Consider the following 115,343-nt stretch of genomic DNA (forward strand, 5'->3'; position numbering starts at 1 on the left):
TAAAACTGAGCCGAACTGTCGCTGAGATTTCCCGTCACAATGGGGGCTGCAATCAAGGGGGCGTTGAACTCCGTTTTCTTGTGCAACAGTAATTTATTGAGCACCGCCCGACTAGCCCGACGGGTTGTGCGTCCCAGAATTACGGTCGACTGAACGTTTTCGTTGCCGTAGCTGGCCTGGTAGGCCATATTTTCCAGATTAGACAATGCTGTGCTACCAGAAACTGGATCAACCTGATCGAGCAGGTTTTGCCAGGCCAGCGGCCAGGTTGTTGGGACAGTTGTCTGAGCCCGGTTCAGTCGAATAAAAGCTGTAAAATTGGCGGGGCGAAGGGTTGTCGTGAGCAATTCTGCCTGGCGTACGTCCGCTGTCCAGACCGCTCCCCGTTGTAACTGTTGCAGATAATCCTGCATGGTCTCTTCACTATTAGCCACAATCAATGAGGAGCCATGCTGCGTTATCCAGCTTTGCGAAAAACCGGAAAATAAGCTACTGAATAAGGAGGCAGGTAACTCGGGTACGTTCAACTGCAATAGTTTATGGCCCAGATAATCTTTAGGAGGAGTAGGTGTTCTGGCACCTGCCCGATAGGCTATCTGTTGGTAGGCGTTGGCAAGCTGCTTGCCATTTTGGGCTGTCAGAATCAGTATTTGCCGGAGTGAACCGGTTGGTGATTCCATGCGGCTCAATAAAAGATCGCTGCCCAGTGACTGGTAAAGTACCTTGGTATCTGGTTCAATTTGACTGAATCGATCCCGCAAAAAATCACTGGAAGCTGACCCGAGTAGTTTGCTCAACGAACGACCAAAACGGGGTGCATCGCTAATACTGATATGATAAAGAGTAGCAGTTGTTTGCGGAATTAGATTAGCATGCTGAATCCGTTGGGGTGTTTGATTGGCGAATAGCGCTGCTACATCGCGCCGACCGCCAATTTTGTCAACGGCATAGCCAATCAGGTGCGACCGGGAGGCCGATTGCCGGAATTGCAGGTTTAATTCTTCGGGTAAGAATAAACGCACTAGTGACCCCACATTACTAAACAACGACTGGAGTACTTCCGGTCGAACCGACACAACAGCCAGGTGATCGGCATCGACCCGAAAATCAGGCTCTGAGTGCGTCAGTTTGAGCGATTGGTGCATTCGCTTGGCAACGTTCTCGATCAGGATACCGGACACGCTACCCACCAAAAAACCATCTGTCAGGATAAATGAGCCTATTGGTTCATTCATCCGGGAAACAAAGTCCAGAATTTTTTCGCCTGAAAATGTGTGATTCAATACCCGGTACTGACGAGGATCAGGGTTTGTTACCCGGTTCAGAAAGGCCTGATCTTTGTCGGTTAGCGGAATATAAAAAATAAAATCAAGCGTAGTTTTTGAAACCGAATGGAGGGAGTAGCGAATCGTTCGGCCCGAAACAAACCGTAGTACCGTAGCCGAATCAGCGGTTGCATACAGAAATCGGTCGAGACGTTGGCGGGCTTCATCAAAGACCGGAATCTGCCGCAATGACATCTCGGTTCGCAATGACCGGGCTGAAATGGTATCCTGCAGACGGTCGCTGGCCAGTACCATCAACGCGCCCGGCGGAACAAGTGAGCCAACGGAGCGAGTCACTGGAAAGAATTGTCGGTATCCCCACCAGCAAGCCGCTAGCAGAAGCAGTACACCAACTCCAATCCAGAGATTTCGTTTCATAGATAGTTGATACGTGCAGTACGTGCAGTAGGTGGAATAAGGTAACTAAGTGCAGTAAATAAACGACACTCAATTAACGTACTCCACCTACTGCACGTACTCCACTAGTTTACTTTCCCCACATTGCGTTAGCTGTTTCGGGGAAAGGCATGGTTACTTCGGGTACATTGGCCGCTACTCGGTTTGCCCATTCAACACCCTGCATGAGCGAGTGGTCCTGATTACTGACCTCGTATTTCCAGGCACCAAAACGACCTCTTGAGTAGATGCCAAACGGCTCCAACTGAGGCAGAACGGCTTTCAGAATGCCATCCCGCTCTACCGAGGGGGTTGGATAACCGTAATCGAATGCCATGTGGAACGTTGAGATCACATCGTCGGCCGATTCAATCAGCTTATCTTCGATCAGGGCACGAATCGTGTCATCAATCAGCGTTTCCCGGTTAACAGGTTTGGCCGATGACTCGCTCGTTTCGGTCATTAACGACCAGTTCTGCGTGATATCTGGTACGTTGTTAGGGCTATAGTTCGAGAACACCGTTACGCGATAGTAGGGGCTGTTGTATTCTGGAAAATACATCCAGCACATGGTTTTCAGGCTCTCTTTTGGTTTGCCTTTCAGCCCGATTCCCACCACGTTGGTTGATGAATGCTTGAGCCCTTGCGCCGTCTGTACGGTTTCGGAGGAGAGGCCTTCCACCCGTTGCGTGAACAAATCGAGGGGCATGGTGCTCAACAAATTCTCGTACTGAATTTCTTCACCATCGGCCAGCACGATTTTTTTCTCTGACCCGATTACCTTTTCGACGGTAGCATTCAGCTTTACATACTCGCGGCCAACGAGGTCACCAACGGCTTCCCAGATACCACCTGTACCGCCCTGCTTCGGAAATTTAAAGGTGCTATTGGGCCCCCAGGAAAAATCGTCCTGATCGAAAATGATATTCTTGGTAACCCGCTGTAAATCCGTGACGGCCACTCGTTCTCCCACCCAAACAGCATTCATATCTTCGGGGGGATAGGCCCACACTTTGAAGTTGTATGGGAACATGAACGTTTCGGCTAGCCCTGGCCCGAACGTAGCCAGAATCCACTCCCGAAAGTTTGCGGGCTTCTGGTTGGTTGGGAATTTATAATTGTGGATAATGCCTTCCAGGCACTTCCACATCGTTTCAGGGGTCAGGTACTTTATATTGTTCTGAAACGGATAGGGTACAAAGCGATTTTCGATCCAGACCCACGATTCACGTTGGTGACTAAGCCATCCATCTTCGCCCAATGCTTTTAACATCAGGTCGTCGAAGTATTTATAGTGCGAAAATTGAACATGACCACCAACGTCCCAGGTGAATCCTTTTTCGTCCACAAAACTTTTAGACAGACCTCCAATGCGATTTTCTTTCTCTAAAACAATAAAGTCGGTAATACCTAACTCTTTCAGACGATAAGCGGCTCCCAGACCTGTTGGGCCAGAGCCAATAATTACATACTTATACTTCATAAGTTGGAATCAGATGTATGATATAGGATGTAAGATGTATAGTGTATAATAGATGATCCAACCTATATGTTTAATTAGTTGACATCATACACCATACACGCTATATCCTACACCAATCTACGCTGTTACAGGTTCTGGTTTCTTGAGGGCTTTGACTTTACTGCCTAATTCGAAGCGGAATTGAGCGAGTTCTTTGAAACTCTGAATACAAACCTTGAGGAGTTTCCACTTTAAAATAGACACGGTACCCGTTAAGCGTTCTTTGTGGGTTATTGGAATATCGAAGGTATTGAAGCCTGCTTTTTTCGACATTACGGCCAGGAAAATATTGGGAGCAAATGGGGTAGGATCAGGCAACTGAGCCAAAAGCTTTTTCAAAAATGTACCTCGAATTAGCCGGAAGGGAATATTGCTGTCCATGATATACGTTCCATAGATGAACGCAATGCTCCACCGAAGAATCCGGGTAATGATCAAGCGGGCCAGGGCATCGTACCGTTCTTCACGATAGCCCAGAATAAACGGAGATTCGTTACGCTTAGCCCATAATTTACCAAAGTCGTCAGTAATGAACTGGTCATCGCTATCGGTTTGGAAAACGTATTCTGAATCCAGTGCAACTGCCTGTCGATATCCATTGACAACCGCATTTCCATGACCACCATTAACCTGATGGACCACCATCAGTTTTGGGTAACGATCTTTAATTTGGTCCAGGATAGCACCCGTTTTATCGCGCGAGCCGTCATTAACGACGATCAGGCGGGTGTTTTCAGTTGGAAACTGACGGGTCAACAAATCGGTCCACTGTTTTACAACAGTTTCGATCACTTCTTCTTCATTGTAAGCCGGCATTACAATTGACAGCAGGAGGCTCATTCAGTGTACTTTAGGAGGTTGGCTAGGCGCCCAGCGCTCGCCAACAGGTTTGAAATAAGTTGGACCAACTACTAGTGCCAACGGGATTAGGTATTCTTATCAATACTGCAAATATAGGAAATTGTTAACGGCTAACGGTCTCGATGGCACATGACATTAGCAAGCGGTTAGCATTCCCGGATGCCCCTTGACTCTACGAATTAATACGAAAATTTATCTTTCAGTGCATTAATTGGTTTTTCAATGAGGTGCCAGGAGACCACAGCGATTAAGAGAGTCAGGAAGAAAAAAAACGAAAATTGAAAAAAATACGAGCTGTTCAAAAACGGAAGCTGGTTGGTAAGCCAGTTCCAGGATCGTACGGTAAAATGCGTCGGTTTGGTATGATATACATTGAAGACGAAGTTGTGATAGAGATATAAGCCGTAGCTGATACGACCCAAATATTGGCTGACAGGGTTTTCGAGTACCCATTGCATTAGTCCACCAAATCCCAGGATAGCCCGGCCAATCAGGAAAAAACCAAATAATGAAGCTGCCAACCGTTCCCATACATCAGACATGATATTATGGTAACCCCTGGGCGAATCAATTGAAATCCAGTTATTTAATACGCCTACTGCTATAAAACCTATTAAGCTTAACCAAACCCAGCTAGTTGGTGTGAAGAATCGAACGAACCGTTCTCGCTGATAGAGCCAGCCGTAGGCCATAAGCGCCCCTAACCCAAATGAATCTAAGCAAGTAGGCGTTGATACGTACCCAATAAACCAGGGTAGATGAGCGCGGTATAATACATAACGCAGACCAACGCTACCAACAATCATGCAGAGTGCGGTTACGGGCACGTACCGACGTGGGATAATAAATAATAATAAAGGCAGAAAAAGATAGACCTGCTCTTCGACAGCCAGCGACCAGAGGTGATCGACGGTGCCCATCCAGGTATGGTAAAACGCAATATAAATGTTTGTGGCGTACAGTGCCAGCCAGCCAAATTTTTGCCGAACCGGTGGTTCGTTGACTAGTGCCAGTATAAATAAAGTTAGGTAATAGACCGGGAAGATTCGGATGGTTCGGCGGATGTAAAATGTTTTCAGGTATTTCGACAGGCCGCCATTGGGTTGGTTGCTGAGTTTGTCTTTGCTGGAAAGCAGAATGCGGGTAATCAGGAAACCACTTAGTACAAAGAATATTGTAACGCCTAAGGCTCCTAACGCACCCACTGGTAATTCGATACGCTCCATTGTCCAGTGGTCAAATAACACTAGGGCAACCGCAATAAACCGAACCCCGTCTAATTGGATAAGGTGGGTCAGCGTTGGGCGTGTGGGTGTACTTATTGGGGTGTTTGTTTGCATAATTTACATCATTACTTACCAGTTCTTCGCTGCTGTCGTAACGGGTGGGCCTTCCGATTCGATCGTCTGATTCGTAGGGGAGAGATTCGCTTTCCCATCCGAAAAGGTCAGAATAAAAAGCTGATAACTACCTGCGTCCAGATCGGCAGAAGATATACTCGTTCGGAATCCTGTTGTAAACAAGTTCGCGGGACGGATGATTGCTTTTCGGATTGATTGTTGATTTTGCCGGACCGGAAATAAATAGGTTCGTTTTGACGACCGCGCCACTATATAGGCTCCCGCATCACCCAATCCCTGGGCAGGCGTAGTCGTGTTTTGTAGATCGTACCCGCCCGCTTGTTTAGCGATCTGAAGACTAACGAGTGGTGGTTGGGCAGGTTCATAAATCGTTGCCAGGGCCGAGTCGTAGAAGCCAGGTGATAAATCAATGTAGCGATTGGTTGTGGAGTCGATGCTGGGTGTGGGACTGTTGCCGGGATGGGTCCAGTTAAATTGACTAGTAAGCAAGTACTGTCGTAGCCAGATGGTGTCGCTCAGATAGGTCAGGTAAGAACTCCACATCAGGCTGATGCTGAATAATAGTCCTAAAGCCAGTATCCATTTTTTTGCTGATTGCTGAATCTCACCGACGATGTAAGTGTATACCAGAGCCATCAACAGCAATGAATAGAGCTTATAACGACTGGTAATGAGTGTATTAATCCCAAACCCTGCTCTTGTCCAGGCTACAATCACGCCTGTACCAACTAAAAAAGCTGCGGTACCCAGAAAGAAATAATCGAAAGGGGACAGGGTTCTACGACTTAGCCATTTACGCAGAATGTATAAACAGATAGCCAGAACGATGAGTAAGATCAGTCCACCAAACAACATACAGTTACCAATAACTGGACGTATGGGCAACGCTTCGGCAGCCGATCCAATAAAAGCTAACCAGCCCCCAATCAACTCAGTGATAGAACCTTTGGCAGGAGGGTTACCAGGCGGGCTTTTGTAATGCAGAAAATAGAGCGGAATCGAAATGAGCGTACTTAAACTCCAGAAAATTAATGGCTTACGCTTTTGCCGATCCTTAAGTACAAGCTGTAAAAGCAATAGCGCGAAGCCAATGGGCCAGACAAGCAATCCATTACCACTGGTTAAGGTAGCTGCCAGCGCAACTAGTAACGCAGGACCAATTTTTTGAGTAAAGGCGAGCAGATAAATGGCCCAAACGATCCAGAGGATTACCGTGAAGTTCTGTAGAGCGGCCATGCCCCAATACATATTCTCCCACTGAGATAGGTTTAGCAGCAGAAAGGCAACAGGAGGGAGGTAAACCAGGCAATCGGCCAGATTGGGAGAGGGCCTATACTTCAGCCCTCGTTGCGTAACTGAATGACCTATTGCCAGCCCGAAAATAGCAATCAACCCCAGGAGGCTCATGTTGCCAATCACCATTAAATGGCGGTAATTGAACTTGCCAAACAGATGGAAATCAAACCAGGTTATGATGCGGTCATAAACGATTCGGTGCTCATTATGCTGTCGGAAAAGCTCATAAAGCTTTCCCGAAACGGATGTTTCCTTATCCAGATTGAACAAAAATGCTCGTAGAACATGATCGTCCCACTTAGGTACATTCACCGCATAGCTTGCCCATACATACCAAAACACGAAGACCGGAATCAGAATCAGAAACGCAGCTACCCATAGATCGAAGGGTTTGTAGCGAGTCTGGTGTGATTGCCGGGTATTGGATAGCGTAACCAAGGGATAACGGATAAAATGTCTAATTCGTGAAGGAGGCTAATTGCCGGGCAATAGTGGCCGGGTCTAATCCCGATAGTTGCTGGTGGTATTTCTGATCGCCGTACAGGCCATTCGGATAGCCCTGTGCCGAAAGGCTCACAAACCGGCTGGGCATGACCCCATCTGCCAGCAATTTGACAGATAGCTGTTGGGCGAGACCACCGACCGATACGTGCTCTTCAACGACCAGCAGCGGTTTCCCTGCCCAGCGGTGTGCTAAATCGGAAGGCAGATCAAGAGGGAGATTGGTTGCCGTAAACACATCGAATTGACCTGTCAACAGCTCGTCTTTAAGCGCTGTCAATACATTGGCTGCCACAGGGCCTAACGCCACAACCGTTCCAATGGAAGCTGGGCTTTTAACAATGTGTTTAAACGAACCATAGGTTTTGGCTCCATCGGGCGTGTTCGGACCTGCGCCTAAGCGCAAATAGGTTGGGCGGCCTTCAGCTACAATCTGATCCAGCATTGGCGCTACTTCGTCGGCAAAGGCCGGGATGTAGGTATTCACATTTTGCAGGCTACTCAGGCAGGCCAGATCCTCAATGGCGTGGTGCGTACTACCCATGATGCCGTAGCCATACCCTCCGCCATTGCCGACCAAAAACACCGGCATTTTGTGTAGACACACATCGTTTCGAAACTGCTCAAGGCATCGATACACGACAAAGGGGGCAATACTGTAACAGAATACTTTATAGCCTTTATAGGCCATACCAGCAGCTACACCAACCATATTCTGTTCGGCAACGCCCGCATTGATGAAGCGGGGACCCAACGCATCGACCACGTTTTCGAGGGCGGCATACCCCAAATCGCCCGTGATAAAAACTACTTTATCGTCTTCGCGCCCGATTTTCTCGATGGCGGCTGAAAATTCTTTACGCATACTATTTTTGACAGTGGTAAAACCGTCTACTAGTAAATTAAAATAGTGTCAGGATTGATTTCCATATAAAATGAATCCTCCTGATCCAATTTCTTAATTAATACTAACTGATTTTCGAATAATGCTAGCAAACGATCATTGGTAATATTGCCTAGACATACCCGAATCAGTTTACGGGGCGATTTTTTCAATAAATAAGCGTTTCGAAAATCAGTGTCTTTGGTGATGACAATATAATCGTTCTGATCAGCATACTGAGTTATGGCCGAGTCAGGGGTAGATGAACCGTTTAATATCTGATTGACGTGAACAGAATCATGTCCATGCGCTGCTAAAATTTAGACTAGCGAATTGGCATATGAACGTCGCAGATAAATTTCATTAGGCCGCTGCTGATATCTGCCCAGATAAAAGGATTCGGGCATAGTTCAGGCTGGCAATGATGTTTTCCCGCTCCAGTTCAGGATGATCGATAAGTATATCATTAATCGTCATGCCCGATCCTAATAAATCGAGCACGACTTCAACTGGCCATCGCATTCCTCTTATACAAGGCTTTCCATGACAGACGGCAGGGTCAACTGTTATACGATTGAGTAGTGTCATACTGGCCAATATTGTTCACACAAATTTACTTACTTTTTCGTTGCTCGATCATCGTACTGATTTCAGCCGCCGTTTTATAAGTCCGATCTCCCTTGCGAACCATCGTTCGGATAAATTTCGGACGTTTTTTGGTCTCCTCAAATATCTTACTGATATACTCGCCTAAAAACGAAATACCCAACAAATTGATACCACCGAAAAACATGACCAGAATAATAACGGTCGATAACCCATAGGGAGTGTTTGGGTCGAAGTTGAAAAGTCGGGAAATGATCTGCCAGACAATACCCAGCATGGACAAGCCCGTCAGCACAAAACCCGCGTAGGTCATCAACTCAAGTGGCGCAAAGCTGAATGAGAAAATGGCTTTCTTAGCCCACCAGATATTCTTGGTCCAGTTGTTGGTTGAAATGCCAAACATCCGTTCCGGACGTACATAGTCTACCCCTGTTTGTTTGAATCCTACCCACGCCCGAAGTCCCCGCAGGAATTGCTCCGTTTCGGGCAAATTGACCAGCTCGCGCACCACCTTCCGGTCAATGATCGAAAAGTCACCCGCATCGACCGGGATATTGATGTACGCTGTCCGTTTGAAGAGCCGGTAAAACTGTTTATAAAAAAAGTGCACGTGAGGAGGCATTTCACGTTGCACCCGAACGCCATATACCACATCGAATCCCTGTTGCCACTTTTCGTAAAACTTCGGAATCACTTCGGGCGGGTCCTGCAAATCACCATCCATCAACACGACAGCATCGCCCGTTGCGATTTCCATACCACTCAGAAAAGCCGATTGAGATCCAAAATTCCGCGAATGTTTAATCGCAATTACGTTCGGGTCTTTGGCGCAAATTTCGTTCAACACCTCATCTGTATTATCGGGCGAGTTATCGTTCACGAAAATGATTTCGTAGCGCACCTTCATTTCATTGAAGGTTTTTACCAACCGCTCGTACATGTACGGAATTGCCTGTGCGTCTTTGTAACAGGCAATAATGGGTGATATAACCGGGTTGAGCGTAGGCGTTTGAAAGGCCGGGATAACCCGGCTCTCATACTGGTGCGCAATCTGCCAGTCGGCGGTTTGGCGAAGGCCGTCGCTGAGTGAGGTCGTAGCTTTCCAGCCCAGATCGGTTTCGGCAGCAGTCGGATCGCCATACCAGTCGGAGAGGTCCCAGTTGCGGTTCGTCATACTCCCCCAAACGGGTTCCTGCGTCAGCCCAAAGGTTTGCCGGGCTACATCGACCAACTCGCGCATAGTGGTTTTTTGTCCCGTTGCGATGTTGTACGACCGGCCCCGAATGCTGGCATTGACTCGCAGAGCCGCCTGCACAAAAGCATTGATACAATCGTCCACATACACAAAGTCGCGGCTGATATCGGGCGATACAAGCGGAGGCAGTTGTCCTTTCCGGTTCTCTTCTACAAGCCTGGGGATAAGCCGGTCAGGCTCTTCCCAACCCCCATAAATGGAGTAAAGACGTAGATTAAGCGTGTTCAGTTTATGAACTTTCGCGTAGTACTCAAGCGTATAAGCCGCTGATACTTTCGAAACAGCATAGTGACTATTAGGCTCTACCCGATCGGTTTCTTTGGGGGCAGTGCAGTTGAAGCCATACTCTGAACTGCTCCCGGCATGGATATAGACCATATCGGATGTGCAGTTTTCAAGAATGTTGACCGTACCTAGTACGTTTGTCTCATAGGTGAGGCCAACATTTTTCTGCTTGCTGTAGGCACCATAGGCTGCCAGATTGAAAATCGTTTTTGGTTTAATTTTACCAAAAACATCCTGTACCGATGTATTGGACAAAATATCGCAGTGAACGATATTTTCGGCGGGTACATCCAGAAGCTTAAGCCGCCAGGCTTTGGTGGCATCGTGGGTCAGCGCGTACACATCCTTGCGGACGCGGAAGAGTTGTTCAAATAGGTTGGCGCCGATGAAGCCACTGGCTCCAAAAACGACGATGGGACCATTGAGTTGGGTACTATCAGTAGGTAGCAAATTGGGGGCAGACTGATTCATTCAGGCCGCAAATTACGGCAAAAGACGGATATGCCCGCTTTACCAGGCAGTTTTATAGGTAACGGTAATTGACTAATAGCTACACGCCGACAACGTGACCGGATAGATAGCGCTCGTTTACATCAGCATATGCCTGCTCATATTGTGCTTCGGTCATTGGGAGGTAGTGCCATTCCAGCCGGTTTTCCATGTAGGATACGCCCTTCCCTTTAACCGTTCTGGCAATCACTAGTTTAGGCTTCCCATTTGGCGTAGCTGTCAGTTGGTCAATCGTTTCCAGTAGTTCCGAAACGTTATGCCCATCGACAACTATCGTTTCAAAGCCGATAGCGTTCCAGGTTTGAACATCGGCCGTATCGCCCAGTACATTTGCCGTCTGACCAAAACCCTGTAAACCGTTTTTGTCGATTAGCACAATCAGGTTATCCAACTCATGCTGAATGGCAAAGTGAGCCGCTTCCCAGGTTGTTCCTTCATTTGTTTCCCCATCCGACATAAGAACAAAGACGCGTGAATCGTCTCCTATGAGCTTACCCGCCTGCGCCATGCCCGTACCAATGGGTAATCCATGTCCCAGTGAACCCGTAGCAAACGGAATGCCTGCATGCTGATTGGGTGCTGGATGGGCGGGCAGGGTAGTACCATTTAGGTAATAAGTTGCTAGTGTCTCGTCCGAAATCTCCCCCAGATGGTTCAGGCACGCGTAAAGTGAGGCTGCCGCGTGCCCCTTTGAAAGCAAAAAGGTATCCTGTTCCCGTTTACGAAGCACTAGTGTGGCTATCATCAGGTCTACACAACTGAGTGAGCAACCGATATGACCGGCATGAGCCTGGTTATAGAGGCTTAGTATTTTGAGCCTGAGTTGCCCCTGGAGCGTTTGCAGATCAGTTTGTTCGGTTGTTGAAGTCATGATTGTTAAGTAAATGGATACTGAAGAATGTACAATGAATAATGCCTCCCGGAGAACCCCTATTCATTGTACATTCTTCAGTATCCATTATTTGTTGTTAATCGCCGTAGCGATAGGTACTGCCTTTGAAATCAAAAATAGTGATTTTTTTATCCGAATGCCCTTTCACCAGCACAATCTGGTCGCGTTCGTTTGGATCGACCCGCTGAATGAATTGAGCATCTTTGGGTAGATAAACATTGACTAACTGTGCATCGAAGAGCGAAACAGGGGAGAATGTTCGGTCATTTTTCTCCGAGAAGATAATGCGCTTTTTATTCGGATAAAGGATCGTATCGCCAGGGGTGTAAAGTCGTTTCAATTGTTGTGCGGATGCCCAATAGGGATTGGCAATTCGTGGGGTACCAAAGAGCGTGTATTTTGCGGCAGTATCGGCGTAAATACCGCCCAGTAGCTGGACAATATGGCCTGCCTGAATCAGTAAGACGGCTGCAATTGGCAGGCTGAACCACCAGCGCGTTTTGCTTAGCTGAAGTAGTCCCATGCCTACTAAAATACAGACGTAGGGAAACGAAAACCCAGAATACCGTTGGGTGATACCATACGTATGCCCGGAGCGCCAGGCCATAAACAACAGAAAAAGCGTAGGTACAAAAGCCAATAAGAGCAGGAGAACGACAAAACGCTTCTGTAGGGAATCCGTTTGGCTTAAGGCATACCGGCCAATCAGGTAAATGAATGGAATAGAAATCGACAATACTAACAGCCGTATGGGTAGTATAGTATAAAGCGGCAAACCTGCCAGTAGTAATAATGGGATCGCAACATAAACCCAAACGGGTGGTTTGGCTATCAGAAAATACCGATGCATCACCAGGGTTGCTATAATGCCTAAACCTATGGCCAGCAGCGCGTTTCGAATACTACTCAACACGGCGGTCATGCCGTTGGTGACGATAAATAAATCTGAAAAAACGGGAACGGCCCGAACCGCAATGTTCGGAATTGTGGCGGGGAGAATGATGCCGAAACCATTGTTTAGTGGATTGGTAAGCGCCAGATTCCGATAAAAATTCTTCTGCTCTTCCAAGATATAAAACGTGTAGGTGCCGCCCCCATACTGAAACCATAATGAAATCAACCCGAGTCCTATAATAGCTGTTATGCCCAGCGATACCCATGCCCGACCGTTTCGGAGATAAAAAAGTGCGTAAAGACCATGGCAAAGAAATACGGTAACGGTTAAATAATGGGAAAGCACCGCCGTTACAAAAACAAGTCCATAAGCCAGGTAGAGCCCAAGCGGAGAACGTCCCGATGAAGAACGAACGCGTTCCTGAATCAGTAGAAAAATATGGGTAGCCAGCAACGTCAGAAAGAACGTCATGGAATAATTCCGGGCAATGTGGCTATAGGATACAAAAAAGGGTTCGATTGTAGCAATTGCGGCACTCGTGAGCGCCAGGCTATCGGACAAAGCAAGAAATCTGGATTGATCTGAGCTGGTAGTTCGCTGATCTGGCCGGAAGTGCCGACGCACAAAAACGAATAGCAGTAAGACAATCAGCGTACTGAAAATAACCGAAGGCATTCGGAGCGATGTGTCACTTAAACCAAACACCTTTAGCCAAAGCCACAGCACACCGTAGTAAGCCGGGCTATTACCAATATCTCCCCGGATATTGGCTTCTATGAAGTCATGAATGGTTTTGGGCTTCCAGAATTCAGCAGGTGTAAAGTACGGCTTGTTGAAAACATCTTTCTGATTCGCCCCTTCGAGGCAAACTCCCTGACTGATGAGAAGTGTCGATTTTTCATCGAAATAAATGCCATACGTACCAACTCGGTACAGGCGAAGGCCCAGGGCAAGTACCAGTAAGGCACTTAATAAAAGCAGGCTATTGCGGGATAATGGAACAGACATTGGGCCAAAACTACGCGCAAAATCCGGGTTCTCATAGTTTCAGGATTGTGAATTCTACGCGCCGGTTCTGTTTACGCTTCTCTTCGGTTTCGTTGCTGGCAATGGGTTTGCTGGGTCCCCACGCCTTTGTTTGGATACGTGTTTCTGGAATTCCTTTACTGGTCAGATACCCTTTTACAACCCGAACGCGATCTTCGGAAAGCTTCATATTGGGCTCCCAATCGCCCTGATTGTCCGTATGACCTTCAATCAGCAATTCCATAGTTGGGTATTTTTCAAGCATAGACACGACCTGGTCCAGCTCTGAATTTGCGCCCGGGAGCAAGGTAAACTGGCTCTGTTGAAACAGTACCTCACGCATCACAATTTTTTGCCCGGGTTCAATTTTAACCAGATACAAATTGCGCCGGATATCCCGAAATCGTTTGTCTTTGCTTAGATCGATGGTTTCAGTTGTTGTAAAATAGCCTTCTTTTTTAGCCTTCAGGTTATAGACTTTCTGAGTGGGAAGAATCATCTTGTACTCGCCCGTTTCTGGACTATAATCTACTTTGGCTATTTCTTTGTCATCGCCGAATAAACCGGATGCTACTTCTGAGGCTACCGGTTTTTTGCTCTGGGCATCTAACACCTGTCCCGAAATAATGGCAACGGGATCGGGCTTAATGGCTGGGTATAGTTTTAACCGAAAAATGTCATCCTCACCCAATGAGCCTGCCCGCGAACTCAGATACGCAAAATCGCCCGAGGCTGGAATGGTGAAGTAGCCATCCCACTCAGCCGTATTAATGGCTGGACCAAGGTTTTCAGGCTCGCTCCAGTTTCCCCAGGATTCATCCTGCCGACGGCTGACGAAAATATCGCCATTTCCGAAGCCAGGATGTCCGGCCGACGTAAAATAAAGTGTTCGGCCATCTGCAGCCAGAAAAGGAGAGCTTTCAAATTCGGCTGTATTGACAACACCCCCTAAAGAAACCGGTTCCGACCAGGTATTATCCGATTTCTGAAGTGACACGTAGAGGTCACGATTGCCTCGGGTATCCTTTCGTTGAACTGCCAGAATAATGGCTTTCCCATCGGGGGAGACACAAAACTCCAGTTGATTTTTTTCGTGCAGGTTGTAATTGTTTGCAATTCGGCATTCAACGGGTTGCGACCAGCCGGCTTTGGTTCGGATGGATTTAGAAATACCAAACGACATACCACCATCGGGCCGATACACATTAATGAGGTACGCAGTCCGTCCATCAGGCGCCATACCACTAATGGCATTATCGCCGGTATTGTTGATGGGAGGGCCAATATTAATGGCTTCACTCCAGCTAGCCGGGTTGCCATTTGAGGCTGACTCAAGCGTAGAGTACCAGACGTCCTGTCGGTCCGGGGCACCCATATTCGCTTTATTGAAATTTCGGGTAAAATAAAGGGTCCGGCCATCGGGCGAAATGACAGGAGCTACTTCCTGGCCAGGTGAATTAACGGTTTTACCGAGGTTCTCCTTTTGAATGTCCTTGGGCGTATTTTTCGAAACGTTGATGCCAACCGTAATCGGTTTTGTATCCTCTGAAATACCAATTGCATCAATCTGATTCATGCCCTTCAGGGCAGCTCCATTTAATACAACCTTAATTTGGGCACAAAGGTAGGCCGAATCTTTTGGGAAAATCCGTAGGAGCGGGTCCTGGCGTGGCTGAACGCTGGCTGCCTGATAAACAGAATGCTCCTTTCCTTTCTCGTCAATTACGAGGACGTTGACAACCGCACCCGGATTTACGTTTTCTGCTATAATGATTTGCCGTGCCTGTATTGGTCTTTCAAAGCCTACCTGTATCCATTCATCAGCCGTACCATCGGCATAAAAAGGGGCCCAGGCACATGGGCTTTCGCCCATTTCGGGAATTTTACTGGGCCGGCCAAGGGCCTGTGAGGCTTTATATTGTTCGCCAGTGGGTTCGCCTTTCTTTTCTGACGATACGCCAACCACACGACTGGCCCATTGGATTGGGTTTCGTTCGGTGGTGGGTGCATCGTTACGGCTGGCAGTTCGCTGTGGCGCGTCAGGCGACTGCGCTTTGCTGACCGAACTGGCCATTACAACCAATATACCCGCCAAAATGCTCCAAACTCGCATATATAGATGAAACGGTGAGTAATATAGACTGATTTATGTTGCAATAGTTGCAACTCTAAACATAGAATTGCGTACACATGGTGCCCCAAACTGAGAAAACTTAGTTTGTGAGCACCCGATATTCCCAGGGTTTAAGGGTAACAGCCATTTCTGGTTTCAATTCCACAGGCTGATGGCTGAATATTTCGGTATACATGCCTGTAAAACCATCACCCATCATGTGAATCGTTTTAGCCTGACCACTTAAATTAAGAATGACCACTACACGATCATTTTCACGTTGGCGGTGAAAAGCATATACTTTGTCGTCATGATCGGTGATGATCTTTTCCGCTTTACCACCCGCCTGACCATTCCAAAGGGCACGATTACGGTGTTTAAGTGTGAGTAATGTTTTGAAGAAATCACTCTTGGCGTAATTGCCCCACGAAATGGTATCTTTCTCTAAAATGGCCAGTCGTTTGTTCAGATTCGACTCCATGCCGTTATACACCAGCGGCATGCCTTCGAGCGTACTGCTCAGAACAAGGAAGGCGTCAGCTCCGGGGCCAAATGACTCGTCCAACGTACCATTATTGGTATTTTCGTCGTGGTTTTGCGTAAACATCATCTGGTAGTACCAACTCGGAAAGCGTTTCTGGTTTGCTTCGCGCAGCGAGTCAATCTTATCGGCGGTACGTTCCCCTTTGGCTACCGCCTTCATCATGTTATACATTGTCCAACTGTAGTTCATATTGAAGCAGCTTTTGAACTGGTCCGGGTCATCTTCCCATTCCGAGAGCATGAATACAGTTTTGATTTTATCGAGTTGGGGGCGAAGTTCGGCCCAGTAAGTATTTGGTACGTAACCTGCCGCATTGCAACGATAGCCATCGATATCAGTTTCCTTGAGCCAGTACTGCATTGCCTCAGTCATGGCTTTACGCATATCCGGATTGTCGTAATTGAGTTTTACTACATTGGCCCAGCCAGTTGGTATGCCGCTTTGAGGTTTGCCGGGAGAGACCATTTTCCCTTTCTCCGTCACATACCAATCGGGATGTTGTTGTACCCAGGCATGATCCTGAGCTGTATGGCTGGCTACCCAGTCCAGCAGGATGCGTAAGCCCAGGGCATGTGCCCGATTTACAAGTGATTTGAATTCGGCCAGTGTGCCATAGTCTGGATTGATCAGCTTATAATCGACTATAGCATAGGGACTACTAAGCGCTCCTTGACTAATTGGGTAGATGGGCATCAACCAGATAATATCGACGCCCATTTCTTTCAGTCGGGGCAATTGAGCTTCTATAGCTTTGAAATTGCCCTGGGGTGAAAACTGGCGGGTGTTAACTTCGTAAATAGTTGCGTTTTTAGCCCAGTCGGGCGCCGGTAAAGTAGCCCGCGATGTTGTATCAGAAGATGGGTTATCGGTTTGGTCCTGTGGAGTATTGCGACAGGCCGTTGTCAGGAGAAGCGAACTGAGTACTAGGGCCAGGTATAATTTCTTCATGGAGGATGCCAACGAATTCAAGTAGATAAAGAGTGACAAAAAGCATCAGGCCACCATGGGCAGGCTGCTATTTTTTAATTGGCGGATCGCTTCCAAGGGATCGCTCGCTCTGAAAACGGAGTTGCCTGCTACCAGTATATCTGCACCGGCATTGACTAAAGATTGTGCGTTTTTTTCGCTAACTCCTCCATCAATTTCAATCAGAGCTGTTGAGTGATTTGCCGTCAGTAATTGTTTTAACCTGATTACTTTTTGAATGGTATGTGGTATAAACGATTGTCCACCAAAACCTGGATTCACAGACATAATTAAAACGACATCAATCTGTTCCAGCACATCGTCAAGTCCGGAAACGGGTGTATGCGGATTCAGCGCTACGCCTGCCCGGCAACCTAATTCGCGGATGCGGGTCAGCGTTCGATGAAGATGGGTACAGGCTTCATAATGCACGTGAATGACCGATGCTCCGCCTTCGGCAAAAGCCTCCAGATAACGCTCCGGTTGTGTGATCATCAGGTGGACATCCAATGGCTTCTCACAGTATTTTTTTGCGGTTTCCAGGAGTGGAAAGCCAAACGAAATATTGGGTACGAACAAGCCATCCATTACATCGAAATGAAGATAATCGGCTTCGCTGCGGTTTATTAAATCCAGCTCCTTTTGCAGATTAGCAAAGTCGGCGGCCAGTAGCGAAGGAGCAATAAAAGGCTGAGTCATGGTTGTTCTGAAGTCCTGAAAAAGCAATCAATTGAAAAAGAAAGACTTAGTCAGTAGGCGTTGTCAATTACTTATTTTTTTATCCTGTAAAACTAACGTTTTTTTGCTTGAACGAGGAAACAAACCCAATATTGCTGATTAGTGATTAAGTGATCCGTGAACTAGGGGTAGGGGGGTGAGTAGGTGAAGTGGATGAATACCAGAAACTTAGTCAACCTGATGCACCTATGCCACTCTACTTACTCCACTCACTAAACCCATTACCAACTACAAAATGACACCCCAGGAGCGCATAGCCGAACTAACCGACCGTCTAAACTATTATACCCATCAATATTACCAGAATAGTGTTTCGGAAGTTGATGACTTCACCTTCGATCAACTCCTGGCCGAATTGGCTGACCTTGAAAAACAATACCCGGAATTCCGCCAGCCCGAATCGCCTACTGCCCGCGTTGGCGGTACCATCAGCAAGGAATTTGCAACCGTCTACCATCGGTTTCCAATGCTATCATTGGGCAATACATACTCGGAAGAAGATCTGGTTGAATTTGATAAGCGGGTTCAGAAGGGCTTAAATGGGCAACCCTACGAATACATCTGTGAGCTAAAGTTTGATGGTGTCGCTCTGAGTATAACCTACGAAAATGGGATACTGGTGCAAGGGGCTACCCGTGGCGATGGCGTTCGGGGTGATGATATAACGAATAACATTCGGACTATTCGTACGGTACCGCTTCGAGTAGGTGAGGGGCGTGGAGCAGGGAGCAGGGAGCAGGAAGTAGCGGAGAAAGGGCAGGTTGCTATTGAGTTTGGCGATGGTATTCCCCCCGCTCCGAGCTCCGAGCCCCCTGCTCTATTCGAAGTGCGGGGGGAGGGCTTCCTGCCGCTGGCCGAGTTCGAGCGGATTAACAAAGAACGTGAGGATATTGGCGAACCCTTACTGGCCAATCCGCGCAATGCCGCGTCGGGCACCTTTAAACAGCAGGACTCCAGTGCTGTAGCAAAACGTCGGCTCGACTGTTACGTCTACTCGTTCCTGTCTGATAATGACGTATTTCAGACCCATGAGGAAAGCCTGGTTGCTATGAAACAGTGGGGCTTCAACGTCTCGCCAACCTGGCAGAAATGTGCCGATGTTCAGGAGGTTATGCACTACATCAATGAATGGGAGGAGAAACGGTTTACGTTACCGCTCGGTACAGATGGTATTGTCATAAAAGTCAATCGGTACGACCAGCAGCGTGAATTAGGCTACACCGCAAAAAGCCCGCGCTGGGCTATTGCATTTAAGTACAAAGCAATGGCAGCCAGTACGGTGTTGACCGGCATTCGATACCAGGTTGGCCGGACAGGCTCCGTTACGCCAGTTGCCTTGCTGACGCCCGTATTATTGGCCGGAACGGTTGTTAAACGGGCATCGCTCCATAATGCCAACGAAATTGAGCGATTGGGCGTGATGCTGTACGATACGGTATTTGTGGAGAAAGGGGGTGAAATTATCCCGAAAATAACCGGTGTTGATCTCACCCGGCGTACCGGTCAAAGTCAGCCTATTCAGTACCCAACAACCTGCCCAGCCTGTGGTACACCCTTAATTCGGAAGGAGGGCGAAGCAAATCATTATTGCCCTAATGAGCGGGGGTGCCCACCGCAGCGACAGACTCGCTTTGAGCATTTTATTCAGCGACGAGCCATGAACATCGAGAGCCTGGGTGAAGGGAAAATAGAAATGCTCATCGACAGGGGCCTTGTGCAGACACCTGCTGACCTTTACAGCCTCACAAGTGAGCAGCTTCTGGGACTTGAAAAAGTGTTCCTCGACGAGGAGACCGGGAAAAAACGTGTGGTCAGCTTTCGGGAGAAAACCGTCGAGAATATTCTGACAGCTATTGAACGATCGAAGACGCAACCAGTACAGAATGTTCTGTTTGCGCTTGGAATTCGGTACGTGGGCAATACAACGGCAGAAAAGTTAGTAGACTATTTCGGGTCGATGGATGCGATTATGAATGCAAGCCAGGAGCAATTACTGGCTGTGCCGGATACGGGTCCGCGTATTGCCGAGAGTGTAGTCGCCTGGTTCGCTGATGCCTATAATCGGACGTTTGTGGAACAATTGAGGGCGGCTGGCTTACAGTTTATGGGCGAGAAGAAAGAGGTAGAGCAAGAAGGGGATGCACTGTCGGGAAAAACCTTTTTGTATACCGGCACATTCGCAAATTTCAGTCGTGAAGAACTCGAAAACCGAATTGCGGCCAACGGCGGTAAAGTTCTCAGTGGAATTTCTAAAAAACTCAACTACCTGATTGTTGGCGAAAATGCTGGGCCATCGAAGGTCGATAAGGCACAAAAACTAAATGTGCCCATGATTAGCGAAGATGAGTTTCTGGCAATGCTGACAGAATGAGCGTTTACACACTAAATTCCCGTAACTTTGCAGGAATAATACATTCCTGTTTCTTCTAATGGATACTAAATTCCATGGCGTAGGTGTTGCTATTGTAACTCCTTTCAATGCCGATTTATCTATCGACTACGACGGCTTCGGTCGTATTGTCCGGCACATCTCCGACGGAGGTGTTCGTTACATCGTCCTGCAAGGCACTACCGGCGAATCGCCTACGGTGACAAAACAGGAAAAGAAACAGTTATTACACTACCTGAAGGAAAATAACCCAAAGAACCTGCCTATCGTGTTTGGTGTAGGTGGTAATGTTACCTCCGAGGTTGTATCGGGTATGAAGGACATTGATTTTGAAGGCGTCGATGCTATTCTGTCGGTTTGTCCGTATTACAATAAACCAGGAAAACGTGGTGTGATCGAGCACTTTACACGTATTGCCGATGCCAGTCCGGTACCCGTTATTCTCTATAACATTCCGTTCCGGACAGGCATTAACATGTCTGCTGAAACCATCTGCGAACTAGCCCAGCATCCGAACATTATTGGCGTGAAAGAAGCATCGTGTGTAATTGAACAGTGCATGGAAATTGCCCGCGACAAACCCGATGATTTCCTGCTTATTTCGGGGGATGATGTACAAGGCGTACCCATTATCAGTATTGGTGGTGTAGGCGTTATGTCGGTAGTAGCCAACGCATTTCCGGCCAAATTCTCCGGTATGATCGAAGCCGCTTTGCAAGGTGATTTTGCCTTTGCACAGAAAGAACTTGGTCATTTCCTCCGCATAGATCCACTGCTGTATGAAGAAGGAAATCCAGTAGGTATAAAAAATGTTCTGGAGATCATGGGCCTGATTTCGGCTGAAGTTCGACTACCGCTTATGAAAGCGTCCGATGACCTGAGTGAGCGTCAGCGGGCTGTTTTACAGCGGGATGGTCTGCTGGAATTGGTAGCCTAGCAATCGATGAACGTGTAGTTTCGGCCCTCAACTTAATTGCTAGGTTGAGGGCCATTTTTTTCTTTTTCGGAAGTCAGATCGGGGGTTATGAAGTAGCTTGTGAACCGTGCCTGCCTTTTTTGCCAAATCCATCTACTTTGACAATGGTCTTTACGTATAGTCAGCGAGCTTATGAAAATACCGGTTCAGACAATTTTACGCGAACTTACTGCCTTACCGCATCGCGGAACTGCTACGCCACAAGGATCTGAAGCGGCCCGATTGCTTCAATCGTATTTGGCAGAAATGGGAGCTACCACCCGAATGGAGCCATTTCAGACCCCTAAAACGTACGCGACAATTGTTTACTGGTTAATTGGTGGTATAGTGGCCGGGTTGGTATTGATCCCGTTTACGGGTGTATCTGTAGGTTTCGTCTGGTATTTTGGTTTTCTAGCCTGGAAATATTTCAACTGGCGATATTCGTTTATTGTCAAATTTCCCGTGCAGCATACGGCTAATAACGTCATTGGAAAGTGGAAAGACAGGGGGGGAGGAGAGGATCGCCGGAAAGTGATTTTGATGGCGCATTATGACACGGCTCCCGTATCGTTGCTCTATAGCCCAAAACAACAGGCTGGCTTTAGGGCTTCTCTGCTCATCTCTCTATGGTTGATGTTATTAGCCGCTTCGCTGGCCACACTGGAAGTGTTTGGTGTTGCGTTGCCTTATCTAACGTATATACGTTATGGTCTGATTGGTTATTTCATACTGCAAGCGATAATTGGTACGGCAGGTTACTGGCTAAAAGGATATACCAATGGAGCCAGCGACAATGCAACGGGCGTTGCGGCTGCGCTGGCTACCGCCAATCGACTAAATCAGGCAAATTTGCCGGGCCTGGATGTGGAAGTGGTGCTGACAAGTGCCGAAGAAGTGGGTATGCTTGGCGCCTACTATTTCGTTGAGGCTCATAAAAGGGAGTGGAAACGGACTCAAACAATGGTCATAAATTTCGATACACTGGGTGCCGGAAGGTTAACGGTTGTTGAGAAAACCGGTACCGCAGAAATCATTGAATACAAAAATGAGCCCACACGTATAGCTCGTCAATTAATTGACACAGAGTTGTTTCAGGATCGGGCACAGGTAGGGCGCTGGCATACCGCCGACTTCGACAGTGTATGGTTTGTACGAAACCGTATTCCTGTTCTGGCATTATGCGCCCTAAATGCAGACGGACAAATGCCCAGAATTCACCAACCCGACGATACGTTAGCCTTCGTCGACACAACACCTATTGAAACTGCTGTAGATCTTGGTGAAGCGGTCGTAAAGGAATGGCTGAAAACGCACCTGGCCACGTAAACGGCACAGATTTTAAGATTGATTGTATAGCTTCAATATAGGATCGCTGATCATTCTGCCGGTGTCTGATAAGACAAAGGCAATTGTTTTGCTGATATCCTCAGGTGTAATCCATTTTGTAGGGTCAGCGTCGGGCATAGCTTCCCGATTAATTGGCGTATCGATGGTGCTGGGAACAATGACAGTTGCCGAAATGTGGCTGTCATTCCCAGCCGCATTTACCAAATTGGCCAGTTCAAAAATCAGGGATTTGCTGAGTGCATAGGCAACCAGATTTTTGCCAGCTTCGGGTACAATAGCCGGACGTGCCCCAATAAATACAAATTGGCCTCCACCCTGCGCTTCAAATAAAGTCATCAGAGGTTTAACCACGTTAAAAGCGGTAATAAAGTTGAGTTGGTACATTTTATCAAGCGTGGCTATCTCAGTTTCCTGAATGCCACCCGTTGCAAAACCGCCAACCAATAAGGCTGCTGCATGAATCGGCTTATGGCCAATCTTGCCCAAAAAACTGGAAACGTTATCAGATTCCAATAGATTAACAACATGGGTCTCCACATTTGGCAGATGCTTAAAAATGTCCAGATTTTTCTCTGAACTCAGTGTGGCTATGATGTGGTAACCGTCTTTGTGTAATTCTTCAACGAGGCTGGTGCCCAGATTGCCAGAGGCACCTGTTACAAGTACTGTTTTCATCGTATAAATTTGCTGGTAAGTACTAAAAAAAGCGATTATCGCAGGGTAGCTACTACCGATTCATCCCTCAGCAAGCTACTACTTTTGGCGTAATCATCCAGTCAGCCTATCTAAAAAATAACTACCCGTAGGAGTTAAGAACGAAGGTCGTCTATTGCCCAAAAGCCATTCATCTATATGAAGAAATTACTTGTCGTTATTGCCAGCATCTCTTTACTGTTTCAAAATTGCGCGAAGACCGACGAAGCGCTTGCCCCTGCGCTAACGGCAGGTCCAACGCTCCCCGGCACATCCTACAACTACCTTGTTCCGTTTCCTGCTCATATTCAAACTGCCCTTGCCGCTACCGATAATACACCGGCCAATAACCCAATAACCAACGACGGAGCTACATTGGGACGAGTCCTTTTCTATGACAGAAACTTATCATTGAACAGAACGGTAAGTTGCGGGAGCTGCCATAAGCAGGCACTTTCTTTTGATGATAATGTTGCCTTAAGCAGAGGCTTCAACAATGCACTCACCACCCGAAATTCAATGTCGCTGCTGAATGTGCGGTTCTATAGATCGGGAAAAATGTTTTGGGACGAGCGATCGGCTACCGTAGAAAAGCAGGCGTTACAACCCATTCAGAATCACCTGGAGATGGGGCTTACCCTAGCGGAGCTTGAAAGCCGGGTCAATGGACTAAGTTATTACCCCGCTTTGTTCCAGAAGGCATTTGGGAGTACAACGATTGATTCGGTAAAAATTGCCCGGTCATTGGCTCAGTTTGAACGCTCTATTGTTACCTATCAATCGAAATACGACCGGGTAAAACAGGGGACCGATAGCTTTACATCCCTGGAAGCTCAGGGAGAGCAACTGTTTTTAACCGCACCTAGAGGGGGAGGAGGAGGCCCGGCTCCAGCCTGCGCGGGGTGCCATACGCCACCAATGTTTATCACATCGACACCTGCAGGCCCATTTGCGTTTCCGCTGGAGTCCGGTATCAATGGGCAGAATCGATTCAAGAGCGGCTCCCTACGAAACATCAGTACCCGTAAATTCTTGTTTCATAGTGGAAACGTTGCGGATGTGAGTGCGATGTTGAAGGCGGGATCTCCCGGTTCGGGTAGTGCGGGAATACCAGCACATGCCGTACCACCAGCGGATGTCGCTGCTTTACTCGCCTTTTTTACTACCTTAACTGATGAGTCGATTACCACCGACCCCAAATTTTCAGACCCATTTAAACAGTAGCGTATCGGATAGGGTATAGTACTGATCAGGTGAACTTTTAGATTGAGTGAGAGTGAATCCGTTGGCTAGATAAACTACACAATAGCCAGTAGGTAGCGCATCAATTCGATATTGTTCATTCATCCTAGTGTATTAACCCTTACTTTTGTCATATGGCTACTTATAAAAACGAAGGGTTCGACCCGGAGGAAATCAGCGCACTCAAAGACGAGTGCCTGCAGGAAGGCAAATCATTCGTTATTGTTGAAGACGACGATCTGGATACGCTGGATGAGGGAGAATGCGTACATATTCAGTTCCCAGGCTCCTATCAGGGTCAGGAAGTGATTTTTGATACACTCGTTTATACGCTACGCCTGCACCATAGCAGCTTAGTGTATGAAATGGCGGTTGAGCAGGTTCAGAAAACCTTTCCCGAATACGTTCCACCCGAAGAGCGCAAATCCAATTACAAAATTGCTCCTGAGCTGGAGGAGGAAGCTGAAACAGCCCTGACCGAACTAATCGAGGAAATTGAGGAGACCGAAACCGTTAAAGTGCAGGAACACGTTGAAGTCGATACCCAGTCTGATTATGGGATTGCCCTGGACGTTTGCCTGAACGTCGACGAAATCACCGACGAAGTAATCGAAGACTTTGTCAGTCATTTCAAAGCAAATACACTTTCTCTAGACAAAACCCTATACTCCTTCACCAGCGAGGAAGATGAAAATTAAATGAATAATGGATAATGTACAATGATTAATGTAAGACGCTACGCTAACAATGCGGACGAACCATTATCCATTTTACATTATCCATTTTACATTATTGACTATGCACCAACCTGATTCGCTTAACCAGGTAGCGGAATTTCACCGCACCTTCCATGCCCCTGTTTTAGAAACTCCCCAAATTCCATCGGCAGCGCGTTGCCAACTGCGTGTGTCGTTACTGGCCGAAGAACTTGATGAACTGCGCGATGCCATTACCGAGGGCGACATTGTGGCCGTAGCCGATGCCTTGTGCGATTTACAATATGTATTGTCGGGGGCGGTGCTTGAATTTGGATTGGGGGATAAATTTAAAGCTCTTTTTGATGAAGTACAGCGCTCAAATATGAGCAAAGCCTGCCTGACGATTGCCGAAGCCGAAGCAACGGTAGCTGAATACCAGGCGAAAGGGTTTCCCTGTCATTTCATCGAATCGGATGGGAAGTACCTGGTGTTTCGGGATGCTGACCATAAGACCCTAAAAAGTGTAAATTATTCTCCGGCTGATCTCGCGGGAATTTTAAAAGTCTAACCGCCAAGGGCGCAAAGGTATACGCAAAGAACGCAAAGAATGTTCGCGTTTACCTTTGCGCTTTTCTTTGCGTCCTTTGCGTTTAAAAAAATGGAAAATTACACCTTTACCGAACGTCGGCCCGGAGCCGTAGACCGCTTTCTGCGCTACGTGCAGATTGACACCCAGTCGGACCCGCAATCGACGGCGAATCCGAGTACCGAGAAACAGAAAGATCTTAGCCGTGTACTGGTACAGGAACTGCTCGATATGGGCATCGCAGACGCTGAACTCGACCAATGGGGCTATGTGTACGCCACCATACCGGCCAATACCGATAAGGAGAACGTGCCAACCATCTGTTTCTGTTCGCATGTCGATACATCACCAGATGTGACAGGGGCGGGGGTAAAACCAATGATTCATCGGCACTGGGACGGTTCTGATATTGTCCTGCCCGATGATCCGTCGCAGGTGATCCGGGTGGTGGATCATCCTGATTTGCAGCATCAGATCGGCAATGACATTATTACGGCTAGCGGAACTACGCTACTGGGAGCTGACAACAAAGCGGGCGTAGCCGAAATTATGGATGCGGCACACTATCTGATCACAAATCCAGGCATCAAACATGGTCCTATTCGACTGCTATTTACACCCGATGAAGAAATAGGGCGAGGAACCGAAAACGTAGATATCCAGAAGTTAGGGTCTGATTTTGGCTACACGATCGACGGGGAAGCGTTGGGCACGCTCGAAGATGAAACCTTCTCTGCCGATGCGGTAAAAATTACCATTCAGGGAGTGAGCACTCATCCGGGCTTTGCCAAAGGCAAACTTGAGAATGCCCTGAAAATTGCGGCTGATCTGCTGGCAGCGTTGCCCAAAAACGCCCTATCGCCCGAAACCACGGAAGCAAAAGAAGGCTTTGTTCACCCAACGCGGATGGAGGGCAATCAGGATCAGGCCGTTTTAGAATTCATTATCCGCGACTTTACGGAAGTGGGTTTACAGGAAAAAGAAACCTACCTGCAAAATGTGCTGAATGATATAGTAAAGAACTATCCTGGCTCATCGGCGCAACTGGTTGTGAAAGAACAATACCGGAATATGAAAGATGTGCTGGATCAATATCCTTCGGTAGTCGATAACGCGCTCGAAGCCATCCGACGGGCGGGGTTATCTGCTGAGCGTCGCAGTATCCGGGGCGGAACCGATGGATCGCGACTGTCGTTTATGGGATTGCCTTGCCCTAATATCTTTGCGGGTGAGCATGCATTTCACTCCCGCCTGGAGTGGGTTTCAGTGCAGGATATGCAAAAGGCCGTTGAGGTAATTGTAAACGTAGCGCAGGTTTGGGAGGAGCGGAGTTAACGAGTAGACCGTTCCCATGGCTTGTCAAACAATCTAGTTTGCCTGTAGGTTGAGCAGTAAAATAAACTCAACGAACATGGAAAGTGAACTCGAACTTGATTTGCCGGTCGGTACGGCCACAAAATCTCCTTATGATGTAACGGAGGATGTGGTAGGGTTAAAAACGTTGTTTGTCAACGTCTTCTTTATTGGAACGCCCGGTGTTGGCAATTCCTGGGTGCTGGTTGACACAGGTTTAGCAGGGTATGCTGGCCAGATTAAGAAAAAGGCTGAAGAGTTATTTGGCGTGGGTACCCAACCCGACGCCATTATACTGACACATGGCCACGCGGACCATACTGGTACACTGAAAACCTTACTGAATGATTGGGATGTGCCTGTGTACGCACACCGGCTCGAACTGCCTTACTTGCAGGGGAAATCGAGCTATCCACCCCCAGATCCAGCCATTGGCGGTGGTGCTATGGCGTATATGTCGTGGGTATTTCCGATTGGACCGAGTGATTTTGGTGATCGAATTAAATCCATTGCAGAGAACGGTACTTTTCCTGAGTTACCAGATTGGCGGGCTATCCATACACCCGGTCACGCCCCAGGCCACATCTCGCTCTTTCGGGATAAAGACCGTACCCTGCTGGCAGGTGATGCCTTCGTAACAACCAACCAAAACGCAATGACAGCCGTGGCTACCCAGCGGGAAGAGTTTCACGGCCCACCTGCCTATTTCACCTGCGACTGGGAAGCCGCTAAAAAGTCGGTGTTAAAATTGAATAACCTCAACCCATTAGCTGCCGGAACAGGGCATGGGGTATCGGTGCGTGGGCTTGACTTGGAGTTAGGCCTTAACCGGCTGGCCCATGATTTTGAGACCCGTTCTATTCCATCGGCAGATGGTCGATACGTAAAACAACCCGCCGTGACCGATGAGAACGGTATCGTGGATATGCCTCCACCAACTTCCTTCCAGGTTGCCCGTACAATAGCCTGGAGTGCCTTGGCCGGGTTGACATTGTATGTACTATGGTCGGGCAGGCGTTTAATCAATGGAAAATAATTAATTTCCAGACAGAAAAAGCATTGTATGGGCATTGCTTTTTCTGTCTGGAAAACATAAATCGTTTTGGATACGTAGTCGTGTCCTTACTTTTGAGGAAAGTTATTTCGCTATGGCTGAGAAAAGGCCGAAATTTTATGTTGTCTGGCAAGGCCGAAAGCCAGGAGTTTATGATAGTTGGGACGAAGCTAAAGTCCAGACGGATGGGTTTCCTAAACCCCTGTTTAAGTCGTTCGATAGTAAGCCCGCTGCGCTGAAAGCCTTTAAAGACAAACCCCATGTTCATATCGGTCAGGCAACCAAGCCCGCTGGTAAACAGGGAAAGCTGGATGGTTTGGTTGGTTTACCCATTCAGGATAGTCTGGTTGTTGATGCGGCCTGGAATACGGCAACGGGCGATATGGAATACCAGGGCATCTACCTGGCCACTAAGCAAAAGCTATTTCTAAAAGGCCCCTATTTGGATGGAACCAACAATATTGGTGAGTTCCTGGCCATCGTTCATGCGTTGGCCCTGCTTCATCAGAAGGGCAGTAACATTCCGGTGTATTCCGATTCCAGGACGGCCATTGGTTGGGTACAAAAGAAAAAAGCGAACACCAAACTGGAAGAAACCGCTCGGAATGCCGAACTCTTCGAGTTGCTTGAGCGGGCCGAAAACTGGCTCCAGACCCACCGGTTCGCCAACAAAGTTCTAAAGTGGGAAACCACCGTCTGGGGCGAAAATCCAGCAGATTTTGGGAGAAAATGAACGGATTTACGGGTTACGATGTACAAATTACGAATTCTACAAATACGTTTATTAAATCGTAATTCGTACATCGTAACCCGTAAATCCCTTTGTTTTCGTTCAAGCAATTCACCATTCGGCAAGAGCGTACGGCCATGAAAGTTTGTACGGACGCCTGTGTGCTTGGAGCCTATGCGGATTTAGGCGAAGGCGGGCGTGTTTTGGACATCGGAACGGGTACGGGTTTGCTGGCCCTGATGGCTGCTCAACGAAACCCAACGGCACTGATTGATGCGGTTGAAGTAGACGAAGCTGCATTCGGGCAAGCTAGTGAGAATGTAACCGTCAGCCCGTTTGCTGAGCGTGTGAATGTTGTTCATGAACGTATTCAGGACTTTAACCTCATCCCCGGCTCTACTCCTATAACAGGAGAGAGGAAATTGGGAATCCCCGACTCTTCACCCCTCTCCTATAACAGCAGAGGGGCCGGGGATGAAGTTTTTTACGACCGCATTCTGACAAATCCCCCGTTCTATACAAACCACCTTCGGTCGCCGGATAAGGCCGTAAATCGTGCCCTCCATACTAACGAATTGCCGTTTCCAGAATTGATTTCGTCTGTAGTTCGGTTGATGAAACCAGCAGGGGAGTGGTGGGTATTGTTGCCACCTTATGAAACCGAAAAATTAATAGAATTAACCCAGGGAACTGGTTTGGAGCCGTTTAAGCAGTTGTTTCTTAGGCATAATGCACAAAAGCCTGTTTTTCGTGTGGTAACCGGTTTCTCGTTCAGAAACAGCTCGGTAAAGCAGGAAACGCTCACGATTTATAAAACCAGTAAACAGACAGAGCCTGGAAAGAACCAGCCACGAGAAACGTACACGTCAGAATTTCGAGAGTTACTTCGCGATTTTTACCTGATTTTCTGAAAACTCTGCGACCTTTGCGGTAATCGTTGCGCACTTTGCTGTTCGCCTGTGCGTTTTAGTTAATTATATGCCAGAATCGCTTCAACTGACCGTTCTGATCCCGCTCTACAACGAAGATGAGTCGCTGCCTGAACTGCACGACTGGATAGTACGGGTTGTAACAGAACATCACTTTACGTACGAAATCCTGTTCGTTGACGACGGCAGTACCGACGATTCGTGGGCTGTTATCGACCGGTTGGCGCGTACCAATTCCGCTGTACGTGGCATTCGGTTTAATCGAAATTATGGCAAAACGGCAGCCTTACAGGCAGGTTTTCAGGCCGTACGGGGGCAAGTTGTTATTACGATGGATGCCGATTTGCAGGATAGTCCCGATGAAATTCCGGAGCTGTACCGTATGATTACGGAAGAAAAGTACGACCTTGTATCTGGCTGGAAGCAAAAACGCTACGACCCCATTACAAAGACACTGCCAACCAAACTGTTCAACTCGGTATCGCGCTGGATTTCGGGGGTGCAGCTTCACGATTTCAACTGCGGATTGAAAGCCTATCGTCAGAAAGTGGTGAAAACCATAGCCCCAACGCTCTACGGCGACATGCACCGTAACCTGCCGATTGTGGCTAACTGGAACGGCTTTGGCCGGATTGGCGAGAAAGTCGTTCAACACCGGGCACGCAAATACGGGACTACTAAATTTGGCCTGGAACGCTTTGTGAATGGCTTTCTTGACGTATTGGTGATCGGGTTCGTTCAAAAATTTAGTAAGCGGCCGATGCACTTTTTTGGTACGTTTGGTACCTTGTCATTTTTTGTGGGCACGGTACTGGCGCTATGGTTAATCGTCGATAAACTGATCAATATTGCGCAGGGCGTTAAATTCAGAAATGCCACCGATAATCCGCTGTTTTACTTCGGTTTAGTGGCAATTATCCTGGGTGTTCAGTTATTCCTGGCTGGTTTCTTAGGTGAAATGCTGGTACGTCAGTCGCTGGGAAAATCCGTTGATATGCAGATTGCCGAGCGGGTCGGCTTTTCAGAACATAAAGTATCAGTATAAGTAGTTAACAAGAATTGGGTTCTATTGATGCTTTAGATTCTGTTGTTCCAGAAAGCAACAAGCTGGCTCAGTAGGCTCTAAGAATCCAAAGAATCAATAGAATCCAGTTTTAGCTAGTAACTTACAAGTAAACCGTCAATTATATAAATCACAACCACTTAGTAAAAAGCAATGAAGAGTAATTTTAAGGCCCACCCATGGCATGGTATTCCAATAGGCGAGTTAGCGCCAAAACAAGTTACCTGTTTTATCGAGATTGTACCGACCGATACTGTTAAATACGAGATTGACAAAACAACGGGCTACCTCAAAATTGACCGCCCGCAGCAATATTCCAACGTGCTTCCCGCCCTCTATGGTTTTATTCCTCAAACCTACTGTGGCGATCAAATTGCCAAATTAGCCAGCGATAAATCGGGCCGGGTAGTTGAAATGGGTGATGGTGACCCACTCGATATTTGTGTATTAACGGAGCGGGAAATTACCCACGGTGACCTGATTCTACAGGCTATCCCCATCGGTGGATTCCGATTGATCGACAAAGGCGAGGCCGATGATAAAATTATTGCCGTACTGAAAGGGGATGCTATGTACGGTCAGTACACCGAACTAGGCCAGCTGCCTGAAGCGGTTGTAAAACGCCTACGTCACTACTTCCTGACTTATAAAAACCTGCCCGAAGAACCCGCCGTGATGGAGCTGGCGAATATTTATGGACAGGCCGAAGCCTGGGAAGTTATCCAGACATCGATCAACGATTATAAGCTGATGTAAGCACACAGCCATTCGTCCGCTATTTTTACGCACTTAACACTTTTATAGCCTGGGAATTTACTTCCGGGCTATATTTGTAATAACCTGTTAACAAGGGTTTATTATTTATTCTTATTCATGCGACAGTTTCTTAAATATGTTCTGGCCACGTTAGTTGGTCTGGTACTGTTTTCGTTTGTTGGTTTTCTGTTTTTAATTGGTCTGGCGGCAGCCTTGTCGTCGTCCAGTGATGAGAAAGTTGATGTGAAAGCGAACTCAGTGCTAAAAATAGATTTAGACAAACCCATTGAAGAACGTAGTAGCGAAAATCCGTTTGAGGGTTTTGGACCAATTCAGGGTACGGGCGACGCCATTGGCCTGGTTGAGTTGAAGCGAGCGCTAAAGGATGCTAAGGAGGATAAAAACATCGAGGGTATTTACCTCCAGACCGAAGATCCGCAGGCGGGTTGGGCTACCGTTGAAGAAGTTCGAAATGCCCTGATCGACTTTAAGCAATCGAAAAAGTTTGTCTACGCCTATGCCGAGGGTATGAGCGAAAAAGGTTACTACCTGGCCTCCGTAGCAGACAAGATTTACCTGAATCCAGCCGGTGAACTGGAATGGAATGGCCTCAATGCGGAACTATCGTTTTTTAAAGGTACGCTCGATAAATTAAGCCTGAAACCTGAGATTTTCCGGGTAGGGGAGTTTAAAAGCGCGGTTGAGCCGTTCATTCGTGAGAATATGAGCGAACCGAACAAACGTCAGGTAACTTCGTTCATGAACTCGATCAACGACCATATGCTGGTTCGGGTGGCACAAAGCCGTAACCTACGGGTAGATTCGCTGAAGCGATATGCCGATAACCTGACGATTCAGAAACCCGAAGATGCACTGCGTACTAAACTTATTACCAATGTTGGTTATCAGGACGAATTGGAAGCTGTAATTCGGAAGCAACTGGATATTGACGAGAAAAAGAAGATCAACTACGTTTCGCTCAATAAATACGAAAAGTCGGAGAAAGACGATGAGGAAGGCAGCAGTAAGAATCGCATCGCCGTCATTGTCGCTTCTGGTGATATTCATTCTGGAAAAAGTGGTGATAATAGCATCGGCTCAGAAACGATTACCGAAGAGATCCGGAAAGCTCGCCTGGACGATAAAGTGAAAGCAATTGTGCTTCGGGTTAATTCAGGTGGCGGTAGTGCACTGGCATCGGATGTGATGTACCGCGAAGTTGAACTGGCCAAGAAAGCCAAACCCGTTATTGGCTCAATGTCCGATTATGCAGCATCAGGTGGCTATTACATGCTCATGGGCTGCAATAAGATTGTGGCTCAGCCTAACACGATTACTGGCTCTATTGGCGTATTCTCGCTGTTGTTCAATACCGAAACCTTTTTTAAAGACAAACTCGGTATCACCTACGATCGTGTGAAAACCAACGAGAACGCTGATTTTCCAACAGGTACCCATGAAATGACACCCTTTCAGAAGCAGACTATGCAACGGTCGACCGAGCGGGTATATGCGCAGTTTACGGGTAAAGCCGCAGCAGGTCGTAAACTGCCTGTCGACAGCATCCGGGCTATTGCGGGCGGTCGTGTCTGGACGGGTAGTCAGGGCAAAGCCATCGGCCTGGTCGATCAGCTCGGCGGTTTGGACGATGCTATTAAGTTAGCCGCTCAATCGGCTAAACTCAAAGACGGCGACTATAAACTGAAATACCAGCCCCGCAAAAAGCCTTTTTTCGAACAGGTGATGAGTTCGTTTGGTGGGGATGAGGAAAGTCGGATTCAGGCGCAGCTTGGCGAATTAGCCCCTTATGTGAAGTACCTGAAAAAACTTAAAACCCTGGAAGGTATTCAAATGCGGATGCCCTTTGAGATCGAGATTCGATAAAAGTGGTCATTGATTGTCATTCGTAGTCATTGATTGTCATTTATGGATGACCATTAAACGACAATCAATGACTACGAATGACAAAAGCCTTAAAGTTGGATTACCAATCGTTAGACCCATACGATCCTTAAACCGCTACGGCGGCCCGGCGTGTGGGTCTTTTTTTTATCTTGCGTAACGCAACGGCCCCTTTAATGCAAACGCTTCCCATTCACCTTGACCTATTCGCACTCATAATTTTTCTGGGTGTGGCACAGGGTCTGTTTCTGGGTATTTTCTTTCTAACAGGTGGGCGAGGGAAGAACATATCCAATCGGTGTCATGGGTTGTTTATGTTAGTGTTGTCGGCCATAAGTGGGGAAATAGTTCTGAACTATACCAACTACACATTTCGGCTGTTGTGGCTAGGCGATTTTTCTGAGCCGTTCAATTTTTTGTTGGGTCCGCTCTTCTACTTTTTCGTTTTCAGCCGACTTTGGCAGCGATTGCCCCATCGCTGGGCATGGCATTTAGTACCGTTTGGCGTCTGGCTGATTAATTCGGTAACCTGGATGTATCAGCCTATCGAGTTCAAATACAACTCCTACATCAATTCACAGCATCCCGAATTGCCATTTATACGGCAACATATCCAGTGGGAGGACGATTTTACGGGACTACGTGATCTCATTAGTGAGATGACACTCGTTAGCTGTTTTATCTACGCTGTACTGGCATTGCTGGTTATTCGGAAGGCAAGTCGACAGGGTTCCGCACTTCGCTCAACGGCAAAATTAAAATCACTTCTTTTGCCGAGTTGGCTGTTTGCCCTGGTCCCATTTCTGATTGCCCTGGTCAAGCCCCAGTTCGTTAATGATGTCGGTGATTACCTATTGGCCACGTACATCGCGATCACCATTTATACGAACAGTTTTTTAGTGATGAGCCGGTCCGATTTTTTTCGGGACGAACCGCCTGTTGAACCGAAAGCTATCGAGCCTGATTTGCCTGCTGAACCCAAAAAGAAATACGAGAAATCGGCGCTATCGGAAGAAGTTGAAGATGCTGTTCTGACTAAACTCGCTCGTCTACTGGATACAGAAAAACCTTATCTCGACAGTGATTTGTCGTTGCCAAAACTAGCTGCTCGACTCAATACGAGTCCGCATCACTTATCCCAGTTGCTCAACGATCGGCTGGGTCAGAATTTCTTCGACTGGCTGGCCACCTACCGAATTGCTGAGGCTCAACGCCTGCTAACCGATTCATCAACTGCCCACCTGAAAATTGATGAAATTGCCGAGCGGGTTGGCTACAATTCCCCATCTGCTTTTCATACCGCCTTTAAGCGACTGACGAGCCAGACGCCAGCGCAGTACCGGGCCAAGGACCTGGGTGATACGGCCTTCCGGCAGGGGGCATAGGGTTCTTCCCGGTCGGCGCGAACTTCGTTATTGCCGGGAAATAGGAGGTTTGGGACGTGTTGAGGCCACTTTTGTGCCATTCAAATGACTCAAACGAATCTTATGCAGTCGACACTGAGTAAACAAACTCCGAGCCCCGTACTCACTGATCTTAGCCAACGCCGGTACGATCTTGACTGGCTTCGCTTCATGGCTATTATCACGCTGTTTTTTTATCACACCGGTATGATTTACGTATCGTGGGGCTTTCACATCAAAAGTGCGGAACATAGCCTGCCCATGGAATACGTGATGCGCTGGCTCCACCGCTGGCGGATGCCGTTGCTATTTTTCATCTCCGGTGCCGGTACGTTCTTCGCTTTAAAAAAACGTTCTTATGGGTCCTACGCGGGTGAGCGCGTTCGGCGCTTGTTTGTGCCGCTGGTATTTGGCATGTTCGTGATTGTGCCCCCTCAGATTTATGTAGAATGGTTATTCCGGGGGCGGTTTTCGGGAAGTTATGCTGAGTTTTATCCCGAAGTGTTCAAGTTTCAACCCTATCAGGATGGGGGAGCCGGGGGCGCGTTTAGCTGGCATCACCTGTGGTTTATCTGTTACCTTTTCTTTTATTCATTGCTGAGCATCCCGCTGTTCAACTGGCTAAAAAAAGAATCAGGACAGCGCTTTATAGACAAAATTGGGCGGCTCATTGCCCGGCCCGGTGGTGCGTTATGGTTAGTTGGCTTTCTATTGCTCAATGATGTTGCCCTGGGTGGTTTCTTTCCCAACGAAACACATGCCTTGGTGAATGATTGGGCCTATTTTATGAAAAATCTGATTCTGTTCTGGTTAGGATATGTATTAATCAGCCGACGGGATTTCTGGAAAATCCTCACTGATCAACGGCGATATTTTCTGATTGCAACGGGCATCTGTACTGTAATTTTATTCAGTTTTCGCTTTTTCGTGACGCAAGATGAATTTGATACGTCCAGGCTGGTCATAACACTTTTCAGCTTCAATGGCTTAGCGCTAACCTGGTTTTCTGTACTGGCAACGGTTGCTTACGGGTATCGCTATCTGAACGTTAACAAGCCGATTTTACCGCATCTGAACGAAGCCGTTTATCCGTTTTACATCATTCACCAAACGGTTATTTTGCTGATTGGCTACTACGTGTTAACCAGAACCAGCCTGGGTGTTTATGATGGGTTCCTGACAATAAGCCTATCCTCATTAGTAGTTTGCATCGTTGTTTATCTGCTATTGATTCGCCCGTTTAAGCTGACACGCGTCCTGTTTGGCCTCAAATCGAAATAAGCGCAGCCGTAACTAAACCAAATCATGTATGAGACCTCTTGGTAAAGCCTATAGGAATAGCCAGTCAAACTGCCAACTCGCTGGCTTATCTCTCCTCTTACTTTGTCTTTCAATCCGTGTCGATGGGCAGACAACGTCAAGCAAACCCGCTAATGCTGTTGAGTGGCCTGCTTACGGAAATGACGCTGGTGGTATGCGATTTTCGCCCCTGACACAGATCAATGTTGGAAACGTTAAGCAATTAACCGTGGCCTGGACGTTCCGAACGGGCGAATTGGAGCATTACAAGGGTACGTCTGCGGAGGAAAAAGCCGCTTTTGAAGCCACCCCCATTATGGTCGATGGTACGCTGTTTTTTAGTACTCCGACCTCACGCGTTTTTGCTATAGATGCGGCTACAGGACAAAAAAAATGGGAGTATAACCCTGATGTTTACTTACGCCAGGATTTATCTGAACTAACATCGAGGGGTGTCTCGGTCTGGCCCGCTCCCAAGGACAAGAGCGCATCAACTAGTGCTACAAAACGAATTTTCATGGCAACGATTGATGGCCGATTGATTGCGCTGGATGCGCTTTCGGGTAAGCCAATTTCAACCTTCGGAAAGTTAGGTAGTGTGGATTTACGGGAGGGCGTAGGCAATATCAGTGTTACCTCACCACCAGCAGTTATTGGCAATACGATAGTTGTCGGGTCATCAATGGGCGACAACCAGCGGTTCAATTATGAGCGGGGCGTAGTGCGGGCCTACGATGCGCTAACGGGCGCATTGCGTTGGAGCTGGGATCCAATTCCCCGTTCGAAAGGCGACGCGGGTTTCGATACCTGGAAAGGCGCAAGTGCTAATCAAACGGGTGCGGCCAACGCCTGGTCTATTATTTCTGCTGATGGTGAACGTGATCTGGTATTTATTCCGACCACGAGTCCCAGCCCGGATTATTATGGTGGCGAACGGCTGGGGAAAAACCTGTATGCCAGCTCAATTGTAGCTATTCGGGCCTCTACGGGTAAAGTTGTCTGGCATTTTCAAACCGTTCACCACGATTTATGGGATTATGACAATGCTGCTCAACCGCTATTATTCCCATTTACGCTCAATGGTAAAATGGTTCCTGCCGTAGCAGTTGGTACCAAGATGGGGCATCTATTTATTCTTCACCGCGAAACTGGTGTGCCTTTGTTGCCGGTTGAGGAGCGCCCAATGCCTGCCTCTACGGTGCCGGGCGAAGCTGTCTTTCCGACGCAACCTGTTCCCACTACGCTACCTGCTTTGGGATTGCAAAAAGCGGAAGCCTGGGGCCTGACACCCACTGATAAAGCGATAGCTCAGCAGCGAATCGATGGGTTGCTGTATAAAGGAATTTTTACCCCACCATCGCTACAGGGTAGCCTAATGACACCCGGCAATGTGGGTGGCGTTCATTGGGGAGGGATGTCATACGATCCTGAATCAGGGTTGCTGATTACCAATGTCAATCGGATGGCGGCTGTCATTCGGTTGGTGGCTCGGGAGAAGCTGGCTGAATCTGTTAAAAATGATCAGGACTTACTCCGGGCTGAAACGGGCATGCAGTCAGGGACGCCTTACGTGCTGAAACGAAGCTACTTGTTTACAAGAGATGAAAAAGGAATACAGATGCAAACGCCACCGCCCTGGGGTACACTGGTGGCTATTAATCTGAAGAAACAGGCATTGGAATGGGAAGTGCCACTAGGCTACATGATGGATATCACGAAGTACCCTCAGGCCAAACAATGGGGTTCGCTTAATTTTGGCGGAGCCATTACTACAGCTGGTGGACTGGTGTTTGTGGCTGCCAGCTTGGATGGTCATTTGCGGGCCTTTAAAACCCAGGATGGAAGCCTGCAATGGGAAGTGCCATTACCCGCAAGTGGGCAGGCTACGCCCATGACGTATCAGGTTAATGGGCAGCAATATGTGGTAATTGCCGCCGGTGGGCATGGGAAGCTAGGCACAAAACTGGGCGATTATGTGGTTGCGTATCGGTTGCCATAGGGATAAGCGAACCAGCTTATTTCAGCGTGTTACCACAGGCTTATCCAGTTGATTTAATCTATCCAGTAAACGGAAATGTTGTAATCCATCTCTTGGATTTGGTAATGTCTCAAATTCGACAAGTAAATCATCGTGGCCTGCCAGCATTTCTGGTAATTTATCTTTAGTTACTCTAAACACGCCACCCGTTTTCATATCGAGGACCATACAGTCAGTATAGGAAGAAGTGGCTAAGGCACCAACGAGCCCAAATGATGCACCGGTGATTTCGCCCGAAGTAAGGTAGTTATCAATCCATAGTAAATAACGCCCTATACTTTTCACTTTGACATAGCGTCGAGTTATACCGAAATGCTGGTAAGATCTTGTATTGATAAAGAGGTCTTTGCCATTACAGAAGCCAAAGAAATTGGTTCGGGACCAGGAGCCTGAAGGTTTCCTAAGGTCAGCAAAGCCTTTTTTTTCCTCAACTACTAAGGTACCTATCAGTGATGGTCGGTTTTGTCGTAATTCACTGAAACTTTGGTAAATACCAGGCCTTAGTTGACTGCAACGCAGCAAGTTATCTTCATCACTTCGTGTACTGTCATAAGTTGCCCATAGAAGATTCAGGTCCTGAGCAGCTTTGGCAGATTCTAATGCTAAATCGTTGTAAATGGCTGGTACAACATTGGGGTTAGCCAAGAAATCATTGAATTTGAGAAATGCTATGGCTATACCTTGTTTGAGTACTTCTGTTATCGTTTTACTGCTATTCTCGACAATGACATCAGCTTTGAAGACTCGTTCTATCTGTCGGCTGTTCTTGACTGCATTCGAATTGTTCTTAGGCTGCGCGATTTCGATATGCTTTGAGAATGTAACGGCGAGATCAAAACGAGTAGTCAGGGGTGTGCCATTAATCGTAAACTCATGAATAGTCAGTGCATAGGAAGGGAGTTTCTTATCAATATTCGGTAAGGAATTAACTGCAAAATTCGTCAGCGAAGGCTTAAAACCATCTTTCAGGTGTATCTCAGCCGTTTTTCCTGATGCATATTGCCAGGCTCCAATATGGCTTAGGGTATCGAGTCGTGCATCAATTACCGAGTCGATGGCAAACAAGCGTCCCTGAGGGCTCATAGTCAAATCAGGCCGAAATAGAAGTCTGATAATTTCGGGCTTCTGGGCAAGTGCTAACCCACTAATAGTCAATAGAACAATAAGGAGGGTAAAAAAAACTTTCATGGTAATGAACTTGTATGGATAGGATTTACAGACTGTGCTTTATTGTATTACCTTTTAAATTAAAGCTACTGAAGCCTAGTAAGAATTCAAAATAGGCCCTGGAGACTTTACTGGGTAGTATATGATTGTCTTTTCTTATTTGCACCAATGCACTCCACTGGCTATTTTTGACCTACTTACTACCTTAATTAATTACCCAGCGCTATGCTTCGTACCGATTGGACCCGGGCTGAAATCGCCGAAATTTACAATTCACCCGTTTTGGATCTGATGTATCGGGCCGCTACCGTACATCGGCAACACCATGATCCACAGGAAGTTCAGGTTTGTACACTGCTTTCGGTCAAGACGGGCGGTTGCCCCGAAGATTGTGCCTATTGTCCCCAGGCGGCCCGCTACCACACGGCGGTAAAAGTTCATAAACTTATGGAAGTGAATGAGGTATTAACGGCTGCACAGCGAGCCAAAGATACCGGCAGTACGCGTTTCTGTATGGGTGCCGCCTGGCGCGAAGTTCGCGACAATAGTGACTTTGATAAGGTGCTCGATATGGTACAGGGCGTCAATGAAATGGGCCTTGAAGTTTGCTGTACGCTGGGGATGCTTACTGAAAGTCAGGCCCAGAAACTCAAAGATGCGGGACTATATGCCTACAATCACAACCTCGATACCAGCGAAGAGTTTTACGGAGATATCATTAGTACCCGCACGTATGACGACCGGTTAGATACGCTAGGCCATGCCCGCAAAGCAGGCATTTCGGTATGTTCAGGCGGCATTATTGGTATGGGGGAGTCGGATCAGGATCGTATTGGCATGCTGCACACCCTTGCCACCTTGCCGCAACATCCAGAATCTGTGCCTGTAAATGCGCTGGTTCCGGTAGAAGGAACACCGCTGGAAGATCAGCCACGGGTATCGGTTTGGGAAATGATTCGGATGATTGCCACCGCCCGGATCATCATGCCCAAAGCAATGGTACGACTCTCCGCTGGTCGCGTTCGAATGAATACCGAAGAGCAGGCCTTATGTTTCCTGGCGGGTGCTAACTCGATTTTTGCAGGGGATAAGCTCCTAACCACACCCAACCCCGATGTGGATGCCGATCTGCAACTATTCCAGACGTTGAATATCCGACCCCGTAAAGCGTTCAAAGATGCGACGCAGCCCGCCGTTGTGTTTGAACAGATACCGGTGTAGCGTGGACGTCTCGTCCGCATAGAAATGCCCAAGATTTATAGGGCACAAAAAAGGGAAGCTGATCAGCTTCCCTTTTTTGTGGATTATTGGTCGTGATTACATGCGCCGAACATATTCGTTTTCGGCAATTTTATCAATCAGCACTTCCACTAAGCTCTGTGCGCGCTCTTTCTTGAGCTCGGCTTTATCTTTCGATTCAACCGTTACATTGATGATGTGGTTGTTGTACAGAACGTGCATGGCACCAGTGGTTGCATCCCAAACGGCTTTATCGCCCACGTTCGAAATGGCTTCGTAGTGGCCTGTACTAACGGCGGGTTCGGTAAGATGCGGAGTTGCTGCTGTTACACCACCATGCTTTGGTTGGTTATCATCGGTCGTATGGTGTTCGGTAGACTCTTCATCACTGACAATGGCTTCTGGGCTGGTTCCTTCCGAACTGTTGACTGTTTCTGATTCGGGAGCTTCTACGACCGGAGCAGCCACAGCTGGCTTATTCTGATATAACTTATCGAAAGCATACTCTGCGTGGTAAACAGATGGATAAGGCTTCGATCCGCCAAAGGAAACGAGAACTTTATTGCCTGTCCATTCAAACTCGCAGCCGTTATGCTCGTGCGCTTCTTCCAGTTTTGTAGCTTCACCTAGATTGAATGTACTGCGGACATACTCTTCGCCCAGAATGTTACAGGGTTCGTCGTAATTGAAGTCGACGGTAAGCGATCTGACACCAGCGGGTCTTTTAGCATAAACAGGACTGGCATCCATTTGGCTAGCTGGGTCGGCAGTGTCGGAACCGGGGTTACTGCAGGCTAAACAAAGTACAGGAAAGGCCAGTAGTAGCGATTTGATTTTCATGGTCTATTTGGAGAAAAGCCAAAATTAGCGTTTTCTTAAATACCATTTTATCCACTCCGATGTTTTTCATCATACAAGTTAGCCGATCCAATAAGCTGCCTAGTCGCTTTCCACGAGAAATTCGACTTGGTTCTGTAGTTTTGCAGCCGAATAAACCGTATCCATGTCTGAAATCGAAACCATTCCTCTTGCTTCTGGTCGTAAAGCCTATTTCGCTTCTGATTTTCACTTAGGAACCCCTTCGCATCAGCAAAGCCGCGACCGTGAGCGCGTTATTGTTAATTGGCTTGACACAATTCGGTCTGATGCTGAGGTTATTTTTCTGGTAGGGGATGTGTTTGATTTTTGGTTCGAATACAAGCGTAGTATTCCAAAAGGATTCATTCGGTTGCAGGGAAAATTGGCTGAGTTAACCGATGCCGGAACACGTATCGTACTCTTTACGGGGAATCACGATATGTGGATGAATGATTATTTCACCCAGGAAATGGGAATTCCCGTTTACCGGGAGCCACGTCGGTATACGATCGGAGAAAAACGATTCTATATTGGACATGGCGACGGGCTTGGCCCTGGCGATTATGTTTATAAACGCCTGAAAACTGTTTTTGAAAGCGGATTGGCCCGCCGACTCTTCCGCTGGTTACACCCTGATCTGGGCATTGGAATGGCCCATGCGTGGTCGCGCCGAAGCCGAATGAGTAATCAGGAGAAAGGAGAGGAGCATTTTCTGGGCGAAGAGCGGGAGTGGCTTTGGCAATACTGTAGAGAGGTTGAATCCCAAATGCACCATGATTATTATATTTTTGGTCACCGACACCTGCCACTTGATCTGGCCGTAACACCTACGAGTCGGTACATTAACCTCGGAGAATGGGTATCTGCCAAAACTTATGGAGTCTTTGACGGAACGACAATGAAGCTCATGGAGTGGAAAACATAAAGACCGGCAAGCCGGTCTTTATGTTTATTAATTTCCATCTTGTAGAATATCCTTTCGGGATACGTTTTCGCGGGGAGCCTTATTGATTTCGCTTCGCCACTCTTTATTCTTCAGATCACCTCGCTTGACGGAACGAATGAAGTTAGCCCAGGCAAAAGGGTTCGTAAAGGCAAACGTGGGTGTTGCAGCGCGGCCAATGACAGACTCTCGACCAAAAAACTGTTGATTGACGAAGTTTTGGTGGTTTGCCAATGCACCCATTGGCATTGTGGCCGCCTGACGCATAATGGCCACGGGGTCCATGTTTTTAGCTAGATTCTCTCGTTCTTTCTCGTCAGGAAGCTTCAGATTGACGAACGCTTCTTTAAACAGTTCCTCTGTAGCGTAGGGGTAAACCTTTACTTCGGCCAGTGTTTTTACATCTTCCTGCAACGCCACAACGGCCGAGTACGTAAGATCTGTTATACGACGAGGAATAATATGGTATTGGGTTCGGAAACCGACGTAGCTGAAAATAACACTATCACCCGGAAACACAGGCAAGGCAAAATAGCCATTGGGAGCGGCTAGAACCCCTTTACCAGCTTTCGGAATGTAAATGTAGGCACCTGGCAACGCATCGTTCGTTTTACCACCGGTGATAAAACCCGTAAACGTTATCTGCCGGTCCTGCCCCTGCGCCCGTGCGGTCGTAAAGAGTCCCGCCAAGGCAGACAACACCAGAATGGAAACCAATAACGTCAACGACTTCTTCATAGACCTACCATCTAAACTATAAAGTAAACGACTAAAAGGCAGCATATGGTTTCGGCTACCCGTATTTTAAGAAAGATTGATTTTACAAACTTACTCAAAAAAGAGCCATATGGCCCTCAGTAAGCAGGGCAACCTTTCTTTTTAAGATTATTTAATGGGAATTGTTAAGCAAATAGTTTTAAAAAAGTAATGATAAACGGAGCTGCCAGTAACAAACCATCGAAGCGATCCAGGAAACCACCATGCCCAGGAATACTGCTTCCTGAGTCTTTGATGGCAATGCTTCGTTTAAATAGAGATTCAACCAAATCGCCATACGTGCCCGTTACGACAATAATTCCGCCAACGCAATACCACTGCCACGGTCTCAACTCAGGTGCCCAAAAGGTTAATCCCAGAGCAACTACGCCAGCCACGATGGCTCCGCCTACGCTACCCTCCCAGGATTTTTTCGGCGATACGCGTTCGAACAGTTTTCGACGACCAAACTTGGTCCCGGCAAAATAAGCGCCGATATCACTGGCCCACAGCAACAACAGACAACCGGTGATAATAGCCGGATGGTAGGTTCCCCCCTGTAAGGCCAAAATAATCAATAGAGCGAAGGGCATTGCCACGTATATGATTCCCAAAAACGTGAAACCGATGTTGGTGAACGGTTTCATGTCCCGCTTTTTATAAAGTTTGATCAGGAAAATCATCGACGAAGCCGGACATATCAGAAAGTAATTGCCCGTACTGATCTGATCCGTTTCAACAAAATAAGCCAGTATGCAAATCATACAGCCAACAACGGTACCATAGGCCGTCAGGGGTTCAAAGCCATCGAGACCAAGTAAACGGTAAAATTCACGCTGGGTGAGTGCACTGACTACACAAAACAGCAGCGCAAACGTCCAGGCGTCGTACCAGATCATAAATAGAATAAATGGAACGCCAGCCACAGCCGCAATTACTCGTTGCTGGAGGTTCGAAAGGTTAGCTAAACGTTGCTTCATTCTCTAAAATTACTTTAGCCAGAACCGTGTCCTTAGCCAATACATGAACCTCAACTTTACCCCACCCATCAACCGGGTAACTGCTGCTTTGTTTATTAACAACCACTGCTGGGATGTCGTGTTCCAGTAAAAGGGCTTTCGCCAACTCGGCCCGGTAGGGTAGTGGCGTAACGTAAATTGATTCCCAGGTTTCAGTCATTGTTTTGTGCAGAGAGACGCAACTATATAGCGCTACGTTGGCTCAGAATTTACCTTCTTAAAATAATATAACAATCCCGTTGTAACCACTAACGCGACTAATGATCCCAACACGGGTACAGACTCTGTACTTTCAATATCTACTGAAGTCATTTCACGTTGGTGTAGGTAAACCATTAATACAGTAAACCCATTATTGACAAAATGGGCTAAAATTGATACCCAAAGGTTTCCAGACCACAAATACAAATAGCCAAACAAGGCACCGAGCAGCATTCGGGGAAAAAATCCGAGAAATTGTACGTGAATGGCACTGAACAAAGCCGCTGCCAGCCAAATGCCTACATGTGGATTACCTGTCCAGTAACTAAAGTTGCGTTGCAGAATACCCCGAAACAACGTTTCCTCACCTATAGCTGGGATGATTGCAATGACGATAATGGCTACCAGTAGTTGCCCCGTTGTTTTAAAGGTAGTTAGTGACTTGGTGAGACCTGCCAGCTTTTGTTCCTGATCGCGCATCCATTTTTCAAGAGGAGCAAGGGTTTCGGGTAGATGCAGATGCTGGTTCCACTCAATAACCAGACCATCGAAGGGCATAAAGGCAATCACAATCAGCACAACTAAGCCTAACCCAACAACTGCCGAGATAGGCCGCGTGTTAAATTGATCCCATGTACGGTGCTCAATGCTATACCAATAAACCAGGGCGGGCAGGAAAAACGTGCCGAGGTGATTGATTGCCTGAAGCAGCATAAGCTCATACCAACTGGCAGGCGTTCCAGTTGGGTTAATTGCCAGCTCTTTTAAATAGGATTGGATTTGCGTAAAGTCCATCCCCTTACTCAATCCTAAAATACCGAGTAAAATATAGGTGCTTATAACACCTCCAATGAGTATGAAGCCAACGAGCATGGTCAGCCCGCCGATTGTGGGTGGCCGCGATCTGGACGCTTCTTGGGAGTGGACTGGATGCATATTTTCGGTAAATATATGCATTACTGCTTAGTTCCCTGTTTGGCTTTTACCAAATCCCCGAATTTTCCAGGAAATGCCACTTTTAGGCTCGCATCTCGCAACTTTGTTTCTGGTTTATTTCTGTGCATTTCCTGTAATTTCCTTAAAAATATTTCAGTAACGTTCCAGTCGGAGTTATCTTTGTAAGTAATGGCCCGGCTGACATTTAACGTAGAACTTAATAGCAAGCCCGATCGATCAGGTCGGTGGCAGGTGATGGTGCGTCTTCATCAGAAGGGACAAAAGCCTGGCAGGGTTCTAACGACAGTAAAGATAGAGAATGCGGCCAGATTCTGGGATGCTGAGCTGCTGAAAAAGGAAAGGGAGAAGAATCCGGACACCGATCGGAAGGTGGTTTGGGGCAAGTGGGTCGTTAAACACCCGGAGCGAGAAGTACTTAATGAGGAGATCCTTCAGGAGTATGAGCGCATAAAAAAACAGGCTACCAATTGGCTCAACGAATTCCCCTATCTGACGCCCACCTTACTGGCTGAACGGTTCCGGGAGGGTGTGACGGATCAATACTTTCCCTTGCTGGATGATGCACTTGAACAGGTAAAGGAGCAGGCTTACACGACCTATGCCTGTAAGTTAAGCGCCCGAACACTTTTAAAAAGCTTCTTGGGGGATAGGGCAGACAGTACTTACCTGCAAAGCGTTACTCCAATCCTGGTGCGTGAGTTTCGGAACCATTTGAAAACTAAAGCCTGGAATTCACGAGGTGATAAACGAAAAGCGTCAACCATCAACGAAATCATTGGCAGGCTAAATAATCTGCATGAACAGATTCTTATCAAGAAAGGCCTTTCCGAAAAACAAGCCGCTTTACAATCGCCCTGGACCGAAATTGAAGCCCTACCTGAAATAAAAACGCCCAAAACCACGCTAACTGATAATATCATCGATGAGATAAAGATTGCTTCGTTTGAATCCAAGCGAAAAGTTATCACGCATGATATCGCCTTTCACATCTGGATGTTATCCAGGGTGCTTGCTGGAGCCCGAATTTCAGATGTTATCAAGCTTCGCTACCAGGAGTTTGACGTAAACCAAGAAGGCGAGCCGGTTCATCTGCGCTATCAAATGCTAAAAACCGGCCATTTGATTAGTACACCCGTATTTGAGGAAGCCCGATTACTACTGAAACGCTGGTGGAACCCGGACGCCAAAGCAACTGATTATGTATTGCCCTTGCTGAATAACTCAGAAGAGTACGCTAGGCTACTCACCCATGAACAGTACAAAAAAGCCTTTTTTGAGGTGCGACGAAAGTTTAGTACGACGCTGAACCACTGGAACAAATCGATCAATGGAGCGCTAAAGGAAATTGAAGTTGGTGCTAATCTATCGAGGCCGCTGCGGATGCACAGTTCCCGCCACTCCTTTGCTGACTTAGCGCTTCGTATCATGAAAGAGGAAGCCAGTCTGACGCTTTACGATATTCAGCTGATGATGGGTCATCAAAGCCTAAAGACCACAGAGATATATACGAAGGATTGGGATGAGAAGGATATTTCACAGCCCATGCAGGTTGTATTCAGGAAGAAAGGCTAGGATTGTTCTATGGATATCATCCATAATATATTTTTATCCATGGGCTTTTTATACGGGAAATTAGCGACTTGACCCGCTCTCTAGCCTTTCGCCGAATAATCAATCTCAATTTGTTTTCCTTTTATTTCCTTTTTAATTAGCGTTAGTTTACAGCCACTCCATACGTACTTGACTATACAAATCATGCCTGCCGTACGAAATCTTTCCTTAGAACAGCCCCGTTTTCTTCCTACTACCAATAATGGAACTGTGAGCTGGCCTTTACTTTCAGTTACACGCTTTGTTTTAGCATTTGTCGTTTTTACTTCCCACGCTAAACCCCATGTAGGGAATGATGGTCCATTAGCTTGGATTAACAAATTGGGTGCTTTCGAAGCCATAATGGGCTTTCTGTTGATAAGTGGTTTGTCAATAGGCAAATCACTAGGACGGAATCAAAGTAATTATTTTAAAAGACGAGCTCAACGAATATATCCCGTTTATTTGGCAAGCTTGGTACTGTTTCTTGCGGTTAACTTTAAGCCGTTTTCCTTTGAATCTATACTCGCTATCGTTTTCAATGTTTTATTTTTGAATCAAATTCTAACAAGTACATCAATTATTGGCCCTGCTTGGACTCTGGCCCTTGAGGTATGGCTATACTGTTTGGCTCCCGTACTTATCAAACTTTCCTACAGAACGCTTCTAATAATTGTATACTCTTCGTTTTTGTTATTCTGTATCTATACTTGTTGTAGAACCCTGCTTCATTTCCCCTATTATAGTGGTATTAGCTTTGGCATCAATCTTCCCCTACTCTCGTTTATCTGGATAATTGGTTTTATGTTGGCAGTATTTCGCGACAAACATAGAGTCCTATCCATGCATGTAGGAATTATTTTTATTTTGTATTTGCTGATGACCTTCGGTATTATGATCGGATTTCAAGTCAAAAATCATATCATAATGGATAACCTACTAACAACAGTTTCTTTAATAATCGGCAAAACGGTTTGTCTTCTATCTATTTATTATGTTGTATTGATCGTTGGGAATCAACATAAACTCTCTGTTGGTACAACGAATTCATTTAATTTACTTGGGAATATATCTTATCCTTTATATTTGACTCACGGTATTGCACTGACTCTGTGTGATCGTATCGAAATTAATAATTGGATATTGTTAAGCCTTGCTGCCCTTATTTTGGCTTTTCTGGTTTATTGGATATTTGATTTTTATGCTAAAAAACGTATAGAAAAACCGGATCTTATAGCCGCTTCATAGCTTTATCCTAAATGGCTGAACGAAGTTGCAAAACCGTTTAGTGTTTTTTTTATTATCTAGGCAAGCTCGATCTACTCCATTTAAAACGCCGGGCTCATAGCGACCGGGCGTTTTGGTATTGATTATTAAAATAATCAATTTATCCCCACACTATCTAGACAACCCTGATCGGCTCCATTAATAAATTCACCCCGAATCCATAATTGATCAATATTGGATAAGACAAGCCTAAATTCATCTTCCGTAAGGGCGGAGGTACCATTTTTTTTCCAGGCCCCACTTTCATCTAATTTAATCGAATAGGAAGTCCAATCAGTTCCAGGTGGGTGCCCTGTCTTTAAGGCCAATTTTACTTTTCCACTAATTAAAATTACATCGTCTTTATTTTGTTGATCCTGCGTCCCTGATTGTTTTAAGTCGAAGTGAAGGCGTTGGCCATAAGCGAATTTCAGTTGATCGGTCACCGATTTAGGGGCCATAAAGTACCAGATACCGCTTGCAAAATCACTACTATAAATATAACCATCTGGATTCCCGCCTGCGCTACTGAATTTTGCGTCGGTCGTCATCCCATTGCTTATGATTTGCCAACCTGCTGCTCCCTGGGTAAACGTACTAAGCAAAATAGGTAACGGAGTGATAATCTCATGACAGTCCGTGGTGCCCAAACATAGCAAGCTGATCAGCAGATACCCGTTGATTTTGATTGATATAGTGGCCATAGCGTATATGAATAAATAAGGCTCTAAGCTACGAAATAGCCAGTTAACAAGCCTTATACACATAATAATGCCCGGCTCACCACTAGTCGGACAAAAATTACAATCTATATTATAAACTGATGTTAAGCCAAAGCTAGTATTTGGTTTAACATCAGTTGGTTTTTCAAGGCTGTTAGCTCAACGAAGGTCGCTTGCATGGCTTTTAGATAGAGTCGGCCTTTGAGAGCAAAATGATTCGTGGACTGAGCTAGGCGTAAGCGTTCCAATTTGACGTAGGCGCAAATGCTAGCAAACAAGTGATTAGTCTGAGTACGATGAGTACGAGATTTTTCTAGCGATGCGTTCTGTTTGAGCGATTTATGGTACTCCTCAATACCCCATCGTTTTTGATAGGTTGTCAGCAGTTGTTGGTAAGGCATCGTCACATCGGTACTTAACAGCGAGAGTTCACCGACTGACCCATCCTTGTTAGAGAGAATGTCGCCACAAATCGCTACCGGCTCTTGTACCGAGCGAATGAAGGCTGTCAGAACGGTGCCAGGTTGTAAGTTAAGCGTGCTGATTTTGACAAACTTACCATTCGCACGGTCGTGTTTGGAGAGAGCTACTTCCAGATTGGATTTGACGGCTCCCAAGTAGTGATGCTTTAGGCCCAAAACCAAATTGATATTGTCGGCGTTGGTGTACCAAGAATCGGCCAGCACATAGCGAAACGGAACCGCATTCTGATGGGCTCGGCGCACCATATCCTGGAACATCTGGTGTTTGGTTCGCTCCGAGCGCCAGATAATTTTACGAGTCTTTGAGTCGCACTGCTGGACTTTGATAACTGGCTCAAAACTCAGTGGGCACTGTCCTTTGGTGGTTTGATACAGTAAACTGACAAAATTGATGACCCGCACATATTGGCCACTGGAATGGTCATAGTGGGTGGTTATCAGGACGTTTTCGTCGCTATGCGACTTATGAGCAATGCTGTCATTGGTTACTAAGACTCCGTCAGACTCTTGAATTTGTCGAATTAGTGGTTTGACATATTTCCACAGCGTTCGGTTATTGCCCTGAAGTCGATTGAGCAGATCCGTCACTGCATCATGGCCTACCGCACCATCGGTCAACCGAGATAGCCCCGTTGCTGTGGTTTGGCCAAAACTACTGAGTAAGTAGTCGGTATAGAGATCGAGGGTTGTCTGCATACTCAAAATTAAACTAGCGACTCAAAAGGTGGCGTAACATCAGCTATGAAGTCGCAAACTCTGATCAGTTAGCCGTGAATCAACCCCGTCGAGACGTTTATCAAGCTTTTCCCGGTAAGCTGACGAGGTTGCATGCTGCTTTGCCGAATTGGTCTTCAATTCTTTAATAGCTGCTTTGGTCGAATCCAACTGACTTTTCATCTCATCCTGATTACTGATGGCATGGTTTAGTTTCTGCTCAAAAACGAAGAAAGAAACTAATCCCACCCTCATAGACTGACCCCATGCACCACACGGTAAACAAAATGCCCAGGATTGGCAGGATAAACCAAAGCAAACGCCGGTTCAACGCTTCCCGTCGGTTGGTGGGCAAAGGTCTAACATAGTCGATTAGCGCGGTGGCCACCGCACTAATCGCCAGTACGAACATGGGCACAACGGCCACTTCAAAGGTGAATCGGCGCATGAAAAACGTGGTTAGAAACGTGACCAGGCATATAACGAAAACATACAAATCGGGATGGGTAACCACCACTTGACCTCATGCAGGTAATCAAAAGGGCAACAAAACCTGTGGCCGTGCTGGCTTGTAATAGTCGGAATAGAATCTCTTCCTGTATCATCATTCTTTCGGTTTAAGGCGTGCTTTAATAGTATTGTATACATCCAGACAGCTATCGATCAAGAGTTTGATTGGTGTATCCTGAATTTGTTTTCCTACCGTCTCCATCCCCCCCAGTAGGAAGTTGGCCATATAAAGCCAGGCCACAGGGTTGAGTAAGTGCTGACTTATTAACTAGGGATTTCCTTCAATTCGCTTGAGCACTTTTTCGCCCGACCACGTTTGAGTCGATTGATAGGAAACCAGCCCACCAGTGCCAGTAATGCTTCTCGAACATCTTTCACCAATGCATCACAGAAGCCGCTTTTTGTAACCAACTTTTCATTATCAAGCATCACCCGACCGTAATCAGTTAGTTGCCGGTTGATTTCTTCTTTGCGCTGCCGTTTGGATAAACTGTCGGTTGGCTGAGAGAATACTGTGGTCTCAGCGTCAAGCTGATCGTCAGACAGACTAGCAGCATGAATACTATCTGCTTGTAGAGTTTTAGCTTGTTTCGCATAGTTGATTGTAATGGTGGCCATCGCCGTGTTGATCGTATTCTTTAGGGCGGTTGAATCCTCACATAATCGGGAAACGAGTGTAGCCGATCTAGGCAGATCCTGTTTGGCTACCTGCAACTGTTTGGCTTTCTGGTTATATCTGGCCAGTGCCAGAATAAAAGCTAACACTAGGATCAGGATGATTATAAAGGGATTAGCCGTGATCCAGCAACTAGCATTTACGAGCCATTTTAAGGCTGTATTGGCTAGCCAGTAGCCGAAGCAGGAAAGTAGAAGTCTTATTGATAAGGGTACCATAAATATACTTTACGTCGTTTCTTCTAATTAAATTTTAGTTAAATGATTAAGTAAAAATACTAAACCTTCAGATAAGCATTTCTTTTACACTCTTCTTCCTCTTTGTACCCATGAACCTAGTTAGTTTAAGCCCGTTACCTCTAATTGGAAGCCTGTGTGCCCTCCTGCTCAGCCTGCTCTACTTATACCGAAAAACTGTTGTTCGGAATCGATGTCCCTATTGTGGGGATACACATGCTGACCGAACAAGAAGGCCGAGAATCTTAAAGAAGGCCTTAGGCTTTTTACCCATCAGAGCCTACCATTGCCAGGCCTGTAATAACACATATTACCGGATTGGATCGTAAGTAATATGACTTAATACTCTTTCTAGAATTTATTGAGTTGTTGAATCCCGATTGGCGGCTGCTGATCGGGATTTTTTAATCGACTCATAGCCGATCAATAAATTTAACCCCTTTCTTAATCTCATTTTCATTTCACTGTCAGGCTGTTAGATTTAGTTTCATCTCAGATTTTCACTCCTAGCTTCTCTGACATGAAACGCAACTTTGACGATCTGAAAGTCCTTATCAGCCTGATGGCGATTGTCTCCCTTATTGCCGTTAGCGTCTTTTTCTACTGGGCAACCTAAACCGCATTCTCATCCTGATTTAATTGCCGATTAATCGCGACTTCATGCCTTGGCTATTGCTTTGCAATATGAAGTCGACTCGCAAAACGTTGCCTATTCGCGATCCCTGGACATTAGTGTTAGCCTTTTCAGTGTACATATTCTAACAGTTTATCGACGTGATTTGGAAACTCTTTTTATAGCGTCGGGTATTGACTAGTCTTGGGGAGTATAGGCCAACTGACTTGGAAATGTATTTTTCAACCAAGTTGCATATATGTCTCCATAAAATATGGCGTAATTAGTTACTGGCGGTTTCAGTAGATCAGGTAGGGAAATGCCCGAAACTCGACCAGACACGCTCATTTAATATAGACCAGTTCCCGGCGTCAGGACTCTTATCTCGCAGGCTTTCATTTCCCGTTCACTAGGATCAATATCTATATACAATTCGAGTTACTAAAACTCCTCCCTTATACTTTATTGCGGTAATACCTGTGGGTCGCGGATAAATGCATCAGTCATCAAGTTGCTTAAGTTCCAAATGACACTATTAATCGTTGAGGGTTTACGAAGGGCAATTTTAGATAAACCAATTTTTAGCATCCCATCGCTAGGGTTTCATTGGGCAACTAGAACTTAATTCTAAATTGAATACAATATAAATTTTGTAACTAAAAGTAATGGATTGTGACTATTAGTTATGATCCATTACTTCACCCCAGCTTATTCCTTTGCCCAAACTTATTTTAAAAAACAGAAAACATATTTTACAGGATAGTAAAGAATATCAGCTAATAAGATTTATTTTGTAGACCTCAATTGATATAAAATCATTGCCAAAGCAATAACTTATTGACAATGAATGACTTAACTGTCTATGGTGCATAAGAAAAATATTATTCTTTATATATGAATACATGTGAATTATTTAATTACAAACCGAAGTCCTCAATTATTCATATCCTAGAAGAAATAATATGAATAATGTTAGTGTATATGTCTTCCATAATGAGTTACATGGAATAAGCCTAACTAATAGCAGTAACTACAAATCAGCAATTTTTTCTATTTACATACGCCCTAACAGTTTACCAAGACTGGGGTTATACCTTTTATTTTTTTAAGAATTCACCTTACCATACTGAATTTAACCTCCTCAATATTTAATAAACTATTATTAAAATGAATCGAATTAAAAGTCTTGATGGTCTTAGGGCTATATCTATTATCATGGTCTTATTAGTCCATTCTAAACCCACGATGCCTGTCGCATTAGCCGATAGTTTTCTTTTTAAATATCTAATTAGTTCAGGTTTAGGTGTTAAAATATTTTTTGTGATTTCGGGCTACTTGATTACAAAATTATTGATCCAAGAGCGAGAAAAAACAGGAGACATAAACATCAAGAATTTTTACATTAGAAGATCACTTCGAATTTTTCCCATCTTTTATGCTTATATAGTCACAATTGTTTTACTACAACATTTTTACTTTTCTGCCAATGTAGTAAACTATACTACTGTTTTATTCGCTGCACTTTATCTATGGAATTATAAACAAATTTTCGTATCCTCTCAGCCAAATGAGGAGCTTTTTTTTGGACATTTCTGGACGCTGGCAATGGAGGAGCAGTTTTATCTAATTTGGCCCCTTGCCTTTAAGCGGATTAGTCAAAGAAAGCTCATAAACGTTGTCTTGATTATAATAGCAATTATGCCCCTAATCAGAGTTGCTACTTATTTCTTAATGCCTAACTATAGAGGACAGATTGGCATGATGATTCAGACAAGCGGTGATACTATATTAACTGGTTGTTTAGGTGCATTATTGGAAAAACAGATTATTACTTCCCCTCATTTTAAATGGCTAAAAAATAAGCTATTTATGGGTGCTATTATACTTTTTATATTCGTTATTTCAAGGATTTTAATAGCAAAATTTGGGGGAATGTACGCCCTAACAATTGGTAGTTCGTTATCTAATGTGTGCGTACTAATATTTGTTTTTTGGTGTATATATATTCCTACCTTATTTTCAGATTTTCTTAACAATAAAATTATTATTCATATTGGTGTGCTATCCTACTCATTATATATTTGGCATTTATTATTCATCAGAGATATTAATAGCTTATTAATAAATAAACAAGCAGAAACCTTCTGGTTCAATAAGTTTCCCCAAAATTTAGTTTTTGCTTTTTTAGCTGCCTTTGTTTCATTTTACCTAATTGAGCAACCAATTAACAAGTTGAAAGCAAAGTTTCATAAATCATCAAAAAAAACTAAGTTATCAGCTAATGAGTCCACGGTTTAACTCAGATTAAAGATCTTTCAATCTGAGTTGAATAATAAATTCCATTTGTGGTTTAACCCTAAATTTGTAGTTAATTCCACTTGTACTTACGAAACCTCTCTTTCGTAAGTACAAGTGTTTTCTAGTAGTCTCGTTTATTTCTCCTTAATTAGAGCTGTGGCCTGAAACCAACCTAACTTTCTTATGACTGTTGCTATTTCACTAAAGCGTATTTTTATGGAAATACTGAAGAAATCCCAACCTCTTTCCGGCCCTTGGACGTTGTTGCTAGCCATTTCAGGGTATCTACTCTTGCTGGCTGCCAAAGGAGTTTGGAGGCATAGTTAGTAACTAAGTATTTAAATTACTTGGCTACTATGCTTTACAGAATAACTGTTGACCCTACCGTTGCCCCTAACGATTCAATCGTGTTGCCCGTCAAGTGCCCTTTCCAGCTATTTTGACCCGCATACATGTTTGTGTAGGTGCCACTCACAAGCTGTATCGTATAGGTCGCAATAGCCGTTCCCCAGTAGTCAGTAATACAGATAATAGCAAGTATCAAGTCACTTACTAGTGTCATAGCCGAACGGATTTGCGCATGGCTTGTGTAGCTACCCACACTATCGGGAATTCTACACCCACTTAGGTCAAGTTCACGCAAACTACCTGAATTGAGCAGTATAGCACATAATTCGTTGAATTTTTTATCGTGTTTCTAGTCGCATCCAATGTTGCACTACCATCACCTCCTGTCTGTATGGCCAATTGCAAGCCCACGCCAGCAACATCTACGATGTTGTTTGAAACTTTATTAGTTCCTTGTATGAACAATATATCCAAACCAATGCCATCGTTCGTACTGAAATTATTGATGATTTGGCAATTGATGCTATATAGAGTGGAGGAACTATACGCATTGGCGATTTGATAGCCTGACGAATTGTATTCGCTAGTATTTGTACTGATAATTGTACCATTACCACCTCGGCTTTATTTTTACAAGATTGGGTAGCCAGCTAAACCATATATATTATGAGGATTGACCAAGATCATGTTGTTCCTTTATCAATTTTTAATTTTATTTTTCATCTATATTTCAGTAGTTATTTAGCGGCATGATTATAAATGTCTGACTATTAGATAGATAATGTTAGTATTTAGATTGACAGTATATTTTCGGTAAATATACGCAATAGGAGTTACGAAGAATGATTTTCGATTGGGCTACCTCCTATAACAACGGAACCAAACTGACTGGCAAATCGTAATTTGTACATCCTTTAAGTACGGCTTTAGTGACCGTCCGACATAATTAACAGAAAACTGAGTCGGGTTTGAGAACCCATTATTATACAATGGTCAATATTGGCAATATACAACTTCCGGATTTTCCGTTGCTGCTGGCACCTATGGAGGACGTTAGCGATCCCCCATTTCGTGCGGTTTGTAAAGCCAACGGAGCCGACCTGATGTATACTGAATTCATATCGTCCGAAGGCTTGATTCGGGATGCTGCCAAGAGTGTTCAAAAACTGGATATCTTTGAATACGAGCGCCCAATTGGTATCCAGCTCTTTGGTTCTGATGTGGAAACGATGGGTGAATGCGCACGAATAGCCACCCGCGCTAATCCTGACCTAATTGATATCAACTATGGTTGCCCAGTCAAAAATGTAGCTTGCCGGGGGGCGGGGGCTGCCTTGTTGCAGGATATTCCCAAGATGGTTCGCATGACCGAGGCCGTTGTGAAAGCGACTCACCTGCCTGTAACCGTAAAAACCCGACTGGGTTGGGATGAGAGTACGAAGAATGTGGGCGAAGTAGCTGAACGGTTGCAGGATATTGGCATCAAAGCGTTGACCGTTCATGGTCGCACGCGCGTCCAGATGTATAAAGGCGAGGCCGACTGGACACTCATCGGGCGTATCAAGGAAAACCCACGCATTCAGATCCCAATATTTGGAAATGGAGATATTGACACGCCCGAAAAAGCGCTGGAGTACAAAAACCGGTACGGCGTCGATGGCGTAATGATTGGCCGGGCCAGTATTGGGCATCCCTGGATTTTCAACGAAATCAAGCACTTTGTTCAAACGGGCCAGCATTTGGCTCCGCCGACTATTGCTGATCGGGTAGCGGTTTGCCGCCAGCATCTCGATTTCTCGATTCGCTGGAAGGGTGAAATTGTGGGGCTTTTTGAAATGCGTCGACATTATGCTAATTACTTCAAAGGCCTGCCCGATTTTAAACCCTACCGAATGCAACTGGTAACGACCGATTCGTATAGCGGGGTGAGTGCTGTTCTGGACGAAGTGGCTGAACAGTATAATGGGGAACTGGTATAAACAAAATGCTAACAACTTTCAGAAAGTTTACACTCCATGCACCTTCAGCGGTATAGTTGGCTATGTGTGTTAATTACAGTCTGTTCAATAGCTTGTAAGAAGGACGTCGAAGAAATCGCAACACCACCTGACCAAACGTTAAGCTGGCAGCTTGATAATGATTTTCTTTTCGACGAGAAGACTCAGTTGAACAGTTACGCCGATACCAGTCTGATTATACTGTCGGGTGCCCAAACAACGTCCATTGCTCCTGGTGAGCAACAATCCAAGTACGATACAACATTCACTCACTACGGGGGACAAGCTTAGCCGAATGGACGCACGGATTATCGGCCTTGTCTGAGTTCATCTTTTATTGCTTTTCTAAATTATGACCGGGTTAATGTCATCCCAACGGCTAGTCCAGTGCTGGCACGTGGTAATGATTACGTAAGAATGTCCCAGCTTGATGCCGATTTTGCTGGCTTTATTACGTTGGCCGTTAATCAAGGTGAAACCATGGTTGTTAACAGGCAAAACCAGTTAATCATACCTTATCAACGGTATGACAGATCATACTCTACACCAGTTATTAATGGTGCTAATATCAGCCTGGTACTTTTATCCATTAATGTTCCTGCCTGGCCCAATTTAGGCTTGGACGTGACGAAAACCCAACTTATTACTCTGGAAGGAGCTGGTTTCCCATATAGCATGGGTAGTGCAGGAGATTATTTTATTGTTTCAACTGTAAAAGGTACGTTTCGGATTTCTCCCACTGGAGTATACGAAAAAACCTATCCATATGGGTTACTGCGTCAGTTTTCCTATAATGGAACTGTATATGGTGTAACCTATGCTAATAGTACTTCGCTTCAGTTGGTTGCCTCAACGGACCAGGGAAAAACCTGGTCGGTGGTAGCTAACCAGGTATCAGATACGTATCGACTACTGGTCTATAAACAGGTCAATAATCTACTGATTGGTATGTACAATAGCCAGCTTTTCCAGCTACAACTTACGGCAACCACCCTCACACCGACAGAACTGGATAATACGAATTTATTTGGAAATCGTATTACATCTGTAGCCGCCTTCCATAACACAGTATACGTTTCGACGCTATCGGGTGTATTTACCAAACCACTTCGTACCTTTCTGACACCAAAGAAAGAGAAGTAACTGCTCTAAACTCGCTTCGATTAGCCCAGGGAAAATGACGACAGAAGAACCGGTTGTAATTCCTCAAAAACGCCCGTTACTGGCGTGGGTGCTGCTTTGCTCACTGGCCTTAGTCTGGGGCAGTTCATTTATTCTGATAAAACGGAGTCTGGTTTCCTTTCCACCTGAGCAGGTAGGCGCAGGCCGACTGGTCTTTGCACTCTTCTTTTTTACACCATTTCTGGCGAGACAAAGTCGTCAGCCTGATGTTCGGGTGGCTGTCCGGCATCGGTGGGTAGCGCTGCTGGCGTCGGGAATAATTGGATTCGTGATTCCTGCCTTCCTGTTTGCCGAAGCAGGGGCGCATCTTAATAGCTCACTGGCGGGGGCGTTGAATTCGCTCAGCCCGTTATTTACGCTGATTCTAGGGGGCGTATTTTTCGGTCAGTCACTCAAGCTTCGACAGGTTGCTGGTATTTTACTGGGCTTGGCGGGCTCATTACTACTGGTATTTTTCAGCGCAACCGGTTCTTTTCAGATTAATGAATACGCCCTGCTGGTCGTAGTAGCCACCATTTGTTATGGCCTAAATACCAATCTTATTGGGCGTTACCTGAGTCACCTGCCTGCGTTAGTATCAACAGCCTGGCTGTTTGCTTTTGCTGGGCCCATTGCCCTGCTTACGCTCATGCCAACCGATTTTTTGAGCCGTGTCATCAATGCTGAAAATAGCTGGTCGTTGGGAGCGTTGGTTACACTGGGCGTATTTGGGTCGGGGTTAATGTCCATCTTTTTTAACCGGGTTATGCAATTGTCGTCGCCTTTGTTTGCGGCTTCCGTTACGTATCTGATTCCCATTGTAGCGCTCATGTGGGGCGTTTTAGATGGCGAAACCATCTATGCGGTGCAATTTGCCGGAATGGGTGTGTGTTTGCTGGGGATTTGGTTGGTAAATAAATCGTAGGTTTATTTAAGTTTATTTCGAGAAACGTATGTACACTGCCACCCTGACCGACCTTAAAAATCCCCCATTTTTAATTGACTTTTCTGCGGATGGGCAAACGCTCAATGGCGAACCATTTGCCTGGGATTTAGTAAAACTCTCTGCGCAAACATTTCATATTCTTCATCAGAATCGTTCCTACACAGCTGAAGTACTAGAGTTGAATGCGGCTGATAAAACGGTTAGTCTGAAGATAAACGGTCATATTTATCACGTTCAGCTAAAAGATCGGTTTGACCTATTGCTCGAAAAAATGGGCATGAGTACGCTGGCAAGTACGAAAATTAATGAACTGAAAGCGCCCATGCCGGGATTGATTGTGGGTATCAGCGTTCAGCCCGGTGATGTGGTCAATAAAGGGGATAGCTTGCTAATTCTGGAAGCCATGAAGATGGAGAATATGTTGAAGGCACCTGGTGAAGCTACTATTAAAACGATTCGGGTAGGTAAGGGCGACCGGGTTGAAAAGGGACAGGTACTGGTAGAATTCCTGTAGGCCGGTGTTTAGAGGAGTATGGACTCCCTGCATTCACGTCGTCGTTTTCTCAAGCAAGCTACGCTGGCCGCTGGCGCATTGCCACTACTGCCAGGAACCCTGATTACGTCAGTCAACTCATTGAACACTGACTTGCCAGATATTCATGTTTTTTCGAAGCACCTTCAATTCCTGAACTATAGCGATATGGCTGATGCAGCCGCTAGTATGGGATTCGATGGTGTTGATCTAACCGTTCGCCCAGAGGGGCATGTAGTACCCGATCGCGTGGAGGAGGACCTGCCCAAAGCTGTTGATGCATTGAAAAAAGCTGGCCTTGCACCCAAACTGATGACGACGGCGGTTGGCGATGCGACTAATGGAACTGATAGTCGACTCCTGAAAACAGCCGCTCGGCTTGGGTTCCAGGCTTATCGGATGAAATGGTATTCGTATACCGATAAACAATCTATCCCGGATTCAATCGAACATTTTCAAGGTCAACTTCGTGCCTTGAGTGAGCTAAACAAAAGCCTGAATCTGACGGGTTGCTATCAAAATCACGCGGGGTTGTTGGTGGGCGCATCGGTCTGGGAGCTTTGGGAAATGCTCAAAACTGCTGATCAACAGCATATGGGTGTACAATACGATATTCGGCACGCCACCGTTGAAGGCGGAATGGCCTGGCCAACTGGTGTACGGTTGCTGATACCCCACATCAAAACGATTGCCATAAAAGATTTTCGTTGGGAGAAGAAATCAACCGGCTCATTAGCAGGTAAATGGGTTGTACAGGATGTGCCACTGGGAGAAGGCATGGTCGACTTTACCGCCTACTTCAAACAACTTAAACAAGCTAACATTCGCGTACCCATATCGCTACATTACGAGTACCCACTGGGCGGTGCCGAGCATGGAGCTACTCAGTTGTCAATTCCGAAAAATGACTTGTTTGCAGCCATGAAGCGGGACCTCAATCGGCTGAAAGAACTTTGGCAATCGGCCTGATTAAAGGAGAAGAGGGAGGAGGGCGGAAAGGGACTATGAAGCAAATATAGTCTGACAAAATCCCTTTCCTCCCTCTTGGCCCTTTCTTCCTTCCTCCCTTTTTCCCTATCTTTGCCCGCAAAATTTCCCTACATGACATCGCAGACAAAGTATAAGCGTATCCTGCTCAAGCTGAGCGGGGAGGCTCTGGCTGGGCCAAATGGTTACAATATTGATCCAGTAGTGCTCGAACAGTATAGCAAGGAAATCAAACAAGTTGTTGATTTGGGCGTGCAGGTAGCCATCGTTATTGGCGGTGGAAACATCTTCCGGGGCGTCTCGGGTGAGCGCTCGGGAATCGACCGAGTACAGGGCGATTACATGGGTATGCTCGCAACGGTTATCAACGCGATGGCTATTCAGAGCTCGCTCGAAAAGCATAAGATGTATACCCGCGTGATGTCGGCTATTAAGATGGAGCAGGTTTGCGAACCCTATGTGCGTCGGCGGGCGGTGCGCCATCTTGAAAAAGGCCGGGTGGTTATCTTTGCCGCCGGTACTGGTAATCCCTACTTCACAACCGACTCCACAGCGGCATTGCGAGCAATTGAAGTAGAAGCCGACGTTGTCCTCAAAGGCACGAAGGTAGACGGCGTTTACACAGCCGATCCGATGAAGGATAAAACAGCTACGCGATATACGAGCATAACCTTCGATGACGTTTACGAAAAGAAACTAAGCGTAATGGATCTCACGGCCTTTACCCTTTGCCAGGAAAACAATTTGCCTATCATTGTTTTTAATATGAACAAGCAAGGTAGTCTGCTCAAGCTAATTGAGGGTGATGATAACCAGGGCACGCTTATTACAATGACATTACCATAAACTTATACATGGATTTATGATATACGAGTTACGATGTGCGATTTATGTTCGTGCGTCAGCCCAAATCGTATATCGTATTTCTTAAATCGTAAATCAATTCATGGAAGAAATCGAGTTATTTCTCGACGATGCAAAGGATACGATGGAAAAAGCGCTTAAGCACTTAGCCATCGAATTAACTAAAATTCGTGCCGGGAAGGCCAACGCAGGCATGCTCGATGGCATTCAGGTTGAATACTATGGAATGCTATCGCCTTTGCATACAGTTGCGTCGGTTAACACCCCCGATGCCCGTACTATTTCGATCAAGCCATTTGAGAAAAAGATGATTGGCGAAGTAGAAAAGGCTATCCGTAATTCAAATCTGGGCCTGAACCCGAACAACGACGGTGAACAGATTCGGTTGAATATTCCACCGCTAACCGAAGAGCGTCGGCGCGATCTGGTGAAGAAAGTAAAACAGGAAGTAGAAACGGCCAAAATCAACGTTCGGAACATTCGCAAAGATACCAACGACGACATTCGGAAGCTGGTGAAAGATGGCGTATCGGAAGATGCCGTAAAAATGGGTGAAGAGCGCGTTCAGAAACTTACGGATGCCTTCATTGCTCGCATTGACGAGACATTTGTGGCGAAGGAGAAAGATATTCTGTTGGTGTAAACCAGTTTCTGATTTTTTCCTAGGTATAAAAGCAATAGCCGCCCATGTTTCGATATGGACGGCTATTGCTTTTATAATTATACAATCCCAGTTGATTTGTCAAATACACCTATTCGGAGACATCCTTCTAAAAAAGGTACACGCAAAAAATTCAATTCTTTCATGGGCTCTTTTTTCTTTTGCCTGAGATAGAGAGTCAAATACTGATCTGGTTTTATTGTTTGTCCATATAATATAGAATGATTGCTCAATTCATCATATACTTGAGTTATCCAATATCTTGAATCATCGCTTCGACATTTGTCAATATATCGTTCACTGATACGATATATTTTTTCCCAAGTTATTAATTCTTCAGATTGTGAATCACAAGCCAAATTAATCTCAACTCGGTTGTCATCTGGTCTCTTATAATTTAAATAGATAATGTTAATCTGAATTATTATGTCAGAAAGTACGGATGAGAATGGATAAAAAGCTTTTCGTGTACCGCCTAATATAGGGTCAATAGCTAGTTTATAAGACGTATTACATGTTTTACAAGCAGGAACAAGATTACTCAAATTAACTGTATTAAATGGGTAATCACTCTTAGGTAGATAGTGATCGTACGCATCGCGTACTGACAGTCGTTCAGACATAACATCGCTAAGACCACAGAAAGGACACTTATCCAGCACATTATGCCGCATGAACGCATCATAGTGATCATCAATATGTCCACAACGGGAATAGAAGGGTTGTAATTTAAAAACGTGGATATATAGATTATAACAGAATGTCTTTAATTGTTTTGCTAAATCTGTATCAATCGATTCAATAGTTGTGTATAAAACAGGTTGGATAACACCAGCACATAAGCCCTCAATTGCATTATTGTTACGAAAAGCTTTTGCCAATAGTAGGCGCTGGTCTCGGTTCAAATTTTGGCAAATAGAATAAATGCTACAAATTGGTGCCAACAGGTAGTCGTTTTTGTTGCCACTGATCTCAGTGACAATTGATTGGAAATCAGGGTGTAGTAACGACACGTCGAACGGTTCGTATGCTCTACACCATACATGAAAAACTGTATGCTGTAAGAAAAACTGTAAGCGTTCAATTGAATGGGATACGTAGCGGTATGAAAATAACATAGCCTTAATCTATCGGATTTTCTAATTCGTCAAGGAAACGTAAAAACAACATTTTTTCAACTGAATCTCCAAACTGGTCGGTAAGGTGACGAACCTCAGCTATTGTTTTTCGACCCTCTCTAACCTCTTGCTCCAATACATTTAATCTGTCCATTACCATCCCTGAGATAGTTTCTCGTTTGCCAAAAACCTTTAATGTTATTTGATTTATTGAAGCTCCGAAGGTGTTGAAATCAGGCCGTTTAGGTTCTTGTTGCCCGCGTTTAAAAAGTAACACTTTATCCGGTTTACAGTCCGAGATGATAAATGGTGAATGCGTCGTTAGTAAAACCTCCTGTTCGCGTTGAGGATGTTCGGGTTCAAATTTATCGTAGTTGTAAGAATCACTAGCTTCTTCGGAGTCATAATAGTCCCATTCAGGATCATGAACTACTTCATTGAGCAGACTAACGAACCGACTACGCCATTCAGGATTAAAGTGCGTTTCTGGTTCGTCAAAAAGAAACAATGTACCAGGCGCATTTAATAGCATGAGTGAACCCATGACGTGTAACAACTGGTGTTCGCCGTCGGACAATTGCTGGTAGTAAACAGGCTTGGCCACCCCGGTTTTACGAAACGCAATATCTCCTATTGAAAATAAAAGTTGCTGCTCTTCATATTTTGGTAATAAATCCGACAAATTATCGCCAGACTGAAGGTTTTTGACCCGTTCACGTAATACATCGCTATATAAACGGACATTCAGCAGTTGCAGCAAATACAGTCCTTGAAATAATTCGCTGGGTTCACCAAAGTGATCCCGAAACGCTTGTCGAACTGCATCTGTATAATCGGCCAGGAAGTCAGCTGCTGTTTCTGGAGGTGCGTCTAGTTTAAAATCCATTCGGATTTCAGTACGCCCATCCTCTAATATTTTCTCATTAGAAAGGGTTGCACATCGACGTAATTTCTGAACCACTCTGTCTAAATTATTATTCAAACTAATTCGGGCAGGTATACGCAATGTAATGCGGAAGCTCTCAAGAAAATTAACGTTAAGTAGTTGATTGAGTGTTGCTAAACGAGGGTACGCTTCTCGTTGATTTTGGCTAATACTGTATTCTTTAAAAGGGAATAGGTAATTAGACAGTACAACCGCTTTGTTAGAATCATAATCAATAAAAAGCAACCTGTTTAAGGCGAGGTTAACGAGTGATGATACTTGTTCTGACTTCTTATCATCGAACAGGTTTTCATCGACATAATGCATATTCATCCGAATAAACGGATTTGATAATAGCTCGTTAAGCCCCGATGAATAACCAACAACATGCCGGGGTAGTGGCATAAATGGCGTCTGGAATACTGGAGAAGTTGATTCATGGTGGTGCTCCAAGACATCCCAACTTGGTAACTCACCTGGATTTTTGCGAATATGAAGTTTGGGATTTATACGTTGCTGTGCGTTCAGTGAGTCCGTAAAACTGAGCTGGACATAAGAGCTATCGAATCGGGAACGAATCCAGTCTTCAGAACGACGCAGGGCATCTTCGAGTACGACAGCCCACGTAGCTGGATCAAATGCATATTCTACGATAAAACCAAACGACGTTTTATACTCCTCCAAACCAGCTTCCAATGCGTTATCGCTGTCCCTTTCCTGTATGATGTTCTCCTGGAACTGAGCCCGTAGTTTTGGGTCATAATGTGTTTGAGTAGTTGGATTCGAAGCCAATTTGTCAGCCGCTCGCTGATAGTTTTCTAAGTAATAAAACAATTCAGCGATTACTTCAAGGAGGTTTGATTTACCCGAACCGTTTAAGCCGACTAAACAAATCGGCTCAAGCCCATTAGCGAGTAGACCTCCTGTAGTGGGAGCATAAAACGTTACGTTGAAACCGCTGGGTAGGCCTCGAAATGGGCTGAGCAGGTGTAGGCGAAGTAGCTTCATAGCTTCATATACGAGGTGCCCCTGCTTTTAACTGTACAGCCCGTTCTTTAGTATCGTATGTTTGAGTTAGATGGCCTGAGTCAATGGCGTTAAAAACCAATTCGCGCAGTTTAGGATAATCTGCATTGGGAAATACATTTTGCAAATCTTCTAAAGTAATAGACTGGTTATTAACTTGAGAGCGGAGATTCTGCCAAATTAATTCTTCAGAAGTGTCTTGACTATTTGTAGAAGTCGGGCGTGAAACGACTTCGTTTACTTTGCTCACATCGAGATCCCCCTGGAAGGCCGCTTGTAGTAAGCTTTGATACAGTAACTGCAAGCTTGTTAATGATGTCTGTTGTTGTACCCTTATGTTAGTAACTCGCTCGACTACTGCCGCGAATTGAGTTTGAAGGGCTATAGGTGGCAAAGGAAGGTTTAAATTGCTTAATCTATCTTTCGATATATTCGGCATTGAACCAGCACTTCCTGAAGCTAATGCTTGAACGATTTTCCTGAATCCGATGTGGTTAATAAGATAGTATAGATAATGGGGCAAGGCAATATCTTTTCTGTAAACAAGCCGAAAAATGGTGTCAGACATCATTAACTTAGGTAAAGTATCAAAGACCAATACGCAAGCCCCTACTAATTCTCTTGTATTTTTACGGGAGAATAGTAAATCACCTTTATGGACTTCAATATCGGAACGCGGTATTACATTCTCGGGTAACTTCTTATTCTCTTTAGGTTTGTAAAATCTGCTACTGATGGCACCTAGCTTTAATACACCCCATTCATTCTCATTAATTTTTGGCGTACTTAAACAGACTGGACTCCAACCACTTTCTATTTTGAGAACACATTCCCCTAATTTTCGCTTTTCCCAACCTTTTTCATTCCGAACCGGGTCACCGAAGAATTCATAAAATGTGCTTTTGAGTAGTTCGTCTAATGCTGTAAGGGTGCGCTGCCGGGCTCTGATGAGATTCTGTGCCCTGCTTAATACTTGAGCGATTTGGCGTTGAGTTATGAGGTCTGGGAGAGGTATTTCTAGTGCTTTAATTTTACCTAAACTCAAAGCAGGCTGTGCAGTTTTTGAAGCTGACTTAAGTAACTGTCGCTTTATTTCAACACTATTGAGAATCTTTACTAAGTAATCAGGATCAATCTTTAATAGATCAGGCGTTATTTTGGCTAAGTTGGCAGGAATTATTGCATACGGAAAGCCACGAAGATCATCTATTTGTGCACTATAGCCGATTGATCCGATTTTGATCATCAGTACATCACCTACATATACTTTGCTTCTTGAAAGTTCATTTGCTTTCTCATTAGTAATAAATCGAATATTGTTGAAGTTGAATGTATCTCCAGTTATATTCTGACCCTGTAGTACAGGAATCCCCTTATCGACATAGTCACTGGTTTTGAGAGAAGACCCAAATGGGCCATCAACGATTGCATTTCTGACATTAGCAGCAATACTGCTCAAAGTCGCATAGTTCATTTTAAAAAGCCCTCCAATTCGCTTAATCCTGCCATAATTTCAGTTTCCAGCGTTCGCAACTCTGATAGTATTAGGCTAGGTGTTTTATATTCTGTTGAGACATAGTCGTCTTCTTTGTATTTACTAAGGCTGAGGTCATAGCTATTATCGACCAATTCAGATTTGGGCACTACGAAACAGCGGCCTTTACGACCTTTAGGCGGTTTACTGGTACGTTCGCGGTATAGCGTCACAATAGCCTGCAAGTCACCATAGCTGTCAAGTTTGGCTCGTTTATCATCCAAAGTCCGTCCATCAGCAAGCATCTCGTAAAACCAAGTTTGAGTAGTAGTGCCTCCTTTAGTGAAAATTAGGATGGCCGTACTCACCCCTGCGTAAGGCTTAAATACGCCACTTGGCATTGTAATCACTGCTTTAAGCTCACAGTCGTCTACAATAATCTTTCGAGCTTCAACAAAGGCTTTACTTGAACTGAACAGTACACCCTGTGGTACAATTATAGCCGCCGTACCACCCACACTTAGCATTCTGTAGATACCAGCAATAAATAGGATCTCAGTTTTTCGGGTATCAACCATTTGTAATAAACCATCGTTGATATCCTCTTTGTTGATATTGCCCGTAAAGGGTGGATTTGCTAATACAAAATCATACCGGCTGTCTTCATTATAACCTCGGGAAAGCGTGTCTTGATACTTAATTTGTGGATTGCTGAAACCGTGCATCATTAGGTTCATTAGCCCCATACGTACCATAGTTTGGTCAATGTCAAAACCATGAAAACAGTCGTGCTCCCAACTGGATTTGCGAGTATAGTCTATAAGTTTATCCGCTTTAGTTCCTCGAATGAAGCCATCTTCATCTTTTTTGCGATAAGCATCGGATGTAAATTGCGTCAGTATATAAATATAAGCTGCAACTAAAAAACCGCCTGTACCACAGGCGGGGTCGGCTATGGAAGCGCCGAATTGTGGTTGCACTAATTCGACAATCAGATTGATGATATGACGAGGAGTGCGAAACTGTCCATTCTTACCGGCTGATGCAATTTCCGAAAGCAAGTATTCATATACATCGCCCTGAATATCTTGTACCGAATGCCCTCGGCCATCAACAGCCGAGTCATGAGTAATCTTAATATAGATTTCATCAATAATTTTCACCGCGTCCACCATCAGGGACGGTTTTGGAATGATGAATACCGCGTTTTTCATGTGCTCTGCGAACGGCGAGTCGGCCGGAGAGAGCGTTTTTAGAAATGGAAAGACATCCGTCTGTATATGACTAAGTAACTTGTCGCCAGGCATATCTTTGAAGTAAAACCAACGAAGCTCTTGCCTAGGGAAAATGCTAACATAGGTTTCATCATTTGTCATACGTTCCGCGTCGTCTTCGTCGAGTCGACGCATGAAGAGCAGGTAAGTGATTTGCTCAATGGCAGTAATCGGATTACTAATTCCACCTGACCAAAACTTATTCCAAAGTTGTTTAATCAGTTGTTTAATATCAGAATTTTGAAGCATTATCGAATGAGTGGTATTATTAACGCTAGGGTTACTTCGTCATAGAAATTTACATGACTAGTATTGCTATGCAACTTGTCAAACCGTACACTTGAGAAAAGCAATTAAGCCCAACCTGCCAAATATAAATAGAATCACTTGTTTGCCATTACGTCGCTACGCGGGGATTTGGGACTATTTTCGTATCTAGTTGATTTTAAGCTGGTCCACTTTAGGGATGGAGTGGTTTGTATTTTCATATATTTGCTCATTCCGTACCTTGTTCAACCATGCTTATTACTGACACGTCGTATCGGCTTCCTCGTCTGACGGCCTTACGATACAACGATACGTTTACGACCGGTGCTAATCAACCTGGATTAGTAGCTGCCCGTAACCAGCAAACCCGACAATTAATTGACTGCGTTGTAAAGTTTCGTGGTGGTGAGCGTATGACGCCCGAAGCTTGTGCTCGCGAACTATTAGCTGCCTTTATTGCTAAGGAGTGGGGAATTCGGGTGGTTGAACCAGTTTTAGTAGACGTAGGAGACGAGTTTGTGGAACTCGAACGAGGTAAACCACATTATCAACTGCTGGCAAAGAGTATTGGTCTGAATGTTGGTTCAGTTTATGTGCCGGGTTATGATACGCTCCCTGTTCATCAACCCCTGAGTGCCGTGGAACTGCCACAAGCACAGCACATTTTTGTCTTTGATGTGTTTATTCAAAATGCAGACAGGCGGGCCGAGAAACCTAATTTGATGGCGAATGGGCAGGAACTGGTTATATACGATCATGAATTAGCTTTTAGTTTTATTCAGGCTTTATTCAAAAATGCTAAGCCCTATCAACTGCGAGAACAGGATCGCATATGGATAGAAAACCTATTTTTGCTGGCTAAAATTAAACGTTTCCCATTACCAGAAATAGCTATTCAAGAAGCATTTGGTCGCTTGGATAACAAATTTTGGGATAAAGCGTTTGAACTGATACCCCCGGAATGGCGCACTGACCAATTGCCGGAAATACGGAGTTTTTTGACCGAGATAGTCAACAACAGCGATTTGTTTGTGCAATCCGTTAAACCATTTTTAGTATGAAAACCTACGAATATCAGGTACTGCGTTACCTGCCCGACCGCGTGAGCGGGGAGTTTGTCAACGTGGGTTTAGTCTTATTTCAGGCAGAATCTCGTTTTGTAAAGGCTGGATTTATTCGCTCAGTCAGTCGTGTAAGCTCGTTTTTTCCTGGACTTGACGGTCGTAATTTGCAGCGTCGATTGCGGCATTTGGAAGCAATGCTGGAAGACTATGCTGATCGTCTCAACATTGACCGTCAAGTGCGCTTAGAAAAGCCAACAAGTTTGGAGTCGATTACGAATCGGTTTTTAGTCAAGGACGATACGGCACTTCAATTCTCTGAAGTGAAATACGGGTTAGATGATGATTTAGAATTGACTTTTGGAGAACTATATGACCGCATGGTCGAGAATTATACGCCAGAAGTTAGTGAGGATATACGTACCGATTATGACGTTTGGAAAAAGCTTTACCGACCACTTTTTGAAAAACGTAATATTACCAATCGGCTCCAGACTCATAAAGTGACGACAGCAAAAGATGTGATCGAATTTCCATATGCCTGGAAAAACGAAATCTGGCACTGCTATGAACCAGTAACGTTCGATTTGAAAAAAGCGGATTCAGTAAAAAACAAGGTGTATCGGTGGGTGGGCCGCCTTGATGAACTACGTACCGCAGATGAACCCATTACGCTTCAATTACTAGCGGCTCTTCCAACGGACGATCCTGAATTGATGGCCTTTGTGTTGGATAAGCTTGATAACAAGGTGTTTGGCTCGGCAACGGTTTCGGTAGTCAAGCAGCAGGAAGCAGAACAATTTACGCAACAAGTGCAGGAAGAAATAATAGAGCATGAAACTAAATAAACAAGTAAGTCTGGCACATTGACCAGGCTTACTTGTTTAAAGATACCTGTTGTTTGCCATTAGGTCGTCTGCCGGATAGCCGCCTTCAAATAATCCTTTGCTGTGCGACTGATGGTCTCCTCATCTACTTCTACCACCAGCTCTCCCCGATGCTCGTAGGGGAATACTTCGCCGGTGAGCGCATCGAAAATGCCATAGGGCAGCAAATCGTATTCTTCGTAGCCCCAGAATAAAAAATCTACCGCGTCGGCGGAGTTATCGAACCCCACGGCGTAGCCAATTTCCTGCTGAGCGAAAACAACGATGTAGCGCATATACTTATATACGATAAGTTTAGGCTTAGGGTTGCGTCGTGTTTTGTGACTTGGTCACAAATTGCTGGTCTTAAATAGAAAGATTTCTATACTGATACGGCCTGTTAAACGGATTAGATCGACTACTGCCATCAAAAATTTATTAGGCGGTAGTTTATCGAAAGGTTCTGGTCTGAAGAAGCGAAACTTACGGTGAAGCGATCTCGTTTTTTTTATCCATCGACTACCATAGGCATTACTTTCTTATAACCTGCCAATAGTTCTCTGGTCGATCCATTTTGGTTTATTATGCAGTTTATAGTCTTCGTTTACCACCTCTTTATAGGAATTATTGCATTAAATGTCTTGTACTGGGTCTTCTTTGCCATTGCAGGTCGACTCGGTAAGGCCGATGATACGGATCAACCAGCGGCCCCGCTTGTTTTCAGAAAAATAGGGGTTCTAATTCCTGCTTATAAGGAAGATGCGGTTATTGTGGAATCCGTTACCGAAAACCTAAAACAAACCTACCCCGCAGACCGATTTGAGCTGATTGTCATTGCAGATTCATTTCAGGCTCACACACTAGCCCAATTAGCTGCTTTACCCATAAAGGTACTTACGGTTTCATTTGACGTATCTACGGTTGCTAAAGCGATCAATTCAGCACTAGCCCGATTACCAATCGAGCAATACGATATACTGGTTGTGTCGGATGCAGACAACCATATGGCGCCGGATTTCCTGAGCCGGATAAACAACGCGTTCGAGCAGGGGTGGCGGGCCATTCAGGGGCACCGCGTTGCTAAAAATATAAATACAAGCGTGGCTGTTCTGGATGCAATCAGTGAAGAGATTAACAATCATATTTTTAGAAAAGCAAGCCGTGTACTCGGCCTGTCTTCCGCAACCATTGGGTCGGGAATGGCGTTTGAACCCGCGCTTATGAAAGCTGCCATGACCACACAATACACAATGGGTGGTTATGATAAAGAGTTGGAAACCAATATTGTACTGAGCGGCTTCAAAATTGGGTATCTGGAGCAGGCTTATATTTACGATGAGAAAGTAGCGCAACGTGCCGTCTTCGAAAATCAGCGAACCCGCTGGATTGCAGCGCAGTGGCAGTTTCTGAAATTTTACTTCTGGAGTGGTGTACGGGAACTCCTGGCTGGTCGATTTGCCAGTGGATTTAAGGTTATCCAGGCAATAATTTTACCAAAAATTCTTTTACTGGGTTTACTGATAGCCGGTCTATTTATTGGTTTGCTAACTAGCAAGCCGGTTTTATGGCAGCTTCCACTCATCCTGTTGCTTTTGCAGATGGTTAGCCTCGTCCTTTCTGTGCCTACTTATTTATGGAAACGGGTAAGTGTAAAAGAGTTGCTGCTTATTCCAGTGTTGTTACTAAGTTTTGTAAAAGCGTTACTAAATATGCGAAAAGCCTTTAAGCGATTTATGCATACCCCTCATACGGGATCGCCCGATACACAGGTACCTTAAGTAGTACTCAGGCTGAGTGAAATAGGCTTGTTGTGTGACAAAGTAGAAATAAAATAGTCAAAAGTTAGCGAACACAAGTTGACCGAATGGGTGTGACTTGATTTTAACTTGATGTAGAGTTTTGGTTGACTTGTAAAATAATAAGTTTCCGTATTCTAGAAATAGAAAACTTGTCAGAGAGATACCTGTGCGAAGAGGCTTGTGTAAATTTTTTTAGAATGAGATTCCGTTTATTCCGCTTACATACGATACTGATTTCCCGCATTAGTCTCTTCTTGCTACTAGGGGCGCTTACAACAACGGTTTGTTCCGGGCAAAGCCGGGGAGTCCGGGGTTTGGTCTCATTCGGTGCATCGTCGGGCCTTGCTGATGATACATTATACCTCGATATTAATCAGGACATTGCTATTCAATTACTTCCATTCGAGGAGTTAATGAAGGTGGCAATCGCCCATTCACCCGTCGTAAAATACCAGAATGAAGTTGCTAACTCACTCAACGAAGCGCATGAGATAGCTAAAGTACAGATTCTACAAAATGTGGCTGGGTTTGGAAACTATTCTACTGGTAATCAAATACTTATTTCGTCGGGAGGAGCAGCTGTACCAGGCGGAGGGATAGTGCCGGAGAGCACCCTTGGGCAGATCGCAAACGGTTACCGGGTAGGTATTGATGTACGGTTACCGCTCTATGAATTGTTTGGGCGAAAACATCAGGTTCGGCAAGCTAGTGCAAATTATAAAGCGGCTGTTCACCAGAAAGAAACTGTTGAGTTGCAATTGAAGCGTGAATTGATCGGTATTTATCAGGACATGATTACGACCCAGCAACTTCTTAAGATATTGTTGATTGATGAACAAGCCTCGTTAACTGCCCTGCGGGTGGCGGAGGTCGAAATTCAGAAAGGCCAGATTACGGCTGATTTAATGGCTTCGGTTACCAGTCGCTACGTTCAGGCGAAGACCGCATCAGAACAGGCGAAAGGGAATTTCCTGAAGAATGTTCATTATTTCGAAGCACTAATGGGTATGCCTATTCAACGGTTGAAACGTAACTAAACGAATTGTATGACAATCGAGGTTTTTTTGCGCTTACTGAAACAGCATATACTCTGGTTCATCATTATTCCGGTTGTAACAGCCGGAACAGCTTTCTATGTTACCCGGCATGAGGCTAAGGTCTATAAATCGCAGGCCACACTTTATACCGGGCTGGTGTCTCGCTATTCGCTGCTATCAGATCGTAATAGTGCGTTTCAGGACCGATCAGCCAGTGCCTTTGATAATATTCTAACGACCCTTAATTCGCGGGAAACACTGCTCCAGATAGGCATTGGTTTGCTGACAGATCACCTTCGACTGCGCCAACCTGATTCGTTAGTATTAGCTAGTGCTGGTTTTCAGAAATTACATAACGCCATTACACCCGGCTGGGAGAACCTGTTTTATATTGCTGCCGACTCTGCCCTGTTGCATAGAACGATTGATAGTTTAGCAAAAACGCCGACCGACAATCCCATAAAATCCTTGCTGCTAAAATCAGATTCGTATTATTCGATTCAGCATCTGGGTGAAACAATCAAAGGATCGGCCCGTAAGAATACGAATGACGTATTACTTATGGAGTATGAGTCAGATGATCCGGCCGTAGCGCAGCGTACACTGCATTATGCCATCGAATTTCTGAACAAACGATATGCAACCCTCAAAACATCGGAAACCAACTCCGTTATTGGCTATTACGAAGCAAAATTAGAGAAGGCAAAAGCTAAACTGGCTCAGGCAGAAGCGGATCTGCGCGCCTTTAGTGAGAAACATCAGGTGCTGGATTATGATGAAGAGGCCAGAACCGTGGCGGCTTCCCGCGAAGCCCTGAATAGTGAGTACAATCAGGAATTAATGCGGAAAAATGCGGCTAAAGCGGCTTTAGATGCGCTTAATGGGCGTATGGGCCAGCAGGGAAGTATTCGTTCCGCTAATAATGACCTGACCGAAAAACAGAAGAAACTTACGGAAGCTGAGAATAAGTTAGCCAATGCCCGCGCCTATGGACAGCCGCAAACGGTAATTGCCCAATTGCAGGCAAGTGTTAAACAGGCATCGGATGATTTGAAAGTGAGCGCGCAAAAGTATGATGCGGCCGCCAATTCGAATGAGGCCGTTCCAGCCCAAACAATGGCTAACGATCGGTTGACCAAATCGCTCGAATACGAAGAATCGTCGGCCCGATTGGAGCTTTATCAAAAGCGGATGGATGACTATGCCGCTAAAACAAACGAGTACGGACCACTGGGTTCGCAACTGCGCCAGTTAAATCGTGCGCTATCCGTTGCCGAAAAAGAATACCTGGATCTCATTCAGAATGTGGATCAATCGCGAACGCGTCGTCAGGATGTCGCGATAGGGGGAACGCTGGAAATTCTAGATGCGCCTGATTTTCCATTAATACCCCAGCCTTCCAAACGTTTGCAACTTATCGTCATTGGTTTTGGGGTTGGTATTTTCATTGCCTTGTTACTTACCGCATTGAGGTTCTGGTTAGACAAGCGAATCCAGTCGCCGGAACAAGCTGAAGCCATGATTGGAATGCCTGTTGCAGCACTTTTTCCAACGGTTAGAAAACCGCTGGTTTTTACGAAAGCAACTCTTGCGGCCCGCAGCATGTTCGAGCAGCTCTTCAATGCCATTAATATTGAAGTGACGCAGAATCTTAGTAAGCCTTACCCACCCGTTATTACGGTCTTTAGTATCCGCTCGAAACAGGGCAAAAGCTGGGTGTCGAATGGATTGATTCAGTTGTACGAAACCGCTGACCAGAAGGTGGCTTACTGTTATCCGCGAGTAACGGGTAAAGAGCAACGCGAGTATCGCCAGGGTGTAACATACTTCCCGTACACCATCCGTCCCGATTTTATGAATGTTACGGGTGTGGATTACCTGGTTGATTATAACCAGGGATTCGATGGCACCCAGTTTGACCGAATTATTCTTGAACTCCCCGCTCTGATTAATCATCAGATTCCGGTTTATCTGCTCAAAAGCAGCGCTTTATCTCTATTAATAATTGATGCTAATAGCCCTTGGGCAAGGGCAGAGAAACAACTGTTGAGCATGTATGTGCGCGTAACCAACCAACCAATATTGACGGTCTTAAACCGTGTGGAAGGAGATTATGTGGATGTGCCCCGTAAGGCCGACGCCATGCAGAAGCCTGTTCCACAGGAGCAATCGTATCAGTCCCAACGGAATACCTATTAGCATCAAGACAGAACGGTTTGTGAACACACTGGCAGGTAAATCCATTACCTGCGGGTTCATAGGATTGTGTAGTTAGGTGAGTTGCTGGTCCTCAATCAATTATCTGTATGAGTGTTTATGATGACATAAGCCGGGGTAGTCACTCCCCGCAGTTCGTTCATCAGCTTGTTGAGCAGGTGTCGCTCGAAAATCAGGATCGTATTGCGGTGATCTTTGGGGAGCACGAGCTTACCTATGATCAATTAAACAACCGGGCAGAAGCACTCGCTCAGGCTATTTTATACGCGGATCCAGATGCTGAACAGATAGGGGTAAGTACAACCCGTAATCTGGAAATGATTGTGAGTGTGCTGGCTATCCTGAAGTCGGGCAAGGCTTACCTGCCGCTTGATCCAGCTTATCCTGAACACCGGTTACAACAGATTAAAGCCGATTCCGCGCTCCGAACCTGTTTGGCTGCCGCACCTGACGAACTACTCTTCGACCGGTTGGGGCTTCAGGTGATTGCGTCTGATCAGGAATACACCCAGCCACTACAGACGGTTAGCCGTCAGACTACCACCGCTTACGTTTTATACACGTCAGGATCGACCGGTAAGCCTAAGGGAGTTTGCATGGGGCATAGACCCCTTATGAATCTGTTGCAATGGCAGGAAAAACAGTCGAATGCAGGTTTGGGTACACGAACGCTTCAACTGGCCCCTTTAAGCTTCGATGTTTCGTTTCAGGAGATTTTTGCTACCCTGAGCACGGGCGGAACCTTGATGTTGATTGATGAAACGCTTCGTCTTGACTTAAATGCACTGTTGCGATTTATTGATGAACAAGCCATAAATCGACTGTTTCTGCCCTTTGTTGCTCTCCAGTACCTGGCGGAAACAGCCGTGAGCACGGGCCGGTTTCCAGTGCACTTGCGTGAAATTATGACCGCCGGTGAACAGTTAAAGATTACCCCCCAACTCATTCAGTTTTTTTCGGCTCTTCCCGCTTGTGTATTATTCAACCAGTATGGCCCTACAGAGTGCCATGTAATCACCCAACTAGCCTTAACGGGCGATCCTGCCAACTGGCCTTTATTACCAACCATTGGTCAGGTCATCGACAATGTCAGTTTAGTTGTTGTTGATGATAACCTGACAATCCTGCCTGATGGAGAGGTGGGGGAACTTTGCTTTGGAGGAGCCTGCTTAGCCGAAGGGTACCTGAATCAGCCCGTGCTGACCAGCGAAAAATTCATCGAACTCGAAGTGCCACAACAAGGGCAGATGCGTATCTATCGCACTGGAGACCTCGGCCGATTGCTACCCGATGGAGCTATTGAATTTTTAGGCCGTCGCGATGATCAGGTGAAAATCCGGGGACACCGGGTTGAACTGGGCGAAGTCGAAGTTAGTATAAATCAGCTTCCCGGTGTTAAGCAGGCTGTGATTGTGGCCCGTGAAGGTACTGATAGTCAGAAACGACTGGTTGCCTATTTGGTAGCGACTAACGATCAGGTAGCCAAGTCTGGTATTCGAACTCAACTCGAACAACAACTGCCTGACTACATGATGCCGTCCGCTTTTGTCTGGCTGGATGAGCTCCCTAAAACCAGCAGTGGCAAGGTTGATAAAAAGCAGTTACCAGCCCCTGAACGCAAACGGCCTGAATTAGACATTGCCTATCGAAAGCCTAAGAGTGAGCTTGAACAAACAATCGCCCGTATCTGGATTGACCTGTTACAAGTCGATAAAGTAGGGTTGGATGATAATTTCTTTGAACTGGGAGGGAATTCCTTACTGGCTCAGAAGACGGTAGCCTCGTTAAAGCAGTATGAGCAAACACTACCCGTTACGAAGCTGTATCAATTTCCGACAGTTGCCGGCATTGCTGGTTATTTGAACCCGCTGAAATCACAACTGGCTACCCGATCAACGAACGAGTCAGCTAAATTCCAAACGGAAAAAGAAAGCCAGCTTACTTCGGATAATGATGTCGCCGTAATTGGGATGGCAGGCCGTTTTCCGGGAGCAAGCACGGTTGATGCCCTGTGGGAACTGCTGAAGCAGGGAAAAGAAACTACTCGATTTTTCACAGACAGTGAATTAGACGCCAGTATACCAGCCAGCCTTAAACATGATCCGCTCTATGTAAAAGCAAGGGGTGTTATTGAGCAGGCCGACCAGTTTGATGCGCAGTTTTTCGGACTGACGCCCAACGTAGCGCAACTGATGGATCCCCAGCAACGCGTTTTTCTGGAGATTGCGTGGGAAACGCTGGAGCAAACGGGCTACTTACCGCAACACTACGATGGTTGCGTGGGTGTGTTTGCCGGTTGCGGAAATAATACGTATTACCTGAATAATGTACTCGGACATAAGGATCTGATCGATCAGGTTGGGGCGTTTCAGGTAATGACCTTGAATGAAAAAGATTACATAGCTTCCCGAACGGCCTATCAGTTGAATCTGAAAGGCCCTGCCGTTAGTGTCTACTCGGCCTGTTCAACATCGCTATTGGCTATTTCGCAGGCGGTTCAGAGCATTCGAAACGGCCAGTGTGACCTGGCGCTGGCGGGTGGTGCGAGCATAACCACGCCCCTCAACAGCGGCCATTTATATCAGGAAGGGGCTATGCTCAGTCGGGACGGACATTGCCGTTCATTTGATGCCGATGCGCAGGGAACCGTGTTCAGCGATGGAGCAGGGGTCGTTTTGTTGAAAAATCGGGAAGCGGCCCTGCGTGATGGTGATACAATTTATGCGGTCATTAAAGGAGTTGGCGTTAACAATGATGGTGGGGGCAAAGGTAGTTTTACCGCACCCAGCGCCGAGGGGCAGGCAGGGGCCATCGCTATGGCCATTGCCGATGCCGGTATCGATCCCGCAACCATCAGCTATGTGGAAGCGCATGGAACGGCAACGCCACTTGGTGATCCCATTGAAATTGATGGCTTAACACAGGCGTTTGGCGAACAGACTGAAAAACAATACTGTGCCATTGGTTCTATTAAAAGCAACATGGGGCATTTGACCCAGGCTGCGGGTGTGGCCGGATTGATCAAAACCACACTGGCTTTGTATCATAAGCAGATTCCCCCATCGATTAATTACGAGCGTTCAAACCCTGCTATTGATTTTGCTAACAGTCCATTTTTTGTCAATACGAAACTCACAGATTGGAACGTAGCGGATTCAACTTCATCGGAGCGCCTACCACGCCGAGCTGGGGTGAGTTCATTCGGGGTGGGTGGTACAAACGTTCATGTCGTTCTGGAAGAGTTTGATCAACAACCCCAGGTTTCAGAGGCAGGTCGACCAGTTCAATTGATTACCTGGTCGGCAAAAACACAAGCTAGCCTGGATGCGTATGCCCGGAACCTGGCAACACAACTGAACCAGCCTACTTCACTGAATCTGGCGGATGTAGCGTTTACACTGCAAACCACGCGGGCCAATTTTAAGCACCGGCGTTTTGTGGTAGCCGCCACGCAGGCCGAACTTGTTGGCAACTTACTGGCTGAACCAGGTAAATCGCCAACAAGTAAACCTAAGGTTGCCGACCGGCCTGATGAAGTCGCTTTTCTCTTTCCAGGGCAAGGGTCGCAATACCTGAACATGGGCCGGGCGTTATACGAAAATGAAACGGTATTCCGTCAGGCAGTAGACGCCTGTGCTGAACTGTTGAGTCCCTATTTGGATACCGATATCCGCCAGGTTATGTACGCCGACCTTATCAATTCTGAGGTTGAATTACGACTGAAAAATACCCGATATACACAACCGGCTCTGTTTGTGACCGAATATGCCTTAGCTCAATTATGGATGAGTTGGGGCATTGAACCATCGGTTTTTTGTGGGCATAGCGTAGGTGAGTTTGTGGCCGCCCATCTGGCAGGTATATTCTCTTTAGCGGATGCACTAACGCTGATTGCGGCTCGTGGCCGAATGGTCAGTGAATTGCCACGTGGCAGTATGCTATCCGTACGAAAGGCGGCAACTGCTGTGTTGGCGATACTGCCTTCAACAATCTCTATGGCGGCCATTAATAGCCATACCCTCTGCGTTGTAGCGGGTCCTGATGAAGACATTGCCGATTTTGCCCGTTTGCTCGATGAGAAGGAAATTCCCAACCAGCCACTGGTAACCAGCCATGCCTTTCACTCCGCCATGATGGACCCAATTGTTGGCGAGTTTGAGAAGATTGTTGCCGGAGTTTCGCTGAACCGCCCGAAAAAGCCCATCGTTTCAACGGTGACTGGCAACTGGTTAACGGATACACAAGCCACCGATCCGAATTATTGGGCAACCCACCTCCGGGCAACGGTACGTTTCTCAGATGCCCTCGATACGATTTTTACCTTCGATAATCCACTTTTACTTGAGGTTGGCCCGGGGCATGTTACGGCAACTCTGGCTCGGCAACAAGCGGGTAAAAAGCCAGTGACGGTCTTGGCCGGATTAGCGAATCAGCCCGATGTACTAGCGAACTGTCAGTCCGTTTTAACAACACTTGGGCAACTGTATCTGGCGGGTTTGGAGCCAGACTGGAAGGCCTTTTATACAGGCCAGCAACGGATAAATGTATCGCTACCCACGTACGCCTTTACTCGGAAACGTTGTTGGGTTGACCCGGTAGTTGTACAGGCCGAACCGCCAGGTCAGTATTCGACTAATGTTAATCAACAGAGTTTGTCGAACGGCCAATCCTATGCAGCTAGTTCCTCGCTGGAGAATGAATCAGTATCTATTCCCCTCACACCAGAAATGCAATCGGTTACTATGAGAAAAGACACCCTACTCAAAAAAATTAACCAACTCCTGGAAGACGCATCCGGGATTGAACTAGATGGCATATCGTCAGATACGAGTTTCCTGGAAATCGGCTTCGATTCGTTATTGCTTACTCAGGTAGCCTTAACGCTCAAAAAAGAATTTGGCATACCAGTCACCTTCCGACAGTTAACAAGCGAATATACGTCACCTGAACAATTAGTCAATTATCTCGATCAGACGTTACCTGTTGAGGTGCAGCAGCCAGCGCCGTTATCGGCACCGATGCCTATCAACCAACCTGTTGTTGCTTACAACCCAGTATCAACAGGGTCGGCACTAGGAAATCCCGCGTTGGATTTAATTGCTCAGCAGCTACAACTACTTGCCAAACAGATTGAATTGCTACAGGGTGGAAATCCGGTAGCCCCCTTGCCAACTGCTCCCATTACACCCGCCATTCCTGCTACGATAAAGTCTATTCTGGCTTCCAGTAATGGAACGTCGAATGGTAGCTCGAATGGGCACAAAATTGCCGATACCGCTGATTTGACACCTGAAGAAAAGGTGGAACTGAAAAAGCCATTTGGTGCAACAGCCCGTATTGAACGACAGGCTTCGGAACTAACAACGAAGCAGCAGGATTTCTTGCGAGAGTTTACGGAGCGGTATAATCAGAAAACAGGCAAGAGTAAAGCGTATGCTCAGGAGCATCGGGCACAAATGGCCGATCCACGAGTCGTATCCGGTTTCCGGCCGCTGACGAAAGAAATTGTATATCCACTGGTGGTCAATCGTTCAAAAGGGAGCCGGGTGTGGGATATTGATGGGAATGAATACATTGATGCGCTGAATGGCTTCGGTTCAAATATGTTTGGCTATCAGCCTGATTGGGTTAAAGAAGCCTTACATGAACAAATTGAACGAGGATTTGAGGTTGGGCCGCAGCATGAACTGGCGGGCGAAGTCAGTCAATTAATTTGTGAACTGACGGGCGCCGACCGGGCGGCATTGTGCAACACGGGTTCCGAGGCAGTACTTGGAACGATGCGGATTGCCCGAACCGTAACGGGCCGGTCGTTGATCGTTGCCTTTGCTGGTTCCTACCATGGTATTGTTGATGAGGTTCTGGTTAGGGGTACCAAAAAACTCAAGTCATTTCCAGCTGCACCCGGCATTATGCCAGAGGCCGTGCAGAACATGCTGATTTTGGACTATGGTACCGACGAAAGCCTTCAGATCATCCGTGAACGGGCACACGAACTGGCAGCTGTTTTGGTAGAACCTGTTCAAAGCCGTAGACCTGAGTTTGTGCCCATCGAGTTTCTGAAAAAAGTACGCGCCATCACCGCACAATCGGGCACGGTCCTGATTTTCGATGAAGTCATCACGGGTTTCCGAACGCACCCTGGTGGAGCACAGGCTCTGTTTGGGATCAAAGCGGATCTGGGTTCGTATGGTAAGGTCGTTGGGGCTGGTTTACCCATTGGTGTCATTGCGGGTAAACGCGAGTTTATGGATGCGCTCGATGGTGGCTTCTGGCAATATGGCGATACCTCTGTGCCAGAAGTGGGCGTTACGTATTTTGCCGGAACATTTGTTCGACATCCATTAGCCTTAGCTGCGGCCAAAGCATCCTTAACGCATATGAAGGAAGTAGGGCCAGGTCTACAACAACAATTAACCCAAAAGACCCAATTTCTTGCCGATGGCTTGAACGCTGTGCTTTCAGAAAAGCATCTTCCCCTCCTTGTAGTAAATTTTGGGTCACTTTGGAAAATAAAATTTAAAGAAGATATAACTTACGGCGAGTTGTTGTTTACCTTAATGCGTAATAAGGGAATACACATCTGGGATGGGTTCCCCTGTTTCCTGACAGAAGCCCATACTGATCAGGAAATTGATACGATAATTCGCCGGTTTACCGAAAGTATTCACGAACTGATCGACGCCGGTTTTTTTAAAAATGCTTCAAATACGGTAGTTAGCTCTGAGAAGGTCGGTGCAACGTTTTCTATAGACGTACCCCCTGCTCCGGGTGCCAGACTGGGTCGGGATCGGGAAGGTAACCCAGCCTGGTTTATCCCTAATCCAGACCAGCCTGGAAAATACCTTCAGGTTGAATTAAATTGACTAGAATGGCGGAAAGCATTACAAACGTAAATCTGATTGCTGTTGACTTTAATCCGTTTGATGGCCCCGATATTGTGCGGCTTGCGCCAGCCACCGAGCCGCAAACGGAAGTATGGGCAGCCTGTCAATTAGGTGGCGATGATGCCAGCCGGGCATTTAATGAGTCAGTCTCACTACGGTTTAATGGCTACTTACATAAAAATGCGCTGGAGCAGGCCTGGCAAGCGCTGGTTCAACGTCACGAAGCGCTGCATTCGGCATTTAGTGCCGATGGAAGGCAGATGTGTGTATTTGGTCAGCTTTCTATTGATCTGATCTATCAGGATTGCGCTGACAAAACCCCGGCCGAACAGGAGCAGATCATCAAGGAGTATGTAAAACAGGATGCCCTGTATCTGTTCGATCTTCTGAATGGGCCGCTGGCGAAAGTTGGTTTGATCAAGCTTTCCGACACGAGCCATCACTTCACGTTAACAGCGCACCACATTGTGTGCGATGGCTGGTCATTAGGCATTATGCTACAAGACTTGAGCGCGCTCTATTCGGCTTACGCTCAACATCGTTTGCCTGCTTTGCCCGAGGCACCTACTTATAGCCAGTATGCTGCTGATCAGCTTCAGTTTCTGACAACTAAGGAATACCAGGAGATCGAAAAGTTTTGGGTCGATCAGTACAAAGAATCCGTTCCTTTACTCGACTTGCCAACCGATTTCGCCCGGCCAACCCTTCGTACCTACAAAATTGCCCGCCGGGATTATCCACTTGGCGATACGTTAGGATTGGCAGTCAAAAAGATGGGGGCGAAGGCGGGCTGTAGTTTCGTTACCACGTTGATGGCCAGTTTTGAGGTATTTCTGTACCGATTGACTGGACAGGACCATATTGTTTTGGGATTACCAACCTCAGGTCAATCGGCTACCGGCTATCTGGGTTTGGTTGGCCACTGCGTGAATTTACTGCCACTGCGGAGTTTTCCCCGTTCGGAACTTAGCTTTCTCCAGTTTTTAAAACAACGTAAGGAAGATGTGCTCGATGCCTACGAGCATCAGCAACTCACCTTCGGTAGCCTACTGAAGAAAATATCCATTGTCAGAGATCCATCACGAGTCCCGCTCGTGCCGGTTATTTTCAACGTAGATATGGGGCTGGACGATGGAGTTAATTTCTATGGACTCGATTATCAGCTCATTAGCAACCCCCGGGAATATGGAGCCGTTGATTTATTCCTGAATATTAGCGGATCGTCATCAACCGCTGAACTGGTGTTGGAGTGGTCTTATAATACGGACTTATTCAAAGAAAGCACAATCGACCGGATGATGGGCGAATTTGAAAACGTACTGGAAGCAGTCGTTGCCAATCCATCCATACTGATTGAGGATATCTTGTTAGCTGATCAGTTTGAACAGCTGCGAAAATTAACCCTTTGGAATAACACCGCGGCCGATTACCCAGGAACCAGTTCGTTACAGGCACTGCTTGATCAAACGGCAGCGAGCCAACCAGATAAAACAGCCCTCGTTTTTACGAAGGGCCAAACACTGACTTACCGCGAACTCAATGAACGAGCCAACCAGATAGCCCACGCAATCCTGACGTATGGACTAGGTTCAGACAAGCAGAAAGCGGTGGTGGGTGTCGTCATGGATCGGTCGCCGGAGTTAGTTATTACCCTGCTGGCTGTTTTAAAAGCAGGCGCAGCCTATGTGCCTATTGATCCGGAATATCCGCATGATCGGGTTGCATTTATGTTAGCCGACTCATCGGCATCCATGCTCATCACCTCCAAAAAATACCATACAGGTGAACGAGCCACGTACCAGACTGCCGGACCACTATCCAATCAGCCAACAGTCGTGCTGATTGAACAGGTGCTTGCCGAATTGGAGACATACCCGAAATCTGCCCCCAATGTTCCCGTTACGGGCCATGATCTGGCCTATATCCTGTACACGTCTGGATCAACGGGCCAGCCGAAAGGGGTACTTATTGAGCATCATAATCTGGTTAATCTGCTTTATAGCATGATTGCCTGGCCAGGCATCACAAAAGATGATGCGTTACTGGCCGTCACTACCGTTTCCTTCGATATTGCTGGCCTTGAATTGTATTTGCCTTTATTAGTAGGTGCTACGCTAGTATTGGCAGATGCCGAAATGACCAAGGACGGTCGTGCGTTACTGGAGGCAATACCGAACTGGCAGATCAGTATGATTCAGGCTACGCCGGTCACCTACAAAATGATGCTGGCTGCCGGTTGGGAGGAACGTTTGCCCCTGAAAATCCTGTGTTGTGGCGAGCCTATGTCGAAAGACCTGGCGCAAAAGCTGACAGCCCGTTGCGGCTCACTCTGGAATATGTATGGCCCGACGGAAACCACCATCTATTCGACCGGAAAGCAGATTCTTGCCAGCGATGAGATTATAACCATTGGCAGACCTATTCAAAATACGCAGGTTTACATCCTCGATGAACATCTGAATCCATTGCCAGAGGGTAGCATCGGCGAAATCTACCTGGCTGGTGAAGGTGTAGCGCGAGGGTATCTCAACCGTCCCGAACTTACCCGCGACAAGTTTGTCCCGAATCCGTTTGACAAATCCAGAAAAAGGATGATGTACCGGACGGGTGATTTGGGCAAGTTTATGGCCGATGGCGAAATTCATTGCCTGGGTCGGATTGACCAGCAGGTGAAAGTCAGAGGATACCGGATTGAATTGGGGGAGATTGAACACGCGCTAATCACGCAGCCTGGCATACGCGAAGCGGTTGTTGTGGCTCGTGAAGAACGGCCTGGTGACCAGCGGCTGATTGCGTATGTCGTAACGAATCCATTACTGTCTACTGATGCCTTTAGGGGTCAGGTACTTGTATGGCGGACGAAGTTGCAGGAGGTTTTGCCGGTATATATGGTGCCAACAGACTTTGTCAGCCTGCCGCAGTTGCCCATCACCCCAAATGGCAAAATTGACCGTAATGCGTTGCCTAAACCCGCTAGTCTATTGCAAACTAGCGGAAACGAGACTGAACCGGGTACGGAAACAGAAAAGCTCATTGCTGCAATCTGGAAGGAGGCTTTAGGAATTGACAAAATTGATATTGATGCAGACTTTTTTGAGTTGGGCGGGCATTCGATGATTGCGGTTCAGGTAATGACCCAACTCGAAAAAGAAACGGGTAAACGCCTGCCTTTATCAACCCTATTAACGTACCCTTCCGTTCGTAAACTGGCCCAGCTGGTTCAGGCTGATGCCAAGCCAACTAACTGGAAGTCACTGGTTCCTATACAGCCGGAAGGGCGTAAAGTTCCCATCTACATCATTCATGGAATAGGGCTCAATCTGCTTAATTTCAGTAGCTTATTGAGTTATATGGACCCTGAGCAACCGATTTATGGGCTCCAGGCTCGCGGGTTGGATGGTATTGATGAACCCCTGGACGATATTGGCGAGATTGCAGCTTTCTACCTTACTGAAGTACTTGAGCAAAACCCAACGGGCCCTTATGCTATCGCTGGTTATTCGTTTGGTGGGTACGTAGCCCTCGAAATGGCCCGGCAGTTAAAAGCGATGGGCAAAGAAGTAAAAATGCTGGCCATGTTCGATACCAATGCACAGGAATCGGATTTGAACCGGTCACTGGCCAGTTGGTTGCAGCGAAAAATTCTTAGACAGTTTCCGAAATTTGTGTGGTTTACGAGTTCGTTAGTAAGCAAGCCCGGCGCAACGCTCCGTTATCAGCAGGTGTATGTTGAACGGCAGGTGGATCGACTACTCAAGGCGGTGGGTTTACGGGAAAAGCCGAAACCCAAAGAAGGACTCGACCTCTTTGAGCAGATCATTGAAAAGCATGAATCAGCTTTTGCAAAATATACGATGAAGCCCTACGATGGTATCGTGGATCTGTTTAAAGCGCAGGTGCGGCTTTATTTTGTTGATGATAACAAGTATCTGGGCTGGAAAAAATATGCCTTAAAAGGAGTACGTGTACACAACGTTCCGGGCGATCACGAGCTCATGCTGTTGCCTCCTAACGATAAAGAATTTGCTCATTCCCTGCAACGAGCACTGGATAACTCCTAAGTGTTTAAATGAATAATGGATAATGTACAATGAATAATGGATAATGGATAATGTACAATGCATAATGGGTAATGAATAATGTTACTCAGTGATGATAACATTATTCATTACCCATTATGCATTGTACATTATCCATTCACTCCTGAATCGCTTTTGCCTGTTCAGGAGTGAGTACCACTCCTCTAATTTCGGGATAGCGTTCGCTAATGATATCCACCGCATCCCGCACCCACACCTGTTCATTGCTGTCTAGTGTTATTGCACCAAAGTGTGTGACTAGAATTGGTTTTTGGCGGATACTGTAGTCGAGATGCAATCGAATTGTATTGTGAATCAGTTGATATAAGGATGCAAACGAGTGGCTTTGATGATCGACATCGGTAGCAGGGTTATTCATGATTTCAAGACCCAGCCAGTCCACAGAATCAGTACCCGGATAATGTGAGACAACCGTTGACGGCTGGATAGGGCACCAGACCCAGATCACATTATCAACTTTTTCCTGTTTTATAAATCGCACGATGTATTGCCAGGCTTGTTTGTAGCGAACCAGCGTACTTTCCTGTCGTGTGCCCCAGCTGTTGGTTGTATCATCGAATTCAGGGGCGAATGAAACTAGAACGGGTTCCTGATACCGTTTTAACTCGCTGGCCAGCTTCCGTAAACCACCGTTGTACTCGCCTTTCGTAATGTTTCGTAAAAACAATTGCAACTCAGCCTCTGATCGATGAGAAGAGGTTCGGGTTTCGGCAAACGAAGGTTCCAGGTAAATAAGTGGCAATTGATTCTGAGATACTGGCCAGTTTGGGGCCATTATAGCACTACCTCCTTTAGACGAAAATGTCCAGGTCAAATGCTGTGGCGAAATAATCTGATTAGGTAAAGTAATAGGCTTCTCCTGTTTTGCTGCCAACATGGCTGGCTGGCTGGCTTTTTCAAGCCCATAGTAGAAAGGTTGCGTAGTTGCGTAACGGACTTCACGTGGGAGTGTGGTCGTCTTTTTGCGGCTGGTATAGGCTACCAGGCCAGTTGTTATGATCAATAAGCCACCAAACAATGGAATAGCAGAAAGCCGTATCCAACTGTACAGACCGTAGCGAATCTGCCAAACCGCAATTCGAAGTGGCCAGACAATTGGCTTTTGGAAAGACATCTTTGCAATCCAGTTTTTTATACTGCCTAATACTTTTTCCTGCCCGATAAGCACATTCAGGCTCAGTATATACGCATTCAATATGGCAAACGTGATCATTAACTCTGAGTAAATATTGCTGACAGCAAACCGCCCATAATGATAGGTACTATAGCCTATGGCAACTACCGTTATCAGCAGTAGTAACAGATTGGGCAGACAAAGAATGAAGTTATTTTGGGGCTTATCGCGCTTGGGCGTAGGCAGATAGGGAACCTCTACCCGGAAAATGGTATAAATAAACCCTAAGAAATAAACCCACCAGGTACCACTGCTAAGCACCCCTCCGAGCGTATGAAAACCTGCTTCATGTTTTTCGATAAGCCAGCGTTGCGCATATTGCCGAATCAAAAAAGCAGTTATCAACAGAGGAGCATAGGCAGTACCGAAGACGAGCAGGTCTAACTTAAGCGGAAGCCTCATGGTTACCAGCGAGATTATTGGGATGAGGATGTCAATTAGTTGAACAATACCCAGTAAATAATATAGCGGCATGGTGAGGTAATGCAGGCGTTGGCGCCACGACAATTGACCAAAAACGCTGGGGTAGGTAGTCACCAGGAGTTCAAACGTTCCCCGTGCCCATTTGAGTTGTTGTTTGTAATACGCCGACAACGTTGCCGGCACCAAACCGTAAGAAAGCGGGAGCGGCACATAGGCCGACCTCCAGCCTTTTGCGTGGAGTTGCATGGCCGTATGCATGTCTTCGGAGAGCCCGGCAGCATGCCCCCCAATCGAATCGAGGGCGGCCCGTCGAAACGTACAGTTGGCCCCAATAGCCTGAGCCGTTCCGTACGTTCCCATGCAGGTCATCATCGGCCCGTAAAACGTATAGGTTTGCTCGGCAGCGCCAAACGCAACTAAGCTTTCCCGATAATTATAATAGGCCTGTACACATTGCACAAACCCAACAGTAGGATCTTCAAAATAGGGGAGAACATGATCCAGAAAATCAGGTACCGCCACATGGTCGGGGTCCAGGATCACACATATGTCGCCGGTAGCCAGTTGCAGCGCATTATTGATGTTGCCTGCTTTAGCGTCTTTTTTATCCGTGCGCGTTACGTGTCGGATACCCATTTGCTCACAAACCTGACGCAGATACGGGTCATCGGCCTCGTCGCATAGATAAGTCGTATGCGGATAAGGAATAGCCTGAATTGCCCGTAACGAATTCAACACCATTTCGTAAGGTTCACCTGGGCAGAAGGTTGTGAATATATCAACGCTCCAGATGCGTGTGACTGCCGGAGGAGTCGCGGGAACCACATTCCAGTAGTGATACCATTCGTGAAGTAAGCGTAGCAGTTTGAAGGTAACCGATACGGTTAGCATGGCAAACAGCCAGGAATAGCCCCGATTCTCCGGTTTCAGGTAGACCCATAAAAAAGCTACTATAAATAATAAGCCAACCGAAATGAGTATGCGTATCGGTCGTTTATCGCTCTTTTTAAACGAGAAGTTATAGGCTTCGTTGGGCGAAGGTTGCGTAAAAAGTTGCCAGTTCATTATGGGTGAGTATGTGCTGTACAGTAGCCTCATCAGCATACTTAAGTGTACGGGTCATTTTTTTTGACTTCGAAAAGCTGAAGTGGTCAAAATAAATGACTCGTAAATCTTTTAAAAGGTACTTATATGAATAATTCTTCTACTAAAACCTTGGAAAGGAAACTTATATTGGGCATTATTTGGATGGGTTCCTTCACCAGTTTGTTCTCACTACATGCATTTCGCCACTTGGAACCTGCTGTTTACGGGTATGGTCGGTTCTATATTACTGCTAAACCTGGTGCAGTGGAGTATTTACCGTGAGCGTATTTATGGTCTTTATGCCCTATATATGCTTGCCTGGCTGGTCTACTTTAGTCTGCGGGTGAATGGTATAGATGGGTATGTATCGATCAACACACAAAATTTTGTTCGTGGCACCGCACCTATGCTGGCGTATGTTGTCTACTTCGATTTTATTGATGCGCTGGTAGAACTTCGCCGTACAATCCCTCGCTTGCTAAAGCTGTTTCGCTGGGCCAGATTCATTATTCTAGGGTATGTTGTGCTAATTGGGATTGTGTGTTTTGGCCATTGGTACGAACCGACTTATAACCTGGCTCATACCCTTATTCGCCTGCTAATTATTGGGCTGGCGACTTATGCCATTCCACAAATTAACCGGTTGACGGGCGTTGTACCACGCTATCTGGCCTTAGGCTCCGGACTACTGTTGGTAGGTGCCATTGCCTCTATGCTCATGACAACGGGTGAGGTCTATAAAATAAACCCAAACTCATTTTTATTCTCTCCACTTACCTATCTGGAGTTTGGGATCATTGGCGAGTTAATCTGCTTTACCTTATTACTGGGGTATCGTCAGCGACGGGGCGCTATTCAAAGTGCAATTGTCGAGCAGGAACTCGCACGTGAGCGTGAGCAGCACCAACGTGAACAAGTTGAAGCTGAGTTGGTTGCAGAGAAGTTACGACAGCAAATGTCGGTTGTTCAACTGAAAGCGTTGCGGTCGCAGATGAATCCGCATTTTCTTTACAACTCCCTGAACGCCATACGGTTGTTTGTGCTCCAAAGCGATAGCGACAATGCGGATAAATTTTTGGTGAAGTTCTCCCGGTTGATGCGGCTCATTTTGGAGAACTCTCGTCAGGAGTGGGTGACATTAGCCAGTGAACTCGAACAACTGCAACTTTATTTAGAACTGGAGCAGCTTCGCTTCGATAATAAGTTCGACTTTTCTATTGAAGCTGACCTATCACTGTCAAAAGAAGCCGTATCGATTCCGCCCATGATAATCCAGCCTTATGTCGAAAACTCGATTCTGCATGGCATTGCCCACAAGAAAGGCACTGGTAGCATAACCGTTTCCATTTTGCCTAAGGGAGAAGGATTGGAATGTAGTATAGAAGATGATGGAGTTGGACGGCGTAAGGCTGGCGAACTTAAAAACCAAACCATATCACTGCACAAAAGTGTGGGATTAAAAGTAACCCAGGAGCGGTTAGAGCTGATCAGCCAGCAGATTGGCCAATCAAGTCAGGTAGTTATCCTTGATAAAGTAGACGATGAGAATCAGCCAACTGGTACCAAAGTAGTGATTCAGTTGCCGCTCCTGCTCTAATGTAGCTCCCTGTTAACGAGTTTAATATAAGGTTTTGACACACATTAAAACGTTGGCTATAAGTCATGTGGGTTTACACAAGCCAAGCCAGCAATAGACTGGAAATCTTTGGTGTTTCGGGTTAAGAGGGTAAACCCATGAACAAGGGCTGTTGCGGCAATCAGAGCATCGCCGAGTTTTAGCTTTTTGTATGTTTTGCGTAGATCAATGGTTTTATCGGCAATGGCATCGTCTACATAAAAAATAGTTGCTAACGCCAAAAAGTCGTTTAGTTTTTTCATTTCCCCAGGGTCGCCATCAAAGCCCAGGACTTCAATTTTAACAACGATAGATGTTATGAGATCATCATTGATGAAGTTGTCCATTGCCAAAGCCGCCGATTCTGGGAGTCTGTCCCCTACATAGTCAATGACGGTATTTGCATCTAAGATATAATGCTTTCCCATTCAGTTCTTGCTTGTTCGGTGTGTTGGAGGAGTTCATCGGCCGTTTTTTTAGAAATGGACCCTCTGAAATCCGAGGGCTTTGGCTGTAATGAGTCCTGCTTTGGTTTTTCCAGCGATTTTAAGTCCTCATGTTTTGCTGTGATGGTATTCCATTCCTCAATGGGAATCACGATGGCAGTATGCCTACCCTGTGCATCGGAAAGATACTGTACGTTCATGATCAGAAGCGTTAAATGGTTGGAATGCCTGTTAACATACTTGTAAAAATAGACAATCCACCCCTTTAAAACCAATCTGGCACACCTATCTCATGCAGCAGGATTAGCGTTGCAGATAATTACCCCATGTATGTGGTAGAACTGTTAGATTAATCACCTCTAAAAAGAGGGTAGCTCAAGGAGAGATATTTACAAAAGCCCTTGTCGGTAAGCTTTTAGCTGCGCGAATGAGAGCTTATAAGCTAGTGTTAAAACGGCGTAAGTAGCACCACCCAGCGCGATCTCCGCTATAGAGTTGGCAAGGCCTGTATTGCCAACAAGCGATTTGTACACGATGATAATCCCAACCATGATCAGGCAAAAGGTAATCGGCTTGGCAATGTTTTTAAAGAAGTCACCCACAAAATCGCCGATCAGATAATGAACCATGGCAAAATTGACGACCATATTTAGAAAGGTAGTCAGTAAAAAAGCGGATGCTATACCCATAACCCCCCAATACGTCCCGAACACATAGACCAACGGTATCTTTACGATAAGGGTACCCAAGTTTAGGTAGAACAACAGATTGGGTTTCCCCTTTGTAAAGGCAACCGTATATAGCGGATGGCTCAGGCAGATGAAAAGTCCAACAAAAACAAAAATTCGGATCAATTCAATAGTTTGACCCCAACCAGGGCCATAGATCAGAGGAACAACGGCATCTGCCGTAATAAATAGGCCAGCTAATAGGGGCATGTTGCAATAGCTGATGAAGTCCAGAATCTTCAGATATGATTTTTTTAGATCGGCTGTATTTTCTTTCATTTTAGCCAGAATTGGGTAAGCAACCTGTAAAATGATCGGGTTGAGCTTCATGATCGGAAATACACACAACTGATAGGCAATAGTGTAATAACCCAGCATTTTTACGCCCATCATGCCGCCAAGAAAAATATTATCGGAGTTGGCCTGAACGAAGCCTAAAAAGCCGTCGCCCATGTTGAAAATGCCGAAACGGAGGTGTTCTTTGATATTGCTCAGATTGAAAAATAACCTTGGAATGAAGAACCGGAGACCAAACGTAATCTGTAAAATGGACTTTACCGTCTGCATCACCAAAGACCCAATAATCAGCGACAGCTCATGGAAACCGTTATACGCAAGCGTGATTGTAACTGCCGATCCGAGGACCGTTCCGGTTATATCGATGATTGCCACCGACTTGAACCGGAGCTCCTTTTCCAGTAGAAACATGTAAATCTGACCGAAATAAGCGATCACGAAATAATAGGAGGATAAATTAAGTACCTGCGCCAGTTTGGGTTCGTGATAGAAGGAGATAATTAAGGGAGCCGTGGCATGAATGGCGATAAAGATCACCAATCCGATCAGCAGATTTAAATAGTACAGGGTCGATAAAACGTTTCGGTCGCTTTCCTGCTTGTAAATGATCGAGTTGGAAAAACCAAGATTCGCAAAAACCTGGAAAAAGGCGATTATCAAATTGCTGATACTAACAATACCAAAATCAGCAGGCGCCAGAACTCGGGCGAGTATGGCAACCTGTGTAAATTGAAACAGGGTTGAAATAACAGTGGAGATCGTTATCCACTTTCCCCCGTTCATTGCCTTTTGTGTATTACTCATGTAGATACGCTACTGAATTAGCTAGGTTGCTGGCTTATGGATTCATAAGCACTATGATTACCGAGCTCTGATGATTTTTTTTACGACCCGTGTCTGTCCCTGATGCACTTCCAGTAGGTACATGCCTTGTGGTAATGTGCTTACATCGACCTGAGTACGCAGGATACGGCTCGACTTTGGTATACTCAGTTGCTTCTGTCGTTGACCTGCGCTGTTGTAAATGCTGACATCCAGCGAGCTCAGGCTACTATTTTCTACAACTAGCTCTACGTAATCTGTTGATGGGTTCGGGTAAACCTGCAACGTACTCAAATCAGGGGTAGCCTCTTTGTTCGTAGTCGATAGGGGTACAACAAAGACGGGGGTTTCACTTACATTAATCGTAATTGTACCTGTTTGGCTTACCTGAATGGTTCGTGTCATTTGATCACTGCCCGCCGTTGGGATGCAAATTTGCATAGTATCGCCCTTATTTACGGGTAAATTGTAGGTACCTGTTCGGTCTCGCTCATCGGGTATTACTACTACATAAGACGAACGCCCGTCCATTTCGTAACGATCAACGATCAGATCATCAGGACCACCAGTAGGTTTAGACGATTCTTTGAATCGGTAATCACCCAGCAGGTTCATGGCCTGATATAAATAATCGGCCGCGGGTTTTCGCGTCTTATTCTCATTGAGTAAACCCATCGAACTGAATTGAAGGTCATTCAGAATATTATCATCGTAGGCCTGAAAGAAAAATACCCGATCAATACCGACCCGGCTAAACAATAAGGCTGTCCGAAGAATCCAGTCGGCCTGGGTTTGTAACGCTGATTTGTTGCCAATGGGAATGGCATGAAACGGGCTGCCCTGGTTTATATCATAGCCCGTTTCGGTAATCCAGACGGGCATCCCATTGGCATATTGACGAGCCAGTTTTACAAACGTAGCGGCCTGTTCACCAATGCCGCCCAGTTCAGGAGCTGCTCCCCGGCTGCCCCCGCCGTTCTGCGACGATTGGGCATCATTAGCGTATAAATGCTGATTTATAACATCCCAGCAGAGGTCTACCGACCCGTCGGGTCGGTATCCTCTGAATTCTTTACACCAGTCAATCATGGCCCGTACGTAATCGGTGGTGGCTGCCGACATACCCCCAATGGCGACGGTTACAGATGGGTCAGCGTTTTTGACGCCCACACCGGGGCCAAGCGTATTTTTGTGCCCATCGTAAAAAGCAGAAAGATTGGCGGCATATTCCCGTGCCGACTGGTACCCGTTTCGCCCTTTCCAGGTCTTATCGGGTTCATTGTTGCATTCGATGTAACGAATCAGCCCAAGGCCAATTTTAACCGAATTGACCCCCGCCCAGGTGTTTACCTGACTGACAGATAAAAGGCTTGGATCGACCCGCTTATTGTAGCCATAGCGGGCTATGTACTGGAACGCAACGCGGGCATGGTCGAGGTACGAGCTGGGAGAGGACAGATCAGCACCGTATTTCGCGGGTATGTTGCTGTAATCGCGTCCACCCTCGGGATAGGTGTTTTCCATCCACTTGGGAAGTGTTTGCAGGCAGGCCAGCACCTCTATTCCTTCGGCCTGCAACCGTTCATACATGGCATCGTAATCCCAACTACCACTAAACGTGGGGTTGTAGGTGTAACTGCCCTGATCGGCCTCCAGCTTATCCCAGTCCATATAGTGGCGCATGGACGAAAAGCTTGTCAGTGCTTTAACGCGCACATCATCAACAGGTCGTAAGGCGGATGGGGCGTCGGGATTTTCAACATACCATTCAAAACCATTGATGCCTAATTTACGCCGGAAGGGAGTGGCCTGCAGGGGAGAAAGGGCGGGTTCCTGTCCAGTTTGGTAGCTTCCATACAATTCAAGTTCGGTGGGGTAGTCACCAGACGTATTTAGTACCAGATATCGGGCGTTGGTGATGGGTGTTTTCAGATCAAACACATCCGGTTGGTCAGGATTCGGCCCAACCCAGGCCTGGTATTTTTCGCCAATAAACCGCGCAATCGGGATGCGCTCCCATTGATCGGTAATAATCGACAGCGTCATCGGTTTGTCAGCGTTAATGCCCGCGCCGTCGTAAAGCCGAATACTTTCTATACTTAGTGTCTCTCCGGCCAAAAGAGGATAATAGGCGTCGAAGTTGGTTAGGATTTTGCCATAGCCAGTATTGACACTTTCGGTTGTAATGCCATCGAATAGGGCATCCAGACCGGCAGAGGTGTTGTTGACCTGATACCAGCGTTTGGGGTCAATGGGTATCTTGGTGGAGGCATTAGGCTGCGGACCTAATACGGCCGAATGCGCTCTACTACTTTCCTGGGTTCGGACAAATAGTAGGATAACCAGGAAGGTTCTGACTAACGTAAGTAAGTTCTTTTTCATGGGTTAGATTACCTGGTAAGTTACTACCTGGTATTCGGATGATGTGTCAATTGGGTACGGAGCCGTAGATCGGACGTTGGACAACTTAACGCATCAGTAAAATACTGCCGGTCTGAATTATATCGCTCCTGGTTGTGCCTGACCGAAAGGCAATAACCCACGTATACGTTCCGGTTGCACAAGGTGCGCCAGAATAAGTTCCGTCCCACTTTTGAGCAGGGTCTGAACTGGTAAAAATCAAGCTTCCCCAGCGGTTGTAAATCTTCAGGGAGAACGAATTTGAGGTAGCTGCGTGCAGAAAAACGGCTAGTGTGTCATTGACCCCGTCGTTGTTAGGCGTGAATACAGTGGGCACAAAAACTGGTTCAGGCTGCCCTACGCACTCGCTGCATTGCTTCACCTGCAAATCATCAATAATCATATCGTTCCCACACCCTAAGTCGCCCTGATTATTGATTAATTTTATGACAACTTCGTCAACCGTTGTGGGTGCTGTAAATACAAGTGAGCAACGACGCCAGGTGGGAGAATCTGTTTGCAGAATTGGGCCAATCAGTGTTGATTGAATTGCCAATCCATCGTTCGTTTCTATACTGATCGACAAATTAGGAATCAGTGCGTTCAGGCATGTTCCGGTTTTAAGCAGATTCAGTACCCATACCGAAACTTCATAACTAGTTCCTTTACATAAGCCGGAAACAGGTTGCTGATAAAACATGCCTGCTTTGCTTCCACCGTTAATAACCAGCATATTGCCCTGCGTATCGTTTGGCGTATGATCTGTAGCAACAGCATACCAGGTCGAATTAAAGCAACTGCCATCGAGCGCATTCGTGATTGTATACTGGCCATCGCCAGGGCAATTGATGGGCTCATATTCGTAAGGCGTTAACCCTGCAATCGAACTTGTACTGCCCGCAGTACCGAACGTTTGATTGAACACAAGTTCACCAGATGGGTCAGCACAGACTTGGGCAATAGTGGGTTGAAAACAGGTACAGAAAAAACAGGCAACCAGACAGATTGCTACACGTAACCTGTTAGCTATCAGAAAACTATTTCTGATAAATTTACGGATTGCAGAAGCCATACTTACTGCTTAGGACTGAAATATCTTTTTTGGGTCACCATATGTTTAATAGGATTGTCTAGTTGTCGCGATGTGGATTGTAGTGGTAACATAGTGATTGCTTTATTTATCTTGCCGCAGAAAGGATAGGTTATGTCGAATGCATTTATAACGAATACAGTTTTAACGGGCTTTTTGTGGCACCCCTGGTCAGCCTGCTCTTTTGACGATAAAGTGGCTGTTTTTCGCTTTCAGTTATCGGATGATTTACTGTTTGATGATCAATTGCCTGAACTTCAACCGCATGAAATGAGCCGTGCGCAGCGCTATCATCGGCAGGAGGATCGAATTCGATATAGCTACACCCGACTCATTCTGCGAATGCTGGTTGGGCGTTATCTCAAGCAGGAACCTGCTTCAATTCACTTCACAACGGGTATCAATAAAAAGCCTGAAATTAAAGGTAATACCAGTTTGCACATAAACGTATCGCACTCGGGTAACTGGATTCTGGTGGCTATTGGGAAGGCAAGTGTTGGGGTCGACATTGAAAAAATCAATCTTGGTATGACGTTTCAGGATATGCTGTCGGCAAGTTTTAGCCAGGAAGAGCAGCAATATGTAAACGCAAGTGTAGATCCTCGTTTCGCATTTTATGAGCTGTGGACACGGAAAGAGGCTCTGGTTAAAGCGACGGCCAAAGGCCTGGATGATGATTTCCCGCGAATGCCCTCCCTGAATGGTATTCATCCAATCGACAGTAAGTTGATTGGAGCCGCTGGAGACTGGACGGTGGCTAGCTTTGCCGTTTCCGAAGCCTACCCAGCAGCTGTTGCCTATAGACCCATGGCCAACTACCCCACATTTTATACCCTCGACAGTAGCTTATTTAATTAGTATACGTCGTAACTAGTTATAGGGTATTGAGTTATAGGTAGAGTCTCTGGATAACCAGTAACTCAATAACAACTAACCAATTTACTTAAGTCGCTATGCAGCAATTCATGCTGAAGTTCCTGTATGTGGTGGCAACGCTGAGATACCCTGGCATCAGACGAGATCTGCGATACTTTGTCCGGGATAACTACTATTCCAGGCTTAACCAACTACAATTTGTATTCCCTGATTTTTTTACCAAAAAACCGTATAAAGTAGTTGATTATCACGGCGAATTCGATCAGGAATTACGCTATGTCTTGCCGTTTGCCTACTGGCATCACCTGAACGGCACGCTAAAAAAAACTATTTCCTGCACGAATACAAAAGAGTTCTATTTCTTCAGCGAAAACCATAGTGAGCAATACGAAAAACGAGTGTGGCAGGCAGGATATGGGTATTACGAGGTACCGAATATGACCCATAGCCCCACCTTTAGCTACACTAAGTTTGCACAGGTGCCCTTTAAACGTCACTATAAAAATGACCTGTTCGTGTATGATAAACCGATACTCGTCATTGCCAATAAATACAATATTGAGTGGGATAAGCCACCCATTAATTTTCTTGGTGTACCCGAATTAGATCGAATTATTTCTACCTATAAACAAACGTATCAGATCATCTACAACCGACCGCTGTCGACGCAGATTGTGCTGGATAACAGCGAGATTATGGATCTGAATGAACATGAATGGATTCGAAAACAACACCCTGAGGTAATTCTGATGCACGACCTGCACAAACAGTATCGGGATAAGGTCAATAATTTCAATCATCTTCAACTACTGGTGTATGCCAATACCGACCGTTTTATTTCGATGCATGGTGGTACGGCAGCTTTGGCCAGTTATTTCGGCGGCATAAACATTATTCTGTCACATCCAGGTGGAGGAATGGAGCATCATTTCAACGAATACGCCACTATTTTTCCTGCCCTTTCTGGAGCCCAAATCCTACACGCAAAAAATACGGAGGCTGTATTTAGCTATCTGGATGAGTATTATTGAACCCACTTCGCCTTGGGAAATACGTACCTTACTAGGTTTGAAGTTTGTTGATTTGACTACTTGATACCTTTTATTCCGTAGGTTTTCTAATGCGACAACTCACGTTCAATTTATTCGTTGGTATTGTATTGGCCGGTTCAAGGGCATTCGTAGCTGTACAAGAAGCTCATAGTGGTTCAGCGGGTTTAGTTAAAGAAGAGCTGGTTACAAATCATCACGCTACCGACACAACCGCGAACCAAATTTCCGTGGCGAAGCAGCTAATCGCATCCAGTGATTGCAGAGCTTGCCATAACCTGCAAACGAAAGCGGTAGGGCCCGCCTACAAGGAAATAGCCGGGAAATACAAAGGAGATAAGAGCGCATCGGAACGACTCGCCAGGAAAGTAATTACAGGTGGCAATGGCGTGTGGGGTGAATCAAGCATGAGTGCTCATCCTACTCTCTCATTCTCCGATGCTACTAAGATTGTTAATTACATACTGAGCCTGTCTGACGATAAATCCCAGCCGAAATAGCTACTGACCAGTCGATTTATCATGAATACATCACGACGTGACTTCCTTAAAAATCTGGGCCTGACGACTGCCGGACTCGGTATCTTAAACGGCTTTCCGGTAGAGGGAGCTAGCTCATCTCCAGCTAAAAAAATGTTCTTCAACATTTCTCTGGCGGAATGGTCGCTACACCGAACATTGCAGGCTGGTAAGCTGACCAATATGGATTTTTCGGCGAAAGCCAAAAATGATTTTGGGATTAGTGCGGTGGAATACGTAGATCAGTTTTTCAAGGACAAAGCCAACGATCATAACTACCTGAGCGAGCTAAAGAAACGCTCCGACGACTTAGGGGTAAGAAACGTATTGATCATGGTCGATACGGCTGGACCGCTGGCTGACCTGGATGATGCCAAACGAAAACAGGGCGTCGAAAGCCACTACCAGTGGATTGATGCCGCCAACTTTTTAGGATGTCACTCCATACGGGTTAACCTTCGAGGAAAAGGCACCGCCGAAGAAGTAGCCAACGCTAGTGTAGATGGATTGGGCCGTTTAGCGGAATATGGGGCTAAAAACAAAATTGGCGTACTGGTTGAAAACCACGGAGGTTATTCATCAGATGGAAAATGGCTGAGCCGTGTGATGCGTCAGGTGAATAACCCATACGCGGGTACGTTGCCTGATTTCGACAATTTCAAGCTAACAGAAACGGAGGTATATGATCGTTATATAGGCGTAGAAGAGATGATGCCCTTTGCCAAAGGCGTTAGCGCCAAGGCGCGGGACTTTAATGCGGAGGGAAATGAAACGACCATTGATTACAGGCGCTTGCTTCAGATTGTTAAAAAAGGCAGGACTTCGGCTTTCAACGGGTATGCCGGCATCGAATATTCGGGCAATCGCCTTAGCGAAGATGAGGGCATTCGTGCCACAAAGTTATTACTAGAGCGGGTAGGTCAACTCACTTCTTGATGAACTAATTGAGCAAACCCATTCGAATTTAAATCTTACAATACGTAATAGTATGCAACGACGTTCTGCAGTTAAAAACTTAGCTATGGCACTAGGGGGCTTAGCTAGCCTTCCGGCCTGGGCTTCGGGCTGGACCCCCGACTCGATTGGCCATTTTTCTAGCTTGTCTCTCGATGAGGAAGCACTTTTAGGTGAAATTGTAGGGACAATTATTCCTGAAACTACTACCCCAGGTGCTAAATCGCTAAAAGTTCATCAGTTTGCCATGCGCATGATCAGGGATTGTCTGGGTGAACCTGCTCAATTACTTTTAACACAGGGGCTTACCCAGGCAGATTCATTGGCTCAACAAACGTATACGAAGGTATTTACAGACTGCGACGCTCCACAACGCATGGATGTGCTGTCTAAAATGGCTATATCGACAGACCCAACAGGTAAGCCGTTTGTCGATATGATTAAAAAACTGACGATTCAGGGCTATATGAATTCGGAATATTACCTGGTCAATGTCGAGAAGTTTACGATGGCACCTGGTTTTTATCATGGCTGTGTACCTGTGCCTAAGCTAGCTGCCGATGGTAGCCGATAGTATAATTTTCCGCTTACCTTTTTCCTCGTTATTCCATGTCGTTTTTGAATATTGATTCAGTTAAAGACCGCACCTTCGATGCCATTGTCATTGGTTCAGGTATTAGCGGTGGCTGGGCAGCTAAGGAGCTAACCGGCAAAGGATTACGTACGCTGGTTCTGGAGCGTGGCCGCGATGTAAAGCACATTACCGATTATCCAACCACAATGATGCAGCCCTGGGAGTTTCAGCACCTGGGTCAGTTAACCAAAGAAATGAGAGAGGCAAACCCGATTGCCAGCCGCTGCTATGCATTTCGGGAGGATGCCACGCATTTCTTCATTAAAGATAATGAACACCCCTATGTGCAGGAAAAACCCTTCGACTGGATTCGAGGCTATCAGGTAGGAGGGAAGTCGCTGATGTGGGCACGAGGTACGCAGCGATGGTCGGATTTTGATTTTGAAGGCCCTGCCCGCGATGGCTTTGCTGTAGACTGGCCAATTCGCTACGCTGATCTGGCACCCTGGTACAGCTATGTTGAGAAGTTTGCGGGGATTTCCGGGAATAAAGACGGGATCGCTACATTACCCGATGGCGAGTTTTTGCCTCCACACGAGCAATCCTGTGTTGAGAAACATTTTACCGATGAAATGGCGAGACATTATAACGGTACTCGCCCCATTATCATTGGTCGCTGTGCACACCTGACAAAACCTCAGCCTATTCACTATCAGCAAGGTAGAGCTCAATGCCAAAACCGATCGCTTTGCCAACGGGGGTGCCCTTATGGCGGTTATTTTAGCAGTAACTCATCAACCTTACCCTGGGCGGCCAAAACGGGGAAGATGACCCTTCGTCCTGACTCAGTCGTGCATTCGATAATCTTTGACGATAGGAAAAACAAGGCTACTGGGGTTCGGGTGATTGATGCGCATACCAAAGAAATGAAAGAGTATTACGCCCGGATCATTTTTGTAAATGCGGCCTGTCTGAACTCAAACCTGGTATTGTTGAACTCAAAATCAAACCGATTTCCAACCGGTTTAGGCAACGACAATGGCCTTCTGGGTAAATATGTAGCTTTCCATAACTTCCGTACCACCATTTCGGCTGAACACGAAGGTTTTCAGGACACCACTACCGAAGGGATTCGACCCAACAGCAGCTATATTCCCCGTTTTCGCAATGTGTATAAACAGGAAACAGACTTCCTGCGTGGGTACGCAGCCGGGTTTGGTTCTAGTCGCATGACTAGCGTGGATACATCGGCAATGGGCGAAAACCTGAAGTCAAGCCTGATGCAGCCCAAATACGGTAACTGGCGTGTGAGTTCACATATGATGGGTGAAACGATTCCAAAGGAAAGCAACTATGTGACGCTCGACTCAAGCCTGACGGATGCCTGGGGAATCCCTCAATTGAAAATTTCAGTGGCTTATGATGACAATGATGAGAAGATGATTCGGGATTTTCACGAGCAAATGTCTGAAATGCTGACAGTGGCTGGCTTCAAAAATATTGAAACCCACGACAAACCCGATAAAGCGCCGGGGCTGGATATCCACGAAATGGGTGGTGTTCGGATGGGGAAAGACCCGAAAACGTCGATGCTAAACAAGTGGAACCAACTTCATACATGCAAAAACGTGTTTGTTACGGATGGCGCCTGTATGACGTCTACATCTACTCAAAATCCATCCCTAACATTCATGGCGATTACAGCCCGCGCGGCTGATCATGCCGTGAAAGAAATGAGGAAGGGACTTTTGTAGATATGGAGTCATACACACAGCGAGGTCCACCGACATGGTGGACCTCGCTGTGTTACTACCGTTTAGTGTTAAAACAGGCTACCCGGGATTAACCAGACACAGACTCAGTTGCCCAGGCTGCCGGTACCTTTTGAATAACGGCTTCAAACTCTTCTGCCCGCCGTGCCCATGAGTTGTTTTTTGCCATGGCAATTCGTGCTTGTACGCGTTCGGGCGCATCATCAGCCAGGGCCTTTCGTAGCGCCTGTGCGAAATCTTCCGGACTAGCAGCTAGTTCAACTACACCAGCGAAATCATCGAGTAGTGAAAACGGAGTGGAAACAACAGGTAAACCAGCCGCTAGATACTCATTGATTTTTAGTGGGTAAATGGTATACGTATGCTCATTACAAACAAACGGAATCATAGTAGCCTTCATCTTCGCCAGCAATGGAGGAAGCTCGGCTGGCTGATGAGGAGGAGTGAAAACAACGTTTGGATAAACGGCTAATAGCTTCATAAAACTGGGCTCGTGAACTTCGCCAACAAATTGAAAGGTGACATCTGGCATCGTACGCACACAATAGCCGACCAACTCAAGGTTGATCCGATTATCAGCAGTCCCCAGATAGCCTACAATCGGTTTTTCAGGTACAGGTTCCTGTTGGGCTAATTGGTAAGCCTGATTAAATAACTCAAAATTGACCCCGTTTTTTACACAATAGGCATTCGGTTGCAGAAGCGACTTGGATCGGCGAAGGGTTTCGGATGTAGTAACGACAGCATCGACTTCCTGGAGATAGTCTGGCTCGTAGCGGCTCCCGTGCCGACTCATCCAGTTAATAATGGTTATTTCGTCGAAACAGTAATAAATAGTGGCGCACTCGTTAAGCTGGTGTAGCATAGGAAGCCCAAACACCGGATTCAGTCCATTAATGACCAGTGGGCGGGTCATGTTCAACTGACTCATCACACGTCGAAGCCCTTTTATCAATCGGTTTACATTTTGCTGAACCAGTAAGTCGTGTGCTTTGGGAGACATCCAGTTGACAGGCAACATTAACGGAGGGGTCCATACATAGACCTCACTGCCATTGGCAAAGGTTTTTTTGAGGAGCGGATTCTTTAAGCGAACGGTTTGCCGGACGGGCATATCCTGACGACCAGCTACACCCATTGCCCAGTCTTTGAGGGTATATTGATAATCGACGTACAAAACCCGGTGCCGAACCGATAATTCGGTCATCAATTGCACCACAGCTTTCTGAAAATCACCCTCCCAGGTTGTCTGGCCGAGGCAAACTATACTATCAAACTGTTGCATGTACGCAAGAAATAACGACCTTTCTTCAGATGGACGAGAGCATTTAACAAAATCAACAGGAGTAGACAAGTTTGGATTACGCTATGCCAACACACACGTGAGCAAGATTCTGTATGATAAAAATACGTCTTTACGAGCTTAATACAGATAAGCAATTATACTTAATTTGGGAATCTTTTTAACGTTGCCAAAGGAGGTACTTGTATACTCAAAGGTGTATTCTGATCCCTTCGAATATTGCATGCATAAGTTATACTATTGAGTAAGAGGAATTTGTTATTTATTTAGAGAATTGGCATACACAGTGAGTAGCTTATTCGCAGTGGCCTCCCATGAAAATAAGGCGGCTCGTTTCAAGCCCTTGGCGCGTAATTCAGCGCGGAGAGTTGGCTGTTTGATCAGCCGATCAATGCCTCTTATCATCTCTTCTACCGAATTCGGGTCAACTAATAAAGCGGCATCACCTGCTACTTCGGGCATCGACGATGTTGAGGATGTTAATACCGGTGTGCCACAGGCCATAGCTTCCAGGATTGGCAGGCCAAAACTTTCCCGCAATGAGGGGCATAAGAAAATTGTAGCGGCATTATAGACCAGTGGCAGGATATAATTCGGTATATAGCCACACAAAATAATGTCGTTGGCCAGCGATTCTCCGCCAATCTCGCTAAGCAAATCAGTCAGGCTGGCAGCAGGTAAATTCGAGATCACGACTGGAAGCGAAAGCTTACCCTGTTGTTTGAGCCCCAACAACGCTTTTAATACGCCCTTGACATTCTTTTTAGGGTCTGTATTGCCTAGGAAGAAAATAAATTCTTTGGGCAGTTTATACTTTAATCGGACAATGTCAATCTGTTCTACATCATCAATGACATGAAACTGATTGCTCACCGCATTCCAAATGGCAACTACCCGTTCTGGAGACAGGTGAAGGTGGTCTACGATACGTTGTCGTTCAAAATGAGAAACGGTTATAATACGCTCACACTCCGCTACAATTCGTGGCACATTCCAGCGTCGGTACTGATTTCCAAACCGTTGATACCAGCTACCAGCCCGCAGCGGTTGGTTTTCCAGGAAAATAATATCATGAAGGGTTAGCACCAGTGGTACTGAACAGTGTAGCGGAGCTGTATTGGCCGTGCAATGCAGTAAGTCAATCCCATATTGTTTCACTGCCCTGGGCAATGCATATTGTTCCCATACCGGATAGGGGCCACCAGGCAGTTCTACAATTTCCATGTTTGGCGCACTTGGTAACCCATCCCTATCGGCATCAGGCTTTACAAAAACAACAAACTCGTGTTGTGAACAAGTGGCTAACGCTCGAATCGTTTCGAGCGCTACGATGTCCATGCCGTGTTTATGGGGTCGTAGGAGACGTTGTGCTTCGATGCCGATTCTCATGCTAGTTGCTTTGGTGTGTCCCACCGTTCGCAGGTGGTAAATAGAAATGAATTGATAAACAAAATGGTACTGGTTGGAAACTGACCCAGGATTGGATTGGTGTAGCTGACGACGCAAATGCCAACGAATTCGGCCAGGAGGGCAATCATGATCATGGCCACCCACGGGTCTTTGAGCTGCCAGACTTTTAAGGTGCCAATGAGAATGAAACCAAAAAGCATGAGTAAGTAAACCGTCAGGCCAACAACACCCGTTTCAATCCAGATTTGAACATACCAGCTATCGGTAGGTATCTGGGACGCAAAGTGGTTAGGTGAGAAGCGTTGCCCGGCACCGGATGAGGTACCGATGCCCGCGCCGAATGGCTTGTCTTTCAGAAAGTTCCGAAGCTTTTGCTGGTTTTCCAGGCGCACTAAAAACGAGGCATCTTCAGTAGGGTGCAGGGCCGAGCGAATACGCCAGATTTGATAAACAGAGTCGCCAATATGTGTAAAGAGCAGAATAGAAAGCACGGGTACGGCTACCATAAGCCCTCTTAGAATGTGTAGTGGATTTCGCTTCAGAACGAAATACGTAGGGAAACCACCGATTATGACAAATAAGGCTCCCCGGGTTCCAGAAACGGCAAACCCCCAGAAAACAATAAGGGCCAGAACTACATAAATAATACGGTTCAACCAGGAGTTTGTCTCAAAGAAGAAGATAAGACAAATAAGAGTTACCCCCGCCATTTCAGAACCAAACTGACCCGCATCGGAGTAGAAGGAGAAACTGCGGAGTTGACCCCATAGAATGTGTTGTTTCTCAGCACCTGCGGCCAGCCAACGGAGTTCGGCGGGTTCCAGGCCGATGTACTGCTGTTTGAATCCCCATAAAGCCGCCAGAAACGACCACACAAGCCATAGGATGCAAAGCCATTTAATGTCTCTTTTTGTAATCGGATTCACCGAAACGATAATAGCGATCAGGAACCAGCTTAATGAAAAGGAACGGGCGTGGTAAAACCAGGAGGAGGGGTGCGGATGTTCCGGATTAAAGTACTCCAGAATGGTAAACGACAGCCAAACGATCAAGATCCAGAACGCGGGCCGCCGGAGCCGCGTCCAATCCATTCGTTTTCCATTCAGGAACGTACTCAATAAGGTTAATACGAGTATTCCATCAAGGGCCGTACCAACGGCAAGCTCGACAGTAAGAAACCGAGTAAAGCCGATTAGAAAACTAAAATTTACATACGCCAGCAGCCCGATTCGCGGTTCAAGCAATATAGCCACTACCAAAATCAAACCAACAGGTACACCCACCGTCATCAGAGCACCCAAAACGCCCCACGAACCAATCAGCCAGCCTGCAAGCAGAGCAAACAGTAGACCCAGCAACGGTAAAACCCAACGGTTTTCGCGCCATGGGTCCGTGGTAAAAATCGTATGGTCAAGCGTGGTCTTCATTAACTCGTCATTTAGCTACTATGCCTGAGGTTTAACTAGCTTATTTACTGGCTCACACAGGTTGCAGAGCGTTTTTCTCTGAAACCTGTCGATTTGCATAGAACCCGATCAGGGCATTGAGAAAAAAAACAGGAAGTATACTTATTAGACTCAAGTGGAAAAGAGGAGTCACCAATACACTTTCTGTGCTTCCTAACTGCGTGGACCAGATTACCGTTGATAGAAAAATCAGCGAGGGGGAAAGCAAATAGATACGTCCCAACGCATATAGGGCTATAGGCGTACTGCTTAACATGAGTGACTTAATTGCCTGAACGAAAGCCTTACTGTGATTGTGTGTCATTGCCTGTGCTGTGGTTAGAGCTTATACCGCTGATACACTTGTGGATGTTACATTCCAGAGTGCACCCTGGATAAAGGCTTTTGCGTGTTTTAACTTCCCGGTTATCGCGTAGGTAAACATGTGCTTGGGAAACACGAAAACGCCAAAGAATAAGTAGAAGACCAACCGCTGAAATGACGAGCAGTGCCGTCGCATAAACAGGATCCGATTGCGGGTTAGGTAGTAGGTTCTAAGTGTGCTATTCTGGCCAACCGAAGCCGATTCTTTATGCAGAATAGATGCGGTTGGTTGGTAATAAATAACAAACCCAGCATTTCGGATACGCTGCGACCAGTCGAGTTCTTCGTAATACAGAAAGAAACGTTCGGCAAAGCGGCCCACCTGCTCCACAACCTGTCGGCTTACCAGCATAGCACACCCATGAGCAAAGTAAGTTGGGTGGGGCTGGTCAAAGCGGCCGTCATCTTTCTGATTAAAACCAATAGCTGTTGCCGTACCTGTGTACAGATTTATCGGGTTATACCCCGCATACTGCACCAACTGAGGTGCATCAAAGAACTTGATTTTAGGGCAGGTAACGCCAACCTGTTTATTTTCACGGAATGGCGTTAGTAGTTCCTCTAGTACAGTTGGTGCTAGCTCAGTATCATTATTGACAATGAAGAAAAAATCACCTTTTGCTTCCTGTATGCCTAGATTGTTTCCACCCGTAAAACCTAGATTGACTTCACTTCGAATTAATCGGAGGTGCGCATACTCAGCCGGATCAAGATAATCGCTTAAAAGCTGGACAGAGGCATTATCGACTACAATAAGTTCATAGTTAGGGTAGGTTAGCTCCTTTACCGATTCCAGAAATTGGCGGGTTAGTTCAGCCTGGTTGTAGTTGATCGTAATGATCGACACGAGAGCCGACTCGCCGATGCGCTGCCCGCCATCGCCTATACGTTCTCTTTCTGCCATAAACTGAAAAAAGTCCTCCAGATTATCTGAAGGTCTGTTTTAAAGGAGAAGTTATTTGTGTATTCAATATCGAGTAAGGTTCGCTCCCGGTCAGACATTGGCCCCTGACCCTTTGCGCGCTTTTTTACCTGCCACAGGCCCGTTAAGCCAGCTGGGCCCGCAAATCGTTTCGCAAATTCATCGGAGGTCAGCTTTTCTGCTTCATAAAGCGGTAATGGACGATTGCCAACTAAAGACATATCGCCCAGCAGAATATTGACTAATTGGGGGAGCTCGTCAATGCTACTGTTCCGCAGGAAGGCACCAAATCGGGTAACGCGAGGGTCATTACGGAACTTCATGAACTTTGCTGAACTTTCTGATTCCTCCAGATATATTTTTTCGCAGATCGACCGATTATGGTCAATCAGTAACCGTTGGCAAGACAGGCCCTGCTCTTTACAGGTGCTACATAGCTTTTCTGCCCCGTTGAGATGTACTCCCTCGACTTTAGTCTGGGTATAAATATTTTGAGAGGCTAATTCATTAAGCAACTGGTCAGCTTTAACACTCATGGTTCGAAATTTGTACATATCGAAGACATGAAAATTTGCTCCGGCTCGCTTTGATCTGTAAATGATTGGACCTCTGGAATCCAGGAAAATAATCAGTGAGACCAGCAGCATGACGGGAGATAACAGAATCAGGATCGTCAGCGAAACGCTGATATCGATGAAGCGTTTCCACCAGGGCAGGCGGAAATGATGAACAACGGTGGGAGAAGTACCAGTTTCACGGAAGGCTCGAACCTGGCTATTTAAACCAAGGTAATAGTCTATTTTTGACTGAAGCTTGTAGTTCTCTTCATTGATGACCAAAATATCTGTAACGCCTGCCACCAGCGTTGTCTTTAGTAAGTGGGTCTCTCCAAAGCGACAGGTAACCAGAAAAGGAACCAAGCGGTAATCATCCTTATTCCGGACGATTGTTACCATAGCTTGTCCGCTATTTTTATCGGAGATGATTAGGTCTACTTTCTGGCTATCGGTTAACCATTTTTCTGCATCTTTCCCCTCTCTAAATCGCACTATTGAACAGGTTGCCCCAACAATGGTTGCAAGCCGGTTGGCGATCAGATCGTCTTCCATGACTAATAAGACACAAAACAATGGCATTCGTTTTACTTAAAATTGAGTTGTATGAACGTCCGGTGATTGCCGATTCGGTGGTAGTATCCTCCACTGTGGAACGAGTTGTTACCAGACAGAAAATAACCGATGATACCTTAAGAATCTCTTAAGGTGACATGCATTAATTTTTATTTTTTCTCAAAAAAATCCCAGAAATGTAGAGGTGTATTGATCAGATTCAGCTTGGGAGTGCTTTTGTGAGTTGACTTAATTTGCTGACATACGCTTTCATGATTAATTGAGTAAATAGGTAGCTGAGTTGAGCCAGCATACCATCTCAATTAATCAATAAAACTAGGCGCTTTGCGGTAGTGCGTAGCTGCCGAACAGCATAGAAAGAATCCGGGATTTTTGTTGCCAGAATGGCTTAGCGTCGGACTGTACCGGTGCAGGTACTAATCGTCTCTGAGGTTCCTCAATCGGTGAATCTGCGCGCCGTAATAGAGCGTGTAGTTTGGCTTTAACTTCAAGCGGATTAAATGGCTTTGACAGAAAAGCATCAACACCTTGCTCCAGACACTGAATTCGAGTAGCACTGTCAGGTACATTTGAGAGAATAACCACAGGCGTTTGAGACGCTAATCGGCTCATCCGAATAAGCTTGGTTAATTCCAGACCATTAAAGAATGCCAGGTCAAGCTCTGTAAGTACACAGTCAAATCGATTACCCTGGATTAACAGGCGGGCTGCTTCCTGCCCGGTACTAGCCACTGTAATCTTAAAATCTTTAGTAAGCGTCTGTACAAGTATATCAACCACGTATGGATTTTCGTCCACGATAAGTAAGTGGTGCTTGGCGTTCATTTTATTAATATTTAAAATTACTTATGGGTTAGATTTTGAATTTTTAGACTAGGTGGCAAATCGCTGGTTACTTTTTATACTAAAAAAAACCGCCACATCAACACTTACCATACCGGCCATGTAGGCTGAATAAGCAGTTAATGAAAGTCGGTTGGGATTATGTTTTATTAAAATAAATAGCTGATAATTAGACTACTAACTGTTGTGTTGGTGGTAATTTGTAAGCCATTACGGTTGGCCCACTCATCGGGTAGGGTCAAACTGAGTAAAATCCAAAATTGATTAAGCGGTAGGTAGTTTATCGAAGTTTTAATGCCCTTTAATCCTATCAACTGGCATTATTAGCCGCTAACAATCTCTGCTCACCCTGTCCATTTTGCTACAAAGCCGTATCTTTGGACTATGTATCAGTTGATTTTATGAACCAAACTACCCCTTTCCAACCGCGCTGGCAGACCCGCCTGCGCCCACACCTGATTGCTGTACTAGGATTACTCGTGCTGGCTATTATGTACTTCTCGCCGGTTTTATCAGGGAAGACGCTATCTATGCACGACGTACAGGAAGCGTCTGCATCAGCGCGCGAAATTCGTGAAATCACGCAGCAAACGGGCGAGAAGCCACTCTGGACTGATGCTGTTTTTAGCGGCATGCCAGGCTACATGATCGACTTTAATTACCCCTATATTCTGGTCTATAAAGCCGTAATGGGCGTCGTTAACATACTGCCAAACACGGCTAGCATCATCTTCGTGGTGATGCTGAGTATGTATATTCTATTAGTGGTCCTTGGCTGTAATTCATGGCTCTCGGTACTTGGAGCCGTTGCCTACGGATTTGGAACGTTCAGTATTGTTAGTCTGGAAGCAGGGCACGTTTCAAAGCTCTTTGCGCTAGGCTACGGAGCGGGCATGTTAGCGGGTGTGATTCTGGCGCTTCGGGGACGGTACTGGTTTGGCGCTGCACTCATGGGTTTCTTTATGTGTATGGAACTGGGGGCCAATCATATTCAGATCACCTATTACCTATTTATGACAATTGGGCTGTATGTACTCATTGAGAGTATCGCTTTGATTCGGGCGGGGAAAGGCCGTCAGCTTGCTTTTGGTTTGGCAACGCTGGCAGTGGCCGTTGCCCTGGGAGCCGGGAGCTTTGGCAAGCGTTTGCTGGTGCTGAATCAGTATACGAAAGAAACAATTCGGGGAAAGTCAGAACTGACCGCTAAGACAACCAATCCAGATGGTAAGGCACCAAGTAGTGAGTCGAAAGGTGGGCTGGATAAAGACTATGCATTTAGTTATAGTTACGGTAAAGCCGAAACATTGACATTACTTATCCCAAATGCCGCTGGAGGAGCTTCGTCCGGGGGAGGGTTGTCTACGGATTCGGAATTTTATAAGGCCATGACGAGCCGGGGTATTGATCCATCAGCTGCAAAACAAATGGCCGAACTGGGCGCACCAACCTACTGGGGCGACCAACCCATTGTAGGCGGACCTGCCTATGCAGGGGCAGCGTTGTTGTTCCTGTTTGTATTGGGGATGTTTGTTATCCGTGGGTCGATCCGTTGGTGGCTCATCAGTGCAGCTTTACTGATGATTATGCTGGCCTGGGGTAAAAATCTGCTGTTTTTTAATGAATTTCTATTTGATAATCTGCCCTATCTGAACAAGTTCAGAGCCATGACCATGGCTCTTTGTCTGGCCCAGTTATTTTTTGCCGCCGGTGCTGCATTAGGGCTTCAAACGATAGTTAATCAGAAATTGACCTTTGCTCAATTGCGGCAACCGCTGTTGATTAGTCTCGGACTAACGGCGGGTGTTGCGCTTGTTTTAGCAATAGCCGGGGGGGCATTCTTTTCGTTCCAGTCGCCAAATGACAGCCGAATTTTATCCAGTATTTTCGGTGAAGCAGGTAAGGAGTTTCAAGGTGCTCTTATTAGCGACCGGCAGAGCCTTCTACGCTCCGATGCATTCCGGTCTATAATCCTGATTTTGTTGGCTGCTGGCGCCGTCTGGCTGTTTATCACCGATAAAATCAAGTCGGTAATCTTTTATCCGCTGGTGCTGACAATCGTTGTTTTTGATTTGTTCTTGGTCGATAAACGCTTTCTGAACAGTGCCGATTTTATCTCAAAAACCGTAGCCAGCGTTCTCTTTGAACCAACAGCTGCCGATCAGCAGATTTTGCAGGATAAATCCCTGGATTACCGCGTATTTGATCAGACAGGCTCCTTTATGGAAACCAACCGAACGTCGTATTTTCACCGATCCATTGGGGGGTATAATACGACCCGATTACGGCGCTATAATGAGTTGATCAACTTCGCTTTTCAACCAAATACGCTGAATATTCTGAATATGCTGAATGCAAAGTATGTTATTCAGCCTGGACAGCCTGATCCGGCCAATCCACAGCAACAGCCTGCCGGTCCCGTTGTTATTCCCAATCCCGAAGTGCTGGGCGCGGCCTGGTTTGTAGGAACCGTACAACAGGTAGCTAATGCCGACGAAGAAATTGCGGCCATGAAAACACTGAACCCACGCGATTCGGCCGTGGTTGATAAACGATTTGCTCCTGAGCTTGGTAATTTACCAGCTACGATGGATCATACGGGTAGCTCAATTCAATTGACGAGCTATCGCCCTGACAAGTTAATTTACCAAACCAATGCTACCCGCGATGGGCTGGCTGTTTTCTCGGAAGTTTATTATAGAGGAAATGAGGATTGGCAGGCCTTTATTGACGGTAAACCTGCTCAGCATCTTCGGGCCAATTACGTGTTACGAGCTATGCGAATCCCAGCGGGTAAACACACGATTGAGTTTCGGTTTGATCCGCCCTTAGCCCGTACTGGCGATACCGTAGATCTGGTATGCAATGTATTATTACTTCTACTAATCGGCTTTGTTATTTTCCATGAGGGCCGTAGCCGACGTTCTGAATCAATACCTGAGCCGGACCCAATTGTACCTGTTGTACCGGAACTGCCCATAGCTACTCCGCAGCCAGCAAAAACGACGCCACCGCAACGCAAGACGGGTGGTGCGAAAACACGTTGATTGAGTAATATACTGAAGTTTACACATCAACAAAAAAGCATCGCTGTTTTCAATAGCGATGCTTTTTTGTTGATGTGTATTGTATTAGGCTTGGGGCTCTGGTTCCGGTTTGGAAATCTCCGATTTTGGTGCTGTTGTTTTGGCAACAACTCTAGGACGACTAATGCCATATGAACCTCTTGCAATCTTTCCTTTGCGGGACTTTATATCGCCTTTACCCATAATTTAACCGGCTTTAGTTTACCGTATCTGGTTACTACGTGTAAACCTACCCGTTCGTTCATTCTGGGAACTAGGAACTGGTTATTTTAGCGCTCGAGCCTCAACGCCTTCAACGGTAATTTTGACGGGTTTAATAGCGCCCTGGTCGTCAAAATACATACGGTCGATGCACGTTTCACGATGGTTCCCATCCGTTTCGGTTAACGGACGCCGGTGGTAAACGATGTACCACTCATCCGTTCCGGGTACCTGAATAACCGAATGGTGGCCTGCTCCGGTGGCTACAGTAGGATCTTGTTGCAAAATCTTACCAACCCGCTCAAACGGGCCAAAGGGGGAGTTGGAGACTGCGTAAGCAACAGAGTAGTTCGGCCCAGTCCAGCCGCCTTCAGACCACATAAAGTAATACTTTCCATTCCGGACGAACATGGTGGGGCCTTCAACGTATCCTTTAGGCGTTATTTCTCGAAATAGTGTGCCGTCAGCGAATGGAAGCAAACCCGTGAAGTCGTCTTTTAAGCGGGCAATATTACAATGGCTCCATCCACCATACAGCAGATAATATTGACCGTCTCCATCTTTAAATACGTACTGGTCAATGGGTTGTGCACCATTATGAATCTGTCCAACTAAAGGTTTGCTCAGATAATCGCGGAATGGGCCAGCTGGGTTGTCTGCAACGGCCACCCCAATGCCACCCACTTCTTTTTTATCATCATGAATGTCGTTGGCCCCAAAGAATAAAAAATACTTACCTCCCTTTTCGATAATGGCTGGAGCCCACATGGCCCGTTTTGCCCATTTTACTGCCGTTGAGTCCAGAATTCGGCTATGTTTGGTCCAGGTGACTAAATCCGAGGAGGAAAAGGCATCGAAAAATATCTGCTGGTTGTAGGGTGCTGAGTAAGTTGGGTAGATCCAGTAAGTTTTTCCAAAAATAACTCCTTCAGGATCAGCGTACCAGCCCGGGAAAACTGGATTGCCCGCTCGTTTTACCGACGACTTTGCGGGTTGAGCCAATGAAAATGTGGTGCATAGAATTGATAAAAGAAGGAGAATGCAGAATCGTGAAAGCGACATAGGGTATAAATTGAAAACTGATCTGTAAAAGTAAAACTGAATCGGAAACTTGTGGCATTATAATTGGTCAACTAGTCAGTAAGGCATAAAGTACTTACTTATAACCTATCGTGTGCCTTGCTGATAATCACGCTTTGGTTTAGGCTGGTTATTATGAGAACTGATTATGGTTAATACAGGGTAGGCTTGTTTTACTTTACGCGTGAAGTACGTACTCAAATACCATCTAAGTAACTTAGCAAAGTCTGTCGGATTCGCCTTTTTAGGGAGATAAATTTGTAGTATAGCTACATTTAGTTTATGAAGAATAAGTAAACTTGTCAATTTCATTGTTTTTGTATTCCATTTATCAAGAAAGGAAAAATAAATAGCTGTAGGGCCTTCTACTAAATAATTTATTTACTTTTTTTGGTAGTTTTGTTAATAAATGAAATCGAGTTATATATTGTCTTGAATTTGCTATAAGCGATTTTTATGAAAATAAGGCAAGCGAAGTTTTCGAGTACTAGTTGGGACGCAATTTCTGAAACTCCTGGCTTTCTGCCTGAGAAAGCATCATTAGTTTTGGCATTCGGTGAGCGAAAGCTGTTAGAAAAGACAGATCCACATGAGTATTTAAAAGAGCAATACCCCAATGCTCAGATTATCATTAACTCTACATCTGGAGAAATTATAGGTGAAAAGGTTTATGATGATACGATAGTTGTTACGGCCATTGAATTTGAAAAGACAACGGTCCGGACTGTACAGTTTGATATTAGTAATCATAAGGAAAGCTATGCGGTCGGCGAAAAACTGGCCCGCGCTCTGGATGAGGAAACTTTGTTAGCCATTATTCTCATATCGGATGGTGGTGTTGTGAATGGAAGTGAGTTAATTGAAGCGAGTAATCGATGGTTAAGCCACCCAGTTCCTGTTATAGGCGGTCTCGCTGGTGATGCAGGCCGTTTCGAGCGAACCCTGGTTGGGGCCAATCAAAATCCGGTATCTGGTAAAGTAGTGGGCATTGGGCTGTATGGTACTGATTTGAAAATCGGTCATGGCACAATGGGCGGATGGGATGTATTTGGCCCCGAACGTGAAGTGACGAAGTCCGTTTATAATGAATTGTACCAGATTGATGACCGGGATGCCTTGGACTTATATAAAGATTACCTGGGAAGATATGCTGAAGGACTACCTGGAACAGCATTGCTTTTCCCCTTATCTATTCGTATCTCGCCCGATTCTCAACCGCTTGTGCGAACGATTCTGTCGATTAACGAAACCACAAAAAGTATGACATTCGCTGGCGATATACCGGAAGGGGCCTGTGTTCGGTTTATGCGGGCTAACCTGGACCGACTGGTGGAAGCCTCGGCGCTAGCCGCTCAGAATGCGCTTACTCAATTAGGAAAAACGCCCGAACTGGCTATACTCATTAGCTGTGTTGGGCGTAAATTGGTATTAGGGCAACGTACGGAAGAAGAAGTGGAAGTTGCAAGTGATATTTTTGGTAATCAACTCTATATGACGGGCTTTTATTCG

Annotated in this window: 91 protein-coding genes (2 of these 91 only partly in view); 45 read left to right on the forward strand and 46 right to left on the reverse strand. The window is 46.0% G+C overall.

Features of this window, described 5'->3' with window-relative positions:
- From EXU85_RS13880 to rpe, 14 genes are all read right to left on the reverse strand, one after another.
- Window positions 1–1,703, reverse strand: partial view of a hypothetical protein gene (locus tag EXU85_RS13880; protein ID WP_142772655.1) — the 5' portion only. The gene continues 1,015 nt to the left of window position 1, outside the view; only the first 1,703 of its 2,718 coding nucleotides appear in the window; the start codon lies at window positions 1,701–1,703; its stop codon lies beyond the left edge, outside the window.
- Between the two features lie 109 nt (window positions 1,704–1,812).
- Window positions 1,813–3,204, reverse strand: a complete 1,392-nt coding sequence (locus EXU85_RS13885) for an NAD(P)/FAD-dependent oxidoreductase (RefSeq protein WP_142772656.1) — start codon at window positions 3,202–3,204, stop codon at window positions 1,813–1,815.
- 117 nt (window positions 3,205–3,321) lie between these two features.
- Window positions 3,322–4,083 carry a glycosyltransferase family 2 protein gene (locus tag EXU85_RS13890; protein ID WP_142772657.1) on the reverse strand — a complete coding sequence of 254 codons (762 nt, stop codon included), beginning with the start codon at window positions 4,081–4,083 and terminating at the stop codon, window positions 3,322–3,324.
- Between the two features lie 200 nt (window positions 4,084–4,283).
- Window positions 4,284–5,444, reverse strand: a complete 1,161-nt coding sequence (locus EXU85_RS13895) for an acyltransferase (protein ID WP_142772658.1) — start codon at window positions 5,442–5,444, stop codon at window positions 4,284–4,286.
- A 15-nt stretch (window positions 5,445–5,459) separates the two neighbouring features.
- Window positions 5,460–7,199 (reverse strand): hypothetical protein, encoded by a 1,740-nt coding sequence (locus tag EXU85_RS13900; protein WP_142772659.1) that lies wholly within the window; start codon window positions 7,197–7,199, stop codon window positions 5,460–5,462.
- Between the two features lie 19 nt (window positions 7,200–7,218).
- The gene (locus EXU85_RS13905) at window positions 7,219–8,127 is read right to left on the reverse strand and encodes a transketolase (RefSeq protein ID WP_142772660.1); all 909 of its coding nucleotides are present in this window, start codon (window positions 8,125–8,127) and stop codon (window positions 7,219–7,221) included.
- Window positions 8,128–8,156: 29 nt separating this feature from the next.
- Window positions 8,157–8,465, reverse strand: coding sequence for a DUF5615 family PIN-like protein (locus tag EXU85_RS36150; protein WP_168207931.1), 309 nt, complete (start codon window positions 8,463–8,465; stop codon window positions 8,157–8,159).
- A 43-nt stretch (window positions 8,466–8,508) separates the two neighbouring features.
- Window positions 8,509–8,667, reverse strand: coding sequence for a DUF433 domain-containing protein (locus tag EXU85_RS13910; RefSeq protein ID WP_371732010.1), 159 nt, complete (start codon window positions 8,665–8,667; stop codon window positions 8,509–8,511).
- A 91-nt stretch (window positions 8,668–8,758) separates the two neighbouring features.
- Window positions 8,759–10,762, reverse strand: a complete 2,004-nt coding sequence (locus tag EXU85_RS13915) for an NAD-dependent epimerase/dehydratase family protein (protein WP_142772662.1) — start codon at window positions 10,760–10,762, stop codon at window positions 8,759–8,761.
- 79 nt (window positions 10,763–10,841) lie between these two features.
- Entirely contained in the window at window positions 10,842–11,672 is an 831-nt protein-coding gene (locus tag EXU85_RS13920) for a transketolase (RefSeq protein WP_142772663.1), read from the reverse strand.
- Between the two features lie 97 nt (window positions 11,673–11,769).
- Complete coding sequence (locus tag EXU85_RS13925; RefSeq protein ID WP_142772664.1) at window positions 11,770–13,596, reverse strand: hypothetical protein; 1,827 nt, start codon at window positions 13,594–13,596, stop codon at window positions 11,770–11,772.
- A 31-nt stretch (window positions 13,597–13,627) separates the two neighbouring features.
- Window positions 13,628–15,727 (reverse strand): OmpA family protein, encoded by a 2,100-nt coding sequence (locus tag EXU85_RS13930; RefSeq protein WP_142772665.1) that lies wholly within the window; start codon window positions 15,725–15,727, stop codon window positions 13,628–13,630.
- A 100-nt stretch (window positions 15,728–15,827) separates the two neighbouring features.
- Window positions 15,828–17,219, reverse strand: coding sequence for an alpha-amylase family glycosyl hydrolase (locus EXU85_RS13935; protein ID WP_142772666.1), 1,392 nt, complete (start codon window positions 17,217–17,219; stop codon window positions 15,828–15,830).
- Between the two features lie 45 nt (window positions 17,220–17,264).
- Window positions 17,265–17,936, reverse strand: a complete 672-nt coding sequence (gene rpe, locus EXU85_RS13940; protein WP_142772667.1) for a ribulose-phosphate 3-epimerase — start codon at window positions 17,934–17,936, stop codon at window positions 17,265–17,267.
- Between the two features lie 274 nt (window positions 17,937–18,210).
- On the opposite strand from rpe, the gene ligA reads away from it, so the two are divergent.
- The 3 genes from ligA to EXU85_RS13955 all read left to right on the forward strand — a co-directional run bounded on the left by ligA (window position 18,211) and on the right by EXU85_RS13955 (window position 22,648).
- Window positions 18,211–20,346, forward strand: coding sequence for an NAD-dependent DNA ligase LigA (gene ligA / locus EXU85_RS13945; protein WP_142772668.1), 2,136 nt, complete (start codon window positions 18,211–18,213; stop codon window positions 20,344–20,346).
- 58 nt (window positions 20,347–20,404) lie between these two features.
- Window positions 20,405–21,301, forward strand: coding sequence for a 4-hydroxy-tetrahydrodipicolinate synthase (gene dapA, locus EXU85_RS13950; protein WP_142772669.1), 897 nt, complete (start codon window positions 20,405–20,407; stop codon window positions 21,299–21,301).
- Between the two features lie 171 nt (window positions 21,302–21,472).
- The gene (locus EXU85_RS13955) at window positions 21,473–22,648 is read left to right on the forward strand and encodes a M20/M25/M40 family metallo-hydrolase (protein WP_142772670.1); all 1,176 of its coding nucleotides are present in this window, start codon (window positions 21,473–21,475) and stop codon (window positions 22,646–22,648) included.
- 12 nt (window positions 22,649–22,660) lie between these two features.
- Here EXU85_RS13955 and EXU85_RS13960 read toward each other — a convergent pair whose 3' ends face one another.
- Entirely contained in the window at window positions 22,661–23,344 is a 684-nt protein-coding gene (locus EXU85_RS13960; protein WP_246859556.1) for an SDR family NAD(P)-dependent oxidoreductase, read from the reverse strand.
- A gap of 177 nt (window positions 23,345–23,521) precedes the next feature.
- Here EXU85_RS13960 and EXU85_RS13965 point away from each other — a divergent pair, with 177 nt between their 5' ends.
- The 13 genes from EXU85_RS13965 (at window position 23,522) to EXU85_RS14025 (ending at window position 38,376) form a co-directional block, all read left to right on the forward strand.
- Window positions 23,522–24,586: a cytochrome-c peroxidase gene (locus EXU85_RS13965; RefSeq protein WP_142772672.1), complete on the forward strand. Its 1,065-nt coding sequence runs from the start codon at window positions 23,522–23,524 to the stop codon at window positions 24,584–24,586.
- A gap of 152 nt (window positions 24,587–24,738) precedes the next feature.
- Window positions 24,739–25,302, forward strand: coding sequence for a hypothetical protein (locus EXU85_RS13970; protein WP_142772673.1), 564 nt, complete (start codon window positions 24,739–24,741; stop codon window positions 25,300–25,302).
- A gap of 100 nt (window positions 25,303–25,402) precedes the next feature.
- The gene (locus EXU85_RS13975; protein ID WP_142772674.1) at window positions 25,403–25,870 is read left to right on the forward strand and encodes a nucleoside triphosphate pyrophosphohydrolase family protein; all 468 of its coding nucleotides are present in this window, start codon (window positions 25,403–25,405) and stop codon (window positions 25,868–25,870) included.
- Window positions 25,871–25,960: 90 nt separating this feature from the next.
- The gene (pepT, locus tag EXU85_RS13980) at window positions 25,961–27,223 is read left to right on the forward strand and encodes a peptidase T (protein ID WP_142772675.1); all 1,263 of its coding nucleotides are present in this window, start codon (window positions 25,961–25,963) and stop codon (window positions 27,221–27,223) included.
- A 76-nt stretch (window positions 27,224–27,299) separates the two neighbouring features.
- Window positions 27,300–28,277 carry an MBL fold metallo-hydrolase gene (locus EXU85_RS13985; protein WP_142772676.1) on the forward strand — a complete coding sequence of 326 codons (978 nt, stop codon included), beginning with the start codon at window positions 27,300–27,302 and terminating at the stop codon, window positions 28,275–28,277.
- Window positions 28,278–28,389: 112 nt separating this feature from the next.
- A complete protein-coding gene (locus EXU85_RS13990) occupies window positions 28,390–29,028 on the forward strand; it encodes a viroplasmin family protein (RefSeq protein WP_142772677.1) in 639 nt (212 codons plus the stop codon).
- 89 nt (window positions 29,029–29,117) lie between these two features.
- Entirely contained in the window at window positions 29,118–29,936 is an 819-nt protein-coding gene (locus tag EXU85_RS13995; protein ID WP_142772678.1) for a tRNA1(Val) (adenine(37)-N6)-methyltransferase, read from the forward strand.
- Between the two features lie 67 nt (window positions 29,937–30,003).
- Entirely contained in the window at window positions 30,004–30,999 is a 996-nt protein-coding gene (locus tag EXU85_RS14000) for a glycosyltransferase family 2 protein (RefSeq protein WP_142772679.1), read from the forward strand.
- Window positions 31,000–31,170: 171 nt separating this feature from the next.
- A complete protein-coding gene (locus EXU85_RS14005) occupies window positions 31,171–31,773 on the forward strand; it encodes an inorganic pyrophosphatase (RefSeq protein WP_142772680.1) in 603 nt (200 codons plus the stop codon).
- A gap of 117 nt (window positions 31,774–31,890) precedes the next feature.
- Window positions 31,891–33,657, forward strand: coding sequence for a signal peptide peptidase SppA (sppA, locus tag EXU85_RS14010; protein ID WP_142772681.1), 1,767 nt, complete (start codon window positions 31,891–31,893; stop codon window positions 33,655–33,657).
- 194 nt (window positions 33,658–33,851) lie between these two features.
- Window positions 33,852–35,060, forward strand: coding sequence for an AraC family transcriptional regulator (locus tag EXU85_RS14015; RefSeq protein WP_142772682.1), 1,209 nt, complete (start codon window positions 33,852–33,854; stop codon window positions 35,058–35,060).
- A 102-nt stretch (window positions 35,061–35,162) separates the two neighbouring features.
- Entirely contained in the window at window positions 35,163–36,359 is a 1,197-nt protein-coding gene (locus tag EXU85_RS14020; RefSeq protein WP_142772683.1) for an acyltransferase family protein, read from the forward strand.
- A gap of 28 nt (window positions 36,360–36,387) precedes the next feature.
- On the forward strand, window positions 36,388–38,376 hold the full coding sequence (locus EXU85_RS14025; protein WP_142772684.1) for a pyrroloquinoline quinone-dependent dehydrogenase: 1,989 nt from the start codon (window positions 36,388–36,390) through the stop codon (window positions 38,374–38,376).
- Window positions 38,377–38,397: 21 nt separating this feature from the next.
- Here EXU85_RS14025 and EXU85_RS14030 read toward each other — a convergent pair whose 3' ends face one another.
- A complete protein-coding gene (locus EXU85_RS14030; RefSeq protein ID WP_142772685.1) occupies window positions 38,398–39,603 on the reverse strand; it encodes a DUF6563 family protein in 1,206 nt (401 codons plus the stop codon).
- A gap of 204 nt (window positions 39,604–39,807) precedes the next feature.
- On the opposite strand from EXU85_RS14030, the gene bioB reads away from it, so the two are divergent.
- Window positions 39,808–40,803 (forward strand): biotin synthase BioB, encoded by a 996-nt coding sequence (gene bioB, locus EXU85_RS14035; protein WP_142772686.1) that lies wholly within the window; start codon window positions 39,808–39,810, stop codon window positions 40,801–40,803.
- A gap of 96 nt (window positions 40,804–40,899) precedes the next feature.
- Here bioB and EXU85_RS14040 read toward each other — a convergent pair whose 3' ends face one another.
- A complete protein-coding gene (locus EXU85_RS14040; RefSeq protein WP_142772687.1) occupies window positions 40,900–41,661 on the reverse strand; it encodes a hypothetical protein in 762 nt (253 codons plus the stop codon).
- A 163-nt stretch (window positions 41,662–41,824) separates the two neighbouring features.
- Between EXU85_RS14040 and EXU85_RS14045 the strand changes: the two genes are divergently transcribed.
- Window positions 41,825–42,604 (forward strand): UDP-2,3-diacylglucosamine diphosphatase, encoded by a 780-nt coding sequence (locus tag EXU85_RS14045; protein ID WP_142772688.1) that lies wholly within the window; start codon window positions 41,825–41,827, stop codon window positions 42,602–42,604.
- A gap of 27 nt (window positions 42,605–42,631) precedes the next feature.
- On the opposite strand, the gene EXU85_RS14050 is transcribed toward EXU85_RS14045, so the two are convergent.
- The 4 genes from EXU85_RS14050 to EXU85_RS14065 form a co-directional block, all read right to left on the reverse strand.
- Window positions 42,632–43,360: a carboxypeptidase-like regulatory domain-containing protein gene (locus EXU85_RS14050; RefSeq protein WP_142772689.1), complete on the reverse strand. Its 729-nt coding sequence runs from the start codon at window positions 43,358–43,360 to the stop codon at window positions 42,632–42,634.
- Between the two features lie 164 nt (window positions 43,361–43,524).
- Window positions 43,525–44,358, reverse strand: a complete 834-nt coding sequence (locus EXU85_RS14055; protein ID WP_142772690.1) for a phosphatidate cytidylyltransferase — start codon at window positions 44,356–44,358, stop codon at window positions 43,525–43,527.
- On the reverse strand, window positions 44,339–44,557 hold the full coding sequence (locus EXU85_RS14060; protein WP_142772691.1) for a putative signal transducing protein: 219 nt from the start codon (window positions 44,555–44,557) through the stop codon (window positions 44,339–44,341). The genes EXU85_RS14055 and EXU85_RS14060 overlap by 20 nt, the downstream gene beginning before the upstream one ends.
- 32 nt (window positions 44,558–44,589) lie before the next feature.
- Window positions 44,590–45,471 carry a CPBP family intramembrane glutamic endopeptidase gene (locus EXU85_RS14065; protein WP_142776715.1) on the reverse strand — a complete coding sequence of 294 codons (882 nt, stop codon included), beginning with the start codon at window positions 45,469–45,471 and terminating at the stop codon, window positions 44,590–44,592.
- Window positions 45,472–45,723: 252 nt separating this feature from the next.
- Here EXU85_RS14065 and EXU85_RS14070 point away from each other — a divergent pair, with 252 nt between their 5' ends.
- Both EXU85_RS14070 and EXU85_RS14075 read left to right on the forward strand, forming a co-directional pair.
- Window positions 45,724–47,127, forward strand: a complete 1,404-nt coding sequence (locus EXU85_RS14070) for a tyrosine-type recombinase/integrase (RefSeq protein WP_142772692.1) — start codon at window positions 45,724–45,726, stop codon at window positions 47,125–47,127.
- A gap of 183 nt (window positions 47,128–47,310) precedes the next feature.
- Window positions 47,311–48,393 carry an acyltransferase gene (locus tag EXU85_RS14075; protein WP_142772693.1) on the forward strand — a complete coding sequence of 361 codons (1,083 nt, stop codon included), beginning with the start codon at window positions 47,311–47,313 and terminating at the stop codon, window positions 48,391–48,393.
- Between the two features lie 134 nt (window positions 48,394–48,527).
- Here EXU85_RS14075 and EXU85_RS14080 read toward each other — a convergent pair whose 3' ends face one another.
- From EXU85_RS14080 to EXU85_RS14095, 5 genes are all read right to left on the reverse strand, one after another.
- Window positions 48,528–49,115, reverse strand: a complete 588-nt coding sequence (locus EXU85_RS14080; RefSeq protein WP_168207792.1) for a laminin B domain-containing protein — start codon at window positions 49,113–49,115, stop codon at window positions 48,528–48,530.
- A 122-nt stretch (window positions 49,116–49,237) separates the two neighbouring features.
- On the reverse strand, window positions 49,238–50,311 hold the full coding sequence (locus tag EXU85_RS14085; RefSeq protein ID WP_142772695.1) for a transposase: 1,074 nt from the start codon (window positions 50,309–50,311) through the stop codon (window positions 49,238–49,240).
- 39 nt (window positions 50,312–50,350) lie between these two features.
- A complete protein-coding gene (locus tag EXU85_RS35350) occupies window positions 50,351–50,512 on the reverse strand; it encodes a hypothetical protein (RefSeq protein WP_168207793.1) in 162 nt (53 codons plus the stop codon).
- A 37-nt stretch (window positions 50,513–50,549) separates the two neighbouring features.
- Complete coding sequence (locus EXU85_RS14090; protein ID WP_142772696.1) at window positions 50,550–50,777, reverse strand: hypothetical protein; 228 nt, start codon at window positions 50,775–50,777, stop codon at window positions 50,550–50,552.
- Between the two features lie 326 nt (window positions 50,778–51,103).
- Window positions 51,104–51,604 carry a hypothetical protein gene (locus EXU85_RS14095; RefSeq protein ID WP_142772697.1) on the reverse strand — a complete coding sequence of 167 codons (501 nt, stop codon included), beginning with the start codon at window positions 51,602–51,604 and terminating at the stop codon, window positions 51,104–51,106.
- Between the two features lie 1,927 nt (window positions 51,605–53,531).
- On the opposite strand from EXU85_RS14095, the gene EXU85_RS14100 reads away from it, so the two are divergent.
- Window positions 53,532–54,662, forward strand: coding sequence for an acyltransferase (locus tag EXU85_RS14100; protein WP_142772698.1), 1,131 nt, complete (start codon window positions 53,532–53,534; stop codon window positions 54,660–54,662).
- A 361-nt stretch (window positions 54,663–55,023) separates the two neighbouring features.
- Here EXU85_RS14100 and EXU85_RS14105 read toward each other — a convergent pair whose 3' ends face one another.
- On the reverse strand, window positions 55,024–55,224 hold the full coding sequence (locus EXU85_RS14105) for a hypothetical protein (RefSeq protein ID WP_142772699.1): 201 nt from the start codon (window positions 55,222–55,224) through the stop codon (window positions 55,024–55,026).
- Between the two features lie 775 nt (window positions 55,225–55,999).
- Here EXU85_RS14105 and dusB point away from each other — a divergent pair.
- The 8 genes from dusB (at window position 56,000) to frr (ending at window position 62,140) form a co-directional block, all read left to right on the forward strand.
- The gene (gene dusB, locus EXU85_RS14110) at window positions 56,000–56,989 is read left to right on the forward strand and encodes a tRNA dihydrouridine synthase DusB (RefSeq protein WP_142776716.1); all 990 of its coding nucleotides are present in this window, start codon (window positions 56,000–56,002) and stop codon (window positions 56,987–56,989) included.
- A 36-nt stretch (window positions 56,990–57,025) separates the two neighbouring features.
- Complete coding sequence (locus tag EXU85_RS14115) at window positions 57,026–57,298, forward strand: hypothetical protein (RefSeq protein ID WP_142772700.1); 273 nt, start codon at window positions 57,026–57,028, stop codon at window positions 57,296–57,298.
- Window positions 57,299–57,424: 126 nt separating this feature from the next.
- Window positions 57,425–58,150: a hypothetical protein gene (locus EXU85_RS14120; RefSeq protein WP_142772701.1), complete on the forward strand. Its 726-nt coding sequence runs from the start codon at window positions 57,425–57,427 to the stop codon at window positions 58,148–58,150.
- A gap of 34 nt (window positions 58,151–58,184) precedes the next feature.
- On the forward strand, window positions 58,185–59,093 hold the full coding sequence (locus EXU85_RS14125) for a DMT family transporter (protein ID WP_142772702.1): 909 nt from the start codon (window positions 58,185–58,187) through the stop codon (window positions 59,091–59,093).
- A 28-nt stretch (window positions 59,094–59,121) separates the two neighbouring features.
- A complete protein-coding gene (locus EXU85_RS14130; protein ID WP_142772703.1) occupies window positions 59,122–59,628 on the forward strand; it encodes an acetyl-CoA carboxylase biotin carboxyl carrier protein subunit in 507 nt (168 codons plus the stop codon).
- A gap of 18 nt (window positions 59,629–59,646) precedes the next feature.
- Window positions 59,647–60,615, forward strand: a complete 969-nt coding sequence (locus EXU85_RS14135) for a sugar phosphate isomerase/epimerase (protein ID WP_142772704.1) — start codon at window positions 59,647–59,649, stop codon at window positions 60,613–60,615.
- A gap of 132 nt (window positions 60,616–60,747) precedes the next feature.
- Window positions 60,748–61,479, forward strand: a complete 732-nt coding sequence (gene pyrH / locus EXU85_RS14140; RefSeq protein ID WP_142772705.1) for a UMP kinase — start codon at window positions 60,748–60,750, stop codon at window positions 61,477–61,479.
- Between the two features lie 100 nt (window positions 61,480–61,579).
- A complete protein-coding gene (gene frr, locus EXU85_RS14145; protein WP_142772706.1) occupies window positions 61,580–62,140 on the forward strand; it encodes a ribosome recycling factor in 561 nt (186 codons plus the stop codon).
- Window positions 62,141–62,217: 77 nt separating this feature from the next.
- Here the strand turns inward: frr and EXU85_RS14150 are convergent, their stop codons facing one another.
- The 4 genes from EXU85_RS14150 to EXU85_RS14165 form a co-directional block, all read right to left on the reverse strand.
- Window positions 62,218–63,039, reverse strand: a complete 822-nt coding sequence (locus EXU85_RS14150; RefSeq protein ID WP_142772707.1) for an HNH endonuclease — start codon at window positions 63,037–63,039, stop codon at window positions 62,218–62,220.
- Window positions 63,040–63,280: 241 nt separating this feature from the next.
- Complete coding sequence (locus EXU85_RS14155) at window positions 63,281–65,209, reverse strand: restriction system-associated AAA family ATPase (protein ID WP_142772708.1); 1,929 nt, start codon at window positions 65,207–65,209, stop codon at window positions 63,281–63,283.
- A 4-nt stretch (window positions 65,210–65,213) separates the two neighbouring features.
- On the reverse strand, window positions 65,214–66,701 hold the full coding sequence (locus tag EXU85_RS14160; RefSeq protein ID WP_142772709.1) for a restriction endonuclease subunit S: 1,488 nt from the start codon (window positions 66,699–66,701) through the stop codon (window positions 65,214–65,216).
- On the reverse strand, window positions 66,698–68,224 hold the full coding sequence (locus tag EXU85_RS14165) for a class I SAM-dependent DNA methyltransferase (RefSeq protein WP_142772710.1): 1,527 nt from the start codon (window positions 68,222–68,224) through the stop codon (window positions 66,698–66,700). Before EXU85_RS14165 ends, EXU85_RS14160 begins: the two co-directional genes overlap by 4 nt.
- A gap of 269 nt (window positions 68,225–68,493) precedes the next feature.
- Here EXU85_RS14165 and EXU85_RS14170 point away from each other — a divergent pair, with 269 nt between their 5' ends.
- On the forward strand, window positions 68,494–69,303 hold the full coding sequence (locus EXU85_RS14170) for a HipA family kinase (protein WP_142772711.1): 810 nt from the start codon (window positions 68,494–68,496) through the stop codon (window positions 69,301–69,303).
- Complete coding sequence (locus tag EXU85_RS14175; RefSeq protein WP_142772712.1) at window positions 69,300–70,151, forward strand: DUF3037 domain-containing protein; 852 nt, start codon at window positions 69,300–69,302, stop codon at window positions 70,149–70,151. Before EXU85_RS14170 ends, EXU85_RS14175 begins: the two co-directional genes overlap by 4 nt.
- 59 nt (window positions 70,152–70,210) lie before the next feature.
- Here the strand turns inward: EXU85_RS14175 and EXU85_RS14180 are convergent, their stop codons facing one another.
- On the reverse strand, window positions 70,211–70,465 hold the full coding sequence (locus EXU85_RS14180) for a hypothetical protein (RefSeq protein ID WP_142772713.1): 255 nt from the start codon (window positions 70,463–70,465) through the stop codon (window positions 70,211–70,213).
- 288 nt (window positions 70,466–70,753) lie between these two features.
- On the opposite strand from EXU85_RS14180, the gene EXU85_RS14185 reads away from it, so the two are divergent.
- The 5 genes from EXU85_RS14185 to EXU85_RS14205 all read left to right on the forward strand — a co-directional run bounded on the left by EXU85_RS14185 (window position 70,754) and on the right by EXU85_RS14205 (window position 86,170).
- The gene (locus EXU85_RS14185; RefSeq protein ID WP_142772714.1) at window positions 70,754–71,947 is read left to right on the forward strand and encodes a glycosyltransferase family 2 protein; all 1,194 of its coding nucleotides are present in this window, start codon (window positions 70,754–70,756) and stop codon (window positions 71,945–71,947) included.
- Between the two features lie 218 nt (window positions 71,948–72,165).
- On the forward strand, window positions 72,166–73,005 hold the full coding sequence (locus EXU85_RS14190; RefSeq protein ID WP_142772715.1) for a TolC family protein: 840 nt from the start codon (window positions 72,166–72,168) through the stop codon (window positions 73,003–73,005).
- Window positions 73,006–73,014: 9 nt separating this feature from the next.
- Complete coding sequence (locus tag EXU85_RS14195; protein WP_142772716.1) at window positions 73,015–75,204, forward strand: lipopolysaccharide biosynthesis protein; 2,190 nt, start codon at window positions 73,015–73,017, stop codon at window positions 75,202–75,204.
- A 107-nt stretch (window positions 75,205–75,311) separates the two neighbouring features.
- Window positions 75,312–82,088, forward strand: a complete 6,777-nt coding sequence (locus tag EXU85_RS14200; RefSeq protein ID WP_142772717.1) for a polyketide synthase — start codon at window positions 75,312–75,314, stop codon at window positions 82,086–82,088.
- Between the two features lie 5 nt (window positions 82,089–82,093).
- Complete coding sequence (locus tag EXU85_RS14205) at window positions 82,094–86,170, forward strand: non-ribosomal peptide synthetase (protein WP_142772718.1); 4,077 nt, start codon at window positions 82,094–82,096, stop codon at window positions 86,168–86,170.
- 136 nt (window positions 86,171–86,306) lie between these two features.
- Here the strand turns inward: EXU85_RS14205 and EXU85_RS14210 are convergent, their stop codons facing one another.
- Window positions 86,307–88,871, reverse strand: a complete 2,565-nt coding sequence (locus EXU85_RS14210) for a glycosyltransferase (protein WP_142772719.1) — start codon at window positions 88,869–88,871, stop codon at window positions 86,307–86,309.
- A 214-nt stretch (window positions 88,872–89,085) separates the two neighbouring features.
- On the opposite strand from EXU85_RS14210, the gene EXU85_RS14215 reads away from it, so the two are divergent.
- Window positions 89,086–90,489: a sensor histidine kinase gene (locus EXU85_RS14215; protein ID WP_142772720.1), complete on the forward strand. Its 1,404-nt coding sequence runs from the start codon at window positions 89,086–89,088 to the stop codon at window positions 90,487–90,489.
- 56 nt (window positions 90,490–90,545) lie between these two features.
- Here EXU85_RS14215 and EXU85_RS14220 read toward each other — a convergent pair whose 3' ends face one another.
- The 5 genes from EXU85_RS14220 to EXU85_RS14240 form a co-directional block, all read right to left on the reverse strand.
- On the reverse strand, window positions 90,546–90,935 hold the full coding sequence (locus EXU85_RS14220) for a type II toxin-antitoxin system VapC family toxin (protein WP_142772721.1): 390 nt from the start codon (window positions 90,933–90,935) through the stop codon (window positions 90,546–90,548).
- Entirely contained in the window at window positions 90,914–91,153 is a 240-nt protein-coding gene (locus EXU85_RS14225) for a hypothetical protein (RefSeq protein WP_142772722.1), read from the reverse strand. The genes EXU85_RS14220 and EXU85_RS14225 overlap by 22 nt, the downstream gene beginning before the upstream one ends.
- A 189-nt stretch (window positions 91,154–91,342) precedes the next feature.
- Window positions 91,343–92,782, reverse strand: coding sequence for an MOP flippase family protein (locus EXU85_RS14230; protein ID WP_142772723.1), 1,440 nt, complete (start codon window positions 92,780–92,782; stop codon window positions 91,343–91,345).
- Between the two features lie 57 nt (window positions 92,783–92,839).
- Window positions 92,840–95,182 carry a T9SS type A sorting domain-containing protein gene (locus EXU85_RS14235; RefSeq protein WP_142772724.1) on the reverse strand — a complete coding sequence of 781 codons (2,343 nt, stop codon included), beginning with the start codon at window positions 95,180–95,182 and terminating at the stop codon, window positions 92,840–92,842.
- Between the two features lie 85 nt (window positions 95,183–95,267).
- Window positions 95,268–96,272 carry a gliding motility-associated C-terminal domain-containing protein gene (locus tag EXU85_RS14240; protein WP_142772725.1) on the reverse strand — a complete coding sequence of 335 codons (1,005 nt, stop codon included), beginning with the start codon at window positions 96,270–96,272 and terminating at the stop codon, window positions 95,268–95,270.
- Between the two features lie 132 nt (window positions 96,273–96,404).
- On the opposite strand from EXU85_RS14240, the gene EXU85_RS14245 reads away from it, so the two are divergent.
- The 6 genes from EXU85_RS14245 to EXU85_RS14270 all read left to right on the forward strand — a co-directional run bounded on the left by EXU85_RS14245 (window position 96,405) and on the right by EXU85_RS14270 (window position 102,015).
- Window positions 96,405–97,148, forward strand: a complete 744-nt coding sequence (locus EXU85_RS14245; RefSeq protein WP_142772726.1) for a 4'-phosphopantetheinyl transferase superfamily protein — start codon at window positions 96,405–96,407, stop codon at window positions 97,146–97,148.
- Window positions 97,149–97,243: 95 nt separating this feature from the next.
- Window positions 97,244–98,197: a hypothetical protein gene (locus tag EXU85_RS14250; protein ID WP_142772727.1), complete on the forward strand. Its 954-nt coding sequence runs from the start codon at window positions 97,244–97,246 to the stop codon at window positions 98,195–98,197.
- A gap of 89 nt (window positions 98,198–98,286) precedes the next feature.
- The gene (locus EXU85_RS14255) at window positions 98,287–98,715 is read left to right on the forward strand and encodes a c-type cytochrome (protein WP_142772728.1); all 429 of its coding nucleotides are present in this window, start codon (window positions 98,287–98,289) and stop codon (window positions 98,713–98,715) included.
- Window positions 98,716–98,736: 21 nt separating this feature from the next.
- On the forward strand, window positions 98,737–99,669 hold the full coding sequence (locus EXU85_RS14260) for a sugar phosphate isomerase/epimerase (RefSeq protein WP_142772729.1): 933 nt from the start codon (window positions 98,737–98,739) through the stop codon (window positions 99,667–99,669).
- Window positions 99,670–99,721: 52 nt separating this feature from the next.
- The gene (locus tag EXU85_RS14265; RefSeq protein ID WP_142772730.1) at window positions 99,722–100,261 is read left to right on the forward strand and encodes a gluconate 2-dehydrogenase subunit 3 family protein; all 540 of its coding nucleotides are present in this window, start codon (window positions 99,722–99,724) and stop codon (window positions 100,259–100,261) included.
- 35 nt (window positions 100,262–100,296) lie between these two features.
- Entirely contained in the window at window positions 100,297–102,015 is a 1,719-nt protein-coding gene (locus tag EXU85_RS14270) for a GMC oxidoreductase (protein ID WP_142772731.1), read from the forward strand.
- A gap of 88 nt (window positions 102,016–102,103) precedes the next feature.
- On the opposite strand, the gene EXU85_RS14275 is transcribed toward EXU85_RS14270, so the two are convergent.
- The 6 genes from EXU85_RS14275 to EXU85_RS14300 all read right to left on the reverse strand — a co-directional run bounded on the left by EXU85_RS14275 (window position 102,104) and on the right by EXU85_RS14300 (window position 109,452).
- Window positions 102,104–103,318: a glycosyltransferase gene (locus EXU85_RS14275; protein WP_142772732.1), complete on the reverse strand. Its 1,215-nt coding sequence runs from the start codon at window positions 103,316–103,318 to the stop codon at window positions 102,104–102,106.
- Window positions 103,319–103,594: 276 nt separating this feature from the next.
- Window positions 103,595–104,725 (reverse strand): glycosyltransferase family 1 protein, encoded by a 1,131-nt coding sequence (locus tag EXU85_RS14280; RefSeq protein ID WP_142772733.1) that lies wholly within the window; start codon window positions 104,723–104,725, stop codon window positions 103,595–103,597.
- Window positions 104,722–106,173 carry an O-antigen ligase gene (locus tag EXU85_RS14285; protein ID WP_142772734.1) on the reverse strand — a complete coding sequence of 484 codons (1,452 nt, stop codon included), beginning with the start codon at window positions 106,171–106,173 and terminating at the stop codon, window positions 104,722–104,724. Before EXU85_RS14285 ends, EXU85_RS14280 begins: the two co-directional genes overlap by 4 nt.
- 364 nt (window positions 106,174–106,537) lie before the next feature.
- Window positions 106,538–107,479, reverse strand: coding sequence for a glycosyltransferase family 2 protein (locus EXU85_RS14290; RefSeq protein ID WP_142772735.1), 942 nt, complete (start codon window positions 107,477–107,479; stop codon window positions 106,538–106,540).
- Window positions 107,458–108,606 carry a sugar transferase gene (locus tag EXU85_RS14295; RefSeq protein ID WP_142772736.1) on the reverse strand — a complete coding sequence of 383 codons (1,149 nt, stop codon included), beginning with the start codon at window positions 108,604–108,606 and terminating at the stop codon, window positions 107,458–107,460. The genes EXU85_RS14290 and EXU85_RS14295 overlap by 22 nt, the downstream gene beginning before the upstream one ends.
- Window positions 108,607–108,942: 336 nt before the next feature.
- Window positions 108,943–109,452, reverse strand: coding sequence for a response regulator transcription factor (locus tag EXU85_RS14300; protein ID WP_142772737.1), 510 nt, complete (start codon window positions 109,450–109,452; stop codon window positions 108,943–108,945).
- 419 nt (window positions 109,453–109,871) lie between these two features.
- Between EXU85_RS14300 and EXU85_RS14305 the strand changes: the two genes are divergently transcribed.
- The gene (locus EXU85_RS14305) at window positions 109,872–112,514 is read left to right on the forward strand and encodes a YfhO family protein (RefSeq protein ID WP_142772738.1); all 2,643 of its coding nucleotides are present in this window, start codon (window positions 109,872–109,874) and stop codon (window positions 112,512–112,514) included.
- A gap of 84 nt (window positions 112,515–112,598) precedes the next feature.
- Here the strand turns inward: EXU85_RS14305 and EXU85_RS14310 are convergent, their stop codons facing one another.
- Together EXU85_RS14310 and EXU85_RS14315 are read right to left on the reverse strand one after the other, a co-directional pair.
- Window positions 112,599–112,736: a 30S ribosomal protein THX gene (locus tag EXU85_RS14310; RefSeq protein WP_142772739.1), complete on the reverse strand. Its 138-nt coding sequence runs from the start codon at window positions 112,734–112,736 to the stop codon at window positions 112,599–112,601.
- 81 nt (window positions 112,737–112,817) lie between these two features.
- Window positions 112,818–113,816 (reverse strand): glycoside hydrolase family 43 protein, encoded by a 999-nt coding sequence (locus tag EXU85_RS14315; protein WP_142772740.1) that lies wholly within the window; start codon window positions 113,814–113,816, stop codon window positions 112,818–112,820.
- A 474-nt stretch (window positions 113,817–114,290) separates the two neighbouring features.
- Here EXU85_RS14315 and EXU85_RS14320 point away from each other — a divergent pair, with 474 nt between their 5' ends.
- Window positions 114,291–115,343: the 5' portion of an FIST signal transduction protein gene (locus tag EXU85_RS14320; protein WP_142772741.1), read on the forward strand. It continues 87 nt past the right edge of the window; only the first 1,053 of its 1,140 coding nucleotides appear in the window; the start codon lies at window positions 114,291–114,293; the stop codon falls past the right edge of the window.

It is taken from the genome of Spirosoma sp. KCTC 42546, assembly GCF_006965485.1.
GTDB lineage: Bacteria > Bacteroidota > Bacteroidia > Cytophagales > Spirosomataceae > Spirosoma.

What these genes read in the sequence shown, in the direction of transcription:
- EXU85_RS14220 (WP_142772721.1), bottom strand. Translation starts at nt 90,935, where the DNA reads ATGGGAAAGCATTATATCTTAGATGCAAATACCGTCATTGACTATGTA.
- EXU85_RS14090 (WP_142772696.1), bottom strand. Translation starts at nt 50,777, where the DNA reads ATGCGCCGATTCACCTTTGAAGTGGCCGTTGTGCCCATGTTCGTACTG.
- EXU85_RS13910 (WP_371732010.1), bottom strand. Translation starts at nt 8,667, where the DNA reads ATGCGATGGCCAGTTGAAGTCGTGCTCGATTTATTAGGATCGGGCATG.
- EXU85_RS13935 (WP_142772666.1), bottom strand. Translation starts at nt 17,219, where the DNA reads ATGAAGAAATTATACCTGGCCCTAGTACTCAGTTCGCTTCTCCTGACA.
- EXU85_RS14115 (WP_142772700.1), top strand. Translation starts at nt 57,026, where the DNA reads ATGCACCTTCAGCGGTATAGTTGGCTATGTGTGTTAATTACAGTCTGT.
- EXU85_RS13905 (WP_142772660.1), bottom strand. Translation starts at nt 8,127, where the DNA reads ATGCGTAAAGAATTTTCAGCCGCCATCGAGAAAATCGGGCGCGAAGAC.
- EXU85_RS14300 (WP_142772737.1), bottom strand. Translation starts at nt 109,452, where the DNA reads ATGAACGCCAAGCACCACTTACTTATCGTGGACGAAAATCCATACGTG.
- EXU85_RS14125 (WP_142772702.1), top strand. Translation starts at nt 58,185, where the DNA reads ATGACGACAGAAGAACCGGTTGTAATTCCTCAAAAACGCCCGTTACTG.
- EXU85_RS14050 (WP_142772689.1), bottom strand. Translation starts at nt 43,360, where the DNA reads ATGAAGAAGTCGTTGACGTTATTGGTTTCCATTCTGGTGTTGTCTGCC.
- EXU85_RS14065 (WP_142776715.1), bottom strand. Translation starts at nt 45,471, where the DNA reads ATGCTCGTTGGCTTCATACTCATTGGAGGTGTTATAAGCACCTATATT.
- EXU85_RS14250 (WP_142772727.1), top strand. Translation starts at nt 97,244, where the DNA reads ATGCAGCAATTCATGCTGAAGTTCCTGTATGTGGTGGCAACGCTGAGA.
- sppA (WP_142772681.1), top strand. Translation starts at nt 31,891, where the DNA reads ATGCGACAGTTTCTTAAATATGTTCTGGCCACGTTAGTTGGTCTGGTA.
- EXU85_RS13960 (WP_246859556.1), bottom strand. Translation starts at nt 23,344, where the DNA reads ATGAAAACAGTACTTGTAACAGGTGCCTCTGGCAATCTGGGCACCAGC.
- EXU85_RS14055 (WP_142772690.1), bottom strand. Translation starts at nt 44,358, where the DNA reads ATGAAGCAACGTTTAGCTAACCTTTCGAACCTCCAGCAACGAGTAATT.
- EXU85_RS14085 (WP_142772695.1), bottom strand. Translation starts at nt 50,311, where the DNA reads ATGCAGACAACCCTCGATCTCTATACCGACTACTTACTCAGTAGTTTT.
- EXU85_RS14135 (WP_142772704.1), top strand. Translation starts at nt 59,647, where the DNA reads ATGGACTCCCTGCATTCACGTCGTCGTTTTCTCAAGCAAGCTACGCTG.
- EXU85_RS14170 (WP_142772711.1), top strand. Translation starts at nt 68,494, where the DNA reads ATGCTTATTACTGACACGTCGTATCGGCTTCCTCGTCTGACGGCCTTA.
- pyrH (WP_142772705.1), top strand. Translation starts at nt 60,748, where the DNA reads ATGACATCGCAGACAAAGTATAAGCGTATCCTGCTCAAGCTGAGCGGG.
- EXU85_RS14160 (WP_142772709.1), bottom strand. Translation starts at nt 66,701, where the DNA reads ATGAACTATGCGACTTTGAGCAGTATTGCTGCTAATGTCAGAAATGCA.
- EXU85_RS14305 (WP_142772738.1), top strand. Translation starts at nt 109,872, where the DNA reads ATGAACCAAACTACCCCTTTCCAACCGCGCTGGCAGACCCGCCTGCGC.
- EXU85_RS14265 (WP_142772730.1), top strand. Translation starts at nt 99,722, where the DNA reads ATGCAACGACGTTCTGCAGTTAAAAACTTAGCTATGGCACTAGGGGGC.
- EXU85_RS14105 (WP_142772699.1), bottom strand. Translation starts at nt 55,224, where the DNA reads ATGACACTAGTAAGTGACTTGATACTTGCTATTATCTGTATTACTGAC.
- EXU85_RS14070 (WP_142772692.1), top strand. Translation starts at nt 45,724, where the DNA reads ATGGCCCGGCTGACATTTAACGTAGAACTTAATAGCAAGCCCGATCGA.
- EXU85_RS14235 (WP_142772724.1), bottom strand. Translation starts at nt 95,182, where the DNA reads ATGAAAAAGAACTTACTTACGTTAGTCAGAACCTTCCTGGTTATCCTA.
- EXU85_RS14190 (WP_142772715.1), top strand. Translation starts at nt 72,166, where the DNA reads ATGAGATTCCGTTTATTCCGCTTACATACGATACTGATTTCCCGCATT.
- EXU85_RS13970 (WP_142772673.1), top strand. Translation starts at nt 24,739, where the DNA reads ATGGCTACTTATAAAAACGAAGGGTTCGACCCGGAGGAAATCAGCGCA.
- EXU85_RS13885 (WP_142772656.1), bottom strand. Translation starts at nt 3,204, where the DNA reads ATGAAGTATAAGTATGTAATTATTGGCTCTGGCCCAACAGGTCTGGGA.
- EXU85_RS14045 (WP_142772688.1), top strand. Translation starts at nt 41,825, where the DNA reads ATGTCTGAAATCGAAACCATTCCTCTTGCTTCTGGTCGTAAAGCCTAT.
- EXU85_RS14315 (WP_142772740.1), bottom strand. Translation starts at nt 113,816, where the DNA reads ATGTCGCTTTCACGATTCTGCATTCTCCTTCTTTTATCAATTCTATGC.
- EXU85_RS13955 (WP_142772670.1), top strand. Translation starts at nt 21,473, where the DNA reads ATGAAAATACCGGTTCAGACAATTTTACGCGAACTTACTGCCTTACCG.
- EXU85_RS14130 (WP_142772703.1), top strand. Translation starts at nt 59,122, where the DNA reads ATGTACACTGCCACCCTGACCGACCTTAAAAATCCCCCATTTTTAATT.
- EXU85_RS14025 (WP_142772684.1), top strand. Translation starts at nt 36,388, where the DNA reads ATGAGACCTCTTGGTAAAGCCTATAGGAATAGCCAGTCAAACTGCCAA.
- EXU85_RS14280 (WP_142772733.1), bottom strand. Translation starts at nt 104,725, where the DNA reads ATGAGAATCGGCATCGAAGCACAACGTCTCCTACGACCCCATAAACAC.
- EXU85_RS14040 (WP_142772687.1), bottom strand. Translation starts at nt 41,661, where the DNA reads ATGAAAATCAAATCGCTACTACTGGCCTTTCCTGTACTTTGTTTAGCC.
- EXU85_RS14275 (WP_142772732.1), bottom strand. Translation starts at nt 103,318, where the DNA reads ATGCAACAGTTTGATAGTATAGTTTGCCTCGGCCAGACAACCTGGGAG.
- EXU85_RS13965 (WP_142772672.1), top strand. Translation starts at nt 23,522, where the DNA reads ATGAAGAAATTACTTGTCGTTATTGCCAGCATCTCTTTACTGTTTCAA.
- EXU85_RS14255 (WP_142772728.1), top strand. Translation starts at nt 98,287, where the DNA reads ATGCGACAACTCACGTTCAATTTATTCGTTGGTATTGTATTGGCCGGT.
- EXU85_RS14185 (WP_142772714.1), top strand. Translation starts at nt 70,754, where the DNA reads ATGCAGTTTATAGTCTTCGTTTACCACCTCTTTATAGGAATTATTGCA.
- EXU85_RS14215 (WP_142772720.1), top strand. Translation starts at nt 89,086, where the DNA reads ATGCATTTCGCCACTTGGAACCTGCTGTTTACGGGTATGGTCGGTTCT.
- EXU85_RS14230 (WP_142772723.1), bottom strand. Translation starts at nt 92,782, where the DNA reads ATGAGTAATACACAAAAGGCAATGAACGGGGGAAAGTGGATAACGATC.
- EXU85_RS14310 (WP_142772739.1), bottom strand. Translation starts at nt 112,736, where the DNA reads ATGGGTAAAGGCGATATAAAGTCCCGCAAAGGAAAGATTGCAAGAGGT.
- EXU85_RS13990 (WP_142772677.1), top strand. Translation starts at nt 28,390, where the DNA reads ATGGCTGAGAAAAGGCCGAAATTTTATGTTGTCTGGCAAGGCCGAAAG.
- EXU85_RS14260 (WP_142772729.1), top strand. Translation starts at nt 98,737, where the DNA reads ATGAATACATCACGACGTGACTTCCTTAAAAATCTGGGCCTGACGACT.
- EXU85_RS13985 (WP_142772676.1), top strand. Translation starts at nt 27,300, where the DNA reads ATGGAAAGTGAACTCGAACTTGATTTGCCGGTCGGTACGGCCACAAAA.
- EXU85_RS14060 (WP_142772691.1), bottom strand. Translation starts at nt 44,557, where the DNA reads ATGACTGAAACCTGGGAATCAATTTACGTTACGCCACTACCCTACCGG.
- EXU85_RS13890 (WP_142772657.1), bottom strand. Translation starts at nt 4,083, where the DNA reads ATGAGCCTCCTGCTGTCAATTGTAATGCCGGCTTACAATGAAGAAGAA.
- bioB (WP_142772686.1), top strand. Translation starts at nt 39,808, where the DNA reads ATGCTTCGTACCGATTGGACCCGGGCTGAAATCGCCGAAATTTACAAT.
- EXU85_RS13930 (WP_142772665.1), bottom strand. Translation starts at nt 15,727, where the DNA reads ATGCGAGTTTGGAGCATTTTGGCGGGTATATTGGTTGTAATGGCCAGT.
- EXU85_RS13915 (WP_142772662.1), bottom strand. Translation starts at nt 10,762, where the DNA reads ATGAATCAGTCTGCCCCCAATTTGCTACCTACTGATAGTACCCAACTC.
- EXU85_RS14015 (WP_142772682.1), top strand. Translation starts at nt 33,852, where the DNA reads ATGCAAACGCTTCCCATTCACCTTGACCTATTCGCACTCATAATTTTT.
- EXU85_RS14295 (WP_142772736.1), bottom strand. Translation starts at nt 108,606, where the DNA reads ATGGAAGACGATCTGATCGCCAACCGGCTTGCAACCATTGTTGGGGCA.
- EXU85_RS14030 (WP_142772685.1), bottom strand. Translation starts at nt 39,603, where the DNA reads ATGAAAGTTTTTTTTACCCTCCTTATTGTTCTATTGACTATTAGTGGG.
- dapA (WP_142772669.1), top strand. Translation starts at nt 20,405, where the DNA reads ATGGATACTAAATTCCATGGCGTAGGTGTTGCTATTGTAACTCCTTTC.
- pepT (WP_142772675.1), top strand. Translation starts at nt 25,961, where the DNA reads ATGGAAAATTACACCTTTACCGAACGTCGGCCCGGAGCCGTAGACCGC.
- EXU85_RS14270 (WP_142772731.1), top strand. Translation starts at nt 100,297, where the DNA reads ATGTCGTTTTTGAATATTGATTCAGTTAAAGACCGCACCTTCGATGCC.
- EXU85_RS14225 (WP_142772722.1), bottom strand. Translation starts at nt 91,153, where the DNA reads ATGAACGTACAGTATCTTTCCGATGCACAGGGTAGGCATACTGCCATC.
- EXU85_RS14195 (WP_142772716.1), top strand. Translation starts at nt 73,015, where the DNA reads ATGACAATCGAGGTTTTTTTGCGCTTACTGAAACAGCATATACTCTGG.
- EXU85_RS13920 (WP_142772663.1), bottom strand. Translation starts at nt 11,672, where the DNA reads ATGACTTCAACAACCGAACAAACTGATCTGCAAACGCTCCAGGGGCAA.
- EXU85_RS14155 (WP_142772708.1), bottom strand. Translation starts at nt 65,209, where the DNA reads ATGAAGCTACTTCGCCTACACCTGCTCAGCCCATTTCGAGGCCTACCC.
- EXU85_RS14240 (WP_142772725.1), bottom strand. Translation starts at nt 96,272, where the DNA reads ATGGCTTCTGCAATCCGTAAATTTATCAGAAATAGTTTTCTGATAGCT.
- EXU85_RS14245 (WP_142772726.1), top strand. Translation starts at nt 96,405, where the DNA reads ATGTCGAATGCATTTATAACGAATACAGTTTTAACGGGCTTTTTGTGG.
- EXU85_RS14020 (WP_142772683.1), top strand. Translation starts at nt 35,163, where the DNA reads ATGCAGTCGACACTGAGTAAACAAACTCCGAGCCCCGTACTCACTGAT.
- dusB (WP_142776716.1), top strand. Translation starts at nt 56,000, where the DNA reads ATGGTCAATATTGGCAATATACAACTTCCGGATTTTCCGTTGCTGCTG.
- EXU85_RS14210 (WP_142772719.1), bottom strand. Translation starts at nt 88,871, where the DNA reads ATGAACTGGCAACTTTTTACGCAACCTTCGCCCAACGAAGCCTATAAC.
- rpe (WP_142772667.1), bottom strand. Translation starts at nt 17,936, where the DNA reads ATGACTCAGCCTTTTATTGCTCCTTCGCTACTGGCCGCCGACTTTGCT.
- EXU85_RS14165 (WP_142772710.1), bottom strand. Translation starts at nt 68,224, where the DNA reads ATGCTTCAAAATTCTGATATTAAACAACTGATTAAACAACTTTGGAAT.
- EXU85_RS14080 (WP_168207792.1), bottom strand. Translation starts at nt 49,115, where the DNA reads ATGGCCACTATATCAATCAAAATCAACGGGTATCTGCTGATCAGCTTG.
- frr (WP_142772706.1), top strand. Translation starts at nt 61,580, where the DNA reads ATGGAAGAAATCGAGTTATTTCTCGACGATGCAAAGGATACGATGGAA.
- ligA (WP_142772668.1), top strand. Translation starts at nt 18,211, where the DNA reads ATGACACCCCAGGAGCGCATAGCCGAACTAACCGACCGTCTAAACTAT.
- EXU85_RS14200 (WP_142772717.1), top strand. Translation starts at nt 75,312, where the DNA reads ATGAGTGTTTATGATGACATAAGCCGGGGTAGTCACTCCCCGCAGTTC.
- EXU85_RS14175 (WP_142772712.1), top strand. Translation starts at nt 69,300, where the DNA reads ATGAAAACCTACGAATATCAGGTACTGCGTTACCTGCCCGACCGCGTG.
- EXU85_RS14120 (WP_142772701.1), top strand. Translation starts at nt 57,425, where the DNA reads ATGTCCCAGCTTGATGCCGATTTTGCTGGCTTTATTACGTTGGCCGTT.
- EXU85_RS14005 (WP_142772680.1), top strand. Translation starts at nt 31,171, where the DNA reads ATGAAGAGTAATTTTAAGGCCCACCCATGGCATGGTATTCCAATAGGC.
- EXU85_RS14075 (WP_142772693.1), top strand. Translation starts at nt 47,311, where the DNA reads ATGCCTGCCGTACGAAATCTTTCCTTAGAACAGCCCCGTTTTCTTCCT.
- EXU85_RS14180 (WP_142772713.1), bottom strand. Translation starts at nt 70,465, where the DNA reads ATGCGCTACATCGTTGTTTTCGCTCAGCAGGAAATTGGCTACGCCGTG.
- EXU85_RS14285 (WP_142772734.1), bottom strand. Translation starts at nt 106,173, where the DNA reads ATGAAGACCACGCTTGACCATACGATTTTTACCACGGACCCATGGCGC.
- EXU85_RS14000 (WP_142772679.1), top strand. Translation starts at nt 30,004, where the DNA reads ATGCCAGAATCGCTTCAACTGACCGTTCTGATCCCGCTCTACAACGAA.
- EXU85_RS14100 (WP_142772698.1), top strand. Translation starts at nt 53,532, where the DNA reads ATGAATCGAATTAAAAGTCTTGATGGTCTTAGGGCTATATCTATTATC.
- EXU85_RS14290 (WP_142772735.1), bottom strand. Translation starts at nt 107,479, where the DNA reads ATGGCAGAAAGAGAACGTATAGGCGATGGCGGGCAGCGCATCGGCGAG.
- EXU85_RS13925 (WP_142772664.1), bottom strand. Translation starts at nt 13,596, where the DNA reads ATGTCTGTTCCATTATCCCGCAATAGCCTGCTTTTATTAAGTGCCTTA.
- EXU85_RS13975 (WP_142772674.1), top strand. Translation starts at nt 25,403, where the DNA reads ATGCACCAACCTGATTCGCTTAACCAGGTAGCGGAATTTCACCGCACC.
- EXU85_RS14205 (WP_142772718.1), top strand. Translation starts at nt 82,094, where the DNA reads ATGGCGGAAAGCATTACAAACGTAAATCTGATTGCTGTTGACTTTAAT.
- EXU85_RS13895 (WP_142772658.1), bottom strand. Translation starts at nt 5,444, where the DNA reads ATGCAAACAAACACCCCAATAAGTACACCCACACGCCCAACGCTGACC.
- EXU85_RS35350 (WP_168207793.1), bottom strand. Translation starts at nt 50,512, where the DNA reads ATGAAAAGTCAGTTGGATTCGACCAAAGCAGCTATTAAAGAATTGAAG.